This window comes from Bacillus sp. N6 (genome assembly GCF_052805735.1).
Genome location: NZ_CM127843.1, coordinates 851,126 through 966,468 on the forward strand (window position 1 = coordinate 851,126; position 115,343 = coordinate 966,468).

General features: G+C 35.0%; 111 protein-coding genes and 4 pseudogenes (2 of these 115 running past the window's edge). 79 read left to right on the forward strand and 36 right to left on the reverse strand.

Going from position 1 to position 115,343, the window contains the following annotated elements; all coding sequences use genetic code 11:
* On the reverse strand, positions 1 to 1,316 hold the 5' portion of the coding sequence (gapN, locus tag ACUXVC_RS04405) for an NADP-dependent glyceraldehyde-3-phosphate dehydrogenase (protein ID WP_000213615.1). The gene continues 124 nt to the left of window position 1, outside the view; the window shows 1,316 of its 1,440 coding nt (coding positions 1-1,316); the start codon lies at positions 1,314 to 1,316; its stop codon lies beyond the left edge, outside the window.
* Between the two features lie 613 nt (positions 1,317 to 1,929).
* On the opposite strand from gapN, the gene ACUXVC_RS04410 reads away from it, so the two are divergent.
* The 5 genes from ACUXVC_RS04410 to ACUXVC_RS04430 all read left to right on the forward strand — a co-directional run bounded on the left by ACUXVC_RS04410 (position 1,930) and on the right by ACUXVC_RS04430 (position 8,227).
* Positions 1,930 to 3,690 carry an ABC transporter ATP-binding protein gene (locus tag ACUXVC_RS04410; RefSeq protein WP_446025932.1) on the forward strand — a complete coding sequence of 587 codons (1,761 nt, stop codon included), beginning with the start codon at positions 1,930 to 1,932 and terminating at the stop codon, positions 3,688 to 3,690.
* Entirely contained in the window at positions 3,687 to 5,687 is a 2,001-nt protein-coding gene (locus ACUXVC_RS04415) for an ABC transporter ATP-binding protein (protein WP_144465686.1), read from the forward strand. Before ACUXVC_RS04410 ends, ACUXVC_RS04415 begins: the two co-directional genes overlap by 4 nt.
* Before the next feature lie 294 nt (positions 5,688 to 5,981).
* Positions 5,982 to 6,779, forward strand: coding sequence for an amino acid ABC transporter substrate-binding protein (locus tag ACUXVC_RS04420; RefSeq protein ID WP_000732843.1), 798 nt, complete (start codon positions 5,982 to 5,984; stop codon positions 6,777 to 6,779).
* Positions 6,766 to 7,464 carry an amino acid ABC transporter permease gene (locus ACUXVC_RS04425; RefSeq protein WP_000281499.1) on the forward strand — a complete coding sequence of 233 codons (699 nt, stop codon included), beginning with the start codon at positions 6,766 to 6,768 and terminating at the stop codon, positions 7,462 to 7,464. The genes ACUXVC_RS04420 and ACUXVC_RS04425 overlap by 14 nt, the downstream gene beginning before the upstream one ends.
* 28 nt (positions 7,465 to 7,492) lie before the next feature.
* Positions 7,493 to 8,227, forward strand: a complete 735-nt coding sequence (locus ACUXVC_RS04430) for an amino acid ABC transporter ATP-binding protein (protein ID WP_000623591.1) — start codon at positions 7,493 to 7,495, stop codon at positions 8,225 to 8,227.
* A 51-nt stretch (positions 8,228 to 8,278) separates the two neighbouring features.
* Here ACUXVC_RS04430 and sasP read toward each other — a convergent pair whose 3' ends face one another.
* A complete protein-coding gene (gene sasP / locus ACUXVC_RS04435; RefSeq protein WP_000013349.1) occupies positions 8,279 to 8,482 on the reverse strand; it encodes a small acid-soluble spore protein, SasP family in 204 nt (67 codons plus the stop codon).
* 449 nt (positions 8,483 to 8,931) lie between these two features.
* Here sasP and ACUXVC_RS04440 point away from each other — a divergent pair, with 449 nt between their 5' ends.
* A complete protein-coding gene (locus ACUXVC_RS04440; protein ID WP_000510474.1) occupies positions 8,932 to 9,177 on the forward strand; it encodes a hypothetical protein in 246 nt (81 codons plus the stop codon).
* Between the two features lie 19 nt (positions 9,178 to 9,196).
* Here ACUXVC_RS04440 and ACUXVC_RS04445 read toward each other — a convergent pair whose 3' ends face one another.
* Together ACUXVC_RS04445 and ACUXVC_RS04450 are read right to left on the reverse strand one after the other, a co-directional pair.
* Positions 9,197 to 10,654 (reverse strand): YheC/YheD family endospore coat-associated protein, encoded by a 1,458-nt coding sequence (locus tag ACUXVC_RS04445; RefSeq protein WP_063245587.1) that lies wholly within the window; start codon positions 10,652 to 10,654, stop codon positions 9,197 to 9,199.
* 20 nt (positions 10,655 to 10,674) lie between these two features.
* Positions 10,675 to 11,727: a YheC/YheD family endospore coat-associated protein gene (locus ACUXVC_RS04450; protein WP_098126278.1), complete on the reverse strand. Its 1,053-nt coding sequence runs from the start codon at positions 11,725 to 11,727 to the stop codon at positions 10,675 to 10,677.
* Positions 11,728 to 11,856: 129 nt separating this feature from the next.
* Between ACUXVC_RS04450 and ACUXVC_RS04455 the strand changes: the two genes are divergently transcribed.
* A complete protein-coding gene (locus ACUXVC_RS04455) occupies positions 11,857 to 12,993 on the forward strand; it encodes a DUF445 domain-containing protein (RefSeq protein WP_063245720.1) in 1,137 nt (378 codons plus the stop codon).
* A gap of 142 nt (positions 12,994 to 13,135) precedes the next feature.
* On the forward strand, positions 13,136 to 13,492 hold the full coding sequence (locus ACUXVC_RS04460) for a YlbF/YmcA family competence regulator (RefSeq protein ID WP_000164614.1): 357 nt from the start codon (positions 13,136 to 13,138) through the stop codon (positions 13,490 to 13,492).
* Positions 13,493 to 13,621: 129 nt separating this feature from the next.
* Here the strand turns inward: ACUXVC_RS04460 and ACUXVC_RS04465 are convergent, their stop codons facing one another.
* Together ACUXVC_RS04465 and ACUXVC_RS04470 are read right to left on the reverse strand one after the other, a co-directional pair.
* Positions 13,622 to 14,227: an NDxxF motif lipoprotein gene (locus ACUXVC_RS04465; RefSeq protein ID WP_095691342.1), complete on the reverse strand. Its 606-nt coding sequence runs from the start codon at positions 14,225 to 14,227 to the stop codon at positions 13,622 to 13,624.
* A 21-nt stretch (positions 14,228 to 14,248) separates the two neighbouring features.
* Positions 14,249 to 14,809 carry an HAAS signaling domain-containing protein gene (locus ACUXVC_RS04470; protein ID WP_025709958.1) on the reverse strand — a complete coding sequence of 187 codons (561 nt, stop codon included), beginning with the start codon at positions 14,807 to 14,809 and terminating at the stop codon, positions 14,249 to 14,251.
* Positions 14,810 to 15,243: 434 nt separating this feature from the next.
* Between ACUXVC_RS04470 and alsS the strand changes: the two genes are divergently transcribed.
* Both alsS and alsD read left to right on the forward strand, forming a co-directional pair.
* Positions 15,244 to 16,932 carry an acetolactate synthase AlsS gene (gene alsS, locus ACUXVC_RS04475; RefSeq protein ID WP_446025933.1) on the forward strand — a complete coding sequence of 563 codons (1,689 nt, stop codon included), beginning with the start codon at positions 15,244 to 15,246 and terminating at the stop codon, positions 16,930 to 16,932.
* Positions 16,933 to 16,948: 16 nt separating this feature from the next.
* Positions 16,949 to 17,707: an alpha-acetolactate decarboxylase gene (alsD, locus tag ACUXVC_RS04480; RefSeq protein WP_000215024.1), complete on the forward strand. Its 759-nt coding sequence runs from the start codon at positions 16,949 to 16,951 to the stop codon at positions 17,705 to 17,707.
* Positions 17,708 to 17,845: 138 nt separating this feature from the next.
* Here alsD and ACUXVC_RS04485 read toward each other — a convergent pair whose 3' ends face one another.
* The gene (locus ACUXVC_RS04485; RefSeq protein ID WP_446025934.1) at positions 17,846 to 18,463 is read right to left on the reverse strand and encodes a DNA-3-methyladenine glycosylase; all 618 of its coding nucleotides are present in this window, start codon (positions 18,461 to 18,463) and stop codon (positions 17,846 to 17,848) included.
* Positions 18,464 to 18,597: 134 nt separating this feature from the next.
* On the opposite strand from ACUXVC_RS04485, the gene ACUXVC_RS04490 reads away from it, so the two are divergent.
* Together ACUXVC_RS04490 and ACUXVC_RS04495 are read left to right on the forward strand one after the other, a co-directional pair.
* Positions 18,598 to 19,470 (forward strand): Cof-type HAD-IIB family hydrolase, encoded by an 873-nt coding sequence (locus ACUXVC_RS04490; RefSeq protein ID WP_000640430.1) that lies wholly within the window; start codon positions 18,598 to 18,600, stop codon positions 19,468 to 19,470.
* A 386-nt stretch (positions 19,471 to 19,856) separates the two neighbouring features.
* Positions 19,857 to 24,854, forward strand: a complete 4,998-nt coding sequence (locus ACUXVC_RS04495) for a SpaA isopeptide-forming pilin-related protein (protein ID WP_446025935.1) — start codon at positions 19,857 to 19,859, stop codon at positions 24,852 to 24,854.
* Positions 24,855 to 24,921: 67 nt separating this feature from the next.
* On the opposite strand, the gene ACUXVC_RS04500 is transcribed toward ACUXVC_RS04495, so the two are convergent.
* On the reverse strand, positions 24,922 to 26,625 hold the full coding sequence (locus tag ACUXVC_RS04500) for an S-layer homology domain-containing protein (RefSeq protein ID WP_446025936.1): 1,704 nt from the start codon (positions 26,623 to 26,625) through the stop codon (positions 24,922 to 24,924).
* A 253-nt stretch (positions 26,626 to 26,878) separates the two neighbouring features.
* Between ACUXVC_RS04500 and ACUXVC_RS04505 the strand changes: the two genes are divergently transcribed.
* Together ACUXVC_RS04505 and ACUXVC_RS04510 are read left to right on the forward strand one after the other, a co-directional pair.
* Positions 26,879 to 28,366: a coproporphyrinogen III oxidase gene (locus ACUXVC_RS04505; RefSeq protein WP_000908776.1), complete on the forward strand. Its 1,488-nt coding sequence runs from the start codon at positions 26,879 to 26,881 to the stop codon at positions 28,364 to 28,366.
* Between the two features lie 258 nt (positions 28,367 to 28,624).
* A complete protein-coding gene (locus ACUXVC_RS04510; RefSeq protein ID WP_446025937.1) occupies positions 28,625 to 30,181 on the forward strand; it encodes a fatty acid--CoA ligase in 1,557 nt (518 codons plus the stop codon).
* A 554-nt stretch (positions 30,182 to 30,735) separates the two neighbouring features.
* Here ACUXVC_RS04510 and ACUXVC_RS04515 read toward each other — a convergent pair.
* A complete protein-coding gene (locus ACUXVC_RS04515) occupies positions 30,736 to 30,933 on the reverse strand; it encodes a hypothetical protein (protein ID WP_098794571.1) in 198 nt (65 codons plus the stop codon).
* Between the two features lie 134 nt (positions 30,934 to 31,067).
* Entirely contained in the window at positions 31,068 to 31,532 is a 465-nt protein-coding gene (locus ACUXVC_RS04520) for a hypothetical protein (RefSeq protein WP_000954998.1), read from the reverse strand.
* 187 nt (positions 31,533 to 31,719) lie between these two features.
* Between ACUXVC_RS04520 and ACUXVC_RS04525 the strand changes: the two genes are divergently transcribed.
* The 4 genes from ACUXVC_RS04525 (at position 31,720) to ACUXVC_RS04540 (ending at position 38,281) form a co-directional block, all read left to right on the forward strand.
* Positions 31,720 to 33,189 carry a SulP family inorganic anion transporter gene (locus tag ACUXVC_RS04525; protein WP_446025938.1) on the forward strand — a complete coding sequence of 490 codons (1,470 nt, stop codon included), beginning with the start codon at positions 31,720 to 31,722 and terminating at the stop codon, positions 33,187 to 33,189.
* Between the two features lie 330 nt (positions 33,190 to 33,519).
* A complete protein-coding gene (locus ACUXVC_RS04530) occupies positions 33,520 to 35,040 on the forward strand; it encodes a putative polysaccharide biosynthesis protein (protein ID WP_144465688.1) in 1,521 nt (506 codons plus the stop codon).
* 143 nt (positions 35,041 to 35,183) lie between these two features.
* On the forward strand, positions 35,184 to 36,272 hold the full coding sequence (gene csaB, locus ACUXVC_RS04535) for a polysaccharide pyruvyl transferase CsaB (RefSeq protein ID WP_001241596.1): 1,089 nt from the start codon (positions 35,184 to 35,186) through the stop codon (positions 36,270 to 36,272).
* A gap of 146 nt (positions 36,273 to 36,418) precedes the next feature.
* The gene (locus ACUXVC_RS04540; RefSeq protein ID WP_098126171.1) at positions 36,419 to 38,281 is read left to right on the forward strand and encodes an S-layer homology domain-containing protein; all 1,863 of its coding nucleotides are present in this window, start codon (positions 36,419 to 36,421) and stop codon (positions 38,279 to 38,281) included.
* Positions 38,282 to 38,327: 46 nt separating this feature from the next.
* On the opposite strand, the gene ACUXVC_RS04545 is transcribed toward ACUXVC_RS04540, so the two are convergent.
* Entirely contained in the window at positions 38,328 to 39,722 is a 1,395-nt protein-coding gene (locus ACUXVC_RS04545; RefSeq protein ID WP_098015365.1) for an O-antigen ligase family protein, read from the reverse strand.
* 455 nt (positions 39,723 to 40,177) lie between these two features.
* On the opposite strand from ACUXVC_RS04545, the gene ACUXVC_RS04550 reads away from it, so the two are divergent.
* The 3 genes from ACUXVC_RS04550 to ACUXVC_RS04560 all read left to right on the forward strand — a co-directional run bounded on the left by ACUXVC_RS04550 (position 40,178) and on the right by ACUXVC_RS04560 (position 41,773).
* Positions 40,178 to 40,990: an enoyl-CoA hydratase gene (locus ACUXVC_RS04550; RefSeq protein WP_001999174.1), complete on the forward strand. Its 813-nt coding sequence runs from the start codon at positions 40,178 to 40,180 to the stop codon at positions 40,988 to 40,990.
* A gap of 121 nt (positions 40,991 to 41,111) precedes the next feature.
* Positions 41,112 to 41,429, forward strand: a complete 318-nt coding sequence (locus tag ACUXVC_RS04555) for a hypothetical protein (RefSeq protein ID WP_098126173.1) — start codon at positions 41,112 to 41,114, stop codon at positions 41,427 to 41,429.
* A 17-nt stretch (positions 41,430 to 41,446) separates the two neighbouring features.
* Positions 41,447 to 41,773, forward strand: coding sequence for a nucleoside triphosphate pyrophosphohydrolase (locus tag ACUXVC_RS04560; protein ID WP_001277348.1), 327 nt, complete (start codon positions 41,447 to 41,449; stop codon positions 41,771 to 41,773).
* A gap of 21 nt (positions 41,774 to 41,794) precedes the next feature.
* Here the strand turns inward: ACUXVC_RS04560 and ACUXVC_RS04565 are convergent, their stop codons facing one another.
* Positions 41,795 to 41,974: a hypothetical protein gene (locus ACUXVC_RS04565; protein WP_001027083.1), complete on the reverse strand. Its 180-nt coding sequence runs from the start codon at positions 41,972 to 41,974 to the stop codon at positions 41,795 to 41,797.
* Between the two features lie 126 nt (positions 41,975 to 42,100).
* Here ACUXVC_RS04565 and ACUXVC_RS04570 point away from each other — a divergent pair, with 126 nt between their 5' ends.
* From ACUXVC_RS04570 to ACUXVC_RS04580, 3 genes are all read left to right on the forward strand, one after another.
* A complete protein-coding gene (locus ACUXVC_RS04570; protein ID WP_000930086.1) occupies positions 42,101 to 43,150 on the forward strand; it encodes a M42 family metallopeptidase in 1,050 nt (349 codons plus the stop codon).
* 307 nt (positions 43,151 to 43,457) lie between these two features.
* Positions 43,458 to 45,065: an N-acetylmuramoyl-L-alanine amidase gene (locus tag ACUXVC_RS04575; protein ID WP_000875329.1), complete on the forward strand. Its 1,608-nt coding sequence runs from the start codon at positions 43,458 to 43,460 to the stop codon at positions 45,063 to 45,065.
* Between the two features lie 153 nt (positions 45,066 to 45,218).
* Entirely contained in the window at positions 45,219 to 46,172 is a 954-nt protein-coding gene (locus tag ACUXVC_RS04580; RefSeq protein ID WP_001059316.1) for a TRM11 family SAM-dependent methyltransferase, read from the forward strand.
* Positions 46,173 to 46,305: 133 nt separating this feature from the next.
* Here ACUXVC_RS04580 and ACUXVC_RS04585 read toward each other — a convergent pair whose 3' ends face one another.
* A complete protein-coding gene (locus ACUXVC_RS04585) occupies positions 46,306 to 46,536 on the reverse strand; it encodes a YflJ family protein (RefSeq protein ID WP_130055420.1) in 231 nt (76 codons plus the stop codon).
* Between the two features lie 208 nt (positions 46,537 to 46,744).
* Between ACUXVC_RS04585 and ACUXVC_RS04590 the strand changes: the two genes are divergently transcribed.
* Positions 46,745 to 47,749 (forward strand): proline racemase family protein, encoded by a 1,005-nt coding sequence (locus ACUXVC_RS04590; RefSeq protein ID WP_095691336.1) that lies wholly within the window; start codon positions 46,745 to 46,747, stop codon positions 47,747 to 47,749.
* A gap of 19 nt (positions 47,750 to 47,768) precedes the next feature.
* On the forward strand, positions 47,769 to 48,746 hold the full coding sequence (locus ACUXVC_RS04595) for an ornithine cyclodeaminase family protein (protein WP_089170493.1): 978 nt from the start codon (positions 47,769 to 47,771) through the stop codon (positions 48,744 to 48,746).
* A 165-nt stretch (positions 48,747 to 48,911) separates the two neighbouring features.
* On the opposite strand, the gene ACUXVC_RS04600 is transcribed toward ACUXVC_RS04595, so the two are convergent.
* Positions 48,912 to 49,250, reverse strand: coding sequence for a hypothetical protein (locus ACUXVC_RS04600; RefSeq protein WP_098976699.1), 339 nt, complete (start codon positions 49,248 to 49,250; stop codon positions 48,912 to 48,914).
* Between the two features lie 317 nt (positions 49,251 to 49,567).
* On the opposite strand from ACUXVC_RS04600, the gene ACUXVC_RS04605 reads away from it, so the two are divergent.
* The 12 genes from ACUXVC_RS04605 to ACUXVC_RS04660 all read left to right on the forward strand — a co-directional run bounded on the left by ACUXVC_RS04605 (position 49,568) and on the right by ACUXVC_RS04660 (position 60,101).
* Positions 49,568 to 51,157 carry an ABC transporter substrate-binding protein gene (locus ACUXVC_RS04605; protein WP_000810659.1) on the forward strand — a complete coding sequence of 530 codons (1,590 nt, stop codon included), beginning with the start codon at positions 49,568 to 49,570 and terminating at the stop codon, positions 51,155 to 51,157.
* Positions 51,158 to 51,212: 55 nt separating this feature from the next.
* Entirely contained in the window at positions 51,213 to 52,163 is a 951-nt protein-coding gene (locus ACUXVC_RS04610; protein ID WP_048565156.1) for an ABC transporter permease, read from the forward strand.
* Between the two features lie 6 nt (positions 52,164 to 52,169).
* Complete coding sequence (locus ACUXVC_RS04615) at positions 52,170 to 53,021, forward strand: ABC transporter permease (RefSeq protein WP_446025939.1); 852 nt, start codon at positions 52,170 to 52,172, stop codon at positions 53,019 to 53,021.
* A 26-nt stretch (positions 53,022 to 53,047) separates the two neighbouring features.
* Positions 53,048 to 54,040, forward strand: a complete 993-nt coding sequence (locus ACUXVC_RS04620; RefSeq protein ID WP_446025940.1) for an ABC transporter ATP-binding protein — start codon at positions 53,048 to 53,050, stop codon at positions 54,038 to 54,040.
* Complete coding sequence (locus tag ACUXVC_RS04625; RefSeq protein ID WP_000544136.1) at positions 54,033 to 55,004, forward strand: ABC transporter ATP-binding protein; 972 nt, start codon at positions 54,033 to 54,035, stop codon at positions 55,002 to 55,004. The genes ACUXVC_RS04620 and ACUXVC_RS04625 overlap by 8 nt, the downstream gene beginning before the upstream one ends.
* 608 nt (positions 55,005 to 55,612) lie before the next feature.
* On the forward strand, positions 55,613 to 56,233 hold the full coding sequence (locus tag ACUXVC_RS04630) for a DsbA family protein (protein WP_029441729.1): 621 nt from the start codon (positions 55,613 to 55,615) through the stop codon (positions 56,231 to 56,233).
* 325 nt (positions 56,234 to 56,558) lie between these two features.
* Positions 56,559 to 57,380, forward strand: a complete 822-nt coding sequence (locus ACUXVC_RS04635; RefSeq protein WP_144465692.1) for a cytoplasmic protein — start codon at positions 56,559 to 56,561, stop codon at positions 57,378 to 57,380.
* Between the two features lie 4 nt (positions 57,381 to 57,384).
* Positions 57,385 to 57,777, forward strand: coding sequence for a nuclear transport factor 2 family protein (locus ACUXVC_RS04640; protein WP_001046367.1), 393 nt, complete (start codon positions 57,385 to 57,387; stop codon positions 57,775 to 57,777).
* 148 nt (positions 57,778 to 57,925) lie between these two features.
* A complete protein-coding gene (locus ACUXVC_RS04645) occupies positions 57,926 to 58,450 on the forward strand; it encodes a nuclear transport factor 2 family protein (RefSeq protein ID WP_000764214.1) in 525 nt (174 codons plus the stop codon).
* A gap of 536 nt (positions 58,451 to 58,986) precedes the next feature.
* Positions 58,987 to 59,382, forward strand: coding sequence for a hypothetical protein (locus tag ACUXVC_RS04650; RefSeq protein WP_016082677.1), 396 nt, complete (start codon positions 58,987 to 58,989; stop codon positions 59,380 to 59,382).
* Positions 59,383 to 59,670: 288 nt separating this feature from the next.
* The gene (locus ACUXVC_RS04655) at positions 59,671 to 59,832 is read left to right on the forward strand and encodes a hypothetical protein (RefSeq protein ID WP_446025941.1); all 162 of its coding nucleotides are present in this window, start codon (positions 59,671 to 59,673) and stop codon (positions 59,830 to 59,832) included.
* A 110-nt stretch (positions 59,833 to 59,942) separates the two neighbouring features.
* Positions 59,943 to 60,101 carry a hypothetical protein gene (locus ACUXVC_RS04660; protein ID WP_164083071.1) on the forward strand — a complete coding sequence of 53 codons (159 nt, stop codon included), beginning with the start codon at positions 59,943 to 59,945 and terminating at the stop codon, positions 60,099 to 60,101.
* Positions 60,102 to 60,271: 170 nt separating this feature from the next.
* Here ACUXVC_RS04660 and blaIII read toward each other — a convergent pair whose 3' ends face one another.
* Both blaIII and ACUXVC_RS04670 read right to left on the reverse strand, forming a co-directional pair.
* Complete coding sequence (gene blaIII / locus ACUXVC_RS04665) at positions 60,272 to 61,219, reverse strand: class A beta-lactamase BlaIII (protein WP_446025942.1); 948 nt, start codon at positions 61,217 to 61,219, stop codon at positions 60,272 to 60,274.
* 567 nt (positions 61,220 to 61,786) lie between these two features.
* Positions 61,787 to 63,106, reverse strand: coding sequence for an MFS transporter (locus ACUXVC_RS04670; RefSeq protein ID WP_144465695.1), 1,320 nt, complete (start codon positions 63,104 to 63,106; stop codon positions 61,787 to 61,789).
* 225 nt (positions 63,107 to 63,331) lie between these two features.
* Between ACUXVC_RS04670 and ACUXVC_RS04675 the strand changes: the two genes are divergently transcribed.
* The 4 genes from ACUXVC_RS04675 to ACUXVC_RS04690 all read left to right on the forward strand — a co-directional run bounded on the left by ACUXVC_RS04675 (position 63,332) and on the right by ACUXVC_RS04690 (position 68,022).
* A complete protein-coding gene (locus tag ACUXVC_RS04675; RefSeq protein ID WP_446025943.1) occupies positions 63,332 to 64,921 on the forward strand; it encodes an ATP-binding protein in 1,590 nt (529 codons plus the stop codon).
* Positions 64,922 to 64,940: 19 nt separating this feature from the next.
* Positions 64,941 to 65,618 carry a response regulator gene (locus ACUXVC_RS04680; protein WP_446025944.1) on the forward strand — a complete coding sequence of 226 codons (678 nt, stop codon included), beginning with the start codon at positions 64,941 to 64,943 and terminating at the stop codon, positions 65,616 to 65,618.
* Complete coding sequence (locus ACUXVC_RS04685; RefSeq protein WP_446025945.1) at positions 65,615 to 66,592, forward strand: tripartite tricarboxylate transporter substrate binding protein; 978 nt, start codon at positions 65,615 to 65,617, stop codon at positions 66,590 to 66,592. The genes ACUXVC_RS04680 and ACUXVC_RS04685 overlap by 4 nt, the downstream gene beginning before the upstream one ends.
* A gap of 224 nt (positions 66,593 to 66,816) precedes the next feature.
* Positions 66,817 to 68,022 carry a TerD family protein gene (locus ACUXVC_RS04690; protein WP_000582005.1) on the forward strand — a complete coding sequence of 402 codons (1,206 nt, stop codon included), beginning with the start codon at positions 66,817 to 66,819 and terminating at the stop codon, positions 68,020 to 68,022.
* A gap of 156 nt (positions 68,023 to 68,178) precedes the next feature.
* On the opposite strand, the gene ACUXVC_RS04695 is transcribed toward ACUXVC_RS04690, so the two are convergent.
* Positions 68,179 to 69,570: a Sau3AI family type II restriction endonuclease gene (locus ACUXVC_RS04695; protein WP_000386746.1), complete on the reverse strand. Its 1,392-nt coding sequence runs from the start codon at positions 69,568 to 69,570 to the stop codon at positions 68,179 to 68,181.
* Positions 69,571 to 69,910: 340 nt separating this feature from the next.
* Between ACUXVC_RS04695 and dcm the strand changes: the two genes are divergently transcribed.
* From dcm to ACUXVC_RS04730, 7 genes and pseudogenes are all read left to right on the forward strand, one after another.
* The gene (gene dcm, locus ACUXVC_RS04700; protein WP_000241633.1) at positions 69,911 to 71,194 is read left to right on the forward strand and encodes a DNA (cytosine-5-)-methyltransferase; all 1,284 of its coding nucleotides are present in this window, start codon (positions 69,911 to 69,913) and stop codon (positions 71,192 to 71,194) included.
* 293 nt (positions 71,195 to 71,487) lie between these two features.
* Positions 71,488 to 72,126 carry a BglII/BstYI family type II restriction endonuclease gene (locus ACUXVC_RS04705; RefSeq protein ID WP_001009462.1) on the forward strand — a complete coding sequence of 213 codons (639 nt, stop codon included), beginning with the start codon at positions 71,488 to 71,490 and terminating at the stop codon, positions 72,124 to 72,126.
* Between the two features lie 124 nt (positions 72,127 to 72,250).
* Positions 72,251 to 72,334 (forward strand): annotated as a pseudogene (locus ACUXVC_RS04710) (MerR family transcriptional regulator); the annotation flags it as partial.
* Between the two features lie 53 nt (positions 72,335 to 72,387).
* Positions 72,388 to 72,714, forward strand: a complete 327-nt coding sequence (locus ACUXVC_RS04715; RefSeq protein WP_001143680.1) for a nucleoside triphosphate pyrophosphohydrolase — start codon at positions 72,388 to 72,390, stop codon at positions 72,712 to 72,714.
* A 197-nt stretch (positions 72,715 to 72,911) separates the two neighbouring features.
* Positions 72,912 to 73,775 carry a DnaD domain-containing protein gene (locus tag ACUXVC_RS04720; protein WP_098672362.1) on the forward strand — a complete coding sequence of 288 codons (864 nt, stop codon included), beginning with the start codon at positions 72,912 to 72,914 and terminating at the stop codon, positions 73,773 to 73,775.
* On the forward strand, positions 73,772 to 75,058 hold the full coding sequence (dnaB, locus tag ACUXVC_RS04725; RefSeq protein WP_446025946.1) for a replicative DNA helicase: 1,287 nt from the start codon (positions 73,772 to 73,774) through the stop codon (positions 75,056 to 75,058). The genes ACUXVC_RS04720 and dnaB overlap by 4 nt, the downstream gene beginning before the upstream one ends.
* Before the next feature lie 44 nt (positions 75,059 to 75,102).
* Positions 75,103 to 75,270: a hypothetical protein gene (locus tag ACUXVC_RS04730; RefSeq protein ID WP_000169783.1), complete on the forward strand. Its 168-nt coding sequence runs from the start codon at positions 75,103 to 75,105 to the stop codon at positions 75,268 to 75,270.
* Positions 75,271 to 75,409: 139 nt separating this feature from the next.
* On the opposite strand, the gene ACUXVC_RS04735 is transcribed toward ACUXVC_RS04730, so the two are convergent.
* Positions 75,410 to 76,195, reverse strand: a complete 786-nt coding sequence (locus ACUXVC_RS04735) for a TrmB family transcriptional regulator (RefSeq protein WP_044306446.1) — start codon at positions 76,193 to 76,195, stop codon at positions 75,410 to 75,412.
* Positions 76,196 to 76,305: 110 nt separating this feature from the next.
* Between ACUXVC_RS04735 and ACUXVC_RS04740 the strand changes: the two genes are divergently transcribed.
* Positions 76,306 to 77,073, forward strand: coding sequence for a TSUP family transporter (locus ACUXVC_RS04740; protein ID WP_000348456.1), 768 nt, complete (start codon positions 76,306 to 76,308; stop codon positions 77,071 to 77,073).
* 199 nt (positions 77,074 to 77,272) lie between these two features.
* Here ACUXVC_RS04740 and ACUXVC_RS04745 read toward each other — a convergent pair whose 3' ends face one another.
* Positions 77,273 to 78,160 carry a DMT family transporter gene (locus ACUXVC_RS04745; RefSeq protein WP_440038827.1) on the reverse strand — a complete coding sequence of 296 codons (888 nt, stop codon included), beginning with the start codon at positions 78,158 to 78,160 and terminating at the stop codon, positions 77,273 to 77,275.
* 110 nt (positions 78,161 to 78,270) lie between these two features.
* Between ACUXVC_RS04745 and ACUXVC_RS04750 the strand changes: the two genes are divergently transcribed.
* Together ACUXVC_RS04750 and ACUXVC_RS04755 are read left to right on the forward strand one after the other, a co-directional pair.
* Positions 78,271 to 78,666: a hypothetical protein gene (locus tag ACUXVC_RS04750; protein WP_446025947.1), complete on the forward strand. Its 396-nt coding sequence runs from the start codon at positions 78,271 to 78,273 to the stop codon at positions 78,664 to 78,666.
* A gap of 168 nt (positions 78,667 to 78,834) precedes the next feature.
* The gene (locus ACUXVC_RS04755; protein ID WP_446026159.1) at positions 78,835 to 78,996 is read left to right on the forward strand and encodes a hypothetical protein; all 162 of its coding nucleotides are present in this window, start codon (positions 78,835 to 78,837) and stop codon (positions 78,994 to 78,996) included.
* Between the two features lie 165 nt (positions 78,997 to 79,161).
* Here ACUXVC_RS04755 and ACUXVC_RS04760 read toward each other — a convergent pair whose 3' ends face one another.
* Positions 79,162 to 79,737, reverse strand: a complete 576-nt coding sequence (locus ACUXVC_RS04760) for a TetR/AcrR family transcriptional regulator (protein ID WP_088114628.1) — start codon at positions 79,735 to 79,737, stop codon at positions 79,162 to 79,164.
* A gap of 142 nt (positions 79,738 to 79,879) precedes the next feature.
* Here ACUXVC_RS04760 and ACUXVC_RS04765 point away from each other — a divergent pair, with 142 nt between their 5' ends.
* The gene (locus tag ACUXVC_RS04765; RefSeq protein WP_446025948.1) at positions 79,880 to 81,355 is read left to right on the forward strand and encodes an MDR family MFS transporter; all 1,476 of its coding nucleotides are present in this window, start codon (positions 79,880 to 79,882) and stop codon (positions 81,353 to 81,355) included.
* A 351-nt stretch (positions 81,356 to 81,706) separates the two neighbouring features.
* On the forward strand, positions 81,707 to 82,267 hold the full coding sequence (locus ACUXVC_RS04770; protein ID WP_078400407.1) for a PRK06770 family protein: 561 nt from the start codon (positions 81,707 to 81,709) through the stop codon (positions 82,265 to 82,267).
* Positions 82,268 to 82,359: 92 nt separating this feature from the next.
* On the opposite strand, the gene ACUXVC_RS04775 is transcribed toward ACUXVC_RS04770, so the two are convergent.
* Positions 82,360 to 82,494, reverse strand: coding sequence for a hypothetical protein (locus ACUXVC_RS04775; protein WP_001177693.1), 135 nt, complete (start codon positions 82,492 to 82,494; stop codon positions 82,360 to 82,362).
* A 214-nt stretch (positions 82,495 to 82,708) separates the two neighbouring features.
* Between ACUXVC_RS04775 and ACUXVC_RS04780 the strand changes: the two genes are divergently transcribed.
* The 6 genes and pseudogenes from ACUXVC_RS04780 to ACUXVC_RS04805 all read left to right on the forward strand — a co-directional run bounded on the left by ACUXVC_RS04780 (position 82,709) and on the right by ACUXVC_RS04805 (position 86,126).
* A complete protein-coding gene (locus tag ACUXVC_RS04780; RefSeq protein ID WP_000540375.1) occupies positions 82,709 to 82,816 on the forward strand; it encodes a YjcZ family sporulation protein in 108 nt (35 codons plus the stop codon).
* Positions 82,817 to 82,948: 132 nt separating this feature from the next.
* Positions 82,949 to 83,494, forward strand: coding sequence for a GNAT family N-acetyltransferase (locus ACUXVC_RS04785; protein ID WP_064532710.1), 546 nt, complete (start codon positions 82,949 to 82,951; stop codon positions 83,492 to 83,494).
* 602 nt (positions 83,495 to 84,096) lie between these two features.
* Entirely contained in the window at positions 84,097 to 84,684 is a 588-nt protein-coding gene (locus ACUXVC_RS04790) for an excalibur calcium-binding domain-containing protein (protein ID WP_375853531.1), read from the forward strand.
* Between the two features lie 56 nt (positions 84,685 to 84,740).
* The gene (locus ACUXVC_RS04795; protein ID WP_375853532.1) at positions 84,741 to 85,403 is read left to right on the forward strand and encodes a class D sortase; all 663 of its coding nucleotides are present in this window, start codon (positions 84,741 to 84,743) and stop codon (positions 85,401 to 85,403) included.
* 188 nt (positions 85,404 to 85,591) lie between these two features.
* Positions 85,592 to 85,711, forward strand: a pseudogene (locus ACUXVC_RS04800) (GNAT family N-acetyltransferase); the annotation flags it as partial.
* A 28-nt stretch (positions 85,712 to 85,739) separates the two neighbouring features.
* On the forward strand, positions 85,740 to 86,126 hold the full coding sequence (locus ACUXVC_RS04805) for a hypothetical protein (protein WP_053565118.1): 387 nt from the start codon (positions 85,740 to 85,742) through the stop codon (positions 86,124 to 86,126).
* A gap of 95 nt (positions 86,127 to 86,221) precedes the next feature.
* On the opposite strand, the gene ACUXVC_RS04810 is transcribed toward ACUXVC_RS04805, so the two are convergent.
* Both ACUXVC_RS04810 and ACUXVC_RS04815 read right to left on the reverse strand, forming a co-directional pair.
* Entirely contained in the window at positions 86,222 to 87,604 is a 1,383-nt protein-coding gene (locus ACUXVC_RS04810; protein WP_375853533.1) for an alpha/beta hydrolase, read from the reverse strand.
* A gap of 911 nt (positions 87,605 to 88,515) precedes the next feature.
* On the reverse strand, positions 88,516 to 88,641 hold the full coding sequence (locus ACUXVC_RS04815) for a YjcZ family sporulation protein (RefSeq protein WP_000540377.1): 126 nt from the start codon (positions 88,639 to 88,641) through the stop codon (positions 88,516 to 88,518).
* 197 nt (positions 88,642 to 88,838) lie between these two features.
* Here ACUXVC_RS04815 and ACUXVC_RS04820 point away from each other — a divergent pair, with 197 nt between their 5' ends.
* On the forward strand, positions 88,839 to 89,096 hold the full coding sequence (locus ACUXVC_RS04820; protein ID WP_000013694.1) for a hypothetical protein: 258 nt from the start codon (positions 88,839 to 88,841) through the stop codon (positions 89,094 to 89,096).
* Between the two features lie 103 nt (positions 89,097 to 89,199).
* Here ACUXVC_RS04820 and ACUXVC_RS04825 read toward each other — a convergent pair whose 3' ends face one another.
* Positions 89,200 to 89,739 carry a DUF4352 domain-containing protein gene (locus ACUXVC_RS04825; protein WP_375853534.1) on the reverse strand — a complete coding sequence of 180 codons (540 nt, stop codon included), beginning with the start codon at positions 89,737 to 89,739 and terminating at the stop codon, positions 89,200 to 89,202.
* A 419-nt stretch (positions 89,740 to 90,158) separates the two neighbouring features.
* On the opposite strand from ACUXVC_RS04825, the gene ACUXVC_RS04830 reads away from it, so the two are divergent.
* Together ACUXVC_RS04830 and ACUXVC_RS04835 are read left to right on the forward strand one after the other, a co-directional pair.
* Positions 90,159 to 90,743 (forward strand): CGNR zinc finger domain-containing protein, encoded by a 585-nt coding sequence (locus ACUXVC_RS04830; protein ID WP_001158446.1) that lies wholly within the window; start codon positions 90,159 to 90,161, stop codon positions 90,741 to 90,743.
* 116 nt (positions 90,744 to 90,859) lie between these two features.
* On the forward strand, positions 90,860 to 91,414 hold the full coding sequence (locus ACUXVC_RS04835; RefSeq protein ID WP_000368844.1) for an HPP family protein: 555 nt from the start codon (positions 90,860 to 90,862) through the stop codon (positions 91,412 to 91,414).
* A 178-nt stretch (positions 91,415 to 91,592) separates the two neighbouring features.
* Here the strand turns inward: ACUXVC_RS04835 and ACUXVC_RS04840 are convergent, their stop codons facing one another.
* Positions 91,593 to 91,859, reverse strand: a complete 267-nt coding sequence (locus ACUXVC_RS04840; protein ID WP_000400965.1) for a YmzC family protein — start codon at positions 91,857 to 91,859, stop codon at positions 91,593 to 91,595.
* A 198-nt stretch (positions 91,860 to 92,057) separates the two neighbouring features.
* Here ACUXVC_RS04840 and ACUXVC_RS04845 point away from each other — a divergent pair.
* From ACUXVC_RS04845 to ACUXVC_RS04860, 4 genes and pseudogenes are all read left to right on the forward strand, one after another.
* Positions 92,058 to 92,361, forward strand: a pseudogene (locus tag ACUXVC_RS04845) (MarR family transcriptional regulator).
* A gap of 68 nt (positions 92,362 to 92,429) precedes the next feature.
* Positions 92,430 to 92,888 (forward strand): MarR family winged helix-turn-helix transcriptional regulator, encoded by a 459-nt coding sequence (locus ACUXVC_RS04850; protein WP_000198941.1) that lies wholly within the window; start codon positions 92,430 to 92,432, stop codon positions 92,886 to 92,888.
* Positions 92,881 to 93,465, forward strand: a complete 585-nt coding sequence (pssA, locus tag ACUXVC_RS04855) for a CDP-diacylglycerol--serine O-phosphatidyltransferase (protein WP_141241108.1) — start codon at positions 92,881 to 92,883, stop codon at positions 93,463 to 93,465. The genes ACUXVC_RS04850 and pssA overlap by 8 nt, the downstream gene beginning before the upstream one ends.
* A gap of 39 nt (positions 93,466 to 93,504) precedes the next feature.
* Positions 93,505 to 93,876 (forward strand): ATP synthase subunit I, encoded by a 372-nt coding sequence (locus ACUXVC_RS04860; protein WP_023521313.1) that lies wholly within the window; start codon positions 93,505 to 93,507, stop codon positions 93,874 to 93,876.
* Between the two features lie 59 nt (positions 93,877 to 93,935).
* On the opposite strand, the gene ACUXVC_RS04865 is transcribed toward ACUXVC_RS04860, so the two are convergent.
* The 4 genes and pseudogenes from ACUXVC_RS04865 to ACUXVC_RS04880 all read right to left on the reverse strand — a co-directional run.
* Positions 93,936 to 94,046: a YjcZ family sporulation protein gene (locus tag ACUXVC_RS04865; RefSeq protein WP_000505669.1), complete on the reverse strand. Its 111-nt coding sequence runs from the start codon at positions 94,044 to 94,046 to the stop codon at positions 93,936 to 93,938.
* Positions 94,047 to 94,738: 692 nt separating this feature from the next.
* Positions 94,739 to 95,914 (reverse strand): MFS transporter, encoded by a 1,176-nt coding sequence (locus ACUXVC_RS04870; RefSeq protein ID WP_375853510.1) that lies wholly within the window; start codon positions 95,912 to 95,914, stop codon positions 94,739 to 94,741.
* A 281-nt stretch (positions 95,915 to 96,195) separates the two neighbouring features.
* Positions 96,196 to 96,507 carry an ArsR/SmtB family transcription factor gene (locus tag ACUXVC_RS04875; RefSeq protein WP_000433732.1) on the reverse strand — a complete coding sequence of 104 codons (312 nt, stop codon included), beginning with the start codon at positions 96,505 to 96,507 and terminating at the stop codon, positions 96,196 to 96,198.
* Between the two features lie 194 nt (positions 96,508 to 96,701).
* Positions 96,702 to 96,803: pseudogene (locus ACUXVC_RS04880) on the reverse strand (TetR family transcriptional regulator); the annotation flags it as partial.
* Between the two features lie 244 nt (positions 96,804 to 97,047).
* On the opposite strand from ACUXVC_RS04880, the gene ACUXVC_RS04885 reads away from it, so the two are divergent.
* Positions 97,048 to 97,683, forward strand: coding sequence for a VanZ family protein (locus tag ACUXVC_RS04885; RefSeq protein WP_375853511.1), 636 nt, complete (start codon positions 97,048 to 97,050; stop codon positions 97,681 to 97,683).
* Between the two features lie 127 nt (positions 97,684 to 97,810).
* Positions 97,811 to 98,446, forward strand: coding sequence for a hypothetical protein (locus ACUXVC_RS04890; protein WP_375853512.1), 636 nt, complete (start codon positions 97,811 to 97,813; stop codon positions 98,444 to 98,446).
* A 161-nt stretch (positions 98,447 to 98,607) separates the two neighbouring features.
* On the opposite strand, the gene ACUXVC_RS04895 is transcribed toward ACUXVC_RS04890, so the two are convergent.
* From ACUXVC_RS04895 to dhaS, 5 genes are all read right to left on the reverse strand, one after another.
* Complete coding sequence (locus ACUXVC_RS04895) at positions 98,608 to 99,048, reverse strand: hypothetical protein (RefSeq protein WP_098126193.1); 441 nt, start codon at positions 99,046 to 99,048, stop codon at positions 98,608 to 98,610.
* Positions 99,048 to 99,857, reverse strand: a complete 810-nt coding sequence (locus tag ACUXVC_RS04900; protein ID WP_098126194.1) for an SAR2788 family putative toxin — start codon at positions 99,855 to 99,857, stop codon at positions 99,048 to 99,050. The genes ACUXVC_RS04895 and ACUXVC_RS04900 overlap by 1 nt, the downstream gene beginning before the upstream one ends.
* An 18-nt stretch (positions 99,858 to 99,875) precedes the next feature.
* Entirely contained in the window at positions 99,876 to 100,766 is an 891-nt protein-coding gene (locus ACUXVC_RS04905; RefSeq protein ID WP_446025949.1) for a S8 family peptidase, read from the reverse strand.
* A gap of 582 nt (positions 100,767 to 101,348) precedes the next feature.
* Complete coding sequence (gene dhaQ / locus ACUXVC_RS04910; RefSeq protein WP_098126195.1) at positions 101,349 to 102,347, reverse strand: DhaKLM operon coactivator DhaQ; 999 nt, start codon at positions 102,345 to 102,347, stop codon at positions 101,349 to 101,351.
* 19 nt (positions 102,348 to 102,366) lie between these two features.
* Positions 102,367 to 102,933 carry a dihydroxyacetone kinase transcriptional activator DhaS gene (gene dhaS, locus ACUXVC_RS04915; RefSeq protein WP_000204210.1) on the reverse strand — a complete coding sequence of 189 codons (567 nt, stop codon included), beginning with the start codon at positions 102,931 to 102,933 and terminating at the stop codon, positions 102,367 to 102,369.
* A gap of 178 nt (positions 102,934 to 103,111) precedes the next feature.
* On the opposite strand from dhaS, the gene dhaK reads away from it, so the two are divergent.
* The gene (gene dhaK / locus ACUXVC_RS04920) at positions 103,112 to 104,863 is read left to right on the forward strand and encodes a dihydroxyacetone kinase subunit DhaK (protein WP_000720701.1); all 1,752 of its coding nucleotides are present in this window, start codon (positions 103,112 to 103,114) and stop codon (positions 104,861 to 104,863) included.
* 230 nt (positions 104,864 to 105,093) lie between these two features.
* Positions 105,094 to 105,444, forward strand: a complete 351-nt coding sequence (locus ACUXVC_RS04925; protein WP_000946191.1) for an SH3 domain-containing protein — start codon at positions 105,094 to 105,096, stop codon at positions 105,442 to 105,444.
* Between the two features lie 192 nt (positions 105,445 to 105,636).
* Here ACUXVC_RS04925 and ACUXVC_RS04930 read toward each other — a convergent pair whose 3' ends face one another.
* The gene (locus ACUXVC_RS04930; RefSeq protein ID WP_001228903.1) at positions 105,637 to 106,188 is read right to left on the reverse strand and encodes a DUF4352 domain-containing protein; all 552 of its coding nucleotides are present in this window, start codon (positions 106,186 to 106,188) and stop codon (positions 105,637 to 105,639) included.
* Between the two features lie 292 nt (positions 106,189 to 106,480).
* On the opposite strand from ACUXVC_RS04930, the gene ACUXVC_RS04935 reads away from it, so the two are divergent.
* Positions 106,481 to 106,870 carry a hypothetical protein gene (locus ACUXVC_RS04935; RefSeq protein WP_000940659.1) on the forward strand — a complete coding sequence of 130 codons (390 nt, stop codon included), beginning with the start codon at positions 106,481 to 106,483 and terminating at the stop codon, positions 106,868 to 106,870.
* A 43-nt stretch (positions 106,871 to 106,913) separates the two neighbouring features.
* Complete coding sequence (locus tag ACUXVC_RS04940; RefSeq protein WP_088024815.1) at positions 106,914 to 107,060, forward strand: dihydroxyacetone kinase, ATP-dependent; 147 nt, start codon at positions 106,914 to 106,916, stop codon at positions 107,058 to 107,060.
* Positions 107,061 to 107,490: 430 nt separating this feature from the next.
* Here ACUXVC_RS04940 and ACUXVC_RS04945 read toward each other — a convergent pair whose 3' ends face one another.
* Entirely contained in the window at positions 107,491 to 108,384 is an 894-nt protein-coding gene (locus tag ACUXVC_RS04945) for a helix-turn-helix domain-containing protein (RefSeq protein WP_000395459.1), read from the reverse strand.
* A gap of 365 nt (positions 108,385 to 108,749) precedes the next feature.
* Between ACUXVC_RS04945 and ACUXVC_RS04950 the strand changes: the two genes are divergently transcribed.
* The 6 genes from ACUXVC_RS04950 to ACUXVC_RS04975 form a co-directional block, all read left to right on the forward strand.
* Positions 108,750 to 109,031: an LCI fold-containing protein gene (locus tag ACUXVC_RS04950; RefSeq protein ID WP_000488870.1), complete on the forward strand. Its 282-nt coding sequence runs from the start codon at positions 108,750 to 108,752 to the stop codon at positions 109,029 to 109,031.
* Between the two features lie 1,165 nt (positions 109,032 to 110,196).
* A complete protein-coding gene (locus ACUXVC_RS04955; protein ID WP_016082632.1) occupies positions 110,197 to 111,306 on the forward strand; it encodes a response regulator aspartate phosphatase in 1,110 nt (369 codons plus the stop codon).
* On the forward strand, positions 111,303 to 111,440 hold the full coding sequence (locus ACUXVC_RS04960) for a Phr family secreted Rap phosphatase inhibitor (protein WP_071731857.1): 138 nt from the start codon (positions 111,303 to 111,305) through the stop codon (positions 111,438 to 111,440). Before ACUXVC_RS04955 ends, ACUXVC_RS04960 begins: the two co-directional genes overlap by 4 nt.
* Positions 111,441 to 111,743: 303 nt before the next feature.
* Positions 111,744 to 113,477 carry an S-layer homology domain-containing protein gene (locus tag ACUXVC_RS04965; RefSeq protein WP_098128061.1) on the forward strand — a complete coding sequence of 578 codons (1,734 nt, stop codon included), beginning with the start codon at positions 111,744 to 111,746 and terminating at the stop codon, positions 113,475 to 113,477.
* Between the two features lie 151 nt (positions 113,478 to 113,628).
* A complete protein-coding gene (locus ACUXVC_RS04970; RefSeq protein WP_048565186.1) occupies positions 113,629 to 114,246 on the forward strand; it encodes a DUF6241 domain-containing protein in 618 nt (205 codons plus the stop codon).
* A gap of 507 nt (positions 114,247 to 114,753) precedes the next feature.
* Positions 114,754 to 115,343, forward strand: partial view of an alpha/beta fold hydrolase gene (locus tag ACUXVC_RS04975; protein WP_048565187.1) — the 5' portion only. 319 nt of this gene lie beyond the right edge of the window; 590 of the gene's 909 nt are visible here — the first part of the coding sequence; its start codon is at positions 114,754 to 114,756; its stop codon lies off the right edge, out of view.

Below are 115,343 nucleotides of genomic sequence, written 5' to 3' on the forward strand. Positions count from 1 at the left end.
GTACGTCCGTTAATTTGAACAGAACCAGTTTCGATTTTGTTAGCAATTGCAAATGCTTTGTTAATGTCTTTTGTGAAGACACTTGCTTGCAGACCGAACTCTGATTTGTTAGCAATTTCAATTGCTTGCTCGTCTGAAGAAACACGGATGATTGGAAGGATTGGGCCAAATGGCTCTTCCCAAGCAACTTTCATTTCTTCTGTTACGTGGTCGATTAATGTTGGGTAAATTAAGTTACGCTCACGTTTGTTACCGATAACGATTGTAGCACCTTTTTCAACAGCATCGTCAACTAAGCCTTGAACGAAGTCAGCAGACTTGTCGTCGATTAATGGAACGATTGTGCTGTCTTGTTCTGGAGATCCAACTGATAGTTCAGCTACTTGCGCTTTTAATAAGCTAACAAGCTCGTCCGCTACGTTTTCGTGTACAAGTACACGTTTAATAGCTGTACAACGTTGACCAGAGTAAGAGAATGCACCGCTTACGATATGGTTTGCAGCATCTTGTAAGTCAGCATCTTCACGAACGATACCAGGATCTTTACCACCAAGTTCTAATACAAGTGGAATCATTGAAGCTTTTTTCGCTAAATGTTTACCTGTGTTTGTACCACCTGTGAACGATACCATATTGATGCCTTCGTGTTCTACTAAGTAGTCACCAATTACAGAACCGCGTCCTGTAGCTACGTTTACAAGACCTTTTGGAAGGCCAGCTTTGTGAAGTGCTTCAACCATTTTAATACCACTAATTGCACCTTGAGTTGCTGGTTTGAAAATAACAGCGTTACCCATAATTAATGCTGGTGCAAGTTTTGCAGCAGATAAGTTTACTGGGTAGTTAAATGGTGCGATTGCTAATACAACACCAAGTGGTGCGCGTTGGATGATCGCAAGTTTCGATTTCGTTCCGCCAGGGAAGCTATCGCCCATCATGCTTTCTCCGTGCATATGTAAAGCTTCTTCGATCGTGTAACGAATGAAGTCAGCTGTACGAACAACTTCTTTCTTCGCATCTTTATAGCCTTTACCGACTTCTTTCATAATGATATCGGCAATTTCATCCTGCATATTTACGAGCTCATCAGCCCATTTATATAAGTATTTTGCGCGATCTTGTAGGGAAGCTTCAGCCCATGATTTTTGAGCTTCTTTTGCAGATGCAATTGCTTCATCTACTTCTCCGCGAGTAATTGCTTGTACTTGTCCAATTACTTCGTGTAAGTATGGAGATGGAATTTCGATTGTTTCTCCTGAAGAGCTTTCTCTCCATTCTCCGTCTAAATAAAATTTGTACGTATTGCTAGTTGTCATGATTAGTCCTCCTAAAATAGCAACTTGTAAGAGTGAGTATAAGGTGATTGTAGGGGGTTTGATAACATTTTTCAAATGAAATGTTTGTGAAAACGATTTCTTATTCTTTTTTTATTTTGTATGCCCTTTCTTACAGAACATTCTTTTATTTCAAACTGGTTTATTATGTCATGAACCATTTGCATTTTCGTGCATTTTACTTTATGTGTAAAAAAACAATTGACAGAATACTCAATAAAGTTGTAAGATTATAAATGGAAAATAAATGAAGGGGGTGTGCGTAATGATTGTAATCGTAAATGTAATGAGCTTAGCTCTGTTAAATGGCAGAAAACATTTATATCATTACGCAACCCGTGCGGATATATAGGGCATCTTTGTCTTATAAAAAGCGTACGTTGCGTATATCGTAACGTACGCTTTTTATGCATTCCTGTGCATATCGTCAAGCGGCGGTATGCTTTTTTTTGTTTATTTTCCATATTCCTATATAAAACTTTGGAAGGTGGAAAAATGTGATGAGATTGTATGGGTTACGAAATGTAAATGTGATGGGTCTGGATAGTGGATAAAGAAATGAGAGGTAAACGAGAACGAGAAGGGAGAGGTTATATTGTTATCAGTATTACTAAAGTTAAAATGGTTTTTTAGGGAGCACTGGAAGAGATATAGTATTGCCATTGGAGCTCTTTTAATTGTGAATATAGTTGAAGTTATTCCCCCGAAAGTGTTAGGGGTTACGATAGATAACATAAAAACAGGAACGTTATCGAACGAAGCAATTATGCAATCTATTCTTATTTTAATAGGGGTTACAATCGTTGGGTATGGTCTTACTTTCGTATGGCAACATCAATTGTTTGGAGGTGCATTTGTACTTGAGAAAACGATGCGCTCTAAATTTATGGGGCATTTACTTAAGATGACGCCGACTTTTTATCAAAAAAATCGTACTGGCGACTTAATGGCGAGGGCAACGAATGATTTAAAAGCAATCGCTATGACAGCTGGTTTTGGTATATTAACGCTTGTGGATTCTAGTTTATACATGCTTACGATCGTTTGTATGATGGGATTTACAATTAGTTGGGAGCTTACATTTGCAGCGCTTATTCCGCTTCCAATTATGGCGTATGCGATGAATATATATGGAAAGAAATTGCATGAAAGATTTACCGTTGCGCAAGATGCGTTTGGTGATATGAACGATAAAGTGCTTGAATCAATCGCTGGTGTGCGTGTTATTCGTGCATACGTACAAGAGAATGCAGACGAGGAAAGATTTCATCATTTAGGAGATGACGTCTACGAAAAAAATATGAAAGTAGCGAGAATTGACGCATTATTCCAACCAACTGTGAAAATGCTTGTTGGCCTTAGTTATTTAATCGGTTTAGTGTACGGGGCATATCTTGTATTTCAATCAAAGGTAACACTTGGTGAACTTGTTTCATTTAACGTGTATTTAGGGATGATGATTTGGCCGATGTTTGCAATTGGTGAATTAATTAATGTTATGCAAAGAGGAAATGCTTCGCTTGACCGTGTGAATGAAACGTTAGCGTATGAACCAGATGTAAAGGATCCGAAACATCCAAAGCTTGTGCAAGAGCCGGATTATATTCAGTTTGATGACGTTACCTTTTCATATCCTTCATCAACTGAAACAAATTTAAAAAAGGTTTCGTTTACCTTAAAACAAGGGGAGACGCTTGGGGTTGTCGGAAAAACAGGAAGCGGGAAAACGACGCTTGTACGTCAGCTTCTTCGTCAATATCCACTTGGAGATGGAGATATTGCAGTTTCTGATGTGACATTAGATAAAATGACGAATGAAAATGTACTCGGCTGGATTGGTTATGTACCGCAGGAGCATATTTTGTTCTCAAAAACAGCGCGAGAAAATATTTTATTCGGAAATAGGGAAGCGACTGAAGAAGAACTAGAGAAAGCAATTGAAATTGCTGCGTTTAAAAAGGATTTAGAGTTTTTACCAGAAGGGTTAGAAACGCTCGTTGGAGAGAAAGGTGTTTCTTTATCAGGAGGGCAAAAACAAAGGATCTCGATTGCAAGAGCTGTTATTCAAAATCCAGAAATTTTAATTTTGGACGATTCTTTATCAGCTGTAGATGCTCGTACGGAAGCAGCGATCATTGAAAATATAAGAACGGAAAGAAGCGGAAAGACGACGATTATTACGACGCATCGTTTATCAGCAGTGCAACATGCGGATTGGATTCTCGTTATGGATGAAGGCGCAGTTATAGAAGAAGGTACGCATGCTCAGCTTATCCAAAAGGGAGGATGGTATGCCGAACAGTTTGAAAGACAACAAGGTGAAAGTGAAAGTGCGGATAGTGGGGTGAAAATATGAGCGTTTCAAAACGATTGTTTCAATACGCGATGAAAGTGAAAGGGACGATTTTTGCTGCGATGTTAATGTTATTTATTTTCGTCATCGCAGAGCTTGCTGGTCCTTTCGTCGCTAAAACGATGATTGACGATCATATCGTCGGGATAGAGAAACCTTGGTATGAAACAGAAAAGAGTGAAGAAGCTGTTTCATATAATGGGGCCTTTTATAAGCGAAGTGATCGCTTTGAACAAGGCGAGAAAAAAGGAAAAGAAGTACGCGTGATGCAAGTCGGTTTTCAATATTATTTTGTACCGAATAAAGTAAATGCGGAAGGATCACGTACTGTAAAAGGGGATATGATTACCGTTCAAAATGGTAAGGCGGTGCAAGTTTATAAAGCGAAAGCATTAACAAAGGAAGAAGTATTTGCATTTTATAAGCCAGAAATAAACCGTCTATTATTACTTGGTGGTGGCTATTTTGCTTTATTAGTAGTCGTATCATTATTTGCATACGGAAAGCAGTTCTTCTTGCAAAAGGCAGCGAACAAAATTATTCAAATTATGAGGGAAGATGTTTTTTCTCATATTCAAACGTTGCCAATTCGGTACTTTGATCATTTACCGGCGGGGAAAATTGTTTCGCGTGTGACGAATGATACAGAGGCCATTCGTGATTTATATGTAACGGTGCTGGCAACATTCGTTTCTAGTATCATCTATATTATTGGGATATTTGCTGCGCTATTTTTATTAGATGTGAAGCTCGCTTCATTATGTTTATTAATTATCCCAATTTTAATTGTTTGGGCGATTCTTTATAGAAAATACGCGTCTGTATACAATCATAAAATGCGCTCTCGTTTATCTGATATTAACGGAACAGTGAATGAATCCATTCAAGGGATGCCAATTATTCAAGCGTTCCGTCAAGAGCGTGAAACGAAAAAAGAATTTGAAGAATTAAATGGCGATTATTTTAAGTATCAAAATAAAATTTTAAATTTAAATGCAGCAACTTCGCATAACTTAGTAGCCGTATTAAGAAATATCGCTTTCACAGGAGTAATTTGGTATTTCGGCGGTGCGTCATTAAGTGCTACAGGTATTATTTCACTTGGGGTACTGTATGCGTTCGTCGATTATTTAACACGATTATTCTCGCCAATTACGAATATGGTGAACCAGCTTGCAAACTTAGAGCAAGCGCGCGTTGCATCAGAACGTGTCTTTGAATTGTTAGAGGAAAAAGGGGAAGCAGTAGAAGAAGAACGCATGCCTCGTTTAAAAGGAAATGTAAAATTTGATAATGTATCATTTTCTTATAATGGAAAAGATGAAGTGTTAAAAAATATTTCTTTTGAAGCGAAACAAGGCGAGACAGTGGCACTTGTTGGTCATACTGGATCAGGAAAAAGCTCTATAATGAATGTACTCTTTCAATTTTATGAGTTTGAAAAAGGAAAGCTTACGATTGACGGTCACGATGTAAGAGAAATGCCGAAACAAGCAACTCGTGAGCATATGGGAATCGTACTGCAAGATCCGTTTTTATTTAGCGGGACGGTCGCTTCCAATGTAAGCTTAGAAAACGAAAAAATTTCAAAAGAGCGTATCATAAAAGCATTGCATGATGTTGGTGCTGAAAGATTTGCAAACAATATAAATGAAGAAATTACAGAAAAGGGAAGTACGCTTTCCACTGGAGAACGTCAGCTTATTTCGTTTGCTAGGGCGCTTGCTTTTGATCCAGCTATCTTAATTTTAGATGAAGCAACGTCTAGTATTGATACAGAAACAGAGGCGATGATTCAACAAGCACTAGAAGTTGTGAAAAAAGGAAGAACGACATTTATTATTGCTCACCGTCTTTCAACAATTAAAAGTGCGGATCAAATTATTGTACTCGATAGAGGAACAATCTTAGAAAAAGGCTCTCATGATGAACTAATGAAAAAGCGTGGGCGTTATTATGATATGTATAAAACGCAAATGGAAGGCAATCAGAGTGCTTAATAGGTATGGAGGAGAACTTGTGATTTTCACAAGTTCTTTTTTATTGATGAACATGTCGACTCTTTAGCGAATTACGACAGTTAAATAAGAAGTATTGTTTTACCTTTTTCTTTATAAATGCTATATTAAAAAATGTTACTTATTTTTTGTATGTAGCGTTATTTTTCCCTTTTGTTTGATTATGAAGAAAAAGGATAAACTAAATAAGAACATTTTCATTGAAAAATTGTTCAAGATTGCATACAATCAATATAGTTTTTAAATTCCTATCAGAATACTTGGAGGATTACAATCATGAAGAAATTATTTTCAGTGCTTGCAGTAACTACATTAGCGATCGGGATTGTAGCCGGCTGCGGTAAAGAAGAGAAAAAAGATACAGCTAGTCAAGATGCGTTACAAAAGATTAAACAAAGCGGTGAACTTGTAATTGGTACAGAAGGTACATATCCACCATTTACGTTCCACGATTCAAGCAATAAATTAACTGGATTTGATGTTGAATTAGCAGAAGAAGTTGCAAAACGTTTAGGTGTAAAGCCTGTATTTAAAGAAACACAGTGGGATAGCTTACTTGCTGGTCTTGATGCAAAACGTTTCGATATGGTTGCAAACGAAGTTGGTATTCGTGAAGATCGTCAAAAGAAATACGATTTCTCTAAGCCATACGTTTCATCTTCAGCGGCATTAGTTATTGCAAAAGATAAAGATAAGCCTGCTACATTTGCTGATGTAAAAGGATTAAAAGGAGCACAATCTTTAACGAGTAACTATGCAGATATCGCTAAGAAAAATGGTGCGGAAATTATTGGTGTAGAAGGATTTAGCCAAGCAGCAGAATTATTAGCTTCGGGACGCGTTGATTTTACAATTAATGATAAGTTATCAGTATTAAATTATTTAGAAACGAAAAAAGATGCGAAAATTAAAATTGTAGATACTGAAAAAGAAGCTTCAGAAAGTGGATTCTTATTCCGTAAAGGTAGCGACAAGCTTGTACAAGAAGTAGATAAAGCGTTAGAAGATATGAAAAAAGACGGTACGTATGACAAAATAACGAAAAAATGGTTCGGTGAAAATGTATCTAAGTAGTGCATTGGTTTCAGATCGATTGTCTACTTGGATAGATATTATGCAGACTTCCTTCATGCCTATGCTGAAGGAAGCTGTTTTTACAACAATTCCATTAACGCTTATTACATTTATTATCGGGATTATACTGGCGACGTTAACAGCGCTCGCACGTATTTCAGGTAGTCGTATTTTACAATGGATTGCTCGTATCTATGTATCTATCATTCGCGGAACGCCACTTCTTGTACAATTATTTATTATTTTCTATGGACTTCCAACTCTTAATATTGAAGTTGAGCCATATACAGCAGCAGTTGTTGGATTTTCATTAAATGTCGGTGCATATGCATCGGAAATTATTCGTGCTTCTATCCTTTCCATTCCGAAAGGGCAGTGGGAAGCAGCTTACACAATTGGGATGACATACCCGCAAGCGTTAAAACGTGTTATTTTACCACAAGCAACGCGCGTATCAATCCCGCCGCTTTCGAATACATTTATTAGCTTAGTGAAGGATACTTCATTAGCATCGTTAATTTTAGTAACAGAAATGTTCCGAAAAGCGCAGGAAATTGCGGCGATGAACTACGAATTTTTAATTGTTTATTTTGAAGCAGGTCTTATTTATTGGGTTATTTGTTTCTTATTATCAATCGTACAACAGATGTTAGAAAAGCGTTCAGAACGCTATACGTTAAAATAATCCTTTTACAAAAGGAGTTTTTGTTTTTATGATTTCAATTCAACATTTACAAAAAAGTTTCGGAGATAATACCGTACTAAAGCATATAGATTTATCAGTTGAGAAGGGCGAAGTTGTTGTTATTATCGGGCCGTCTGGATCTGGTAAAACGACATTCTTGCGTTGTCTCAACGTACTAGAAACACCGGATGCTGGTAATATTAGCATCGGTAATAAAGAGCTTAATTTCGCTCAAAAAGTATCGAAGAAAGATATTGTAAATCTTCGTACGCAAACAGGTATGGTCTTCCAGCACCATAACTTATTCCCTCATTTAACAGCACTTCAGAATGTAATGGAAGGGCTCATTACAGTGAAAAAAGTAGGGAAAGAAGAAGCAAAGAAAAAAGCAAACTATTTCCTTGAAAAAGTTGGTTTAGCAGATAAAGTGGATTTATATCCATTCCAATTATCAGGTGGACAACAACAGCGCGTTGGAATTGCGCGCGCGCTTGCGATGGAGCCAGAAGTGTTACTATTTGATGAGCCGACTTCAGCGCTTGATCCTGAACTCGTTCAAGAGGTTTTAAAAGTAATGAAAGAACTTGCTAAAGAAGGCATGACGATGGTTATTGTAACGCACGAAATGCGTTTTGCACATCAAATTGCCAACCGTGTTATTTTCATGGATGGTGGTGTCGTTGTCGAACAAGGTACACCAGAAGAAGTATTTACAAATCCAAAAGAAGAACGTACGAAGAAGTTTTTACAAATGTTGCAGTAAATTAAGAAAGGTCTCAGGGTATATGCCCTGAGACCTTTTTGCCATATATATTTATTTTTGGAATCCGCCAAGGCTTTGCTCAGCCATTGCAACTAGACGTTTTGTAATTTCTCCACCAACTGAACCGTTAGCGCGAGCCGTAGAATCTGCTCCTAATTGTACACCAAATTCTTGAGCGATTTCGTACTTCATTTGATCGATTGCAGCTGTTGCACCTGGTACTACTAATTGATTGTAAGAACTTTGGTTTGCCATAGGAATATATCCTCCTTAGAGTTATAAAAATTTTTTGGTTGGACTAGCTGGAGTTGAACCAGATTATCGCCCCGGTTGGCGCTAATCCATCGGTAATTAAGTTTGTACTCATAGTATGGATGTTACCTAGAAAGATATACGAAATAATAATTTGTAAATTTTGTCAAAAAAACGTATTGATTTTGTAAATTATGAAATAAGAGTAATCGTTGTATTTTTAAGAAAACAGGCCAAACTAAGGAGGATATTAAATATAATTTTCTCATTGTAGTCTGCTACTTGTAGGCTAATCATTAGCTTCTTATTTATGATTTATTGAAATGAAATCGGTAGCAACTTCATAGTTCTATTTTTAAGTAGGGATGGAGTGATCGCTCCTATGCATGGGTAGGTGCTCTCTTCAATCTAAAAAAGAGAGGCTTTAAACGATAACGTATGGAGGAATCATGATGGGGATTTGCCCGCTTTGCAACGCATTAGAATCACAAACATATTCTTGTCAAAATTGCCAAAGTATACTCCAAGATTATGGGAAGTCTGTAGATTACATAGACGATTATAGTGCCTATATGGATCAAGAATTATTAAGTGCAGTAGATGGTTTAACGCATAATAATTCAAATGAATATTGCAATCATATTTTTTATTGCGGAGTATGTAACGTGGAAACTGAGGTTGTAGTGAAACTTGTGTAAATAGAAAACTTCCACCTTATTATCTTGGTGGAAGTTTTTGTTTTTGTATTTGTGAGTGAATCATAGGGGAAGGGATATGTTCGGTGTTTGATGAAGTCCCGGATTTGATTTGAGACATTTTTTCTTTTGTATCACGTAAAGAATGTTCCGTTAAGTAGACGGCATATTCGTAAAATAATTGGCGCGTCATTTCACTTTGTTCTTTTAATTTTTTATCTTGAAATACAGTTCGCCCAGGTTTAGAGTTGGCTTCAAAGAGCCACGGATTTTCCTTTGTGTCTAAACCGATATCAAAACCGATTTCTCCAATATTTCCGGTTACTTGTTCATCGAGCGCGTAACTTATTTGTAAGGCAGTATGTTTTAATTTATTTTCAATTTGAACTTGTTTCGTTGAATCTGGAAAAAGTTCTTGTAGCAATTTTGTATCACCGCCGCTATTTACGTGCGTTGTTAAACTGCCTTTGCCGGCAATTTTGGCGACGATTGCACTAACTATCCAATTACCGAAATGATTTTTATTTGTATGAATGCGGAAATCAACAGGTTGCCCATCAAAGCGAAGTAACGAAATACCTTGCTGTACGATAAACTTTTTTAAATCATGTCCTTTTAATACGTGGTTTAGAAGAGTTTCTAATGATTGATACTTTCTCAGTTTATTTTCTTCATTTTCGCGATAACGACAGTAGTAGCAATTCTCTGTTTGAGAATAAAATATTTGATGAATATTTCTACCAAAGCTCCCGTGTATTGGTTTCATGTACACAGATTTATACGTGCCAAGAAACCGTTCTACTTGTTCAAAATGCTGAAATGCTTCTGTGTTTGGTAATAAGGGTCTAATTGATTCGTCTTTCATAAGAAGTTGATGAACTTCCCATTTATTAAAAAAACCTGGGTTAAACCATGGGATAGAGTAGTCATGTTCTAACTTTCTTTTTGCTCTGACGATCGGTTTATAATTTTCTGCTTGTCGATTCGGTAATCGATCGTAAATGACATTTGGTAAAGGGACTTTTTTCTTTATCCATTGTTTCTCTTGAAAGAAATATCCTTCAATCGTTTCTTCTTCCCAGTTTATATGTTGAACGCCAAAGACGAATACGAACGGTCGTAATGAGAATGGTGGTGTTAACAACTCACTGAGAGCAATTGAACGATTTCCTAAAGGGTTAGAAGAATCATCGTTAAAGCCAGTTGTAAAAATGCCGATTAATGGTCCGAAAATAATTGTTTGGTTTTGTGTGAATGCATGAATAGTAGTGGATTGAGGTAGTAAAAGTTTTTCGGCAATATGTTTTCCGATAATAATTTCGCGAGTAAAGGAATAATGAATTTTCACCTCTTCACTTGCAATGTGACGTATACCGAAGGAGAGGGATGTAATAGGTGGCGTAATAGAAAAAACGTAAGGTAAAGTAATACTATTTGGATGTTCATCTGAAATGTTTAATGTATATATATGTTCTTTCAAAATAGGTTTACCTCCTTTCATTATGGTGTAAAGCGACTGAATTTAAGTGGTCCGTGAAATATCTTTTCAGCTAATGAATCACTATGACGAATGTATTGTTCGTAAGGGGGAATCGTGTTGACATACATAAGCCAAATCGCGCCTTTTTGATCCATAATTGTGGAAAGTTCTAGTTCAAATAACGAAGAATAAGACTGATCTAGTGTTTGGAATACTTCATTTATAATGTCGTGTAAAGCATCTTGCAATAGTTGCACACCCGTACTAGATAGTACGTATTTAATTTTTGAAAATGAATGTAATGAATCATCGTCCGTTGCTGAGGGTAAAAGTTGATTAGGAAATGAGCTTTTTTGTATAAATTGACCGATAACAGTCCAAGTTTGTTCTTTGTTTTTTTGCAAAATGGTTCGAATGTGGAGTGGATATGTTAATTGATTTGGTGGTTGTAGCATAGTGTGCGCTATGTAACGGGATGAACGTATGTTAGATTTACACCAAGATATAAATTCGTCTGTCCGTTTTAATGGAAGAGAAGTATGGTATTTTTCATTTACTGTATCGATATGAAACGTTTTATTTTTGTAAGCAATTCGATATAAGTTATCCTTTGAATGTGTATTAGTGGGGCGTATAATAATATCTTTAGTTTTTAACAACAGTTTAAAAATGTTTTGTATCGTTGCCACTTCAAATTTTGGTATATAAGGAGACAGTTTTTTATTAGTGAGAAATAAATCATGTAGTTCACTTAAATTGATAAGTGTGTTATTTAAAAAGGTAGTGGAAGGACGATTGTGCAAAGAGTGAATAATTGATTTTGCTTTTTCAAAGTCTGTTTCCTCGCGAAAAGAATAACGATCATATATATAAGAAGGAATAGGGAATGTTTGCTCTTTCCATTTTCCTGTATCTGTATCGTAAATAAGACCAGAAATAAGGTCTGTTTTAGGATCAATACAAAATGGCGTAAACTGGGCAACGACATTATGATAAAGCCGAGCGCGTTTAGCGATTTCGGTGTAATACGTTTGTTCGTAATGAAGTTTAGAAGCTAAAAGACCGAGAACCAACGAAATCACTCCTTTACTACTATTTGCATAATAGGCGAAGCTATATATTGCAAATACGTTTTTATACCATTATACTTTTGTCCGTATGATGATATGCTATAGTTTTGGAGAAGTGAAAGGTTGATTGTAATGAATATATGGTTAAATATGTTAACGACGACAGGACTCGGAGCAATTATTGGGGGATATACGAATCATTTAGCGATAAAAATGTTATTTCGTCCTCATCGTCCTATTTATATCGGAAAGTTTCAAGTTCCATTTACACCAGGGTTAATTCCGAAGCGTCGTGATGAACTTGCTGTTCAATTAGGAAATATGGTTGTAGAACATTTGTTAACACCAGAAGGAATTGGAAAAAAGCTAACAAATGAAGAGTTTCAAAAAGGTTTAATTCACTGGGCGCAAGTGGAAGTGGATAAAGTAATTACGAATGAACAATCACTGCGACATATGTTAGAAAAATGGAATGTAGCGCATGTAGAAGAAGAAGCGACTCGAAAAATCGAACATGTTATTACAGAAAAAATTCATGCATTTTTAGCAGAGTATTATACATATACATGGGAACAGGCTTTACCTCATTCTGTAAATGAAAAAGTAGAGAATGCGATTCCGAATGTCTCGGCGTTTATTTTAGAGCGAGGAATTAGCTTTTTTGAAAGTGAAGAAGGGAAAGCACGTCTTTCAAAAATGATTGATGATTTCTTTGCTTCTCGCGGAACGCTACTTAACTTAGTCGGAATGTTTTTAGGAAATGTAAGTGTAGTGGATCGTGTGCAGCCAGAAGTTATTAAGTTTTTAGGTCAAGATGGTACAAAGCAGCTTTTAACTGACGTACTGCAAAAAGAGTGGGAAAAGTTAAAAGGAAGAGATGTAAAAGAATTAGAAGCATTTGTAGAGAAAGAAATGATTGTAAGCTCCGTGCTGTCAGCAGTTAAAGTAGAGGAAACAGTGAGTAAGTTTTTAAATCAATCTGTTCAGCAAGTATGTGAACCAGTTCGAGGAACAATTATTGAAAAAGTGGTTCCAAGTGCAGTAGCGAAAGGCTTAAAGTGGGGAACAGAAAATGTAGAGAGTATACTAAATAATCTACACCTTGCGGAAATTATCCAGCAAGAAGTGTCTACATTCTCAACAGAAAGATTAGAAGACTTAGTTCTGTCTATTACGAAAAACGAATTGAAAATGATTACGTATTTAGGAGCGTTATTAGGCGGAATGATCGGACTCGTACAAGGATTGTTACTATTGTTTCTTAGATAATAAGGTGAGTACATAGAAATAAAAGTGAAATTTCTTCACATCTCTTGCATAGTTTGATATGGTAAGAAGAGGTGCGTATGTAAATGCACTGAAAAGGCAGTGCGTATGAAAAGCGCTAGCCTTCTAAAGGAGGAAAAATAAAATGACAAAGAACATTCATGATGTTGCATATGAATTACAAAAAGCAATCGCTGAAAACGAAGACTTCAAAACTTTAAAAGAGAGCTACGCAGCAGTTCAAGCTGACACAGCTTCAAAGAACTTATTCGATGAGTTCCGTACAATGCAACTTAGCCTACAACAAAAAATGATGCAAGGCCAAGAAATCACTGAAGAAGACAACCAACAAGCACAAGAAGTTGTAGCTCGCATTCAACAAGATGCTAAAATTACAAAATTAATGGAAACTGAGCAACGCCTAAACGTTGTAATCGGTGACGTTAACAAAATTATCATGAAGCCACTTGAAGAATTATATAGCGCGCAACAACAAGCGTAATAGTGGAAGACGCTCCTAGTTTAGGAGTGTCTTTTTTGTTTAGGGAATTTAATAGTTATACCACAAAAACTCCCTTTCAAAATAGCCATTTCTTATTGGTTATTTTGAAAGGGGTATGTAATACATCTGTTAATTTTTTTTATTGCTGTTAATTGAAGTTTTAATATTTTTTTCGTTCAAAAACTTTTCAATTTCTTTTTGCTTCCTACCATTAACTTTCTCAAAGCGCTTTGTAAAAGAAAAATCGGTTTTGAATAAGTTACCATCTTGGGCGAGTTTGTCTAATTCTTGATCTAGTTCTACGAAAATAGCCGTAGATGATGACATAAATTCATAGATTTCTTTTGAAGGTTTTTTATAATCATTAGGTAAATTATTATTACTAATAAACTCATGGAAATTCATATCGTTTTGTTTCGCTAAATCAATTAGTTTTTGTAAATTTTCTTGGTCAGATTCTGTGAAATTCTTATCAGAATTTGTTGAAGCGAGAGGGATAATATTTTCAGATAACTCCCAACTATAATCTATATAATTTTTTATATTTTGTTTCATTTCGTCTTCATTAATAGTTTCATTTTTCTTTGAGGAACTAAATATATTTTCTGGAACTTTAATAGCAACATCTTTAATAGATTGTACATCGTTTTCTTCCTTAGGTTGTGCACTGTTTGAACAAGCTGATAGAAATAAAATTGTAAGTAACGTGAGTAGGTATAAAATATACTTTTTCATATTAATCTCCTTTTACATTGATTAGTATCTTTGTAAAATAGCTAAATTCCATTTTAAATACTTAACTAAAAGTGAGTATATATGTTTTATCATTTGATAAGATATGACGGATATTAGTAAGCCGATGCAAAAAGCTATAAATACATTATAAACATCGGAATAACTGATTTGATGAAACCCTTTAAAGAATCCTAATCCTATTAATAAGATAGGTGAAATAATTAATAATGGTGTAGCAATTATAAGTGCTAGAAGAAGTGGTAATAGAAAGAGTAATACGAAAAAGGCGATAATGATACATATAAAGTTTAAAACACTTAAGCTCATAACAGAAAACAGTGCTGTCATAATATTTTTTAGGCTACGCCTATTGTCAGCGTTACTTATTACATATGAAATATTAAGTTCTTTAGCGATAGTTTTAGGGTTTCCTAGCTTTTTAGAAATTTCCTCTTCAGATATTCCATCTTGTTTACCACTAATAAAATGAGTTTCGTACTCCGAGATAATATCCTCCTTTTCTAAATTAGGCATATTCCGTAGGGAAGAACTAAGTTGCTCTAAAAATTCACTTTTGTTCATAACAATCACTTTCCTTTATAAAATGATGAATTATGGCTGAAAATCCTATCTTTTTTCTAAACAGCATACACAATCTATATCTACTTTTTGAAAGGAGATATACTAATCGCGAATAACATTCCAAATAATGGGTATTCTATTATTTACAAATATATCACTTACTATTATTCTTTGCAAGGTACTATAAATTTGTTAATAATGTGAATAGGTGGAAGTATTTTTGTACATTTTTAGAAGAGATATAAAAATGTTATTTTAAGATAAACAAAAGGTTGTAAGCGCATTCTTTGAATGTTGTCAAAATAATGTCAAATTCATATTGTTGGAAAAATAATGCATTTGTAATATAATGATAAATATACTTCACCAGCTTAATTAACTAGGTGAAATTAAAATCTTTATTACACACATTATGAAATAAAGGGTGATTAGTTTTGAGTACAGGTGTAAAAGCAAACGACGTGAAGACAAAAACAAAGGGAGCAGATCTTGTTGTTGATTGTTTAATTAAACAAGGTGTTACACATGTTTTCGGTATTCCAGGAGCAAAGATTGACTCTGTATTTGATGTATTGCAAGAAAGAGGACCAGAGTTAATCGTTTGTCGTCATGAACAAAATGCAGCATTTATGGCAGCTGCTATTGGTAGATTAACAGGGAAACCGGGCGTATGTCTTGTAACTTCAGGACCAGGGACATCAAATTTAGCGACAGGTCTTGTTACTGCGAATGCGGAGAGTGATCCCGTTGTTGCTTTAGCTGGTGCAGTACCGCGTACGGATCGATTAAAACGTACGCATCAATCTATGGATAATGCTGCACTATTCGAACCAATCACAAAATATAGCGTAGAAGTAGAGCATCCTGATAATGTGCCAGAAGCACTTAGTAATGCATTTCGAAGTGCGACTTCCACAAATCCGGGAGCTACTTTAGTAAGTCTTCCGCAAGACGTTATGACTGCGGAAACAACTGTAGAGTCTATCGGTGCGCTTTCTAAGCCACAGCTTGGAATCGCTCCCACAAATGATATTACATATGTAGTAGAAAAAATAAAATCAGCGAAATTACCAGTTATTTTACTCGGTATGAGAGCGAGCACAAATGAAGTGACGAAAGCTGTTCGTAAATTAATTGCGGATACAGAACTTCCTGTCGTTGAAACATATCAAGCAGCTGGTGCGATTTCACGTGAGTTAGAAGATCATTTCTTCGGCCGCGTTGGATTATTCCGTAACCAACCAGGTGATATTTTACTAGAAGAAGCAGACCTTGTGATTTCTATCGGTTATGATCCAATCGAGTATGATCCAAAGTTCTGGAATAAACTTGGCGACAGAACGATTATTCATCTTGACGACCATCAAGCAGATATCGACCATGATTACCAACCAGAGCGTGAATTAATTGGTGATATTGCCTTAACGGTAAATAGCATCGCGGAGAAATTACCGAAACTTGTATTAAGTACGAAATCAGAAGCGGTATTAGAACGATTACGCGCAAAATTATCAGAACAAGCAGAAGTTCCAAATCGTCCTTCAGAAGGTGTTACGCATCCACTTCAAGTGATTCGTACACTTCGTTCTTTAATTAGTGACGATACAACCGTTACATGTGACATCGGTTCCCATTCTATTTGGATGGCGAGATGTTTCCGTTCTTATGAACCACGTAGATTATTATTTAGTAACGGTATGCAAACGCTAGGTGTTGCACTTCCTTGGGCAATCGCAGCTACTTTAGTAGAACCAGGTAAAAAAGTAGTTTCCGTATCAGGTGACGGTGGTTTCTTATTCTCTGCGATGGAGTTAGAAACGGCGGTACGTTTAAATTCTCCAATCATCCATCTTGTTTGGAGAGACGGCACATATGATATGGTTGCATTCCAACAAATGATGAAATACGGCAGAACATCAGCTACAGAGTTTGGCGATGTTGATCTTGTGAAATATGCGGAAAGTTTCGGGGCGTTAGGTCTTCGTGTTAACAAGCCTGATGAATTAGAAGGTGTGTTAAAATCCGCGCTAGCAGCAGATGGTCCTGTCATTATTGATATTCCAATTGACTATCGTGACAATATTAAATTAAGCGAAAAATTATTACCAAACCAATTAAACTAATGGAGGCAGATTTGAGATGACTGTTGCGCAATTAATTGATATTGATGCAAAAAAAACGAAAACGAGTAATGAAGTATATCAAACATCTACAATGCTTGCGCTATTAGATGGTATATATGATGGTGTGATTAGCTTTGAAGATTTGAAAAAACATGGTGATTTTGGCATCGGCACATTTGATCAATTAGATGGTGAAATGATTGCATTTGATAATGAATTTTATCATTTACGTTCAGACGGTTCAGCAGAAAAAGTAGAACCAGAAGAAACAACACCATTTGCGACTGTAACGTTTTTTGAAAAAGAAATGAGTTATACGGTAGAGCGTCCAATGAATCGTGAAGAAGTTGAAGCATTATTACATGAATTAATGCCAAGTAAAAACTTATTTTACGGTATTCGAATGGACGGTACGTTCCGTGAAGTAAGAACGAGAACTGTTCCAAGACAAGAAAAACCGTATACACCGCTCGTTGAAGTGACGAAATCACAACCAATCTTTTCATTTGAAAATACAGAAGGTACGCTTGCTGGATTTTGGACACCAGATTATGCGCAAGGTATTGGGGTAGCTGGATTCCACTTACATTACATTGATGATGAAAGAAGCGGGGGCGGACATGTTTTCGACTATGTTATAGAAAACTGTACCATCCAAATTTGTCAAAAAGCTCATATGCATTTAGCACTTCCAGAAACAGCTGATTTTATGGCGGCTGAATTATCAAGAGAAAATTTAGAGGATAATATTGCAACTGCGGAAGGTGCAGAGTAAGAGGGAAAGACTGTTCCATTTTGGAACAGTCTTCTTTTATTCGTAATGTTATTATTTGTCGATAAATCGATATTTCTTGTCGAACCGTTGATATATTGTAAGTTACGATAGATATATTTGAAAAATTGTTGATATCGCTTATTTTTTTGAAACAAACGGATGTCCCTCATAATAAAAACGCCACGGATAGTGTACAGCTTCTTCTGCATAGTCGATATTAATACGAGGTCCTGCTGCTATTTTATATTGTGATGATATGTGTTCATCTTTTGGGACGAGTTCAATATGTAATGTGTCACTTTGTAATGATAAGCCTCGTTCTTCTAAAGTAATTTCGAGGGCACGGCATAGTTTGCCAGGACCGTTCGTTAAATTTTTGTACTGCGCTTTTGTAATGTCTGTTTTGTTGTAGCGTGCTAGTTTTATTTCTTCTATTCCATTTACCGGCTCAAGGGCTCGAATGAGAACACCTTGCGGGGTGCCAACTGGTGCTGTAATAACGTTAAAACAATGATATATACCGTAAATTAAATATACGTAAGCATGCCCTGGTGCGCCAAACATGACTTCTGTGCGGTCTGTCCGTCTGCCGCCGTAACTATGTGCGGCCTTATCATCTGGGCCTTTATATGCTTCTACTTCTACAATGATTCCGCTTCGCTTTATTCCGTCTACAATATGAACGAGTTTTTGCCCGAGTAATTTTTTTGCTACTTCTAACGTATCGCCTTCATAAAAGGAAGGAGGTGCCTGCATTGTACTATCTCCTTTACTAAGTGTATATGTATATAGTAAACCAAATTTTCAGTAGTAATTCTAACTCGTTCTATTTATCGGGTGTATTTCATAAATTATGGATAGAGTACAACAGCGAAGAGGGGGAGTGCGACATGATTTATCGCTTACTAGCTCTTAATATAGATGGGACACTACTATACAACAATGGAAAAATTGCAAAAGGATTAAGAGAAACAATTGAATTTGTGAAAAGAAAAGATGTATACGTTACGTTATTTACGAGCCGTAATTTTCAATCGGCTCATAAAGTAGCAAAGGCGTTAAAATTAGATTCTATATTAGTGACACATGGTGGTGCTTTCGTTTCAGCAACGTTAGATAAGCCGTACGTTCAAAGAAGATTATCTGAAGAGAAGACTTTTAACATTGTGCAAGTGTTAGAGCACTTTGATTGTAACGTACGTATTTCTCATGAACGGTTTTCGATAGGAAATCGTGAGAGAAATACACCAAACTTAATTGCGCGCACTGTATTATCAAGCGCAGATCCGTTATTTTATCCAGTTCAATTTGTAGATTCGTTAGGTGACGCGCTTCGTGACCATCCGGTAGCGGCGCCAAAAATTGATGTTCTTTTCCAAACTAAGGGTGAAAAAGAAAGAGGGCTGAACACATTAAGAAAAGCATTCCAAGATGTAGAGTATGTTGAATGTGATTCAAAACGAATAGAAATCTTGCCGCAAAATGTATCAAAGTTACGCGGATTACAATTGCTTGGAGAGCATTTAAATATTTCGCTAAATGAGATGGTTGCCATTGGAGATAGTATGGAAGATTTAGAGGTTATTGAAAACGTGGGACTTGGTGTAGCGATGGGAAACGCGCCTGTAGAATTAAAGCAAGCAGCAGATTGGATTACACGTTCAAATAGTGAGAACGGTGTAGAGTACATGATTAAAGAGCATTTCCGTAAGCAATTCCCGCTTCCGTTTTTGAAGAATCATAAAAATACACCGAAACGATGAAAGAAAAACGTAGCTTTTTGGCTACGTTTTTTTTGTTGAGATTATTAAAAGGAATGAAAACGTTTTAAAATGTGAATTGTGTATGAAATCTATACAATTCACTTGAATCCTTTAGAAAACTAATGTAAAGTGAATGATGTTGTCAAAATAGTTACACCACATGAAATATTCTTCAGATTAATTTTATTGGGCTCCCATACGTAAAAGTATTTCCGCATGACAGTTTAGTTCACGTATTATTTCAAAAATGAATTGTAGTAATTTTATTAAGTAGTTGTAGCGTTCCTTTGTTGTATTTAAATGGATTATTTTAAGTTAATGTGAGTAAGACCTGGTACATATGAAATGTGCTTCTTTTTGTGATTTTAGGAAGTTTAAAAGGGGGAATGAATTTCTTGAGGAAATCATTTAATCAAAAAATTAAAAAGTTAAGTAGTAGTTTAATAGTTGTATTACTAATATGTATGAATTTTTTAATCCATTTACCATTTAAAGCAGAGGCAGCTACAACAGAGTTAAAAGGTTTAGGTGATGTATCTTATTACAACGCCATCATTTTTGGAGATCATAGTGCAACGAGTGCGGATATTGAAGGGGCGATGGCTGTTCAGAAAAATATGAACGCATCAAGTTATACAGTCGTAGCGGCTGCAACTGGAGCAAATAACTTAGCTGGAGCAACTTGGGTAGATGAAGGATATCCATCATTATTACTAGGCGGTCAATTTACGAAAGCGGGAGCAGGACAAGTAATTATTCAAGATGGAACAGTGGCGATGACAAAAGACGGTGACCCAGATGGCGCGATGAAAACATCATATGACCGTATCTCTTATAAAGAGCAAGCGGAGATTGATGCTAAGTTTAAAGAATTTAGAAAAGACGTTGATGGTGTAATTGGGGATGCAAGTAAACTACACACTGATAAGCCAAAACCTAATATGAGTTTTGGAATCGGTGAAGATGTAAATAACCCTAATATTTATGTCTCTTCAGGCCAAACGGGAAAGAAAGCATTTGATGTAAAAGACGTTTTTCTTCCGAATGTAGAGAATAAAGACTTTATTGTTATTTATTCAGATGCAGAAGAAGTGAGTTTTGGTGGCGGTGCAATTTTGTATGATACAAGAAATACTGGGATGGCGACGGATTTAATTAATACATCTCAAGCATACGACCCTAATTCATCTTTTACTGAGTTAGCTAGTAAGGTAATTTGGGTATTTCCTAATGCTACAAAGATAACAACTAAAGGTTATGGTGTAGTAGGTAGTGTGTTTGCACCTAATGCAGTTGTAGAAACAAAAGGTGGTTCTATTAATGGACAAGCCTATGTTGGAGGATTACACCAAAGAGATGGTTTTGAGGTTCATAACTTTAAATTTAACTGGCCAAAGTGGAATAAACCAGCAGCCGAAAAAGGAAATTTACAAATTAAAAAAGTTGATGAAAATGATAAAAACATTGTTTTAAAAGACGCAAAATTTGATGTTATAGACAAAGATAATAACGTTGTGGCTACTGTTACAACAAACGAAAAGGGTATTGCGGAAGTTAAAGATTTACCACTTGGTGACTATTTTGTAAAAGAAATAAATGCACCAGAAGGATATATAAAAGTTGATACACCAGTCAAAGTAACAATTGATAATACAAACGTAATTGAACTTGTTATGAAGAATACGAAAAAAGTAGAGAATGGCCAATTTAAATTATTGAAAAAAGATAGTGAATCTGGTCAACTTCTACCAGGTGCAAAATTTGATGTTATCGATAAAGATGGGAAAGTTGTGGAAACAATTGTTACAGATGATAAAGGTGAAGCCTTATCGAAACAACTTCCAGTTGGAAGCTATACATTAAAAGAAGTAGAAGCACCGAAAGGATATGAATTATCATCTAGTTCAGTTTCTGTTGATGTAGAGGCTAATAAAGTATTGACTGTAGATGTGGTGAATAAAAAGATCCCCGAAAAAGTAACAGGTCAATTTGAAATTGTGAAAGTAGATGCGGAAGATAAAACGAAAGTATTATCAGATGCAGAATTCGAAGTATATAAAGATGGTAAAAAAGTAGATACGTTACGAACAGATAAAACTGGTAAAGTAGTTTCTCAGAAATTAGAACCAGGAAAGTACACATTAAAAGAAACGAAAGCACCACAAGGATATAAATTGCTAAAAGAAGAAATTGAAGTCGTTGTGGAAGCGGACAAAGTAGTAGAAGTACAAGTAGAAAACGCAAAAGAACTAGGAAGCTTACAAGTAACCAAAAAGGATGCAGAGAGTGGAAGAGTTCTAGCAGGTGCAGAATTTAAACTGAAAAATGAAGCTGGTCAAGTAGTTGGAGAAGCGAAAACAACGAATAAAGACGGTGTAGTAACATTCGAAAACGTAGTGCCAGGAAAGTACACGTTAGAGGAAACGAAAGCGCCGGAAGGTTATAAAGCGCTAGAAGTGACAGTAGAAGTGAACGTTGTAGCGAACGAAGTAGTAAAACAAGAAGTTACGAATGAAAAAGTAATGGGTCAATTCGAAATCGTGAAAGTAGATGCAGAAGATAGAACGAAAGTATTATCAGACGCAGAATTCGAAGTGTATAAGGATGGTAAAAAAGTAGATACGTTACGAACAGATAAAACAGGTAAAGTAATTTCTCAGAAATTAGAACCAGGAACATACACATTAAAAGAAACGAAAGCACCACAAGGATATAAGTTGTTAAAAGAAGAAATTGAAGTCGTTGTGGAAGCGGACAAAGTAGTAGAAGTACAAGTAGAAAATGCAAAAGAACTAGGAAGCTTACAAGTAATCAAAAAGGATGCGGAGAGTGGAAAAGTTCTAGCAGGTGCAGAATTTAAATTAAAGAACGAAGCTGGTCAAGTAGTTGGAGAAGCGAAAACAACGAATAAAGACGGCGTTGTGAAATTCGAAAACGTAGTGCCAGGAAAGTACACGTTAGAAGAAACGAAAGCGCCGGAAGGTTATAAGGCGCTAGAAGTGACAGTAGAAGTAAACGTTGTAGCGAACGAAGTAGTAAAACAAGAAGTTACGAATGAAAAAGTAACGGGTCAATTTGAAATCGTGAAAGTAGATGCGAATGATAAAACGAAATTGTTATCAGGTGCAGAATTCGAAGTGTATAAAGATGGTAAAAAGGTAGCGGAACTGAAAACGGATGAGAGTGGAAAAGTGATGTCACCAAAATTACCACTAGGTGAATACACAGTGAAAGAAACGAAAGCACCAGCGGGCTACAAGCTTTCAAATAAAGAATGGAAAGTAACAATTCAAAACGAGAAAGAAGTAGTAAAAGTAGAGGCAGAAAACGAAAAAATCTTAGGTTCTCTACAAATTATTAAAATGGATGATAAAGATCAAACGAAACGCTTAGCAGGCGCAGAATTTACATTGAAAGATGCGAAAGGAAATGTTGTAAAAGAAGGAATTACAACAGATAAGTCTGGAACGGTTAAAGTAGACGGACTTGTGCCAGGTGAATATACGTTAGAAGAAACAAAAGCACCAGAAGGTTATGAATTAACAAAACAAGTAATTCATGTAACAGTTGACGGTGAAAAAGTTATTGATGTAAAAGTAACGAACAGTAGGAGCCTTGGTCAATTCGAAATCGTAAAAGTAGATGCAGAAGATAAAACGAAAGTATTATCAGATGCAGAATTCGAAGTGTATAAGGATGGTAAAAAAGTAGATACGTTACGAACAGATAAAACTGGTAAAGTAATTTCTCAGAAATTAGAGCCAGGAACATACAAATTAAAAGAAACGAAAGCACCACAAGGATATAAGTTGTTAAAAGAAGAAATTGAAGTCGTTGTGGAAGCAGACAAAGTAGTAGAAGTACAAATAGAAAACGCAAAAGAACTAGGAAGCTTACTAGTAATCAAAAAGGATGCAGAGAATGGAAAAGTTCTAGCAGGTGCGGAATTCAGATTGAAAAACGAAAGTGGTCAAGTAGTTGGAGAAGCAAAAACAACGAATAAAGACGGCGTTGTGAAATTCGAGAGCTTAGTGCCAGGAAAGTATACGTTAGAAGAAACGAAAGCACCGGAAGGTTATAAAGCGTTAGAAGTACGAGTAGAAGTAAATGTTGTAGCAAATGAAGTAGTAAAACAAGAGGTTACGAATGAAAAAGTAACAGGTCAATTTGAAATTGTGAAAGTAGATGCAGAAGATAAAGCGAAAGTATTATCAGACGCAGAATTCGAAGTGTATAAGGATGGTAAAAAAGTAGATACGTTACGAACAGATAAAACTGGTAAAGTAATTTCTCAGAAATTAGAGCCAGGAACATACAAATTAAAAGAAACGAAAGCACCACAAGGATATAAGTTGTTAAAAGAAGAAATTGAAGTCGTTGTGGAAGCAGACAAAGTAGTAGAAGTACAAATAGAAAACGCAAAAGAACTAGGAAGCTTACAAGTAGTCAAAAAAGATGCGGAGAGTGGAAAAGTTCTAGCAGGTGCAGAATTTAAATTAAAGAACGAAGCTGGTCAAGTAGTTGGAGAAGCGAAAACAACGAATAAAGACGGCGTTGTGAAATTCGAGAGCTTAGTGCCAGGAAAGTATACGTTAGAAGAAACGAAAGCGCCGGAAGGTTATAAGGCGTTAGAAGTAACAGTAGAAGTAAATGTTGTAGCAAATGAAGTAGTAAAACAAGAAGTTATGAATGAAAAAGTGAAAGAAAAAATTACAGGTCAATTAGAAATTACAAAGGTAGATGCCAATAATACAAATAAAACATTAGCAGGCGCAGTGTTTGAAATTTGGAAAGACGGAATAAAAATCGACACATTAACAACAAATAAGAGCGGTAAAGCGACTTCTAAGAAGTTAGAACCAGGAGATTACACTTTAAAAGAAATCCAAGCGCCAGAAGGATATACTTTATCCGATAAGGAAATGAAATTTACGATTTCTAATGAAAAAATTGAAGTTGTAAAGCTTCAAATTACAAATAAAAAAGATACAGATAAAGATCCGGAAAAACCAGGTGAAGGAACAGAGAAGCCAGGTGAAGGAACAGGAAAACCAGGTGAAGGAACAGGAAAACCAGGTGAAGGAACAGGAAAACCAGGTGAAGGAACAGGAAAACCAGGTGAAGGAACAGGAAAACCAGGTGAAGGAACAGGAAAACCAGGTGAAGGAACAGGAAAGCCGGGTGAAGGAACAGAAAAGCCGGGTGAAGGAACAGAGAAGCCAGGTGAGGGAGTAGAAAAACCTAATTTACCAGAAAAAGGACAAGGTTCTTCTAATAATCAACAACTTCCAGCTACAGGACACAATACGAATTACGTTCCATTCATCGGTTTTATGCTTCTGTTACTAGGAATACGTTTAAGATTCATGGCTAAAAATAGTTAACGGATGTATAAAAGGCATCAGAGATATACAATCTCTGATGCCTTTTAAATTAATACAGATAAATATTTTAAGCTTCAATTACGCTAAGCATTCTGTTTATAAATGCAGCTGCGTGTGCACGTTGTGATGGTCCTTTTGGTACGAATTGATTAAATTCATTACCTTTTACAATTCCATATCCATACACTCTTTGTACTTCTTCTTTAGCGTAAATTAAGTTTTGGTCTACGAATGGTAGTTCAACTTGTTTTGCAAAAATACCAGCGTGTTTTAGAGAACGATCAATCATAATAACAGCTTCTTCGCGTGTAATTGTAGTATTTGGATCAAATGTATTATCACCACGTCCGCGGATTATGCCTGCGCTTGCTGCACGATTAATACCGTCTCTTAAAGATGGGTGTACTTGTTCTAAGTCTGTGAAATTAGCATTTCCACTTGGTAATTGTAAAGCACGAGTAATTAGTGTAGCAAATTCAGCACGCGTTACAAGACGTTCTGGGAAGTACTGGCCGTTCCCTTCTCCTTGCATAATGCCTCTAGCTGCTAATTGACGAATGTCTTGTTCATACCAGCCACCTGTAATGTCATCAGTTACTGGATTTTTTTGATTTTCTTTATAGTATGTTTCAGTTCCTTTTAAGAAAGCATCCCATTGTCCGCGTTGAATCATAAACGCAGGACAGTTTTTTCCTGACCAAAATTGGTGTTTTTGGACCTTATCTAGAGAAATATTTAAGTCGTTCATTAAATAAGCCGCCAATTTACGGGCATTTTCTACCGCTTTTTCATAGTTTCCATCTTGATTAACGGCAATTTCAATTCCGATAGATTCATAGTTTCCAGTTTTATTTCCAGCATGCCATCCAACTTCATTTACTGGAAGATGTTGATAAATTTCTTTATCATCTACTGTGAAATGCCAAGATGCGGCGCGATCAGCTGTTCCGCGTGCTTGGTTATCTAAGAATTTTGCATGATTTAGAGCATTAGCACCTTTCGCTGTATTAGCCGTTTCGTGAATCGTAATATATTTAGGTACCATCGGGTAACCAGGGCGAATATCGTCATTTCCTTTTGGGACAATCATTTCTTTAAATGTAACGCCATAAATAGTGTTTGTTTGTAGAGCTTCTGGCGATCTCAATAAACTATTTTTAGCAGTACGACTGTTTTTTAATAATGAAGCTTTTGTACCTTCAAATGTAGCAGAAGGTGCATAAATCCATTTTGCTGTTTCGTTTATTTGGACTTTAAACCAATTTCCAGCTTGTTCAGTAGGAGTAATGACTTGTGGTTGTAGTTTCCCTTCTTCTTTAAACGATTGGAACGGAAGGGCATGTATGGAAGCTTCTTCTTTTACGATTAATTTTTGGTTAGATAGTTTATGAATCTCTTGAACTTCTAAGCTATTATCATTGTTATCTATCCATCCAGCGCCAGTTGGCGTCGTTATGTAGTAAGCATTTCCTTTTTTCTTTGTCGCCGTTACGACTTGTTCTGTAATCTCGATATTCGATTTGTTTTTTAAATCATTCGCGGTATATAATGAATGTTTTTTTGAAGTGTAGAGTAGGAATTGGCCAGTAACCTCGATATCTTCTTCATGAGTACTATGCTCATTAACATGCTCCTTAATACTTTTAAAAACTTGATCCTCCGTATATACTTCGGCGGATTTTTCAGCACTCTCTGCAAATGAATAAGTAGGTGCAAGAACAGTTTGTAATGCAAGAGAGAGAGTTAATATACTATAAAATTTCTTTTTCATATTTTTTTTAACACATTAGATTATAAAATCTAGTGTTAACATTCCTCCTTTATATATTGTATTTTCGCTATGTAACGATTTTTTGTACTAATAAATTTTAACAAGAGAAAATCATGATGTCTATATACATGAGCGATATTCATAAAAAGAATTATTTGAAAAAATGTAAGAGAAACAGGTAAAACCTTCTGTATTGACCTGTAAACGCCCTTCAAGTAAACTAAAGAGAGTTTGCAAATGAAAAGGTGATAATGTGTTAATTTCAATTAAAACGTTACAAGATGATCGTTTTTTACGTCCGCTACAAAATATTGGCGGCTTATTTTTTGAAGATAGTACGATTGGATTTGAACAAGAGGAAGCGAATCTGATCGTTGATATACACATTGAGGATAATGTGAAAGCATCCGCTCGATTAACGGATGTTAGCACAGGAAATGTGTATGAAGAAACATTCTCGAAAGATTTATCTGCTTTCACAGATGAAAAAGAGCGTATGAAGCAAGTGAAGCACGTTGTATCTTATGTATATCTTTCTGTTCTTCAGCAGTTAACTGGACTTGAACAAAGCTGGGGTATTTTAACGGGAGTACGTCCGACGAAACTTCTTCATAAAATGCTTCAAAATGGTATGTCAAAAGAAGAAGCGCATCAAGAACTTCGTGAAAGTTATTTAATTCATGAAGAGAAAATTGAACTTCTTCAGCGTATTGTGGATTGCCAATTAGCAGTTGTTCCGGATTTATACCGTTTGAAAGAAGAAGTAAGTATTTATATCGGTATTCCGTTCTGCCCAACGAAATGTGCATATTGTACATTCCCGGCTTATGCAATTAATGGACGCCAAGGATCTGTTGATTCGTTCTTAGGTGGTTTACATTATGAAGTTCGTGAAATTGGTAAGTTTTTAAAAGAAAAAGGTGTGAAAGTTACGACGATTTATTATGGCGGCGGTACACCTACAAGTATTACAGCAGAAGAGATGGATATGCTGTATGAAGAAATGTACGAAGCGTTCCCAGACGTGAAAAATGTACGTGAAGTTACAGTTGAGGCAGGTCGTCCAGATACGATCACGCCAGCAAAGCTAGAAGTGTTAAATAAATGGAACATTGACCGTATTAGTATTAATCCGCAGTCATATCATCAAGAGACACTAAAAGCAATTGGACGTCATCATACTGTAGAAGAAACAATTGAGAAATACCATTTAGCTCGTGAAATGGGAATGAACAATATTAATATGGACTTAATTATTGGTCTTCCTGGTGAAGGGTTAGATATCTTCAAGCATACGTTAGATGAAACAGAAAAGTTAATGCCAGAATCATTAACAGTTCATACGTTATCATTTAAACGTGCTTCTGAAATGACGCAAAACAAACGTAAATATAAAGTAGCAGGTCGCGAAGAAATTACAGCGATGATGCACGAAGCAGAAGAATGGACGCAAAAGCATAATTACGTACCATATTACCTATATCGTCAAAAGAATATTTTAGGTAACTTAGAGAACGTTGGTTATGCAATGCCGACGCAAGAAAGTATTTACAACATTGTCATTATGGAAGAAGTACAATCAATTATCGGACTTGGTTGCGGTGCATCAAGTAAATTTGTTCATCCGAAGACGGGGGCAATTACGCACTTCGCGAATCCGAAAGATCCAAAATCATATAACGATGGCTTTGTAAAATATACAGAAGATAAACTGAAAATTTTAGAAGAGCTATTCGCATAAGAAGAAAGAGGTTGTTCCGAGTCGGAACAACCTCTTTTTATCCTGCAGTAATGGGGGGCCGATTATATCTTGGCAGTTTTTGTCGGTAAGTCGATATATTCGAAAAATCGCCGGTATAATTTTATTCACCGTTTAGCGGTACCGTATGTAAAACTATGTCGATAATAATCAGAAAAATTAGTCAAATCATTAGAGGACAATGTCTACTTATGGACGAAATGATAGATTTATGAAAGAGAAAAGGGGGAAATTGTTGGCATGTATATGACGATAGGGAGAATTTTTGATTTATCAGTTGGTAAGTATCCAAATAAAGAGGCGTTAGTGGAACCTGAAAAAAATATTCGCTGGACATATAAACAGTGGGATGAACAAATAAATAAAACGGCACACGCTTTATTAGAAGACGGAGTAAGAAAGGGAGATACAGTATCTGTTTACTTATATAACTGCCATGAATTTGTAAACGTTTACTTAGCTTGTGCGAAAATTGGCGCGATTTTTAACCCGATTAACTTCCGCTTAAAGGCGAAAGAAGTATCTTATATTCTTCAGGACGCATCCTCGAAAGTCGTTGTCTTTGAAAAAGCAGTTGAGTCAACTGTTGCTATAATTGAAAGAGATTTTCCAAATACATCTTTTTGGTCTATAGAAAACGACAAACCTTCCTATGCAAGTTCCTACCATGAAAAAGTGAATGCAGCATCTTCTGAGAAAGTAAATATCGAAATTGATGAAATGGATTATTGTTCTATGCTGTATACGAGCGGTACGACAGGTTATCCGAAAGGCGTGTTACATCGTCATCGTGAAATGGCTGAGCATAGTATGATTTGTACGTATTTCCTAAAATATAATAGAGATAGCGTTGGGCTTGTCGTTGCACCTTTATATCACTGTGGTGAATTAAATGCTGGAATCATACCACGCATTCAAGTTGGCGGAAAGAATGTTATTTTGCATCATTTTGATACAGAAACAGTATTACATACGATTCAAGAAGAAAAGATTACTACGTTCTTTGCAGCGCCGACGATGTGGAATATGTTGTTGCAAAAAGATTTAACTCAGTATGATTTAACTTCAATGAAAATCGGTATATATGGCGGAGCGGCAATGGCACCGGCGTTAGTGAAGGAATGTAAAGAACGTCTTTATATTGACCTTGTTCAAATATACGGAATGACAGAAATGGGACCAGTTGTGGCGTTTCTCGTAGAGGAGGATCAAATTACGAAAGCTGGTTCAGCAGGCACGCCATGCTTTAGTCATGAAGTTCGTATTGTGAAACCGAACGAGGATGCACCGGCAGAACCAGATGATGTATTACCTCCTTATGAAGTAGGAGAAATTATTTTACGCGGCCCAACTATGATGGCTGGCTATCATAATCGCGAAGAGGCGAATAAAAAATCGATGTATAAAGGATGGTATCATTCTGGTGATTTAGGATACTTTGATAAAGATGGTTATTTATTCGTTGCAGATCGTGTTGATGATATGGTAATTAGCGGTGGCGTAAATATTTACCCTCGTGAAATTGAAGATTTCCTTCATAGTCATCCCGGTATATTAGATGTGGCGGTACTTGGTGAGCCAGATGAATTATGGGGAGAGCGTGTTGTGGCAGTTATTGTGAAGAAAGATGAAACAATAACAGAAGCTGATTTAGAAACGTATTGCAAAGAAAGTGACGAATTAGCAGATTATAAGCGTCCGCGTCATTATTTATTTGTAGATGAACTTCCGCGTAATGCGAGCGGGAAGTTGCAGAAGTTTGTGCTGAGGGAGTCACTGAAAGGTGCGAAAAAATAGAAAATGAAGGATGCCCCATATCTATGGGGTATCCTTCATTTTTCTGTATTAAACAGAAGAAACAATATCTTTTTTAATTCTCATTTCTTCTTGGTGAAGGTTAATTAGCGCATTTGAAATAAGGTGGAAAAACAAAATGGATGTAATGTCCAAAAAGAAAAGACACCTTAAGGTGCCTCTCTCCGACTTGAACCATTTCATTTCATACGAATCGGAATCTATCCGTATTACCATTACCCCTTTGTTATGAGTGTAAACACACACTATAAAGCAGAATCGTCTATATACACTAGATTGTTAGTTCACAAAAGACAAGAGATTTGAGATCAATATCGAAGTGACGCCACATCCCCTATAATAATTGATATGTTACGCCTTTTAAAAGAATCTGCTTTATAGAACGTGCCCACAAGTTATATTTTACTACATGTAATATTCATTTAGTGTATTTTTTAATGAATATGTATAATTACATAAACTGTATGAAAAAAAGAGAGTATACTCTAACATTTTGTAATAAAGATAAAGCCCGCTTACGGAATAGGGGGCTTTTCTTACTTTTTATAGATATTTATTCCAATTATATTATCAGATGAATCTAAACGAATATAAACGTCAGCTGATAAAAGGTGTGCATTATATATTCGTTGTTTATATGTTGATATCTCGAAGTGTTTTCCATTTAATTCACATTCTAGAATAATCATATCGCCATGTTCTTTCCAATTTATTAATTTAGCAGTTGTATTCATATAAACCTCCTCTGAATCATTTTATGAAAATTAATAGAGATAGTGTGAGAAAGGAGTTTATATAACAAAAAAAGACACCTTAAGTGTCTTTTTCGATTACTATAAAAGTCGTTGAATGAAATAGGTTTCTATTTTTATTTACGTGAAAACCCTTCTTCATCAAGGTATTCCGCAGCTTCTGGATAAGAGTTGAATGTACCGTCTAAGTTTACACCAGCGTACACGTTCCACATGTCATCCTCTGAAATAAGAGTAAGAATATGACCATCTTCGTTCTGCCATTCTTCTTCTTTCGCAGGTTCTACAGGTGCTACTACTTCTTCTTGTGATAGAAGGTCAATTGATTTCTCAATTACTGAACGTAACTCTTCTGCTGAAAACTCACGGATGTTAACCATACCCTTATCATCCGTTTTGTAACCTTTAATACCACTTGCATACACAAATCCATTTCCATTTGGGTGTAAATGAAATACAACGTTCTTTTTATCTAAACGACTTTCTTCAAAGTGGAAGTTTACACGTTTTAATGATACGTTCTTTCTTTCTAGTTCTGGGAAAGATTCAATAATCGATAATTTTTCTTCAAAAGTTAGCATAGTGCCTCCAAGTATATAGTAAAAGATTTAATTTGTTCATTATAGCATAGTTGCAATTGTTTCCAAAGATAAGGGGGAAACTTTTCATTGAATACGTTTACGTCACGAGAATGTAAAAAGTGAGCTAACGAATGTATCTTTTTAGGTGTACAATGGAACATGGACTTTATACAAAGGTGGTTTTTTTATGTTTCAAAAAATAGCAAAGGAATGTTTAGCAGGATTTACTGTTGCGATTGTTGCGTTACCACTTGCGATTGCATTTGGTATTGCCGCGACAGGAACGTCTGAGGGAGCGCTTGTTGGATTGTATGGTGCGATTTTTGCAGGTTTATTCGCAGCGTTATTTGGCGGGACACCTGGGCAAGTAACGGGGCCAACTGGACCAATTACCGTTATCGCAACAGGAGTTATTGCGACGCACGGGTTAGAGGCAAGTTTTATTGCCTTTATGATGGCAGGGTTATTTCAAATTTTATTCGGTCTATGTAAGCTCGGTTCTTACGTTCGATATATTCCGTATCCTGTCGTTTCAGGATTTATGAATGGTATTGCATTAATCATTATTTTAGGCGAAATAAAGCACGTACAAAATAGTTTTCTACTTGTTGTGTTAACGATTATTGTAATGATTGTTTCTGGTAAATGGATTAAGGCGATTCCGTCTAGTTTAGTAGCACTAGTCGGTGTGACAGCTTTGCTACCTTTATTTTCTTCCCTACTCGAAGGACTTACAGTAAATTTACCGATTATCGGAAATCTTTCATTAAACAAAGTAATTGAAAAGATTGGAACCATTCCAGAAGCGATGCCTACGCTTCATATTCCATCTTTAAGTGGAACAGGAATAGCAGCACTTATTTTACCAGCGCTTAGTATTGCTTTATTAGGATCGATTGACTCGTTGTTAACATCGGTCGTAATGGATAATGTGACAGGTACACGTCATAAAAGTAATAAAGAGCTCGTTGGACAAGGTATCGGTAATATGATGAGCGGATTGTTTGGCGGATTAGCAGGTGCAGGTGCGACTGTAAGGTCTATCGTGAATATAAGAAGTGGCGGTAAAACGGCACTTTCGGCATGTATGCATAGTGTTATCTTATTCATTTTTATTATGGGTCTTGGTTCGGTCGTACAATATATTCCACTTGCTGTACTATCAGGTATTTTAATTTTAACTGGTATTGGAATGTTCGACTGGGAAAGCATGAAAAAGATGCATGTCGCTCCTAAAGGTGATGTCGTTGTTATGCTCGTAACGATGATTGTGACGGTGAAGTTCGATTTAATGATTGCTGTTGCATTCGGTATTATTCTTTCGTTCATCATATATATGGTGAAATGTAAAGAACGTAAAACTTCTATCGTAAAAGAAAGAGAAGAAACGTATACGATTCAAGGACCGCTCTCTTTCTTATCAGTAGATCGTATTTTCTCTACTTTACAAGATGTGAAGTCACCGGTTGTTTTACGTATGAAAGATGTGCGTTATATGGATGTATCAGGAGCTATGGCATTATTAAATTTTGTTGAGCAATCAAATAAAGTAGGAGCAAGTGTAAAGCTTGAGCAAGTACATCCGAGTATTGAAAAAACAATCATAGTAATGGCAAGCGATGAACAGAAAGAACAATTGAAAATCTTAAGTGCTTAGATGGTAATTAGAATATCTCACAATCTTACATACATTATAATGTAGAGTTGTGGGATATTCTTATAATATTTTTAGTAATATGTACCGCAGTGATAGAGAAGAGCTCTTTTTGAGTAACGAAAACAGTTATAATGTGTACATATAATGGAAGGAATTAGAAATTAGAATGTGAAGAGATAGGCGTAAATTGGTTCTCTTTTCTATTTTGTAAAAAAAACCAAGTATTCAACCTATAATAAATTTGTTATGATAACCAATGGGATAAAGTGAATCCCTATCGTTTAAAACAATATGTTTGAGAGTATATGTATAAAAGAAAAGAGAAAAAATATGAATAAAACATTTGTAAAAGGAGCAGCAATTTTAACCATTACAACTTTTTTGTCAAAATTGCTTGGTAGTTTTTTTCAAATTCCATTACAAAATATTGCAGGAGATGAAGTGCTCGGTATTTTCCGTCTTGTTTTTCCTGTATATATGATTGCTCTTACATTATCGGTAGCCGGAGTTCCACTTGCAATTTCGAAACTAATTGCAGAGTTGAACGAAAAAAATAAGCAAAAGGAAATTGCGAAATTATTTAAATCAGCGTCAATTATTGGGATAGCATTTGGCGTTTTCGGCTGTTTAGTCATTGTATTATTTTCTATTGAAATTGCAAATATGCTTGGTGGACAAGAAACTAGAATGCCGTTGCTTATTACTTCATTAGCATTACTCATTGCGCCATACATGGCAGTTTATAGAGGGTATTTTCAAGGTTTCGGTGATATGAAACCAACAGGGGTATCACAGGTCATTGAGCAATTTGTACGTGTGTTTTTTATGTTAATAATTGCTTACATACTAGTATCATGGGATAAGAGTAATACTGTTATTACTAGTGGTGCGATGGTTGGCTCTTTTCTTGGAGTCATTAGTTCGCTTATATATTTGCGTATAAAATATAATAGAAGTCCATACTACAATAAAAGCAATTCCTATTCACTCCGAGATTTAAGAGAAAACGGCAAAAAGATATTGAGGGTATCGATCCCAATCGCTATCGGAGCTTTATCAATGCCACTTTTAAATTTAGTAGACTCGCTTACAATACCGCATGTATTACAAGGATCATCAACAGAAATTCAAGAACAATTTGGAATATACAGTCGCGGTTTTGCATTCACGCAAATAATTGTTATTTTTGCAAGTGCAATTGTATTTCCGTTAATACCACTCTTAACTTCCGCATTGGCCAAAAGAGATATAAATTTGGCGAAAATAACAATTCAAAATACAAATCGACTAGCGCATGTTTTGACAGCACCGTTAACAATATGGTTGATGGCATTAACAGTACCGTTAAATGTCGGATTGTTCACAGACGTAAAAGGCAGTAGTATGTTAACAGTTATGATTGGCAGTTCGTATTTTACTGCGGTTATGGTATTATCAATAGGTGTTTTACAGGGCATTAATCGTTCTGCACAAGCTGCATGGATTGTTATTGGTGCGAGTTGTGTGAAAGTCGTGTTAAACATAATGTTCGTGCAGAAGTTGGGCATAGATGGAGCGGCGTATAGTACATTCATTACTTACGTATTGATTTGTATTGTAAATCATTTGTATATTCGAAGCTATATTGCCTATTCTATTCATTTAAAAAGCTTTTTTGGTGTGCTAGCAATAGCATCTATTTTAGGACTAGGATTGTATGAACTATTTAATGTGATAGATGTTACATCTTCAAGAATTATGACGTTATTATTCAGTGGTATAGCATTAAGTATTACAACCATTTTGTATGGTGTATGTGCTTTGAAATTAAAATGGATATCAATAAAAAAAATACCATTTTTGAAAAAATAAATATAAAAATTTAATTTTTTATTAAAATTCATATGAGCTGATAAAGAGGAAACTATGTAGGGTATTAAGTGTTTAGGTAAGGAATGGGTACCAGTTTATGTTAGATGAAATAAACGGTTACCTAGTTTTGGAGGAGATTTAGGGTGCGTTTAGTCTTATCAGGATATTATGGTTTTTATAATGTTGGAGACGAGGCGATTCTACAATCAATTATTGAATCGTTAAGTAAAGAGAACCCGGATATAGAACTAGTAGTACTATCAAATGATTCTAAATATACAAAGGAAATGTATGGTGTAGAATCGGTAGATCGCTGGGATATAAAAGCTGTTTATCATGCGATCAAAAACAGTGATGGAGTTATTAGTGGTGGCGGGAGCCTTCTTCAAGATCAGACAAGTACGAAGAGTATTCTATATTATACGGGTATTATGGGACTCGCTCGATTATTAAAAAAGCCGTATTATATTTATTCACAAGGAATAGGTCCAATTACAAAAGGATATAATCGTCTATTAGTAAAATGGAACTTGTCAAAAGCTTCCTATGTATCAGTTCGAGATGAGGATTCGTTTTTATATTTAAAAGGACTTGGCATAAAAAACGATATTGAAATTGTTCCAGACCCTGTTTTAACATGGAAACGGACAAAACAATCGGATTGGTTGCAAAAGCATTCGATACATGGAAAAGTAATCGCGGTTAGTGTGCGTTATTGGAATGCAAAAGAAGATTATATAAAAAAATTAGCTGCGGCATTAAAAAAATTAAAGCAAGAAGGATACCAAATTCTATTTGTTCCAATGCATGAGCCATTTGATCAAAAAGCTTCGCGTGAAGTAGTAGACTTAATGGGAGAAGAGACGTATATGCTTCCATATAAAATGGATATCGACGAGAAAATATTCATTTTATCACAATGTTCATTACTAATTGGTATGCGTCTTCATGCACTAGTTTTTTCTGCTGTAGCCAAAACTCCAATGGTCGGGATTTCATACGATCCGAAAATTGATTCGTTTTTAAGTCAAGTGAATCAGCCAGTTATAGGAAGTGTGGATGGCGAATGGAGTGCTGAATATTTATATGAAATTGCGAAAAAGCAATTAATGCAACAAGGAACTGTGCAGCAAGAGTTACAATTGACAATAGATGAGCTTCGGTTGCAAGGCAAACAGGCAACAAAGAAACTCATTGATCATATGGAAAAAGGCACTTTATTAAAAAAGTAAAGTGTCTTTTATTTTGTTTTGAATTTAATGAAAATTCTAATTAAAAAACGTTTTATTTTAATTCCTATTTATTATGCTAAAATGATTGTGATTATTATATAATCAAATTTGTGATAATAAATTCGTAGATTACGAGGAGGATAACCTTGAAGACTTTTTCAAAAGGTATAACAGCAGTGGCATTAACGGGATCATTACTTTTAACTCCTATTTCAAGTTATGCGGCAAATGATGATATTACAGGACATATGTTTGAGACGCATATGCGCTCACTTATTACTAAAGGAGTTTTAATGGGGTATGGAGACAATGTATATGCGCCTGATAAATTAGTAACAAGAGCAGAGTTTGCTACATTCATAGCAAGGGCTTTAAATTTACCGAAAGCTGATTCGAATTTCGAGGATGTGCCGAAGACTTACGGTTTATATGATGGTGTAAGTAGAGCATATGGAGCGAAAATTATTAATGGTCGTACGAACGAGACATTCTCACCAAATGATGTGATTACACGTGAAGAAATGTCGATAATGGTAAAGCGAGCGTTAGACTATAAAAATATTAAAGTAGCTGTAAGTCCGCTTACCTTTACTGATAAAGATAGTATTAACTATAAAGAGCATGTGCAAGTTATGGTGGCTACTCAAATTATTAAAGGGTATCCAGAAGATAATACATTTAGACCACATTTATCAGCTACAAGAGGGATGGCTTCAGCTATGTTGGATCGCATGCTTCAGACGATTGAAAAAAACGGAAATAGCAATCCTGTAGAAACTAAGAAATATGTTGTGACAAATGTAAGAGAAAATGGAACAGAGCAAGAAGTAGAGCGCTATAATACGTATAAAGAAGCGGTTACGGCTGCTCAAAATAAAGGTATGAATGCGGTGAAATACGAGAACGAATTTTTATGGATTAAAGATGGTTTTGCAAGTGCGAAAAGAATAACTGGGCAAAACATCATTAATATTTATGATGAGAATTTGTCAACAGTATATACGTATATTCAGTATGGAACAGAATTGAAAGTGTTAGAAGTTGGCGAAGATCGTGTGAAAGTTCAACTTTCTGGTTTGACAGGTTATGTGAAGAAGAATGAAATCACTTTAATTCCTACAAATGAAATGAAACAGTCGTCTTATTATGTGAAATCAGATGGATATTTATACCATAAATATTATACATATAATACAAGTTCACCTGGATATACAGAATTTAGATATGGTGTGGCACCTTCTTTCATGAAGCAAGGACAGCAAATGTATAGTGTAGATGGAAAGACATTTGGAGACGAAACTTTCTATCAATATTTCAATTATTTATCATTACGTTCGAAAACAGATTATACAGCTGAACAACTAGATAGTTATGTGAAATCGATTAAGCCAGACTCTCCATTAATTGGTTTAGGAAAGAAATTTAAAGAAGTAGAAAGCAAGTATAATGTAAATGCATTATTCTTATATTCATTAGCAATTCATGAAAGTTATTATGGAACAAGCGCTCTTGCAAAAGACAAAAATAATTTATTTGGTTTAAAAGCAACAGACGATAGTCCATATGGTAACGGAGAAGCATTCAATTCAAAAGAAGATTGTATTGAACATGCAGCAAAATTATACATGAATGAAGGATATTTAAATCCAGGACATTGGCGTTATACAGCAACATATACAGGTGATAAAGCTGCTGGTTTAAATGCGAAATATGCATCTGATGCGAACTGGGGTAAAAAAGTAGCGGGGCATATGAACCGTTTTGATTCTTATTTAGGTAAAAAAGAATACAACAAGTACAAACTTGCACGTGTGATGAATAACGTGGAAGTGAAAAAGAATCCTAGTATATCAAATGAGCGACTGTATCGTTTAAATACAAATGTAGTTGTTACAGTTACTGGTGAAGAAATAATAAATGGAAAATCGTGGGTTAAAGTTATTTCAGATAATCCTACTGTAACAGAAGCGTATATTGCAAAAGAAAGCTTAGAATATGTAAAACATTAATTAAATAAAAAAGAAGGTGCTACTAATATTTCGTAGCACCTTCTTTCTATTCAATTTCAAAATCAACAATGATATAAGCGAGTATAACAACGAAGAAAATACTAACGGCTGGCGCTGTTAATACGTGGCCAGACATAAAGCCAATGCCAAGTGATAGAATGAGTGTGCTCGCTAATAGCATATACTTTACGGTCATAATTTTCTTAAAGTTTGTGATCATGCGGATGAATAATTTAATACCAAAGTATAGAAGTGGTATTAAGTAAATAAGGAAACCGACAATTCCAAATGCGAAAAATAGGTCATGGAAGTCCATTTCAATTAATTTAATTTTATCTGTGTAGTTACCAGCGTAACCCATTCCGAATAGTTTTTGTGAAAGCGGTGCGTCTTTATAGTACTGTTTGTATGTTTTTAAGAATTTGTCGCGATCGCTGTAAATTAAACTTTTTACTTCAGAATCTGTAAGTTCACCTTTTGCATGTTTTTTTGCATCTTCTGGATCTTCTTTAATTACTTTTCCTTCTTTTCGATCTTTCTCTTCTTGTACTGATTTTTTGTATTCGTATATTTGCATGTGAATGCCCATATTTTTTGCGATAGGAGTATGCGGTGTAAGAGCAATTAAACCTCCTAGTATAACTGCGGCAACAACGGTATTTACAATATGTGTGAATCCTTTTCCTTCTTTTTTACGATTTATCATATATTCAATGAATGAGAAGAAAAGTGCTACGCCTAATGTAATAACAATTGCGCCATATCCGACTTTCGTTCCGACCATAATACTTGCATACATCGCAAGTATTGTTGGAATCCAGTAATATATTTTCGAGAAAGAAGTTGTTTTATGAATCGAATATAAGACAATGATTGGGAACATAATGGCGAAAAGAGAACTTAAATCATTTCCAGCGAAGAACCAACCTCTTGAACCAATTTTTGAGTGAGGATAGCTTGGGAAATCCGTTCCAGTTTGCATTGCGACAATCATAGTGATACTTAAAATTAAAGTTGCATATAAGAAATATGTAATGATTTTATGAAATACATACTCTTTATTTTTTAGCTCTTTAAAGGCGATAATATATCCAAACAGTAGCACAATTGGATATACGCTCTTTAAGATAAATTTAACTTCTTCTCCAAATGAAACTGGAGATTTAACCATCATATTATTTACAAGACCGATTGCGAGTGCGATTCCGAGTAAACATAAATAGAGGATGTACTTTTTCGCATCTTGTTGTTTGTGATGAAGAAGTAGGTATCCTAATGCAAGAAGCATAAAGGCGAAACGGACTACAACTCCAACTGTTGCGCTCATGTGTAATATATAGATTGAAAAAGATGTTAATAAATCTAAAATTGGTTGAAACACAATGAATAGCAATAGGAAATGTGGGAAGTAGTTATCCGTTTGTTTCAACTTATTAACCATATGTTCCTCCAGTTCTTCATTCCTTTATTACAACACCCAAAAGATGGGTATAAAGCCTTTTCTACATAGTAAGGCGAATGAATTTCAATATTTGTTTTTTTATCCCGCATTAACGGGCAGTAAGACCCCGCCTCAAAATACAATACAGCGGAAGCAAAGAAGTTAGGTGGGGATCAACTGCCCGTAAAAGCCCGATTGGTGAGGACTAATAATCAGTGGGGGATGAACACCCCCCACTGATTAAAGTCTCACTTTATCAAACTTAAGAATACACCATTTCATTGTAATGGTAAATAGATGAAAAGCATGGATAAACCGACTTTAATTTCTATATTTTTCAACGGAATTGTATGTTTTATACGGTATATGTACAAATTGCGAGATTATTAGACAGAAAATTGAGAAAAAAGAAGGATTTTTCAATGGTTTTCTATAATTATATAAGTATAATCTTTATGGAGAAAAGAGGGGTATATATAATGGAAATAACAAGTAAAACAGAATCTGTCGTTGTGAAATATGAAGGCCACGTTGCAACGGTTATGGTCAATCGCCCAGAGGTGTTAAATGCGTTAGATGAGCCGACATTAAAAGAGTTATTACAAAAGTTGAAAGAAGTAGCGGAAAGTTCTGCGCATATCGTTGTGTTATGCGGGAACGGCCGTGGTTTTTCTGCGGGTGGGGATATTAAATCGATGCTTTCAAGTAATGATGAAAGTAAGTTTGATGGCATTATGAATACTATTTCTGAAGTTGTCGTGACATTATATACGATGCCGAAGCTTGTTATTAGTGCAATTCATGGACCAACTGCAGGTCTTGGATTAAGTATTGCGTTAACAGCTGATTATGTAATGGCGGATATATCATCTGTTATTGCAATGAACTTTATTGGAATCGCTTTAATTCCAGATGGAGGCGGTCATTTCTTCCTTCAAAAGCGTGTCGGTGAAAATATGACGAAGCAAATTATTTGGGAAGGTAAGAAATTATCAGCGACAGAAGCGCTTGATATCGGCTTAATTGATGAAGTAATCGGCGAAGATTTCCAAACGGCTGTGAAGCAGAAGATTAATGAATGGTCACAAAAGCCGATTAAAGCAATGATTCAAACGAAGCAAATTTTATGTGAAGTAAATCGTTCTAATTTAGAGCAAACATTGCAATTAGAGAAGCGTGGTCAATATGCAATGAGACAAACAGCGGATCATAAAGAAGGAATTGCTGCGTTTTTAGAGAAACGTTTACCAGCATTTAAAGGGGAATAAAGTGAAGTGAGGATTTTGTCCATTCCTCACTGATTATTAGCTCGTTAATTCGGGATAAAGGGGAGAAAGTGCTAACACATTTTAGTATAATTGTGTTAGCACTTTTTTTAAGGAGTAATACATGAAGAAAATGATCGGTGTTATCACTATTATTTTGCTTACATATTCTGCTTTGCATAGTACACCATCTTTGGCAGTTCGGACTGCGTTGTTTTTTGAGGGACATCCAAGTGTTGCATTTTCTGACGGGGTGACGAAAGAAAAAGATGTGAAAAAAGAAGTTATTCCAGATGAGTATCAAACTCTATATGGTAAGGACGAAGACTTAGAGCACTATTTCTTTCCACATGTAAGAGCACATGGATCAGGAATTGATATGTTAAGTGCGTGCGTGAAGAAAAAATGGTTTTTCTATAAAGCAGAGCTCGGATGTTATTAAATATAGGAGGATGAATGATGTCAGCATATAACAAGTTAGTAAGAGATCGTGTTCCAGAGAAGATTTTAATGTCTGGAAAAACGTATACAGCACAAAAATTAACAGGTCAAGCATACATACAAGCTTTAGCGAAAATTGGAACAGAAGAAATTCGTGAATTTGCTTCTATGAAAGAACGCGAACATGCGCTAGATTCTCTTGCGGATGCGCTAGAAGTTATCATCTCATTAGCACGTGCAGAAGGTGCATCGATTGAAGATGTAGAACGCCTTCGTAAGAAAAAAGAAGTAGAGCGCGGTGGATTTGAAAGAGGTATTTATTTATTAGACGTTTCAGAAGAATAGTTTTATAGGAAAAGCATAGCGTTAATGAGTAACGCTATGCTTTTTTGTTGCAATGAAGCTAATAATGAAGAAGATAGCTGTTAATATCCAGCCGATTGTAATAGAAGTAGTAGTATGAATGGCATAAGAGATTTGTAAACAAAATAATGATGCTAAAAACCAAATGAGTGCAATGTGTATATATTTTTTTGATATATTCATATTTCAGGACTCCTTTTGTATACTAAAAAGAATTTTACTACAATTTAGAAAATTAAGCTATATAAGTAGAGGTTTTCTGGCGAATTTTGTATACTGAATAGTAGAGAAAGTGAGGAGGAAACGACAATGGCACATCATACGAAAGAAACGATGGAACTGATTAAGGAGCTTGTCTCTATTCCGAGTCCATCTGGAAATACAGCAAAAATTATTAATTTCATTGAAAACTATGTAAGTGAGTGGAACGTAGAAACGAAACGTAATAATAAGGGTGCTCTTATTTTAACGGTAAAAGGGAAGAATGATGCGCAGCACCGCTTATTAACGGCACACGTTGATACGTTAGGTGCGATGGTGAAAGAAATTAAGCCTGATGGTCGCCTGAGTCTTTCTATGATTGGTGGATTTCGCTGGAACTCTGTAGAAGGAGAATATTGCGAAATTGAAACATCAAGTGGCAAGACGTATACAGGAACGATTTTAATGCATCAAACATCTGTACATGTATATAAAGATGCAGGTGAAGCAAAACGCGATGAGAAAAATATTGAAGTTCGTATTGATGAGCGCGTATTTTCAGCTGATGAAGTACGCGAATTAGGAATTGAAGTAGGAGACTTCGTGTCATTTGATCCGCGCGTTCAAATTACAGAGAGTGGATACATAAAATCACGTCATTTAGATGACAAAGTAAGTGTTGCGATTTTATTAAAATTAATTAAAAGATTACAAGATGAAAACGTAACATTACCATATACGACGCATTTCTTAATTTCTAATAATGAAGAGATTGGATACGGTGGTAATTCTAATATTCCAGAAGAAACTGTTGAATACTTAGCAGTTGATATGGGAGCGTTAGGTGATGGACAAACATCTGATGAATATACAGTATCTATTTGTGCAAAAGACTCTAGCGGCCCGTATCATTACGCTTTACGTAAACATTTAGTAGAGCTTGCGAAAACGAATCATATTGAATATAAAGTAGATATCTATCCATACTACGGATCTGATGCATCAGCTGCGATTCGCGCGGGATTTGATGTGAAACATGCTTTAATTGGAGCGGGTATTGATTCTTCTCACGCATTTGAACGTACACATGAAAGTTCTATTGCGCATACAGAAGCATTAGTGTATGCATATGTAATGTCTAATTTAATTGAAGAATAATTTCATAGATAATAGAGAGCTGATTAAAAATAATATTTTTAATCAGCTTTTTATTTGGCAAAGCGATTAGGAGACATGTCCTAATCGTTTTTTTATCCTGCTATTTGTGGGTTGATTAAAGTTTTATTTTATATACATTCATTATAAGTTATATATATGCGATTTTTGTTATACGGCCGGAAACGTATTTACTATAGATATATAATGTTATACACTATGAAAGGAATTAATTAATAGTTAATATTTTTTAGTTAGCTTGATTAAAAAAATGTATGAATATGAAGTTTTGAGAGGAGATTTATTTTTCATGAAGTACAAAGCAATAGCCGCAGGTTTATTAGCAGCAAATTTACTAGCACATCCAATTAGTAGTTTAGCAGAAACGAAGAAATTTCCTGATGTTTCAGATAGTGCGTGGTCGAAAGACGCAATTTATTATTTAGTAGAGAGAAATGTAATTAACGGTATGCCAGATGGTAACTTTATGCCATACGGAAATTTAACACGTGCCCAGGCAGCAAAGATTATCGCAACGGCAATTGGTGCTAAAGTAGATCCGAATGCAAAGCCGTCTTATAATGATGCAAAAAATAATTGGGCAGCTTCATTTATTGCAGCCATGGAAAAAGAGAATATTATTAAAGGGCGAGAACCAGGAGTATTTGATCCTGAAGGAAAAGTAACTCGTGCTGAAATGGCAGCTATGCTTGTAAGAGCATATAATCTGAAAAGCAAAGTAACAGGACCAGTTCCTACAAAATTCGCTGATTTAGAGAATCATTGGGGTAAAGAAGAAGTTAATATTTTAGTAGAATTAAAACTTTCTTTAGGTACAGAGAATGGCTGGAAACCGAATGATTCTATTACGCGTGAACAAGCAGCTCAGCTTACTGCGCAAACAGATAAATTTAGCAAGAATAGTGATCGTCCAGTAGAAACAAAGAAAATGTACATAGATAGAAAATTCATTACATATCACGCACCATCATTAAGTTCTGGGATTAGTGCGAATCAGCATAATCCACAAACGGTTGAAATTAAAGAAGAACGAGATGGATGGATCAAAATTGCAACAAGTAACGGTGATAAATGGACACCTTTAGTAGAGAAAACAGAAGTTATTAATGAAGGATTCACTACTTATGCAGAAGCTTCTTCTTCGTCAAAAGTAATGGGAACACATAACGCACAGCAAGTAACTGTTATTGAAGAGAACGGCAGCTGGATTCGTATCCGCATGGGCGCTGGTTTCCAATGGGTTAATAAAAATCAATTAAATCCAGTGAAGCAAGGTAACTTCTTAGAAGGAAAAGCGATTATCATTGATCCAGGTCATGGTGGAGCGGATTCAGGTAATCCAGGTTATTATGAGAAAGAAAGTGAAACTGTATTAGATGTATCACTACGATTACAGAAAATATTTGAGAAAAAGACACCATTTACTGTGTTATTCACTCGTACAGATGATACACGTCCAGGAACAAGTGCTTCTGATTCTTTAAAGAAACGTGTAGAATTTGCTCAAAAAAATAATGGGGATATTTTTGTAAGTATTCATGGTAATGGCACGGAAGAGAAAAATGGACAAGGTACAGAAACGTTCTACTATGAATCAGCGACAGCAAGAGGAACAAATCCTAACGTATCAGAAAGTCGTTTACTAGCAGAAAAAATTCAAGAGCGTCTTGTAGATGCACTGGGAACAAAAGATCGTGGTGTGAAAAAAGGCGATTTATACGTAATTAGAGAAAATACAATGCCAGCTGTATTAGCAGAATTAGCATTTGTAGATAATAAAAGTGATGCAGATAAAATAGCTACACCAGCGCAGAGACAAAGTGCAGCGGAAGCTATTTATCAAGGTATTTTAGATTACTATGAAGAAATGGGTAACAACGTGTCTTCTTTCCGTTAATAAATAATAAGAGATTGCCATTGGCAGTCTCTTTTATTTATTAACGTTTCTCTTTATTTCCGGCATATGATATCATTTAATTTTATATACAAAAGAAAAGTATTTGAGTAATTGTAATCAGAACAATTTTAAACGATAGAGGATGATAATAGATTGAATAATCATAGTAAAACACCTGCCTGTATATATACGTATGCATTTCGTGAGGAGGAGCGTGCTTTATGTTACTTGGAAATGCGCTCGTTCTTTGGAATGGAGTCCCACGTTAATATTTTAAAAAGTGATGTCAAAATTGACCCGAGTAGAAGTGCGTTTATAAAAGAGCGCGTTGAGGTTATGTATGAAGGAGACGACTTAGAAAGCATTTTAAAACAAGTGGAACAAATTGATTTGGCGGGAGCGACATTTAAAGTTATCTTCGTTAAAATCAATGACCTCGTTGGAGAGAATAAAATTGAATATGGAGAAAGACGTCTTATTGAACGAGACCTCGGCATGCATATTGAAGGAGAAGCGGATGTTCGTAATCCAGAGCGTGTATTCGGGATTGTTCCTCTTGGAGGACGCTGGTACTTCGGGCACTATGTAGAAAGCGAACCAGTTTGGTATCATCACATAAAAAAACCGCATAGTTATTCGACATCTCTTAGCACACGTGTTGCGAGATCAGTTGCAAATATCGCTGTACCAAATCCAGAGGGAGTACGAGCAATTGACCCGTGCTGCGGTATTGGAACAGTAGTAGTAGAAGCACTTTCTATGGGGATTAACATCGTTGGTAGAGATATAAATCCACTTGTAGTTCTTGGAACGAGAAAAAACATCGCACATTTCGGATTTGAAGGAACAGTAACAAAAGGGCCGATCGAGGAAATTACTGAGAACTACGACGTTGCCATTATCGATATGCCGTACGACTTATTTACGCATGCCACACCAGAAGATCAACTATCAATTCTCTCAAGTGCACGCCGCATCGCGAAAAAAGTAGTCGTTGTCACGATGGAAACAATGGACGACATGATCCATGAAGCAGGATTCGAAATTACAGATCGCTGTATTACAAGAAAAGGATCATTTACTAGACAAATTCTTGTTTGTGAATAAGAAAGGAAGGTCACCCGTTTGGGTGACCTTTTTTTATTGTAGTTTGATGTGTGATTGGTTGGTGGCGTAGATAGATAAATTTAAAAAATTGCTGATATATTCCGAGAATCGCCAATATCGTTACATTAGAATATTACTGTTCTTTTAATTTTTCTTGTTGTGCGATTAATAAATTGCGTAATACGTGTCCGCGGTAACTTTCTAGTTTTCTTCCTTCATGATAGCGCACACCTAATTTTTTTAGTTCAGCTACGTACCAGCCCTTTGTTCCGTAATACATGGGATCACTTCCTTTTTGCTTTTGAACAGTATATGTTGGGGGACGAAGTAACTTTACATTGAAAATAATAATGGTAAAAGGAATCCTACATGTGTGTACGAGAGGAATTGCAAAGTTATCGAGGTGTTTTATAACGTAACATCCAAGCCGTGTATAAAAAAGTAGACAGTTGTATATGAATTTGTTGAAAAAAGAATACACATTACTGAGGGGATTTGAAAAAAGTAATGCTATACGATTTGGCATGATACTTGCGTTGGAAATAGTATCAACGTATAGGGGAGAGATAGAAATGAAGGTTAGTAAAATATATACAACGATTGATGCACACGTAGCTGGGGAGCCGCTTCGAATTATTACGGGCGGAGTGCCAGAAATAAAAGGGGAAACGCAGCTGGAAAGACGCGCATACTGTATGGAACATTTGGATTACCTTCGTGAAATTCTGATGTATGAACCGAGAGGGCATCACGGAATGTACGGTTGTATCATTACACCGCCAGCAAGTGCCCACGCTGATTTTGGTGTTTTATTTATGCACAATGAAGGATGGAGTACGATGTGTGGTCATGGCATTATTGCTGTCATTACAGTTGGAATTGAAACAGGCATGTTTGAAGTAAAGGGTGAAAAACAAAAGTTCATTATTGATAGCCCAGCCGGAGAAGTTATTGCGTATGCAAAATATAACGGGAGTGAAGTAGAATCTGTATCATTTGAAAATGTTCCTTCATTTGTATACAAAAAAGACGTTCCTATTAAAATAGATAACTATGAATTTCAAGTAGATATCGCGTTTGGAGGAGCATTTTACGCTGTTGTAGACTGTAAAGAATTTGGTTTGAAAGTTGATTTTAAAGACTTGCCCGCTATTCAAACGTGGGGCGGTAAAATTAAACATTATATAGAGAGCAAAATGGAAGTGAAACATCCACTTGAAGAAGGATTGAAAGGAATATACGGCGTTATCTTTTCAGATGAACCGAAAGACAAAGGTGCTACGCTACGAAATGTAACGATTTTTGCTGATGGGCAAGTAGACCGTTCTCCTTGCGGTACAGGAACTTCAGCGAGAATCGCAACTCTTTTTGAAAAAGCTACCTTGCAAAAAGGAGAAGTATTCATCCATGAATGCATTACTGATGGGAAATTCCAGGGAGAAGTATTATCCGTAACAGCGGTAGGTACATATGAAGCTGTCGTTCCGAAAGTAACGGGGCATGCATTTATTACAGGGTTTCATCAGTTCGTTGTAGATCCGAGAGATGATTTGAAACGGGGATTTTTGTTAGGATAGAAGGAGGAGGTGGAAAGATATGCTAGTTATAAGCGCGAACGAACAAAGAAACTTAGTAAATATGAATGAAGTTATTGAATACGCGGCGCTTGCTTTAAAAGAATTTTCCGCAGAAAGAACGATTACACCAATAAGAGGCTCATTACCATTTGCGAACGAGCAAAATACGGCATTAATTATGCCTTCAGTAGCGGAAGGACTTGAGGCACTTGGAGTAAAAATAGTAACGGTAGTCCCGCAAAATAAACAGATAGGAAAGAAAACGATCAATGGGATTGTGATGCTATCAGACTTTCAAACGGGAGAACCGCTTGCACTTTTAGAAGGATCGTACTTAACGATGATCCGAACGGGCGCCTTATCAGGAGTAGCGACAAAATATTTAGCTCGTCATAACGCAAAAACTTTATGCATTATCGGCACGGGCGAACAAGCGAAAGGAATTGCCGAAGCAATATTTGCAGTTAGAGATATCGAAAAAGTCATTTTATACAATCGCACAGAAGAAAAAGCATATGCATTTGCGCAACATATACAAGAGAAATTTGGTAAACCTGCTTACGTTTACAGGGATCCAAATGAAGCAATACGTGAAGCAGACATCATCGTCACAACTACGAACGCAACCACACCAGTCTTCTCAGAAACACTACAAAAAGGCGTCCACGTAAACGCCGTCGGCTCATTCAGACCGAGCATGCAAGAACTACCCTCACACGCCATCACAAGCGCAAACAAAGTAGTAGTCGAATCAAAAGAAGCAGCACTAGACGAAACAGGAGACCTTCAAGTTCCGATAAAAGAAGGTCTATTCAAAGCAAACGCCATTCACGCTGAACTTGGTCAAATTATAAGCGGAGAAAAAGCTGGCCGCGAAAATGATGAAGAGATTACTATTTTCAAATCAGTTGGTTTAGCGGTAGTAGATATTATCGTTGCGAAGTATTTGTATGAGAAAGCGGTGGAGCAAGGAGTAGGGAATAAGATTGAGTTTTGAGACTGCCTTTTGGTGGTCTTTTTTGTCGGGATGGGTGTGCTAGTATTTATAATTGAAGCCTTTTAATATTATGTTGAAATATATGAATTCTGCGCGGACATCAAATCATTCATTCGATTGGTATATGAAAAAAGTTGCACCTCTAATTATTAGAGATGCAACTTTTTACCATTCACGCCATTCTTCTGTTATATCTTCTTCAGATTCTAGACCAGCTATTCGTGCTGCTGTATCGATAAATTCATAGAGATCTTCTCTTTCCATTGTTTCGATAAAATGTTCATGTTCGATATTTAATTCATTTAATTTAATAACTACCTCTTTAACAACTTGCATTACTTCGACTTCGGTTGGATTCTCTCCTAATCGCTGTAAATTGTTAATGTAAGTGTCAAGAACTGTATTTGTTGTACTTATATTTTCTTCAGTGAAAAATTCTCCATCTTCATCAGACTCAACCCATGAGGTTGTTGGTTTGTTTTTTTTCAATTCATCAAATGTCATGATAACCTCCTAAATGTGTTTTTGTCTTTAATCCCATTCTATATTTTCGGTCATATATAACAATCATTTTAGAGGTGTTTTCTGTAAGTTTCTAGTTTTTTTATTCATTTTAAGAGGCCATCTATTCGAGGTTTTTTTATTTTATCATCCTTATAAATATAGTTTATCGCAAGAATACATTAATAGATTTCAAACTTTCTAGTTTTACAAAAAAGTTTGACTTTACATACAGGTAGTGGTAATTTAAAACTTATAAGAAAACTCGGGATTAATTCCGAGTTTTCTTATGGGTATAACTAGTTTGAGGGGGCCGAAAGATGAAACAGAAGTTATTTGCATTACCATTTGTTCTAATACTACTTATTGCATTAGCGGCTTGTTCTGGGGAAAAAGATTCTTCGAAGCAAGCAGGAACTAGTAAATCAGGGACTCCGAAAGACGGAGGGGCGTTAACGATTGGTGTTAGCGATAATCCAGATACGATGAATCCGCTTTATGCGAATGATCGTGTGTCATTAACTGTGCAGCAAGCTTTATATGCGCCGCTATATCATATGGAAGACGGTAAGAAAAAGTTTGTTCTTGCTGAGAGCTTTACGCCTTCAGAAGATCAATTAACTTGGACACTGAAGTTAAAAGATAATTTGAAATGGCATGATGGTAAGAAAATTACATCAGACGATATAGCATTTACATTCCAATCTATTTTAGATGAGAAGCAAAATAGCTCAAGTCGTGAAAACTTTATTTTTAAAGGAAAGCCGCTTGAGGTGAAAAAGGTAGATGAGTTAACAACTCAATTCGTTTTACCTCAAGTAAGCGCATCTTTCGAAGGTGTGATGAATGATTTCTTCCCAATTCCGAAACATGTATTTGAAGGGGAAGCAGATTTAGCGAAGAGTAAGAAAAACTTACAGCCTGTAGGATCAGGACCGTTTAAGTTTAAAGAGTATAAATCAGATGAGTACGTTGCATTAGATCGATTTGATGATTATGTAGGTGGGAAAGCTAAGTTAGACTCTATCGTATACCGCGTTGTAAAAGACCGTAATACAGCAAATGTTTCACTGCAAAATGGTCAAATCAACATGAAGATGATTGAGCCGCAAGACTTTAAGAAACTAGATAGCACTGGGAACTTCTCAATGGTGACATTCCCTGAAGGTAGATTATTCTACTTATCTTATAACATGAATACAGATTTGATGAAGAAAAAAGAAGTGCGCCAAGCAATTGCGCATGCGTTAGATAAAAAAGAAATGATTAACTCAGCATTCGTTTCAGGTGAATTTGCAGAACCAGCAAATTCAATCTTAACGCCAGACGCTATGTATTATGCGAAAGATATTAAAGACTATAAGTATGATAAAAAAGAAGCGAAAGATTTATTAGCAAAAGCTGGCGTGAAAGATAAGGAAAAAGTACGTGTGATGTATGTAACGAATAATAAAATTATGGAAAGCTTAGCGTTATATACACAACAAAAATTAAAAGAAGTTGGCTTAGAAGTTGAACTAAATGCATTAGATGCTAGTGCGGCAAGTGAAAAAGGCTTAGATAAAGAGAATAAAGAATATGACATTACATTTGGTGGTTACATAATGGGACCTGAGCCAGATTCATATAAGAGCTTATTCTTAAGCAATGCTGAATACAATTATGCACGATATAAAAACGCTGATTTCGATAAGTTATGGGAAGAAGCTGCAGTTGAGACAGATAAAACAAAACGCGCAGAGCTATACCATAAAATTCAAGAGACAGCTAGAGAAGACGTACCTTATCTACCAATCGCGTATCCGAAAGCAGTTATTGCAGTAGATAAAAAGTTTGATGGATTAAAAGAAGCGAAAGCAATTCCTGTCACAATGTTTGAAGATCTATCTAAGATTTATGAAGTGAAATAAGAAACAATAAAGAAGCTGGTGGAAATCAGCTTCTTTAGCTTGAGGGGGGAAGTTTGTGTATAAAGTAATTGCGAAGAGGCTTTTAAATGCAATTCCGCTTTTATTTGTTATTTCTATTATTTCTTTTCTATTAATAAAACTAGCACCGGGGGATCCAGTTCGAAACTTTGTCACGCCAAACATGAGTCCAATTGATGTTGAGCGTATTCGTAAAAGTTTAGGATTAGATCAACCAATTTACGTGCAGTATTTTTTATGGTTAAAAAACATTTTAACAGGAAACTTTGGTTACTCACTTCAAAATCATCGTCCTGTTTTGGAACTTATCACAGAAAGATTACCTGCAACAATTGGGTTAATGGGATCATCTTTACTCGTCTCATTCGTAATCGCAATACCGCTTGGACTATTTACAGGTGTGAAAAAGAATTCATTCTTTGACCGCATTGTAAACTTTATTTCATACGTTGGTATTTCTATGCCGGTTTTCTGGTTTGCACTACTATTAGTCTACTTATTCTCTTTAAAATTGAACCTACTTCCGAGTATGGGTATGCGCACCGTTGGTAAAGATTCTGTCTGGGATATTGTGCAACACGGCATTTTACCTTGTATGGTGCTAGCGTTCCAAAACGTATCTGTTTATATGAGATATATTCGTTCAAGTACGATTCAGCAATTAGAAGAAGAATATGTACAAATTCAATATGCGTACGGCTCTTCAAAGAAAACAGTGTTATTTAATCACGTACTTCGAAATGTATTAATACCGATCATTACAATTTTCGGATTATCGATTCCAAGTTTAGTAGGCGGAGCGTTTATTACGGAAACAGTATTTTCATGGCCGGGTCTTGGTTCACTTGGGGTAAATGCTATTTTTAGATTTGATTATCCGATTATCATGGCAATTACATTACTATCATCATTCATGTTAATTCTCGGTAACTTAATTGCTGATATTTTATATGGCGTAGTAGATCCGCGCATTCGAATGAGGGGGTGATTTGGAATGAATAATAGGAGATTTCAAACGATAAAACATAGCTTTACGAAAAATAAGTTTGTTGTAATGGGAGTTATTATACTTGCGGTTTTAACGGTCGCATCAATTTTTGCATTCGTATCGCCGTACGATCCTAGTAAAATGTCAATTCCAGATCGCTTACAAGAACCAAGTATGAGTCATCCTTTCGGAACGGATGATTACGGAAGGGATTACTTAACGAGAGCGTTATATGGCGGACGAGTTTCACTTGCGGTCGGTTTCCTTGCGATGGTTGTTTCTATTACAATCGGGACCGCAGTCGGAACAATTAGCGGATATTTTGGAGGAAAGTTAGACAACTTTTTAATGCGAGTTGTTGAAGTACTTATGTCAATTCCATCATTCTTTTTAATGCTACTATTAAATGCGTATTTAAAACCAGGAATTACGACGTTAGTTCTTATTATCGGATTACTAACATGGATGGACACCGCGCGCATTGTAAGGGCAGAAACGTTATCTGTAAAAGAGCGTGAGTACGTTTTATACGCAAAAGTATCAGGACAAAAATCACTTATAATTATTGTAAGACATATCATTCCTAACATTTTATCAACCATTATTATCGCCGCGACATTAACGATTGCGACATCGATTTTAATGGAATCATCACTTAGTTTCTTAGGTTTAGGTATTAGAGAACCAGATTCTTCTTGGGGCAGCATGCTAAACAATGCACAAGGATATATAGGTGAAGCTTGGTATTTAACGCTCTTCCCAGGATTCCTTATCCTTTTAACGGTACTTAGTTTTAACGTAATTGGTGAAGCATTGAAGAAAGCTTTCGCACCAAAAGGAGCCGGACATGAAAACTAAAGTGTTAAGTGAAAGGAGTGAGAAGCGTGTCTGAAAAACTACTAGAAGTGAAAAATTTGAAGACTTCTTTTTTCATAGAAAGTGGCGAAGTTGAAGCGGTTCGCGGCGTTACATTTCGCTTAAATAAAGGAGAAGTAGTCGGTATCGTTGGGGAATCTGGAAGCGGGAAGAGTGTAATGGCGAAGTCTGTTATGTCTCTCGTTACGTCACCAGGAAAAGTGAAAGAAGGGGAAATCCTTTTTCATAATGAAAACATACTTTCTAAATCTGAAAAAGAATTGCGTTCTATTAGAGGAAATCAAATTTCACTTATCTCTCAAGACCCAATGTCAGCGCTAAATCCAGTCGTAAAAATTGGGAAACAAATGACGGAAGTAATTATAAGGCATCAAAAAGTGAAAAAGAAAGAAGCTGAGCAAATCGCAGTTAACTTGTTAAAACAAGTCGGCCTTTCGTCGCCAGAAGAAAGGGTAAAACAATATCCGCATGAACTAAGCGGTGGTATGAAGCAGCGGGTTATGATCGCAATGGCTATGTCGTGTAAACCAGACCTTCTCATTGCGGACGAACCGACGACTGCACTTGACGTAACGATACAAGCACAAATACTAGATTTAATGAAAAACTTAAAAAACGAAACGAATATGGCGTTACTTCTTATTACGCACGACTTAGGAATAGTCGCGCAAAACTGTACGCGCGTTATCGTTATGTATGGCGGACTTATTATGGAAGAAGGACCTGTACTTGATATTTTCCAATCGCCGAATCATCCATATACGAAAGGGTTATTAAACTCTTTGCCAAAAATATCGAACGGCGTAAAAGAAAGACTTGCTCCTATTCAAGGTGTAACACCAAACTTATTAAACCCACCACAAGGTTGCCCATTCGCAGAGCGTTGCCCGCATGCGATGGACATTTGTGGAAAAGAACGTCCGCCATATTTTGAAATCGGAAATGAAAGACGTTCTATGTGTTGGTTAAATGATAGGGCGGTAGGTGATTTCCATGCATGAAGAAAACTTAATTGAAGTTCGGAACTTAAAAAAGTATTTTCCTATTAAAAAAGGACTATTTGGCAGGAAAACAGAGCAATTAAAAGCAGTCGATGACCTAAGCTTCACAATTAAAAAGGGTGAAACATTCGGGTTAGTAGGAGAATCTGGCTGCGGAAAATCAACGACAGGAAGAAGTATCATTCGCTTACACGATGTCACTTCAGGTAACGTTTTATTTGACGGAAAAGATATCGCAAGTTTAAAGGAAAGTGAACTAAAAGAATATCGAAAAAGAATGCAAATCATTTTCCAAGATCCATACGCATCATTAAACCCGGCAATGAATGTATTCCAAATTATTAGCGAGCCAATGAACATTCACGGATCTTACGAAAAAGAAGAACAAAAAGAAATCATTTTAGACCTTCTGAAAAAGGTAGGATTAAAAGAAGAACACTTATATCGCTACCCGCACGAATTTAGCGGAGGCCAGCGCCAGCGCATTAGCATCGCGCGCGCACTATCTGTAAAACCAGACTTTATATTATGTGACGAACCAATCTCAGCACTCGATGTCTCAGTCCAAGCACAAGTCGTAAACATGCTGCAAGACATTCAAGAAGAAACAGGAGTCACATACTTATTCATCGCACATGACCTATCGATGGTAAGGCACATCTCAGATAGAATCGGAGTCATGTATTTAGGAAACATAGTAGAAATTGCCGACAGCGAAGACCTATACACAAAACCGGCACATCCATACACACAAGCACTACTCTCATCTATGCCAGAACCAGATCCAACAAACACTGGGAAAGAAAGAATAATCCTAGAGGGAGAAGTACCAAGCCCACTAAACTCACCATCCGGCTGCAAATTCAGAACGCGCTGCAAATTCGCCACTGAAAAATGCGCACAGGAAGTACCGAAGATGGTTGAGATTGCGAAGGGGCATCAGGTGGCTTGTCATTTGTTTTAGAGGGAGAGCACTAGGGGGACCTGGTGCTTTTTTTCTTTGTAGGTGAACGTGATGTGGGATTGGTTGTTAGTTTAGGAGATAACGCGCTCGAAATTTGTCGGTAAATCGATATGTTGTGTCGAAACGTTGATATATTCGGAGTTACGATCGATATAATCGAATAATCGTTGATATATTTTTTTAAAGAGTGGGATTGGTTGTAGATTAATGTAGAAATTTAATGTTTTCGAAAAAAAGAATTGACTTCTATATTGGTTGTAACTAAAATAGTTACATAAAGATGTAATCAATTTAGTTACAACTAATATCTGCTAAAAATATGATTTATATATTTAATTAAGGATGGTGGTCCATACGTTGCCACCCGGTGTAGAAATTTACTAACACATTCAAATCAATGCATATTCTAAGCTTTAGTATTTTCTGTTACGGGGCAATAAGGTGCAACGTTATCTTTTGTTAAAAACCTTGGTGGATCTTTCTTTGGAAATATTAGTTTTGGGGAAATATAGTAAGGTATCTAAAAAAGAACAAGGTATAAAAAGATGTACTTATATAAACCAAAAATTTAGTTGAGCTGGATAATAAAAAAAAGGTAGGAGATTTAAATGGAGACAAAACAAGATAACCTTATTTACGTATGGGATGCATATTGTGGATGGTGCTATGGTTTTTCAGAAAGTATTAAAGGATTTTACAAAAACCACACTGAAGTGCCATTAACGGTTTTATGTGGAGGGTTATTTTTAGATAATTTACCAATGAAAAACTTCTCATATATAGAAGAAGGAAATAAAAGAATTAATCAACTTACAGGTGCTGAATTTGGTCCTTCATATCAAAAATTGGTGGAGGAAGGGACTTTTAAAATGAATTCGAAAGATGCTGCAATTGGCTTTTCAGCTTTACGCTCATTAGCGCCAGACCGTTTATTAGAATTCACTTCGGCTATGCAAAAAGCGTTTTATTATGAGGGCCAAAGTCTGAGTGATCCTGAAACATATCGCAAAATTGCAATCGAGCATGGTTTGGACCCTGAACAAGTATTAGACCGTTTAAACGCTCAAGAAACAATAATAGATGTCCAAAATGATTTCAATAAAGTTCGACAGCTTGGTGTTAATAGCTATCCTTCCTTACTTTTACAAAAGGATAATCAAATTATTCCTATTGGTGGTGGCGTAATGACGCCGGATAAAATTGAAGCGCGTTTTAAAAATTTATATTAAGAAAATTTAGGATATAGTAGCAAACATATTATCTTAGGCCACCTGACATTCATCTCCGGAATATTCGCCAGTACTATTACACTTTCAGATGAATGGGAGTGGGAGATTTTATCCCGCTTTAACGGGCAGTAAGACCCCCACCTCAAAATTCAGTGGAAGCAAAGAAGTTAGGTGGGGGATCAACTGTCCGTAAAAGTCCGATTGGTTCAACTAATAATCAGTGGGGGATGAACAAAACCCCCACTGATTAAAGTTTCACTTTATCGGAACAAGATAAAAATATGATAATTAGTTAATAACTTTAACAAAAGGAGAATAACATACTATGTTTAAAACAATCGATACAAATCAAAAAGATGTGAAATTAACGGTGTTTAGTTCGGATGAAAAAAGCTTTATGGTCACAGCAACATTAGTTGAGAAAGCAGGACATGCATTTTTAATAAACTCAAAATTTACTCAATCTGATTCGAAAGAAATTGTTGAGTATCTGAAAAAAAACGACTTATCTTTAGATAAAATCTTTATTATTCATGGGGATCCAGACTACTACTTTGGATTAGAGAGCATTAAAGCTGTTTACCCAGAAGCTATAGCGTATGCAACAGAGTCTACTGTTGAACATATCGTTCATTCTGTCTTAGGAAAATTAAAAGTTTGGAAAGACGCTCTTGGAGAAAATGCACCAAGTAACGTGGTATTACCTCAAGTGTTTAAAGAAAAAGCGATTGATTTTCAGGGGTTAACATTTGAACTAGTAGGCTTAGATCATTACAGAACTAGCCTATTTAATAAAGAACTAAAAGTATTAATTGGTGGTATTGATGTATTTAACGAAATACATGTATTCTTAGCGGATACTAGTTCAAAAGCGGCGATGGAGGCGTGGATTGAGAACTTGAAAGTGTTACAAGCATTACATGCTGACATAATTGTACCAAGCCATGGATCAATCGAAAAATCTCTAAATAATCAAGCACTTACTGCGACAATGGATTATCTAAGAACTGCGGTTCAAGCTTCTGAGGAAAGTGAAACTTCAAAAGATTTTGTGGCAAAACTTGAAGCAGCATATCCAGACTATGCAAATAAAGGTGTATTAGAATTAAGTGCAAAAGTTGTAACAAAAGAAATGCCTTGGGGTTAATGATATGAATAAATATCAAAAACTATTACATGAAACGTATGTGTTAACTGGCGAAGGGAAATTGGATGCGTTCAAAACGTATTTAAGTGAAAATGTATCTTGGACAGAAGCTGCTGGGTTTCCATATGCAGGTACTTATATAGGTCCAGATGAAGTAGTGAAAAACGTACATGAACGTCTTGGCACGGAATGGGATGACTATAGCGCTAAAGATGAAATTTATACTTTTAATAACAATACTGTTATTGTGTATGGAAAATATAGTGGAACATATAAAGCTACAGGGAAGTCATTTGTAGCAGATTTTTGTCATCTTTATAAGTTTGATGAGAACGATAAGGTTAAGAAGTTTATTCAAATTGTGGACAGTGCAACTGTTAATGAGGTATTAAGTTAGAGCTAATCGTTTCTAATATGTCTTGTATAGGGGGCTAGGATAAATGAAATTCCTAACATTACCCCTGACATTACATTTTGGGGAAGGTTTCTCCTTCTTCAAACTTTTTATAGAAGAAAATTTATTTAAGTAGAAGAGGTAGGTATATATGAAATTAGAGAAAAGTTTAATCATAACAATTATTTCTGTATTTATTTTAGGAGTAGTTTCGACTTTGGTATATCAAGCTTCCACCGGTAATAACAAAGGGAACTCAATAAAGAGCGAAAATGTCGCTTCTGTATCAAAAGAAGTAAAAGAAAATGAAAAGAATAAAAAGATGGTAGTTGATTTCTATAACGAAGTTTTTAACAAACATAATATCGATATTATCCCTAAATATGTTAGCGAAGATTATAAGCAACATAATCCTTTTGTTGCTGATGGACGAAAAGCCTTCATGGATTTCTTTAAGGAGGATTTTGTTAAAAATCCTAATTCCTCTGCAGAGATTAAACGTGTAGTAGCTGAAGGGGATACAGTTGCTCTTCATGTACATTCTCGTACTAATTCTCAAGATAAGGGAGTTGCTATAGTGGATATATTTCGTATCAAGGATGGAAAGATTGTCGAACACTGGGATGTAATTCAAGAGATTCCAAGTGAAGCAGCTAATGATAATACGATGTTTTAGATAGAAGATATATTTAATAATTGTTTAATTGATAGTGCGGTATAGAATTTAGAAATTTAGATAAGTAAAGGAGATGTCCTAGTACCATGCCTGGGACATCTCCTTTTTGTTTTAACGAGATTTAATTTATTGTTACTTGTATTTTTTTATGTACTACTATTCGATTACACATCATTTCAGGCGGTTTTCTTTTATCCCGCATTAATGGGCAGTAAGATCCCCACCTCTTTTAATTCTTCAATTAATAAAAAGTTTGCTTTCAAATTAGAAAGGGTTAGTCCCTCACACCCAAAAACAAAGGGGAACTCAATTATTCAAATTCATATAAAGTTTCAATCTTGTCTAAGCATCCATTAGGATATACAACTGATCATCTATTTTTCTTTACATAATCTCCAGATGCAGTCCATATCAACTATAGATTCTTGTCTTATGCTAAATGTAATCAAAAAGCAAGTAGATAAAGATAATGACTAAAACATTAACTCTAGATACTTTTTTGATGAATATTACAAATAAACAGGAGGTAATGAAAAATGATTAAAACATTATTAGCAGGAGCACTTTTAAGTACAGGATTGGTAGCGGGAGGTGCAGATGATGCGAAAATGGACAATTTAAAGTCAAATGAAGATAGTTCAAATCAAGTAATTACACAGAGTGTAGATGGAACAACGTCTTTCTCACAAAACTTTGATTTACCTAAAGATGCAGTGCCAGCAACTCCTAAAGGAAACGCAAAAACAGTTGAAAGAACAGAGGGTACAGGTTCTCAAGAAGGAAAAATGGTACCAACAAAAGAAGGTACAGATTCTCAACCAGGATTTGAAATGGGATCCCCTGAGAAACCAGAATATGCAAAAACAGTTGAAAGAACAGAAGGTACAGATTCTCAAGAAGGAAAAATGGTACCAGCAAAAGAAGGAAATTAAATAATATATAGTTATAACGAGGAGCATCCAAAAAGTGGTGCTCTTTTTATATTATAGGGATTAACCAGTTTTACTGAATATAGAACTGTAGGAGGAATTGAGACTAGAACATGGGGGCCTATCTCTTCAAATCATGGTGTTTAGGGCAATAGTTTTGGTGGTAACGTTACAATACAAACATTTTATTAGAGATTTTCTAAATTTACATACACTCTAGATAGACTACATATCAACTTCAGATACCTGTTTTATGATACAAGTAATCAAACAAAAGGAGGGCAATACAAAATGATTAAAACAGTATTAACAGGGCACTCTTTTAAGTACAGGAGATTATTAGCAGATGGAGCAAATGTTGAAGATGTACAGACAGATAAGCATATTCCATATGAACAAGATGAATTGCAGCAAACTCTAGAAAAGTACGATTCGAAGAAGTTTGAGTTATAAAAAGAAAATAGATAAATGAACAAGAGAAAAGTATTTTTATTTTCATTTGGATATAGGACTTGAATCAAACTTTTATACTAAAATATATAGGGCAAAAAGGAGGGAGTACATTGCACAAAATTATTTATGGAATATTAATTTTAATATATACTTTGTATTCATTTTTTGTAAGTGATGGAAGTGAAGTAAGGTTTATTATGCTGTTAACTATAGTACTTATCTTTTCTGTGGTTTTAGAAAAAGGAAATGCAAACAAAAAGACTGATTAAGGATCGTTTTGTTTGCATTTTTTTAATTGGCTATTACAGTCCAGATGTTTTAGGGGGAGCACCAAACTTCATTTTGGGGGCACTATTAAATTTTTAGTTGATGAAAATACGGTGCAACTCATACTAGAGAAAACACCGCCTAAAATAGAAAACTTTTAACCTATTATCCTCTATTCCGTAGCTTTTAAGGTATTTAACACGACTTTGGTTGCATCTGCAATAAGTTTATCGTCGTATTTAGCATCTTCTTTATCATGATTAGAAAGTATAGCAAGAACAATTGGCTTTTTATTTGGTGGCCAAATAATTGCGATATCATTTCTTGTTCCGTAAGATCCCGCACCTGTTTTATCAGCTACTTCCCATCCTTTTGGTACGCCCGCACGAATCAATTTATCTCCAGTTGTATTTCTCTTCATCCAATCTACTAATAGTTCACGTTTTTCTGTTGGAAGTGCAGTCCCTAATGTAAATGATTGAAGCGTCTTAGCTATTGCTTCTGGTGTACTGGTATCATGTGTTTCTCCTGGATGCACTTCATTTAATTCAGGTTCAAATCGTTCTGAAGTAGTAACAGTATCTCCCATTTCTCTCAAGATTTTTTCAAATTCAGAGGGACCTCCTAACTGTTTAAGAATCAAATTATGTGCTGTGCTGTCACTATATCGAACAGAAGCATCTGCAAGTTCTTTTAACGTCATTCCTGTATTAACATGCTTTTCAGTAATTGGATTATAATTAGAAAGATCTTCATGAGTATACGTAATTCTTTGATCAAGAGTTTCTAATGAGTTCTTGCGTAAAAGAGCGCCCACAGCTAATGATTTAGATGTAGATGCAAACGCAAAACGATCATCTGAATGATAAGCAATCGTTTGATTCGTACCTGTGTCCAGTGCATAAATACCAAGCTTAGCATCATATTCTTTTTCAAGTTTAGCAAAAGATTGATTACCTGTATGTTCTTGTTTAATTTGATTAGCTTGATTCGTTTGTTTAGGTGGTTCAGATTGAGCATTACTATTGGAACAGCCTATAAGTGATACACATGAAAGTAATACTACAGGTACAATCTTTTTGTAATGTAAAATGTTATAGAACTTGTTTAAAACGAACATAAATTTTCAACCTCTTTCAAGAATATATGGATTTTGTCTAGGTATTCTAAATACCGATGCAATTAAAGATGACATAAGGTAACAATACTACTGTAGCTAAAATTTCACAGGTTAAATGACATCCAAAACGTTTATCCCGCTATTTACCGGGCAGTAAGACCCCCGCTGATTAAAGTTTCACTTTATATGATTGATAAGTCACAGTTTGCGTTATTTCTTTTTTGTTTCCACTTGTAATGGTTCACCTGTGAAAGTATTACAATACATGTTTTTTACTTTTGGGAATAATAAGTCCTTTCATTTTTTTGTAATACATAAAAATAGATGTCAAACGGGATATGTTGTATCCAATCTGGACAACTCATATTAGAAATACACTTATTAGACACTCTAAGTAATAAATTTGTTCCACTTTAAGATGAGGAAGAATTTGGGGTTTGTAAAATAACAATGGAACTACGTGTTTTTTCGTCATACAAAAACCTCTACATATAAGTAGAGGTTTTTAAATTGCATATTAATGAATTATGCTTTTTCAGATAAACGAAGATAATAGAATACATAATTTTAACTAGATTTATTGTTAACTAATTTATCCCCACCAAGCTCTGCCTCAATCTGCGAAGTCTTCGATGACTCATCCATACGCCAATACGTAATAAAGCTGATCGCGATACATCCAGCTACGTAGAAGTAGAATAGTGATTCCATTCCGATACTTTTTAGCCATAATGCGATGAACTCAGCTGTTCCGCCGAATATCGCAACTGTTAGTGCATATGGTAAACCTACGCCGAGTGCGCGAATTTCAGTTGGGAAGAGTTCTGCTTTTACAATTGCATTAATTGATGTGTAACCAGTAACGATAATGAGACCGACCATCATGAGTAAAAATGCTACGATTGGTTCTGTCGTTTTTTCCATGAAGAAGAAGATCGGTGCTGTTAGTAATGTTCCGAGAATACCGAATGCCATTAATAGTGGGCGGCGTCCAATTTTATCGGATAATAGCCCTGCAATTGGCTGAAGTACGACGAATATAAGTAGTGCGACAAAGTTAATCCAGCTTACAACTTCTTTCGGAAGGCCGACTGTGTTTACCATGAACTTTTGTAAATATGTTGTGTACGTATAAAATGCAACAGTGCCTCCTAATGTTAGGCCGACTACTGTTAATACTGCTTTCGGATGTTTCATAAGAGCGCGAATGGTTCCTGCGCTTTCACGTTTTTGTGATTTTATGTTTGAGAACTGCTCCGACTCATCCATCGTGCGGCGAAGCCATAATACAGCTACTGCGCCCATCGCTCCAATAATGAATGGAATACGCCATCCCCAAGCTTTCATATCTGGTTCGCTTAGTAATTGCTGAAGAACAATTTGAACGCCTAACGCAACCATCTGTCCAGCAACGAGCGTTACATATTGGAAACTTGAATAAAAACCACGGCGTCCACTACTAGCCATTTCAGATAAATACGTTGCGGAAGTTCCATACTCTCCGCCGAGTGACAACCCTTGAAGTAAACGAGCAAGAACTAAAATAATTGGTGCCATAATACCGATACTTTCGTAACTCGGTGTACAGGCAATAATTAAAGAACCACCGGCCATAACTGTAATGGAAAGCGTTAATGCTGCCCGGCGTCCGTGCCGATCCGCATAGCGTCCCATTAATAAACTTCCGATAGGGCGCATTAAAAATCCAACTGCGAAAATAGCTGCTGTGTTCAGTAACTGACTCGTTGGATCTCCTTTAGGAAAGAACTCTGCTGAAAAATAAACGGCGAAAGCAGAGTAAACGTACCAGTCGTACCATTCAATTAAATTACCGACAGAACCTTTAAAGATATTGCCGGCGACTCGGTTTGATTTTACTTGAGCCATACTAATTCCCCCTCTTGCTTATAAATAAAATGATAATTATGAAAGCGTGTTCATTGTAGTTGAATTGTACTGTTCTTTAAATTAAATCTCAATATTATGACAATTTTATTCTTTTTGTACTTTATGAACATGGATATTTTTAATAGTTGCTTCATTTTCAGTTTTGTCATAATAATAGAAAAAGGAGATTGATAGTTTTGAATATTTTATCAAAGGGTATGGGGTATGAAAAAATCACGCAAAGTGTCATTGCAAACGAAAATAGTAAGCTTAATTATCGCGTTAATTTTATTTGTCGTTCTCCTATTAGCGGGAATATTTGTTTACATTCAGTCCGTTGATACGAAGCGCCAAGTAGAACAGTTAGCGCTGCAAACGGCTAAATCTCTTTCTTTTATGCCAGCGATAAAAGAGGCTTTTCAATATAACGAGCATAAAAGTACCATTCAATCCATTGCGGAACAAGTTCGTGAGCAAGCTGGTGCGGATTATGTAATTATAGAAGATCGTTATGGGGTTATGTATTCACATTCTAATTCTGAGTTGATTGGAACAAAGAGTAACAACCCGTATAACTATGAGGCACTTACTTTTGGTGGTTATTATACACTCGAAGGAAATGGTACAAGTGGCCCAGCTTTAATGGCGAAGGCACCTATTATTGTTCATAACGGAGATTACGATCAAGTAGTAGGCGTTGTGACAGTAGAGTTTTTAATAAAAGGTATTGAATCTAACATATTGAGCAGAACGAAAGAAATTATACTCTTTTCCTTAGCTGTATTACTAGCTGGAATTGTTGGTGGCATTCTTTTAGCACGTAGCATTCGTAAAGATACACTCGGTTTAGAGCCGAATGAAATCGCAGCGTTATACCGGGAGCGAAGCGCAATACTACTATCTATAAAAGAAGGAATTATCGCCATTGATCAAAACGGTTTTATTACGATGATGAACACCTCGGCCGAAGAAATGCTTCATGTAAATGATGATTATATGCAGCAGCACATTTCAAAAGTTTTACCGAATTTTAATATGGAAAGAGTGCTAGAAAACGATCAAGAAATTGCGTTTCAAGATAAAGTGTTTATTTTAAACATGACGCCGATACTCGAAAATAACAGTACGGTAGGTGTTGTATGTAGTTTTAGAGATAAAACAGAACTGCAAAATCTAGTGAACACAATATCAGAGGTAAGAAAGTATTCAGAGGACTTACGTGCTCAAACGCATGAATTTACAAATAAACTTTTCGTTTTATCAGGATTACTTCAGTTAGGGCATTACAAAGAAGCAATTGAATTTATCCAGCAAGAATCTAATATTCATCAAAGCCAAAATCATATTTTATTCCATCAAATTCACGATGCGAAAGTACAAGCTATTTTATTAGGAAAACTCGCAACAGCGTCTGAAAAGAAAATCGATTTTCATATTGAAGGAGATAGCGCGCTTCATCCGTTACCAGACCATATAAAGGTTTCGCATCTTATTACGATTCTTGGAAACATAATCGACAATGCATTTGATGCGGTGAATGAACGAGAGGAAAAGAGTGTTTCCTTCTTTGTTACGGATATTGGACGCGATATTGTATTTGAAGTGATAGATAGCGGGATAGGGATACCGGCAGAAAAAATAACGACCATTTTTCAAAAAGGATTTTCAACGAAAGGAACTGATCGTGGTTACGGGCTAGCAAACATGAAAGAAATGGTAGATCTACTAGAAGGAACAATTGAAATTCAAAACGAGAAAAATGGGGGAGCTATTTTTACAATTTACCTTCCGAAAACATTGAGAGAAAGTACATGACAAACAGGGGGATGGACATATGTTGAAGGTTGCAATTGCAGAAGATGATTTCCGCGTCGCGCAAATTCAAGAGGAGTTTTTATTAAAAATAAAGGATGTAAAAGTAATCGGAAAAGCATTGAACGCGAAAGAAACGATGGAACTACTACAAAAGGAAGAAATCGATTTACTTCTATTAGATAATTACTTGCCAGATGGAATTGGAACAGACTTATTGCCACAAATTCATGCTGACTTTCCAAATGTTGACGTCATTATGGTAACAGCGGCGAATGAAAACTATATGCTAGAAAAAGCAATTCGCAACGGCGTAAGCAATTACCTTATAAAACCAGTCACGTTAGAAAAATTCGTTCGCACCATTGAAGACTATAAAAGAAAGAAGCAACTATTACATAGTAACAATGAAGTGAATCAAGCACTCATCGATAACTTCTTCGGCACTTCGCAAACAGAAGACATAAAAAACTTACCGACAGGTGTGGATCCGTTAACACTGCAAAAAGTGAAAGGCATTATAAAAGGATTCGAAGAGGGCATTACAATAGAAGAAATGGGAGAACAAATGGGGGCCTCCAGAACAACCGCAAGAAGATACTTAGAATATTTAGTAGCGACAAATGAATGCACAGTAGAGTACACATACGGCATTATCGGACGACCAGAACGAAAATATCGAATAGGACGAGGACTATGAAAAAACGATTATTACTATGTATGTGGATCATGACAGGAGTAATAGCTGGTTGTTCCTCAGAAAAACCTCAAACGAATACAGTAAACATAGAAGAAGTAGAAATCGTTGCGCCAAACGTTCCAGGAGCAGGATGGGACTTAACAGCGAGAGCGATGCAAAAAACGCTAACAGAAGAAAAAATCTTCACAAAACCAATCACAGTCACAAACAAAGTAGGTGGCAGCGGTGATGTCGGATGGAAATATACGAAACAAAAAGGCGGTCACGTACTAGCGATTAACTCAAGCTTACTCATAACGAACAACCTACTAGGCCACAGTAAATTAACATATAAAGACTTCACGCCGCTCGCGACACTTGCATCGGACTGGGAAGTCGTTGTCGTATCAAAAGACTCTAGCGTAGAAACCGCAAATCAACTAATGGAACAACTAAAACAAGACAAGAAAAACTTCAAAATCGGCGTTGCCCCCGGCCTAGGAAACGACGATCACCTATCCTTCGTACAAGTAAGCAAAGCCTTCGGCATAAACCCAGCCGAACTACAATTCTTCGTCTACGAAAACAAAGAAAAAATCATAAACGCCCTAACGAACAAACAAATAGGCGCCGCAACCATGACCCTATCCGAAGCCGAAAAACAATACAAAGCCGGCAAAATAAAAATACTAGCCGTATCCGCACCAAAACGACTAGACCGACTACCAGAAATCCCAACATGGAAAGAACAAGGAATCAACGTCATCTTCCAGCACTGGAAAGGCATTATGGGCCCGAAAGATATGACGGAAGAAGAGGTTGCTTATTGGGATGGTGTGATTAAGAAGATGGTGGAGAGTGATAGTTGGAAGGGGATTTTGAGGGAAAGAGGGTGGAATTCTTATTATAAGGATAGTGGGGAGAGTAGGGGGTTTTTGGAGGAGAGTTATGAGTGGTATGGTGGAATGGTTGGTGGAGCTAAAGTTGATAAGTAATTTTAGGGACCTCTACTGATGAAATATTGATATCATTTTTAGTATATTTATTTAGAATTTTAAATAGAGAGTATTTAGTTCAATAAGTTTTTATATAGATTTTTCCTCTTATGATAATAATCAATTATCATGGTTTTATAGTTTAAGATAGAAAGGGAAATCTAAAGAGGAGTATAATTGAACTGAATGTTAAAACATTAAAGGTGTAGGACGGGGGAATTATGATGATACATACTTTAGTAAGGGGACAAAAGATAGACGTCACAAAGAATCATCCAGAGATGAAAGGATTACTGGTAGATTTAACTTGGGATGCCCCGATAAATATGGATGTAGATGCATCAGCTTTTTTAGTAGGTTTTAATGGGAAAATTACTAAAGAAGAGGATTTCGTTTTCTATGGACAACCTTATTCTAGTTGTCGATCTGTTCAATTAGATCAAAATATCACAAATGGAAGTAAACAAAGATTTTCAATAGATTTTACTCATATAAAAGATGACGTACAAAAGATTGTATTTTCGATTACAATTCATAATGCCGAAGAGAAGAAACAGGCGCTACGAGATGTTACACATATTCAATTGAAAATAAGCAACGCACAATCAGGATTAGAAATTATTCATTTTCCTATCACACATCCATTTACAGATGAAAGTGCCATTATTGTTGGAGAGCTGTATCGGCATGGGGGAGGATGGAAGTTCAATCCTATTGGAGCTGGCTATTTTGGTGGGTTAGCTGCATTGTGTAAAAATTTTGGGATAGAAATCGCAGATGATGAAAAACAAACTGCTCCCCCTGTAGAGAAGAAAATAGTTCCTACTCCGCCTCCAGTACAAAAAACTATTAATGTAGTGAAGGTTGAATTGAAGAAAAAACAATCTATAAATATACAAAAATCTAAAATGGTAACGGCTACTTTAGAATGGGAAACAAATAAAGATTTAGACTTATACTGTTTTTACGTAACAACTAATGGAGAAATAGGAAAGGTGTATTATAAAAATCTAGGTTCGTCTAAAGTCTCTCCGTATATTGTGTTAGATGGTGATTCGCAAGAGCCAGGAAAAGAAACAATTCGTATTTACCGACCAGAAGCTTTAAAATATGTTTTATTTGCTGCGTATAGTGCTGTCGGAAATGGAATAGGTAGTTTCTATTCTATGAGGGCTAAAGCTGTTGTCGATAATCATATGGGAAGCGTTGTAACAGCACCGTTATTAGAAATAAATGACCATGCTTATTGGGTGTGTATTGCTCATATTGATTTTACCAATTCAAATGAGATGAAAATTTCACATGTAGAAAGCTACTCAAAAGACCATTCAGAGGCTTCACCACTATTGTATGAGAACGGGAAATTCCGAATGGATGTAGGGCCAATTGAATTTAAAAATGAAGAGGATTATCAGAAGTATTTTAAGTGAAAATGAAGAAACAACTGATTTCGCATAGATGGAATTATTGTTAAATATTGTATATAACGTGTATTAATTTTAACGATATATATTAAATGGATTATATCTAGGTAAGTTTTTATATACTATCTAGATATAATCCATTTTTGTTAATAAGAAAGATAATTATTTATTCGTTTTGTTAATGATTTGGGCGATATAAGAGTTATTTAACCAATAACATTGCTTTGTAATATGCTGACCATCAGGTAAAGCTACTTTATCGGCACCGTTGCGGGCTTTTGGTCTAATGTGCGCGACACCGTTGAAGTTTATTTTTGGTAGGTTATTTGCTTCGACGACTTTGTCACCGCGTTTTTTATATTCAATTTGAATACCCTCATGTATTACTTTATTAACTTCTTCCCATAGTTCACGTATTTCTTTTTCTATTGTAGGAGCAGGCATGTTCCAAAGTTTAATACCTTTAAAGTAGAGTTTACGATTTGGATTTTCTTTTTTTGTTTGGTTAAATTCAAAAATTACGAATAAAAACTTGGTTTGATAGAAGCGTTCTCTAATTTCGCTTTCTTCCCATGATTCGTTTGTCCATTGATGAAAATCGATTGTTTCAAATGACATGCTTTGTTCGGGTTTACCGTTAGGCTCTAAACGAACTGTTTTAAATTCTATATTAGCTTTCGCAAATTCTTCAATTTTATCGAGTCGAGTTCCTTTGATACCAAGTAAAGAGCTTACTAATAGTGGAACAAAGCTTTTGGTTGTAGGTTTGTAATCAATAGATAATTTTTGAGCGATTTCTTGATCAGTTAAGCCTATGTAATTTTCAAATTTTGAATAAAGGATTTCTTCTAAAGATTTTCCTTTTAGTTCATTTGTTGTTGTAAAACTTACTAGTTCTTCGTTTAGGTGATACCTGCGAACTAGTGCTGTCATGTAAGAAGGCTTTAACGAAAAAGCTCTTTGCATTGCTGGAATTTCAGAATACGGTTGTGAGCGAAGTGAGTTTTTATTGGAACCCTTAGTGCAAGCTCCTAAATAGTTTGTATCACCTTCAGATAATTCATGTGCTTTGCCGGCACGAATTTTATTTACGATGGTTTCCCAGTCTTGTCTAATTATTTCTAAATCAGCTTCGGGATAGGTGAATAAAAGGCTTTTTGTAATGTGAAAATCTTTACGGTCTACACCAGGTACCCATTCATAGAACATTAATAGTAGTTTTTCGTTTTTCTTCCAAAAGCTTGATGTTTCAAAGTGTGTATGAACTTCTTCCATATAGTTGATAATATTTAAGACTAGCCGCTCTTTGGCAGATAGTGAACCGTTTTTATTTTGTTTAAATGCAGTTACTTTAAGTTCAACACCAAGGTGTTGAAAGTCAGCTTCTGCGTTTGAATTGACTTCATATCCAAAAAAGCTTTCCTCGATTACTTGCCCTAGTCCACCTTTTGATTTAGCATTTGCAAGTCGGTCAGTTGTATCGATTTCACCAAATGTTTTTCCTTCAGCTTCATGTGCTTTTTTCATTAGTTCTTCTATTGTAGTATAGTCCATAATAAACTCCTTTCTGTATCCAGTGCTGCGTTGTATGATTTTAAACAATACATATTAAATCTATGCTATAATAAAAAGCTGTTTCAATTTTATACAAGTAAAATTTATAAGAAGGAAAAGTCAGTTTGTTCTATTAAAGAACAGTTATATTGGATCTATTCAAGGCGATTTGTTTCGTTTATACTATTGATATAGTAACGAATTATTTTCTTAACGGTTACAAGTCAAAAAACGAACTGTAAAAAATATGATTCCTAAAATGTTATAGTTGATCTTTTCCTCACTTTTTATTATAATGAAGCATAGATAAATAAAATACCGAAAGGATGTTCGTGTATTTATGGTGAAAGTAGTAGAACTTTTCGCGGGAGTAGGAGGTTTTAGATTAGGACTAGAAGCAAACGAAAACTTTGAAGTTCTTTGGGGAAACCAGTGGGAGCCCTCAACTAAAGCACAACATGCATTTAATTGTTATGCAACTCGCTTTGAAAATAAAGGAATACATGTAAATAGAGATATAGCAGAAGCTTGGCCGGAAATACCTGAGCATGATTTATTAGTAGGTGGATTCCCTTGTCAAGACTATTCTGTAGCACGTACTTTATCAAATGAAAAAGGAATACAAGGAAAAAAAGGTGTTCTTTTTTGGGAGATAATGAACATAGTTAATTCTCGCAAGCCAAGATTTGTTTTGTTAGAGAATGTAGATAGATTATTGAAATCACCAGCAAAACAAAGAGGTCGTGATTTTTCTATTATGCTGGCGAGCTTTAGAGACGCAGGATATGTAGTGGAATGGAGAGTTATTAACGCTGCGGATTATGGAAATTCTCAAAGAAGACGAAGAGTATTTATTTTTGCGTATTTAAAAGAATCTCATTTCACATCTGTTCAAAGTAAAATGAACCCTTTAGAGATATTGTGTGAAAATGGATTCTTCGCTCCAATTTTTAATGTGCATGAAGCACCTGAAGAAAACAAAAAAAGAGGGCAATTTGAGTTGCCAGTCGATATTATTGAGGTTTCTGATACATTTAAAGCTGAATATTATAATTCTGGCGTAATGATGGATGGACAAGTATATACGGAAGAATTAGTTCCAGTAACTGAAAATCCAGAGACTTTAGGTGAAGTTGTTCAAAAGGTATATGATAAATTTGGCCCTGCAGATGAATCGTATTATTTGAAAACGGATAAGGTTAACAAAAAGGGAAGAACGGAATTTGAGGAACTTAAGTATCTTAAAGGTCCTAAAAAAGAAGAAAGAGTATCAAAGGCGACAGGTCATAAATATTTCTACTCTGAGGGAGGAATGGCTTTCCCTGATGATTTAGATAAGCCTGGGCGTACAATGTTAACAAGTGAAGGAACATGTAATAGAAGTTCACATGTCATTGAGGATCCTTATACAAAAAGACTAAGATATTTAACACCAGTTGAATGTGAATTGTTAAATGGTTTCCCGATGGACTGGACAAATACAGGTATGCCACAAAGAAACAGGTACTTTTGTATGGGAAATGCTTTAGTGGTTGATTTGGTAGAACGAATGGGTGAGCGAATTTTAGAAATTAACCAGGAAGAAGAAAAAATGAAAGACTTTGTGCAGTTGAGTTGGTTTTAAAAAATAGAGAAGGGACAGAGTGTATAAATTTACTCTGTTCCTTCTCTATTTATTGTTAAGAGTATAAATTAATTTTTAGGTATTTTATGAACCGATACATTTTGTGTAAGAATCACAATGGGTTTCTAAACTATGAATAAATATCTCGCTAGTTACCAATAATCCTAATTGTATTTTGTGGAAACTTGGAAAAGGAGCAGAATTACATGGAATAGTATAAATAAGGCTTATGTAGATTCATTCCTCTTTATGAAAATGGTACTATATAATTATATTTTCATAGGAGGTTTCAAATGAATTTTATAGTATACTCACATCGACATGGTCAAAATATACTTGAAACGAACCCAGAATTTACAAACACCTGGCTAGAAATTCAAAAAGCTCTTTCTAATATTACAGATGAAATGCTCTTACAAGTTCATAGACAAAAATATATTGGTTCAAACAAAAGTTTATCAAAGGCAATTAATCAATTAATTAAGGAACAATTGGCTACATTTGGATGGAAAAGTGAAAGTTATATTTTTAAGGATAAGAGATATAAAAATAAAGCATGGCGTTTAGACTTTGCTAAAGATATTATTTCTGTAGAAGTTGCTTTCAATCATAGTGGGACAATTGCATGGAATTTAATGAAACCAGTTATTGCAAGCGAATTAAATCATGTTGAAAAAGCTGTACAAACTAAAATAGGGATTATCATTTCTGCAACCAATGAATTAAGAGATTCGGGAGGATTTGACTCTGCAATTGGAACGTATGAAAAGTACATTGAGCACTTAATGCCTTTAAATACTCAATTGACGGTACCTTTGGTGATTGTAGGCTTGAAGAAGCCTGAAACATTTTTTATTGAAACATATAAAATCAGTAAAGATAAAACAAGAGGACGAATTAAATATTATGCTGATGCGGAATTACTAATTTAATTATGGTGAATTTGGGGTTAATTATATTTTATACTATGATATCAAGTGTGTAATGGCTAGACTTTTGGCATTTTGGTACATAAGTTCTTTGAAGTAATCTATTTCTTTTTCATCATATGTATGATTGTCATTATCCGAATTCCCAACCCTCTTCACAACCGAAGAAGAAAACTATATAAAAGAAGCAATGCAGCAGTTTAACCTCTAGTTAAACTGCTTTTCCTTTATAATAGAAGAAAAACCAAACGGAGGGAAACCCCCATGCCAACCTACAACAAACTAATCAGAAACAAAATCCCACAAATAATAAAATCCAACGGAAAAACACCCACAACAAGAATCTTACCCGAAGAAGAATACATAAAAGAAATCTGCAACAAAACACAAGAAGAACTAACCGAATACCTAGAAGCAGACACAAAAGAACATAAACTAGAAGAACTATCCGACCTACTAGAACTAATAAACGCCCTAGCCGAACACGAAGGCACAACACTAGAAGAAATCAACAACATCCGAAAAAAGAAAGCAGAAGAAAGAGGCGGTTTCTCAGATCGAGTATTTTTAATCGAAGTAACCGATAACTAGCCCCTCATAAGCCCCTTACAAGCCCCTACCAAGTAATAAATCACTAAGAAAAAACATAACAAAACAAAAACAACAACAACAACAAACACCGTAGTAGTAGTCAAAAAAAATTTAAAATAACACGCCAAAAACCCGACTAACCTCCCATATATATTATGAAGAGGTTTTTATTTTGAACGGAGACGGGAGGAATTAGGATGGCGGTGTATCGTAATGTGCAGGTGAATTTTTGGCAGGATGATTTTGTTTTGGATTTGACGCCGGAGGAGCGGTATTTTTATGTTTACTTATTAACTTGTTCGAAGACGACGCAGTGCGGGATTTTTCCTTTTCCGAAGCGATTAGCTGAGATGGAGACGGGTTATAATCGGGAGACTGTTGATAAGCTTGTGCAGCGCTTTGTTGATTATGGGAAGATTCTGTATGATGTGGATACGCGAGAGTTATTCGTTTTAAATTGGCTTCGTTATAATCCTGTGACGAATATGAATGTGGAGAAGTGTGTACTTCGTGAGCTGAAGGGTGTGAAGAATAAGGAGTTTGTACATATGTTTCTTCAGAAGTGCGTTGAGGAAGAGATGAATGTTCCGATGCTTTTAGCGCATTTCGGTATGCCGAGTGATTTGGCTGTGGATGATGTTGATCCAGTTTGTGAGGAGACAGAGGCGGAAGAAGAGGTTATAGAGGAAGAAACGGGAAGTCGTGTGTTTTCTTTTTATGAGCAACATTTCGGTAGTTTGTCTCCGCATACTGTAGAGGAACTGAGTGCGTGGATGGAAGATTTGTCAGAGGAGCTTGTGCTGAAGGCTCTTCAAATTGCGTTTGAGAATAATAAGCGGACGGTTGCTTATGTGAAAGGGATTTTGAGAGGTTGGCATGGGAAAGGATTTACGAAAGTGTGTGAAGTTGAGGCGGATACAGCTAAGTTTCGGAAAAAGGAGTCGTCTGTTAGTACGGGGGAGACGGAGGAGTTTTTGGCGAGGTGTGAGGAGTGGGAGAAAAATGCGCCGTCTGAGGAAGAGTTGCAGCGCTTTTTAGCGGAGCGCGGGTGGCGGCCATGAGTATTCAAAATGTGGAGGCGGAAAAGACGGTGTTAGGTTCTCTATTACTTGATGGAGAGCTTATTAAGGAGTGCCGTTTGACGGAGCAGTATTTTTCTCTGTCGGTGCATAAGTCTATATTTCAGTTAATGCGAAAAATGGAAGAAGAGGGGCAACCGATTGATCTTGTGACGTTCATTTCTAGGGTAGATCCAAAGTTTTTAGAGGGGATCGGGGGAATGGAGTATTTTATAGGGTTAATGGATGGTGTGCCGACAACTGCCAACTTCTCTTATTATGAGGGGCTTGTTCGAGGTGCCTGGAAAATGTATCAGGCGGGTGTTCTCGGGCACAAGATGGGCGAGCGCCTTATTGCGGAGAAGAGTGAGAAAATTATTGGTGAGACGATTACGGCACTTTGTGAGTTAGAGGAAAAGGACTGTGTATGTGAGTTTGATTTGAAGGATGCGCTAGTTGATTTATATGAAGAGCTTCATCAAGATGCGAAAGAGATTACTGGTATTGAGACTGGTTATATATCGCTAAATAAAATGACGTGCGGATTGCAGGAAGGTGATTTTGTCGTTCTTGGTGCGCGTCCTTCTATGGGGAAGACTGCGTTTGCGCTAAATGTGGGACTGCATGCGGCGAAGTCTGGAGCGGCGGTTGGATTGTTTTCGTTAGAGATGAGTAGTAAGCAATTGTTAAAAAGGATGGTGTCTTGCGTAGGGGAAGTGTCAGGAGGTAGGCTGAAAAATCCGAAGCACCGTTTTGCGATGGAAGATTGGGAAAAGGTGAGCCAGGCGTTTGCGAAGATTGGTGAGTTACCATTTGAGATTTACGACAATGCAGGCGTTACGGTGCAAGATATTTGGATGCAAACGCGTAAGTTAAAGAGGAAGCACGGTGATAAAAAGCTTTTAGTCATTGTAGATTATTTGCAGCTTATTACGAGTGATCCGAAGCATAAGGGCAATCGATTTCAAGAGATTAGTGAAATTTCTCGTAAACTTAAGCAATTAGCACGTGAATTAAATGTTTGTGTAGTAGCGTTGTCGCAATTATCCCGTTCGGTAGAAGCACGTCAAGATAAGCGACCTCTTTTATCTGATTTAAGAGAGACAGGACAAATTGAGCAAGATGCGGATGTCATTATGCTTATGTATCGCGAGGATTATTACGATAAGGAAACGATGCAGAAAGAGATGACGGAGATTCATGTGGCGAAGCATCGGAATGGGCCTGTGGGGAGTTTTAAGTTGAGGTTTTTGAAGGAGTTTGGGCGGTTTGTGGAGATTGGATGATAAAATAGAAGAAGGCATATAAAAAGGTAAAGGAGTGGTTACGGATGACAAAAGTAGGTCGTTTATATGAGCAAGAAAAGCAAGAAGAAATTGATAAAGCACTTTCGGCAGCTGGAATGCTTTTTAAAGGAATGAGTGTAGAAGAAATAGCTAAAAAATTAGATGTAACAATTGAAAAGGTGAAAGAGTGGGAGAAGCGTTTATCTCATTAATCGCTGGGGTAATGGCAGCGTCTGTATAAATTTATACAAAAATAGCCGAATATTTACTATATAATAGTCGGCTATTTTTGTACGGAGAAGTTGTTAGGTTTAATACGCAAATCTTTTGGTTTGCTCTTGAATATATTCCTCATTTCCCCATAAAGAAAGATCTTCTCTCTGCAGTAATCCATTGCTGCAAATCATCTTGGCTACGTCGGACAAGTCGATTTACTAAAACATCATGCCATACATAATCCTCTAATAAGTATATATGAACGGGGTCATCTGTATAAAAAGCAATATTACGCTCTTCAAGTGATGGTCCATAAATCATCTCTTTAGAATCTATCGATAAAATAAACCAATGTTCTGTAGACAAAGTTTCTGTATAAGGTGTTATGCGATGGGCTTCTAGATTTTTAATGGGATTTTCAACATGCAGGGTAATACCTTGTATTGTAACTTTATCAGCTACTTCAGATAGATCTTCTTTTAACGCTTCATACATCTCATCCCACATTGAAATGACAATACGTCGTTCTGCTTTTTTTATTAATGCCTGACAATAGCTAATGATTGTTTTATTGTCTTTTAAAGTAATCACTCGATTATCCGTTTTTTCCTCGGAAGTTTCTAGTTTCTTTAATGAATCACTTATTCCTTCATAAGTAGACTGCCATTCTGATTGCGCCTTCTGTAAAAAGATTTCAACAGGTAGAGGTGAATAGCGAGTGGTGTCATTTATTTCTTCCTTCATGACAATTCCTTTTTCTACAAGGTTACCTAAAATCTCATAAATTCGCGCTCTTGGGACACCCGAATCCTTACTCACTTGGTAGGCTGTGACAGGCCCTTGTTTAACAAGAGATACATAAGATTTAGCTTCATATTCATTGAAACCAATTTTTTTAAGCTGTTGCACTATGTAGTCCACTTTTTTCGTCCTCCGATGTTTGCATTTATATTTCAACGTTACAATAACTGTTTACATTTAGCAAATTATTAGTTACTATTCGAATAGTGACTAAAGGGGAGGTTAATAGTATGGATTTTTATTTAGACCCATCTGTATTAATGATTTTGATTGTTTTTGGATTTGTAGCTGCATTTATTGATTCAGTTGTAGGTGGTGGTGGACTCATTGCTTTACCAGCTTTATTATTTACAGGGCTGAATCCAGCAAGTGCAGTAGCTACGAATAAACTAGCGTCGACAATGGGAAGTGCAACTAGTAATATTGTGTTTTATCGTTCTGGTAATCTTGATTTGAAATCGGCGTTTAAATTAGTTCCGCTCACTTTCATAGGTTCCATAATAGGGGCATGGACCGTTCATTTAATGAATCCAGAAGTACTGAAGCCATTGATGTTGATTATGCTTGGTGCGGTCGCTATTTATACGATATTCAAAAAGGATTGGGGTAGTATTTCCACTCATAAGAAATTGTCTGGTCGACACGTCATTATTTTTACCTTTTTTATTTTTGCTATTGGTTTTTATGATGGATTTCTAGGTCCTGGAACAGGCTCGTTTTTAATGTTTTCTCTTTTATTTATTGGATATGATTTTTTAAAAGCAGCAGGTAATGCGAAGCTTCTTAATTTAGGAAGTAATGTTGGTGCATTGTTGATGTTTATGTATGTAGGGCAAGTAAACTATGCATATGGTTTTATAATGGGGATTGCTCAAATTGCTGGAGGGATTGTTGGCTCCAAATTTGCTATAAAAAAAGGAAGCGGGTATGTTCGTGCCCTTTTCATTACAGTAACTTGCTTATTGTTAGCGAAAAATCTGTATGACTATATTCAGTAAGTAATTAAAGAACGTAGAAAAGGTCAAGTATGCAAACTACATCGAGTATAAGAAGATACTAAGGAGAGATTCCTTTTAACATTTTTTAGATGCTACCTTATTTGAAGATAGCATCTAAAAAGAAAATCTAAGTGAAGAGAATGAAAATAATATAAACTCATATTTTTCTGGGGTATGTTTATTAATTATAGTGAAATGTTTACTCTATATTCTTCTTATAATTAGGCCGCAACAAACTCTTAAAATCCAACTCAGCAATTAACACACTCAATAATATAAGCGTAGCCCCTAAGTATCCTTTTCCTGTCAGCGTTTCACCTGTGAAGACGAAAGCAAAGCCTGCGGAAAAGACAGGTTCTAATGAAAAAATAAGACCTGTATGGGTAGGTGTCGTGTATTGCTGGGCAATTACTTGCACGATGAATGCGACTGCGGTGCAAAATATGCTTAAAGCTAATATGATTAGCCATGAGTTGATCGTGCTAGGAAGTTTTGGTGTTTCTATAATGAATGAGAAAATAAGACTAAATAGGCCGACGAAACCGAGTTGCACTACTCCAAGTGCAATGGAATTCACATGTTTCGTTACGCTTCCAGTAATGATGACGTGAATGGCATAAAATAAGGCTGACAGTATGCAAAATATATCGCCGTTACCGATTTTGAATTCGCTAGTTAATGTTAATAAGCCGATTCCTATTATCGTTAAAATGATTCCTACTATAACTTTCTTTTCCGGAATGTGTTTTAAAAATATAGCTGATAATATTGGAATGAAAATGACTGTGAGACATAGTAGGAAACCAGCATTAGAAACACTCGTATACTTTGTACCGAAAGTCGCGAAAATGTAAACGATAAATAAGACAGAAGCGAGTATAAATGCATATTTTACAGTTTTAAAATCGATCTTAAATAAATGTTTGTAAAATATTAAACCTGATAAAAGAAAAGCGATAATAAATCGTAATGCGATTAAATTATATTCTTCTATGCCATCAAGTCCAAGCTTTGTAAGTAGGATGGATGCACCCCAAAAAAATGTAACTAGTAGTAACATTAAATCCGCTTTTAATTGTAGTTTCATTTCTATTCCCTCGTTATGTATAAATTTTATAAGCCCATACCCCTATCCCCATTTTTATTTTAATATTAATTCTGAATATTTGTAACTTAAATTTATCGACGTTTTATTTCATGGATTTAATGTTATCCGCCGCGAAAACATTAGCGGAGTTAAATCCAAACATGACGTTCATTTACGTATCTGGTAGCGGAACAGATAGTACAGAATCAGGACATACGATGTGGGCGAGAGTGAAGGGAAGAACGGGCAATGAGTTATTACGTTTACTTTTCAAAGTTGCGTATATGTTTAGAACAGGATTAATCATCCCGGCAAATGGTGTGAAATCAAAAACGAAATCATATCAATTGATGTACGATGTGAGGAAACCTTTTAATCCACTATTGAAGAGGTTTGGCAGTGTAATAACTTCAGAACAATTAGGAAGAGCGTTGGTGCGAGTTGGCAAATATGGATATGCTCATTCGATTATTGAAAGTTCGGATTTGAAGAAGATCGGTAAATAATCGTATGTATATAAAATCCCAGTTTGGAGGGGTTTTTTTCTATGTAAAATTTCATTTGTTTTGTTTACATAATATCTTTACAATCATTTGATAAAATAAAGTCAACTGCATATTGTGAGGGTGGGTGGTTATCCCTTCTTTCCATTTGGAAGGAAAGGGGGTGATAATATGGACTTTTTGTTTGACCTTGTAAAAGAGTTTGTCAAAGCGACTGTGCGTGAAGTTTCAGCGTATTTTTTGCGGAAGCAACTTCTGGATAAGGACAACAAAAACCCACTCCGCGCCGTAGGAAGCAAAAGGGTGGGTTTCGTAAAAAGAAATAGCTTATAATAACTACCACCCATACGGTAGCAGTTAGGGAAGAGATGTTAGCGCATCTCTTCTTTTTATTATATGCCATTTTATTTGATGTCACACTTATATAGTATTCTACGGAAAATATATCATATTCCTATTTTGTGGTCAATTTGATTGCATGATTGAAAAGGTGTAGTCTTAATCCTCTTCAAACTGAAAAATATCCCGATTAATAAGTTGGTGGAGATACCTATCCATTTCAGCAGCAGAAACTTTTCTTTCACTTTTAAACCACCATGCGCTTAATGAGGTGATTGCCCCTGAATAAAATTCAATGATTAAATCATTGGGCATCGTATGATTTTTGTGCAGTTGATTTAACGCTTCTATTTCTTGTTTTCTCGTTTCGTGACTTAAATGCTGTGTTCGGTTAATAAATTGTTCATCAGACATTTGTGTTTCTAATATTTTACCGATTTCTTCATGATGTAGAAATTGTTCCATTACTTGAAATGGTTTACTTAATCGATCTGAAACCGGTATTTCAGCAATCATCTTGCTGTATCGTTTAAATCCAAATGCTAATAAAGCATCTTTATCTTCGAAGTGTTTATAAAAGGTTGTTCGGTGTACCATTGCGCGGTCACATATTTGGTTAATCGTGATCGTACTATATTTCTGTTTTGATTGCGTCATTAATTCAAATAAGGAATCCCACAGTAATTTATGTGTACGTCTAATACGTAAATCAAGTTGTTTTTCATTATCGTTCATCTACAATTCTCCTTTTTTGTAGATTAAATATACAGTGGCTGAAAATTGATTCTCCCTTTTTAATCTACATATGTATATTATATTACATGTGTTCCGGTGTATTTAAAGTTTTTTAAGTAAGAAACAGGAGGAGAATCTGTAAATGAATATGACAACTAAGAGCCCAGCAAGTGGCAAAGTTGATACTTCTAATTTGAAACATACCCCCATTTTAATTGCGTTACTTTTAGGTGCAATGGTTGCATTATTAAATGAAACATTACTTGGAAATGCGTTAACGGTATTAATGAAAGAATTTGACGTAACGGCTTCAACGATTCAATGGCTTTCTACAGCATACATGTTAGTAGTTGGGGTTTTAGTTCCAATTACAGCATTACTTCAGCAATGGCTCACAACGAGACAAATGTTTTTGATCGCTATGGTAACGTTTTTAGTCGGTACATTAATTGCGGGATTCGCACCGACATTTTCCGTTTTATTAATTGGCCGTATCGTCCAAGCTGTAGCGACGGGGTTAATTACACCGTTATTAATGAATACGATTTTAATCATTTGTCCGCCTGAAAAACGTGGTGCGACAATGGGATTAATCGCACTCGTGATGATGGCAGCTCCGGCAATTGGCCCTACATTATCTGGAGTAATTGTGGATTCATTAAATTGGCGCTGGTTATTCTATATTGTTATTCCTATCGTGATCATTTCCATTATGATTGGGATGAAGTACATTCAAAATGTTTCAGAGTTAACAAGGCCAAAAGTAGATTACCCATCTATCCTTTTATCGACATTAGGATTTGGCGGGCTTGTGTATAGCTTTAGTGCATCGGGTGATTTAGGATGGTCCGATGCAAAAGTATATGGCACTTTAATTGTTGGGCTTATCTCATTATGTATTTTTGCCGTTCGACAATTGAAAATTGAGAATCCAATTTTAGAATTACGAGCATTTAAAGTTCCGATGTTTACATTATCAGTTGGATTAATTGTCATTGTGATGATGTCGTTATTTTCAACGATGACTTTATTACCGATGTTCCTGCAAACCGTTTTACTCGTTACAGCTTTTAAATCAGGAATTATCATGCTTCCGGGAAGTGTTATTAGCGCCATAATGGGACCAATCGCAGGTAAACTATTTGATAAATTTAGTCCGAAAGTTATTATCGTTCCCGGCATTGTCTTAGTAGGAATTGCAATGTTCTTATTTAAAGGCATTACTCCTGATACATCAATGGTACAAATTATTGTCATGCATAGCGTATTAATGGTTGGACTCATGCTTGTCATGACAGCACAAACATACGGTTTAAATCAATTAACACCAGATTTATATCCGCACGGAACAGCACTATTTAGTACGTTGCAACAAGTAGCTGGTGCAATTGGTACAGCTATCTTTATTTCGAAAATGTCTTCAGGAACAACTAAGTATATGGAAAGCTCCGCAAATCCACTGGATCCAGTAGAGAAGTTAAACGCTTTAACTTCAGGGTTCCAAGGTGCATTTGCACTTGGGTTAATCTTTATTATTGTTGCATTTATCGTATCGTTATTCTTAAAAGAAGAGAAAGAAGGAGTAAAGGCAGCGAGGGTTTTACAGAACGAACATTAAGGTTTATATAAAAAAGACATCTTTGCCTAGAAAAGATGTCTTTTTTATATTTTTTTCGTAACACTTGTTTTGGGTGTCTTCATACATAAGAATTGGTATGTACAATAATTATCCTTTTTGAGAATAATGATGCAAAGCCGTACTAATAACCAGTAGTTCACCAGATGATTTAGTGACATCGTATATAGATCCTGTTATGAGAATAGGCATAGTCATGATTGTGAAGTTGTTATATTGGTATTAAATGATTTATACGTTTTTTATAGTAAAAATTAGAGACACTTCAATAAAAAGGAATTAAATATGGTACTCTTTAGTTAAGATATTTAAACGAAGACAGGGGAAATGAAGATGGACAAAAAGCTAACGTATTGGCTAGCATCTATTATAGGTGTAGTAGTACTTGCAACTGGTATGACTTATGGAATGTTACAGTTTGCTGAAGTCCCGCTTGAGAGTGAGGACCATGTTTTTGCAGAGGTTAATAAAGAAGACATACTATCGAATGAAGCAGAAGTGAAAGGCTCAAATGCACAACTTCACATTACAGTAACTTCTACTGAAGAAGAAGTGATTTCAGCTATGCATAGCATGACTCATCAAAAAGTAAAAGCGTGTGAAGGAAAGGGAGCAACCCCTATGTCCAAAAAGAATGCAGAGAAAGTAAGAAACATTCTAAACGGAAACAATTTCAAGAATAAAGAAGAGCTATTAGCAATTACTGAAAGATGGGCAAATAGAGATTTTAGTGAAATTTTAGAAGAACATAACTATTTTATTAAACTTCAAGGTGGCAAGATAGGTGAAGCTACAGTAATGGATAAGGTAGACGAGCAAGTATTCTGTTTCAATACTTTCGGTGATGATGTAACGGCCGCATTATTTAAATCAGGAGATCTTCAAGCGCTGTAAGGTGTTTTTTCTTTGATATAAAGAAAGCCTCAAGTATTCATATACTTGAGGCTTTTCCAATGGAAAGATAGGAATGATCCGAATTCCTTACATTAAGAACAAAGTGGAATTACTCCTAAACCAATTAATAAAGCTGCAGCAACTGCTGGAATTGGTACAGGAATTTGAATACCTTCTACAAACAAGAAATACTGACCACTTACTATTTTAAAACAAACTAATTGCATGGCTATTCCTCCCTTCTTTTAGAATTAATACATTATATTAATTTATCTATTTATTGTTATAGTTGAATTATTCATTTTTAAAAATATAGTTAATATGTGAATAGTTTTCGAAAGGACCTGCTCAATCAATACGAAAAAACATAAGATGAAACGAATCCATTAAAATACATGAGTGAACCTTAGTTTTCCCCTCTTATCTAAAGGAGGAAATATTATGGGTTATGGTGGTAGTTGTGGCGGTTGTGGCTTCTCGGGAGGCTTTGCTTTATTAGTTGTGTTATTCATTTTATTAATCATCGTTGGAGCTTCTTGCTTCTGCTAAAAACTATTGGAAAAGACACTCATATGGAGTGTCTTTTCTTTCGTGCAAAATGATTCCTGATAATACCCAACTGTATGTAGTATACGGTATATTTTTTCCTCATTAGACATATAAAAATGTTGGAGGGATGTTATGAAACTAGTAGGGAAGTACATTTATATTCGGCTTTATAAAACTGCTGATGCTAACGAGTTAGCTAATTTACATATTAGAAATCGCGAATTTTTTCAACGAGTTTGCCCGTTGCTCCCAGAAGTTTTTTATACAGAAGAACATCAAAAAATACGTCTTGAACAAGCTCTAAAAAAGACAGCTGAAGGGCAAGTATACCCTTTCGGAATCTTTTTAAGAGAAAATGATAAACTGATTGGAGACATTTCATTAACTCAAATTGTTAGGGGAGACCTCCAAAGCTGTTATACGGGATTTACTTTAGATAAGGAGCATAATGCAAAGGGCTATACAACAGAGGCTCTTCAACTTGTTGTAGATTTTGCTTTTAGGGAATTAAAGCTACATAGAATTGAAGCAGGAGCGATGCTTGATAATTTAGCATCTATTCGTGTATTAGAAAAAGTGGGATTTAAAAAAGAAGGTATAGCGAAAGAAAATATAAGGATTAATGGCAAATGGACAGATCATCAAATATTAGCTATCATCAACAGCTTGGATGTGTAAGCTTATTTTGATTCCAATAAAGATAATTATGTAACTCTTCAAACTCTACCAACAGTTTTATAGGGACCTTTACAATTTTCGGATCAGAAACTAACCTTACAAGTCTTGAAATTCCACCTAACTCTAAAATTACTCTATTTGAAAATTTTACAACTAACCACACTAAGACTCTTATTTGTTTTAGCTTTGTATTTGCTGCGTTCGTCACATTGACTAGTAGAACATTTAAATCCACAACTCCACAAACAATTAGATTAACACCAGGGAGATACAAGGACTTTCTTATTTGAGGATGTTAAATGCCACTTCAGTTAACGCCTCATCAAGGCCATTATTTATCCAACAAACAACATATATTTTTTGTGATAAATCAAATTCATATTACTGTGAGAATAGTGATTATGGTTATTAGTAGTTATTAAAGAGGGCCTTGGCTCTTTTTTTATTTTCTTTCGACATAATATGACAATATATGAATTAATAGTTTGGTATTATTATCTAGAAATCTTACATTTATCTACAAATTATTATTGTATTTTTAATTTTTTAAATGTAAAATATTTCAATGTAAATACATACCATTTAGGGGGATAAAGAAATTTATGAAAAAATTATTAGCTTCAGCAACAGCGGTAACACTATTAACAGTGGGGTACAGTTCTTCTGCATTTGCAGCTAAGAGTCCTAATGATACAAAAAACTGTGGCCATTTTAAAAGTCAACAAGATGCTCAAGCATTCTGGGATCAAAATGGATATGGTGTTGGAAATGATCCGCACCGTTTAGATAATGATAAAGACGGCATTCCATGTGAAGATTATAAATATCCAAAGAGCACAAATACTACAACAGAAAATAAAGAAAATACTAAACCTCAAGAACAACCTAAACAAGAAAATACTAAACAGGAAAACACTAAACAAGAACCTGTTAAACAAGAAAACACTAAGCAAGAGAATTCAAAACAAAACAACCAAACAACAAATAATAAACAAGAACAAACTAAGCCTCAAACAACTGCAAAAGAAACAAAGAAAAATACTAATACAGTTGTGAAAAAAGAAACAAAAAAACAAGGTGAAAAATTACCTAATACAGCATCAAACGGTGTTACAATGATGCTAGCAAGCTTAGGATTAGCATTAGCTGGATCTGTATTAATGTTCCGTCGTAAAAAGACAAACGCATAAAATAGTTCCTTAAAACGGCAGGAGAAATCCTGTCGTTTTCAAATGGAGTGATAAGAGTGAATAAAAAACAATGGATAGGCTTATGTTTAACTGTTATTGGACTTACTATCTTTTCCTATTATTTTCTAGAATGGTATAGTGCTAGACAATCAGCAGAGTCGTTGACAACTAACGAGGCTAAACAATATGAGACCGCCACACCTTCTAAAGAAAATGAAAAGCAAAACATCAATCAAGCAGGGACAGAGATAAAGACTGACACTTCATTACAAGAAGAACCTGTACAAATTCCTGCTTCAAAGGTAAACCATCAGTTAGGAGATAAAGTAGCATATTTAATTATCCCTAAAATACAAAAGAAATACTCTATATATTGGGGAGCCGATGATAAAGTACTAAAAAAGGGTGTAGGTATGTTTGTTAGTGACTTAACTACTACACCATCTGGAAATGGTCATACAGTTTTAAGTGGACATAGAGATACTGTTTTTACCGAGCTTGGTCAATTAAAGGAAAATGACCAACTTATCGTGGAATATGAAAATAAAACATATACATATGAAATTAACAAGCATTGGATAACAGATTCAGAAGATCGAACAGTTATTGTAGAAAAAAGTGAGCCGACATTAACATTAACAACTTGTTATCCTTTTGACTATATAGGAGACGCTCCAGATCGGTACATAATTGAAGCATCTCTACTTTCCATTCATTGATGAGGATGGAAAGTCCAATACACATTAGTAAAATTAAAGTGGTTATCGAGTCGGAGAAAGGCACCTTAGAGTGTCTTTTTTTATGTAATTTAGTTGCCAATATGGAAAGTTTGTTATAGTTTTTTGTTTACCGTGATTTTTTTCGAAATGCTGGCGGCACCCCATCGCTATCAACCTAACAGAACAGGTTGCTCCCAAAAGTTTTTTATACAAAATAACATCAAAAAATACGTCTTGAACAAGCGTTAAAAAAGAAAGCTGAAGGGCAAGTATACCCTTTTGGAATCTTTTTAAGAGAAAATGATAAAATGAAGATAATATTAGGGAATTGTGAGGATGATTACGTTGCTTACTTTGATAAAATTTGTAGTTAGTTATGCTGCAAGTCTATTTGCTTTTATTTTTGGATGGTTCTTAATTTCATATATTTTTAACCCTAGCTTTATTCACCCAGACGTTTTACAGGGGTTCATAAAAACTATCGTCACTTATGGTAGTATACCAGCTCTTATAGCTTGCCTAATTGGGGAAGTTTTATATAGGAAAATTAAACGATGTCGAGAGTTTCAATTTGGAATTCCTTTATTTATAGGACTAGCAGTTATCTATACACTTATACCATTTCTTTTTCTTTTTACTTTTACTTTTTCATATTTCTTTGACTTCGTTGCACCTGTTATTATGGGTTCCTTAGCATTTTATTTAGTACGTAGAAAAATATAATTTTCGTTTTGATGCATTATAATAGCTATCTCTGAATCACCAGTTTCAAAAAGCCTTCACGCAATGATAATTGCATGAAGGCTTTTGATGTTTTCTTATTTTTTTGTCTCGTTAACCCATGTAATAATGTCCTGGATGACGTATTCGGGAACGTTAGCAGGGATTTCGTATTCACTAGGAAGACTTAATTCTCCGTCACCCTCCGTGAAGAAATGATTCAATTTCGGGTATTTTTTGAACTGAACATTCCCGCGGTTTGCAAGCCCTTCTTGCCATTTTGTATATTCATTTTTTACTGTTACTTGATAATCGCGTGCTCCTTGCAAAATGAGTAAAGGCTCTTTTCGTGATTTTGCCTCTTCAACTGGACGCCACCTAGAAACATCATACATAAAATGAGGTAACCCAAAATTGTAGCCAGCTGGAGGATGGTCAGGATTGAAAGTAGGATCCTGAATAAAAGCAGCCTGTCTTTTTAATTCATCGATTTCTTCCTTTGACGCCCCAAGGTATTCATACTGATCAATGGCAATGTCAGTCAAAGGGCGTGCAGGTGGTGCGAGTAAGATACTTCCTCGGACAAGTGAGGAAGGCGCTTTGCTCAGTATACGTGGCATTGTACCGGCTCCTTGACTATGTCCAAGAATGAAAATATTATTTGGATCAATGCCTTCCTGCTGCGCTGCGGATTTTGCTGCATAGATAGCATCATCTGTAGTATCACGGTCTAACGTAACGGGTTCTGCACTCATCTTTAATGCATGTTCTAAGGTACGTTTTTCATAGCGCACCACTGCAATTCCGTTGGATGAAAGGCCCACCGCAATGTCTCGTAAGATTTTTGTTCCCATGTATGTGCTGTCGCGATCATGGATGCCAGCACCATGAACAAGAACAACTACGGGCAGCTTTTCACCACGCTTATGTTTCGGAACTGTTAATGTCGCTGGTAACGGATAGGTAGAATTTCCAATGACGATTTCACGTTCTTGATAGGAGTTAGGTTGATTATAGCTAGGATGGGGGATGGTAAAAGATTCCTCGGGTGGCCTTTCTCCAATTTCATCTACTTTCCCGCCAGGTGTGAATTTAAGGAGTAGTGGTATGGTAGTTCCTTCGGTAGCTGCTGGAATTTCTACCGTCTGATGGACCAAGTTTCGTTCTTTTATCACGGGGATTCCCATGCTTTTTATCCCGCTCCAGCCACTTTGTGTCCACCAGTTTTGTAATGTGTTTGCTGTAAATTTGGATTGAAAAGCAGCAGACGTCAACTGGAGTGCCTCTGCATACTTACCTTGCTGGAGATATTCAAAAAATAATGATGTACGCTCCGTTAAAGAGATTAGTTTCTTTTCAGCAGATTGTTCCTCGCGTGTATCTGCGTGAATAGTTGTTGTAAGCGGGAAAGATGAAATGCCTAAAGAAAAGAGTAGGGTAAAGGTAAGTACTGATCTTTGTATTTTCTTTTTTTTATTCATGTTTTAACCTCCAATATGTGATGGTAAAAAACAGGTATGGTAATTAGAATTCTGGTGCGAAAACTTCAAAATATTTGCAAGCAATCTCTAAAACTTGGACATACTCATATTATTATTCTAAAAAAACGTAGCTTTCTTCTCTTGTCACATGCATATTAATCCCAGAAATAATCTTTCTTCCTTCACTTTATATTTTGATTATACGAAGCAAAGCTCTCGTTTTTCTTACTTGATACTTACAAATTCCTTAAGTAGGGGATATTTTAAAAATGGATTTGTGGCGGTACTCCTATGTTAAGAGATAGCTTAAGGACCGAGGATTATATTGTTTTTATAAAGAGTTGATGTTATGTTTGTTTTGTAACATATGGTGTTTTATGCATGTAGGAGGATTTATTGAAGAAATTATTAATATTGTTTTTATTAGCTACATTTTGTCTACAGATTACAGGATGTTCTAATAATATGGGTACACTAAGGGAGAAGCCTAAAACTTCAACAACTTCAACAACTGTGAAGTCTAAACGCATCAATAAAGGGTGGTACAAACATATGTAATAGTTTGTATCACCCTTTGTTGATGTTAGAAGTCATAAAGAAAAGGTTGATAGTTAGATATTTTTCATAAAGAAAAGACACCCTAAGGTGCCTTCCTTCGACTTGAACCATCTTAATTTTAATAATATATTGGACTCCCATCCAACTATTATTTTACCATGTTAAGTTGTTTTATTCATTGAGAAATATAGTGTTAACCTATATTTAAAAGAATTATATCGATTTGAACCAACTATTAATTAGGGGGATGCTGACATGCTCAGTCAATATTATACTATCCCCAGAACGGAAATTATGAGCAATATGTATATGAGTCACATATCAAAAAAAGACACTCTCAAGAGTGCCTCTCCTTAGCAGCCGAATCCGCCGCCCCAACAGCTAGCGCCAACGATGATTAATAAGATGAAGAGCACAACAAGTAAGGCAAATCCGCCGCCGAAACCACAGCCTCCACCACAACTACCTCCATAGCCCATATTAACTCCTCCTTCCATAAAGACCATTTATTAATGGATTTAATTTAATTTATGTTTTTAAGGGTGAATGGAGCAGGTCCTTAAAAAAATAAAAGGATTTTGGAAGTTAAAAAGAGTTGACGAACTTATTTTTGTCACCGGTATTTCGTCTGCTACATATTGTATTTTATTCTGTGTATTGGGGGAAGGAGGATCTTATGGCTAATTCTGAGATGATTTTACGTTTACTTACGGATTTAAAGATTGAACAACAATTGTTGAAAGAACAGTTAGAGAAAATGCAAACAGCTGTGACTATTCTTGAAGAAAAATCAGTGACGCTTAAAGAAAAACCAGCGACTCTTAAAGAAAAAACAATGACTCCTGAAGAAAAACCATCTGTTACAAAGCAAAGAGCTTTTTCTGGACGCCCAACATCTTTTCGTGATTGGAGAGCATCTAGTCAAAAAAATTAGGGAATGTTATGTGAAATGATAAATAAAAAAGTACAGTCTGCTGTAGAAAAGACTGTACTTTTTTATGTCGGTAGAAAATGTTAAGGGAGACGCATTTATTGGCCTATTCCACTTTTAATTGGAGTTCTTTATCTAACTTATCATTATTAATTTGTAAAGTTAATCCTTGCGTGTTTTTCGGTACATCAAATACAATGTTTCCTTCCGAACTTTCATTAGGATTAACAATATTAAATTTGAATGTGGAGATATTCGCAGCTTTAAGTACTGACTGATATTCATTGGAAATGTGATATTCTCTTCCAAATCCATCAATTAATTTAAAGTTGTTAATATCTAGTGTAATGGGTTCTTCTTTACGATTATAAACGGCGATGTCTAATACTTTAAAGACACCTTGTGCTTTAACTTCTCCAGTCCCTAGAACATCTAATGACTCGGCAGATCCCATTGACATGTATACATCAGAGGAATCTACATTGGTAAGAAGTTCTTTTTGCGGATCCTTGCTGCTAAGTTTGTCATTCTCTGTTTTTTTAGAAGTCGCCTGCTCATTTTTCGCAGGCGCATCATGTGAACTGCAAGCTGATACTCCAAACAAGAATGTGCTACATAATAATGATGCTAATAACTTTTTGTTCATCGTTTGTTTCTTCCTTCCAAAATAGAAGCACTTTTAATGAGTGCTATATATATTTGTCTTTATATGTATTACATTTTATATCTTATTATATTGATTTTGGAAGGAAAAGGGAAAGATTTGTGCGTTTCTCTGATTCGAATTATTTATCTGTCTAAAAGTTGAAATTAAAATGAGCCCCATAAATGATAAACCATTCCACTAACAAAAAACACTAATCCTAAAAATAAAACAATTAAAGCAAGAATTCCATTTTTATTATGTTCCATAAAAGTAGCTCCTTTTTCATTTACTTACATACAAAAAGCCTTTAGTCGTAATTATGGCTAAAGGCTTTAATCTTCATACTTTGTAGTTTATAAAAAAGTTGCACTTCTGTATTAATCTGGAATATGATTGTTTAAAGAGAAGGTGATGAGTACATGCAGGAAACAAAACAATTCCCGCTTATATCGGGAAATCTCTCATTAGATTTAGTAAATACAGAGTTAGTTAGGCGTGGACAACGTTATGATTTATTAATAACAAATGAAGATGTATTAGAATGGCTACATGTAATAAAGGTTAATCTTCCTTTTTGGAATGAAAAAACACTTATAGGAATTCAGAAGCGAATGGATCAAGTTACATCTAGCATATTAGAGGTAAGAGAAGTATTGAGAAAACAGTTTGAGGCAATTGCTGATCAGCAAGAAATTTCTAATGATTTTATTACGTATTTAGAAAAACAAATTGAGAAGGCACCATTTACATATAAAATCATTGAACAGCAGCTAGTATCTATCCCAGTTGGAGAAATCGAGGATGTACTCGCATCGTTAATTGCATTTGATGCTTTAACGTTAATAGCAGAAAATAAGCTGATTTCCCTTAAAAGATGTTCAAATCCTGACTGTGTTTTATTATTTATAGATAAGAGTGGAAAACGAAAATGGTGTTCTATGAAAATATGTGGGAACCGGAAAAAGGTAGCAAAATTTCAGGATCGAAAATTTGAGGAAGTTTAGAGAATCAACTTATAATAGTTGATTCTTTTTTTGTATTTTAAAACTAACCCCTTAAATTAATATTTACAGGTTAGTTATGTCGAGTTATAATTGTTGGTAAATAAAGGAGGAGAACGATGGATAATATAACAGCAACTAAGCAGAAAGATCCTCAACCAATAAGTGTACGATATTTTACAAAAATGAAAGGGAAAGGAAGAAGCCCATTACAAGTAAATGTAAAGGACTCTTTAACGGGACTACTAGGGGGATTTTTAACAATTCTTACCTTAACATATTTAACGAGCATAACCTCTACAGAATTATTAATGGCACCATTTGGTGCGAGTTGTGTATTAGCGTTTGGAGTTTGGAATGCGCCATTATCTCAGCCGCGTAATATTATTGGAGGACATTTGATTTCAACTTTCATTGGTCTATCAATATATCATTTGTTTGGGAATGAATATTGGACAATTGCTTTAGCGGTGGGGATGGCAATAGCCGTTATGATGTTAACGAGAACGACGCACCCTCCGGCAGGCGCCGATCCGATTATCGTTATTTTAGGGGCAAACAGTTGGAGTTATTTAGTAACACCAGTTTTAATTGGCTCCGTTGTTATTGTAGTTATTGCTTTATTCATTAATAATATGAGTAGTAAAAGAAGCTATCCAACTTTTTGGATGTAGTTTGTGAAGTGAAAAATAATTTAAGTGAGTATTCTATTCTTACTATGTTTTATTTTTTATATAGTAAAAGCCTTGGTCGTAATTGCAGCTAATGGCTTGGGTCCTCATACTTTGTAGTTCATAAAGAAAAGACACTTTAAAGTGCCTTCTACAGATTTGAATTATTTAATTCATGTAATTAATATTCGTTAGCATAAAACTCTTTTATTAATTTTATTTCATTTGTATCTGGATTAAACTTAAATATTTTAATTTGATTCGATTCATCTTTGTATGCAAATGTATTCTCACCAACTTGGGTCATATTGCTGGTGTTTAAAATAGGATCGCTACCGTGATCAGTAATTTCCACAGTTTTCTCCCGGTCCCAGAATGCAATGACAATAATCAAAATGATAAGACATACCCGTATAAAACGTAATTCTCTTGCAACAGGATGTTCCATCTGTTTGTCTCCTTTACTGTTTGATAGAGTGTGTTTATAAAAGAGATAATTTCTAGGAATATAAATAAAAAAGACACCGTAAAGTGTCTTTTTTATTTTAGTTATGCGCATTACTTAATAAGACGCTAGTTCCTCAGTCTGGCTATGAGTAACTATGTAGGGTGATTTTATTATAACATTTTAACCAGTAATGGGTCTATATGGAATTTAATTGTTTTTCTTTTTGATTATTCAGAACGATTAATTGGGTATTTGGATGAAGGAAGCAGTGACTTAACTTGTTTTAGAAGAGTGTTTAGATGAGCTTGATATAGATGAAGATTTAGATGCTATGTTCTTATACATTGGTCTTGCAGCAATATAACTGGAGAAAGGAGAGGGGCTAATCTTGAGCTTTGGAAAGAAGCTGATATAGAAGATTATGAAGAGAGAGAAAGTTTTACATACATTAAAAGCACAACTGATAAAGTGTAGAGTTATATTTCCCTTTACACGAACATAACGGTATAATATAGTTAAGTTAAGTGAACTTAACTATTAAACGAAATAAAAGCATGGAGGAATAACGTTATGACTAGAACGTATAAAGAAGTAATTAATGAAATGAACCGAGCTTATAATGAATTCTACATTTTACTATTCCAGGAGTTAAAAGATGAGTTCGGTCTTACAGGACAGCAAGAGAGCATGCTATTTCATATTAATTTAAATGAAAACACGACGGCAAATCACATTGCGACTACTTTTAATGTATCAAAAAGTGCCGTTAGCCAAGTTTTATCGAAATTGGAGAAACAGAAGATGATTTCAAAACAAGTAAACCCTAATAATAAACGGGAGTATTTTCTTACACTTGGTCCAAACGGTAGTAAGTATATAGAGCGGTTGTCTGAGTTAGATGATGTATTAATTGAGAAATATTTTTCTAAAATCGATATAAACGCCCTAGAGCAAATGACAGATACGTTAACGAAAATAAATAAAGTGATATTGGAAGAAAAGCAGAAGGATCTTGATTGTAATGAGTAAGAACGTAGATGAAGCAATTAGTAGAAAGGAGGAGAAGTGCATTATGAGTTTCATACCAAATATGATTACGATAGCAAATTTTGTATGTGGGCTTTTAGCTATTTACGCTGTTTTCGTTCACGATATTTATTTGGGAGCAGTTTTTATTATTACAGGTATGCTGTTTGACTTTTTTGATGGCATGGTTGCTCGGAAACTTGATTCTGTTTCAGAAATTGGTGGAGAGTTGGACTCATTTGCGGATTTAGTTACTTTTGGTGTGGCACCGTCTATTCTTGCATATAGTGCCTCGTTAAAAGATTTGCAGTTTATCGGGATGATATGTGCACTTGCTTACAGTATTTGCGGAATGCTTCGGCTTGCAAGATTTAACACACAGCAAAGCAAACTCCCGACATTTATCGGAATGCCGATTCCATTCGCGGCAATGTGTCTCCTCATTTTATGTTTTTTAAATAATCCAGTTTCCGTGGCGTTTGGTACATGCGTACTCGCTTATTTAATGGTGAGCAAAATCAAATTCCCTCATTTTAAAAAAGATATAGCTGAAAGCTTAAAGCCTGGAAGATTGGATTGATGATACAGAATTACAATGAGAAAGATAAAGGAGAATAACATGATTCGTATGGCACTAAGATCATTCAACATACAAATGTATTGTTTGCTAGGCGTAATGTTATTGGGATGGTTAATGACACCTTTTTCAGCCCAGTTTGTAGGGATAAGCATTGGCCTTTTAGTGAGTATGTACTGCGCCTGGATTTTGGGAAGGCGTATTGAAAAGTTCGGAGATAGCATTGTAAAAAAAGAAAAAGCACCGATGCTGGGAATGATAAATCGATTCGCAGCAGCAATACTCGGTGCGATTATTATGTATGAAATTGAACACGATGAATTCATGTGGACATTCGCTGCTGGAATTATGGGTGGGTATTTCTTGGTTATTATTAATTTGGGGTATTATAGTATGAGGGAAGCGGAGGAATAAAGTTTCACTTTATTATAAAGAAAAGACACCCATATAAGAGTGTCTTTTCTGATAGTTTTTTAGCAGAAGCAAGAAGCTCCAACGATGATTAATAAAATAAACAGTACAACTAATAAAGCAAATCCTCCAGCAAAACCGCAGCCTTCGCCGCAACTACCACCAAAACCCATAATAGTTCCTCCTTTTAATAAGAGGGGAAAACAAGGGTACACTCATGTATTTTAACGGATTCAAATTACTTTATGTTTTTTACGCAATAATTGAGCAGGTCCTTTGGAAAATAAAAAAAGACACCCTAAGGTGCCTTCTTCCGACTTGAACCATCTTAATTGTATTGCGTCGTTATCATATAAGAAAAAAAGACATCAATTAAGATGTCTTTTTTTCTTTGTAAAATTGGTGTTAAGAAGGTATAACCTATGAATAATATAACAATCATCGAGTAAGTTTATTATAGCAGCGATAAATAGGATTTTTATATGTAATATTACATATATATAGATTTATTTATGTTTTATTTGTATATTTTAATTGTCTGTTCCTTGTTTTAATTCGTTTAGTTATATTATTTTTTGAGTGCTCCAGCAATGGAGCCTTTTTTTAGTATTCTATTTTGATGATGTTCTATAAGATTAGCACCTTTTAAATTTGTTTTTATATAAAAAGCCTTTAACTTGTATTTATAGCTAAAGGCTCTGAGTGTCATACTTTATAGTTTATAAAATCTTATAAGAAGAATAACCAGTATTTTATATAGAATTTATCCCGCTATTTGCCGGGCTGCCCATAAACGCCCGATTGGTGAGAGCTGATTAAAGTTTCACTTTATAATGTTTTTTATCCAATTTGGAACTGAAATGTACTAGCTTGATAATGAAGCTAGGTTATTAGAAGTGAAAAATTTTAGTTTTATTATAATTAATAGAAATGAAAGTAGTGTAAATATAAATCCACTCCAAATAAGTTGGTGAATACCTAAGTTTGAAATGAACCAGCCTCCAATAGTTGTTCCTAGAGTAATTCCGAGATTTGAGAATGAAACGAATAGGCTATTACCAAATTCGGGTGCTTCTCTTGCTTCACTTATTAACCATGTTTGACCAACAATTAATCCACCAGCATGCACGATTCCCCAAATGAATACCATAAAAATCATTGGAACAAGATAAGAACCTAAATAATAAACCAATATGTAAACAATAGAATATAAAATAGGGAACGATATTACTGTATTTACTATGCTTCTTTGCAGAAGACTACCAAATAAATGATTGCCTAAAATCATAACTATACCAAATATGAATAGCATGATACTGATGAGCGATCCATTCATGGAAGTTACTTTTGCAAGGTATTCGGCGAAGTAACTGTATACGGAAAACATGGCTGCAAAAAGGAATGTGACAGTTAAAATATTTAACCATAACCCTGGTTTGCCGAGTATACGAATTTGTTTGCCGAAAGACATTTTTTCTTTAACGGGCATAGAAGGAAGTGAGATTAGTATTCCAATGAATGCAAGGGCGTTAATAAACGCTCCGAATAAGAAAGCAATTTCTAATGAAAATTGATCTGCAAGGTAAGAGGTTAATGGTACACCTAGTGCAAAGCCAACCGTAATTCCCATGAAAACTTTTGTAACCGCTTGACCACTCTTTTCAGGAGGGACAAGTTTAGCAGCAGTTACAAGAGCGATTGAAAAGAAGAGTGGGTGAAGTGCTGCAGGTAAAATACGAAAAATAAGCATGATTTCAAATTGTGTTGTATAAGCGTAGATTATATTTGAAATAACAAAAATAAAGATTGCTATTAATAAAATTATTTTACGATTAATACTAGAGACGAGCAGAATTAAAAACGGACCAGAAATAGCAACGACTAGTGCGAATATACTTACTAAAAATCCTGCTTGTGCAGTTGAAATGCCAAATTTCTGAGTGATTTGTGGTAATACACCGACAATACCCATCTCGGTAGTAATAATCCCAAACACCCCTATTGCTAGTGTAAGAATAAGTAAAGGACTTACTTTTTTCATTTGTAAAACTCTCCATTCTTATTATTATTTTGAAAGTGAAATCGATTTATTAACAAAGAAATGAGCATGATTGGATGTCAATAGTATTAGAATTATGTAATGTTAAACACAAAAACAGATATCTAAATAACTAGATGTGATATGTTAAAAAAGATGCTCCTTTCTATGTTTCTTTCTTTTATAGGTAGCGAAGTTTTAAAAAGAATGTATTGGGCAGCTATATAAAAGCAGAATGTGTGAAAGCAAATAATCAATTGGTAGGTTGATTATTTGCTTTTACTTTATAATTCATTTTGAACGTATTCAGAAAACGCTTGTATTGTTTTTTCATTTCGACGATAATATGTCCATTTTCCAATTCGGTCAGAGTCTAGTAATCCTGCCTTTTTCATAGTTAATAAATAACTAGAAATAACCGATTGGGCTAAGCCAGTTTTAAGCTGAATATCTCCTACACACACTCCAATCTGAAAATTAATCCCTTGTTCTAAATAAGGTTTTTCGTCGAAATGGTTTTCTGGATTTTTTAACCATGATAAAATTTGACATCTTGTTTCATTTGACAATGCTTTATAAATTAATGAAGGTTCCATAAGGATATTATATCTACTTTTATAGATTTGTAAATGGGTTTGTGTGATTTTAAGGGAAGAAGGTATAGTTTATACCCTCGAATAGGAATAAGGTGCTCTTGATCTGTACCCTTTGTAAAGGAAATTTTAAAAAAAGTTAGGCAACCTAAAAAAGATGATTTCTGTATGCAAACAGAAGTCATCTTTTTTAAATTTTATTGATAGCAAGAGTGATTATAGTACGTCATATATTTCTTAATTTCATGTTTTAACTGAACAAACGAGTCACATGATTTTATATATGCTTTATCGGTTAAAGTACTACGAGGATTACGTGCAAAAATGATAGTATTGTTAGGTTTAAGCATGTTGTTGCCTAGCTATCAATGGCGGATTCTTAAGAAGAGTAATAATAAAATCCAACTGAAGATTTAAGAAAAATTTTATATTTACCCTACTCTTTATTTTAAAAGTTTCTCCTATCCTATAAATGAGTTACATCAAGAAGGAAACTAAAAACGACAAAGTCATAGAGGAAAATGTAAAGTTAGGGGATTCCACATGCATACAGAAGTTTTAATGAGTTATTTGTATACTTATTTCTTTACTATTATGTTTTGTATTGTGTTTCAAATTGGAGTTTATTTTAAAGCGAAAAGAATTATATCTATTCGGCATTTTTTATGGGTGTATGTTTTTCTATTCTACCTTTCGTTAGTGTATAGGGTGACGCAGATCGCGACTGTATGGGATATAAGTAGATATGAAACGTGGATTCGTGTAAGTCAAATCAATTTGACTCTATTTGATACGGCAGGTAGTACTACGTATCTTTTGAATATTGTACTGTTTATGCCGTTAGGTTTTTTATTACCGATGATTTGGCCGCAGTTTAAAAAAATAAAAAACACCGTATGTGCAGGATTTCTTTTTTCATTGGCAATTGAGTTAAATCAATTACTAAATAATAGAATTACAGATATTGATGATTTATTTACGAATACCCTCGGGGCAGTTATTGGGTATTTATTATATAGAGCTTTTAAAATGATATTAAGAAGAGAGGGGAAAAAGCTTGATACCAACTCTTCTCTAGTTATAAAATACGAGGCTGTTTTTTGTTTAGTGTGTTCATTTGTAGGGGCGATGTTAATTTATCATCCAGCTTTATTTGGAAGACCTGTAATCCTCCAATGAGATGTGCGATCTTGTTTATAAAATGATTCTCGTTCTCCACACCCAAACACGATAAAATATGAATGGTTCATCCTTTTTCTAACTTAATAGATACAGTTTATGTATTACATGATAGGTAGGTGTAAATGTGTTAAGTGTTCAATTATCTCAATACTTACTAAAAGAGTCTCAGCCTGCACTTCATACAGGTGGGAAACGAGTGTATATGTTAAATGATGAAGGGTTCTCACCGTATCCTATCTATTTAAATCATCCGATTATGATAGGTGTGGGGACGAATTGGAATCAGCATAAAGGATTTGAAGAAATCATTAAAGGATTTATAGGCGCAAATAAAAAATTTCCTATGTATATGTTATTTGAAACTTATTTGCGCGGTGACTTTATTGAAGGATTTTTAGAAGAGAATAAACTCCATTTTGAGCTAGTTTTTACTAATCAGAAAAGGGATACGAACTTTTTTAAAGTGTTACTTACTAATATTGATGATATAACCACACTTATGAAGTATTTCTTCCAATCAGCACAAGATTCTCTCTATACGTTATTAAGCTATTCAGCAGACTGTAAGATTATCAGTAATCGTACTGGTGAGATTGAAATAAAGGCTGACAGTTTCTATCCAAGCTTTTCATTTATGTATGATGCGCAAGAATTATTTATTATTGGTGGAGAAGAAAAATGGTCAAATATCGATTATATAAAAAGATTTTTCCACCTTGAGCAGATTACAGATGAGCTAACTATTGATGTAAGAAAATGAATGAAATGAAAGCGATCCAGTACGTGAACATCTTTGATGTTTCCTGTTACCTTCGCTAAGACCGACGCAATCGGTGTTTTTAAAAGTAAGGAAAGTAGTTATTTCGATAGTTTTTGTGTTGTATGAAAAAAATAGGGGATTGCCATATGGCAATCCCTTATTTAACATAATTCCTTAATAGTTTCTTTAGCAATTTCATTAGAAGCATCTAATTCTAAAATTTTATTGCAAATTTCAATTGCCTTTGTATCAGAAATTAATTTATCTGGTACGGAATGAAGAAATAGTAATTGTAATAAACTATCCATATTTTCTTCTTTTGTTAACTCCACGGATTTTTTAGCATGATATAAAGCAGAATGATATGCTCCTTCTATATGACATAAAGGATTAACTAGTAAATCAAATGCAAGATCATGTAAATCACTTGATTCTTTTTTCATTAATAAATAATTTATAAAACTATATTTGGTAATACTACTATTTTCATAAGTAACATATAGTATTTCTTCTGAAAATTCCTCGAAGTTATTGTTTTTAAATAATTTTTCAGCCTCTTCGAAATCGGCCGAAGTGATAAGATTTTCTAGATTTTTTAACATTATTTATTCACCCACGCATCACTGATTCTTATGTCGCCATTTATCCTCTTAAAAGTAACTGTTACTGTTTTTCCATTCATGTTTAATGTTTTCTTCCTTGCGGATCCATACGCAGATTCACTTCCATATCGCATTACATGAGAAATTACCTTTGATACATCATTCCAATTGTTATTAGTAACTTTATACCAATCATGTTTTGCTTGCATAATATGATTTCTCTTATTTGCATCTAATTTAGATACAGAGGAGAGAACTTGTCCAAAACTTTTACTTTTAACTGCACTGTTTACGGCTGATTTACCATATTTTTTAATAGCGTATGTTATTCCATACCTTGCTACTACGGCTATTATAACGAGTGGTAAAGCTGAAGCTTGAGCTTCTATTGTGTTCATATCATAAATTTCGCCAGTATCTTGATCGATAAAAGTTGCAGAAAATTCATTGCTATTTTCTTCTACTTCATGTAATATCACTTCAAACTTTTGATTTACTTTTTCACCATTCTCTTCAACTGTACCATCTAATAAAATAGCTTCTGTATCTATATTATATTCCATTTCCGTTGTAACTTTAACATCTGTTGTATCTAAGTTAGTTTTTACTACTACTAAATTATCTTCTTTTTTTACATCTAGGTTTAATTGTTCAGCAACTTCTATCCCGAAATCTTCTTTTATTTCTTTTTCAACCTCAATAACATCTGTTTCATTATTCGAATTAATAGAAGCTTGAGTTAATTCGAAATTCGGCAAAATTGAGAATAGCATTGTTAGTACAAGTAATCTAATTATTAATTTTTTCAAGGTTATTATCCTCTTTTCTTAATTAATTTGTATTAATCCATGCCCATATTTTTCATCAAAACCATTTGGTCCTAAATCTTTCACAAATGGTTTTAGGAACGAATTTATGTTATTACTATTAATGTTTTCTGCTGAACTTCCCATGAGATGAGCGATAGTTCCAGTGACAAATGCTGCAGAGAAAGAAGTTCCATTAAATTCACTGAATCCTCCATCGCTATGGGTAGATATAATATTTTTCCCTGGTGCGGAATAATCAATTTTACCCTTTCCAGAATAGCTATATCTTGTTAAGTCGGGCTTTAACGCAGCAACAGAAATAACGCCGTCATATTTTGCTGGATAATCTACCCTTAATCCCAATGTATTACCTGATGCAGCAATAACAATAATTTCATTTTCTAATGCTTTGTTAATGATTTTTTCTAACTCGAAATGATTAGCTTCAAAACCAAAGCTAATGTTGATAATGTCTACCTTTTGATCAATACACCATTTTATACCTCTAATGACTGTTTCAATATCACCTTTTCCTTGACTATTTAAAACCTTAACATTATATAATTTTGCATTTGGTGCCAAACCTATCATGTTTTCATCGGGCATATTAGCACCTATTATGCCTGCAATAGCTGTACCGTGACCTAAATCATCTGTTGCTTTTTGATCAGGAGCGATAGCGTTATAGGAATCTACTATTTTATTTTGTAAAGCGATATGTTCCGCTTTAATTCCACTATCTACGATAGCAATTTTAATTTCTTGCTTAGATGTAGATTTTGTAAAAAGGGGATTTGAGTGTATAACCTTATACCCCCAATTTGCAGTTGTAGTAGTCTCTTTTTCTTCTTGATTTGAGCAGCCAATAAGTGAAATGAAAAAAATACTAAAAAGAAAGTATTTAGTCAATTTTTTAATATTTTCACCTCCGTTAATATTCGGAATTTAGAATGTTTTAATTTTTACATATAACCCTATATAAAACAAGTATGTAATTTTGTGTATTTTTTTGTTAAAATATACATATAGTCGATTTAATTTAATGAGGTGAATTGTAAATATTGTGTATATAATTCGTAGATTTTTTATATAATTTGGTATGTTTGATGAGGTAAGTAGTATTGTGGAAAAAGAAGAGACATTAACGGTCACGCTTAAATACATTTTTTATTATTTCTCAGTTTTATAGACCCTTTTTATAATGTAACTTCTGCTACATATAATTTTAGTAAACTTAAAGTCTGTTAATTTACTTTTTAAGATTGTGTTTCTAAACTTATTTGATAAAAAATTGAATAAACATGGATTATTTAAAAATACCTTCTTTTTTACAACATTAAATATTATTGCAGATCTTTTACAGCCTACTATTACGCTGCTTTTTAAGATTATATTAGTATTACCAATTGTATCTCCTTAAAAAATCGTTTGTTTTCACCTAAGATAGCCACAATCCGGTTGTAAATAGATTGCGGCTATTTTTATTACCGGCTACCAACTAGCAGTTTCCGTATTTTCCTTCAACCACTTTACCCAATCCAAATCCTCTACCTTAAGCAAACTGAGCGAAACACCCTTCATATCTAAAGAAGTTAACAACGTACCAACCTTTACGAATGTAACTTGTAAGCCTTCCAATTCACACAAACGGCGAATGTCATTTGCGAAAATGTATTGTTCCATTAATGGCGTTGCACCTAATCCATTAATGAGGATCGCAAAGTTGTTTCCTTTTCTCCAGCGGTAAATACTTTTTAGTTTGTTCATCAGTTCAATCGCTAATATTTCAGAAGAGGAGAGAGCTTCTTTACGGTAACCTTTTTCTCCGTGAATGCCGACGCCGTAAAAGACTTCATCTTCGTTTAATGTGAATGAAGCTTTTCCTTTCACTGGATCGTTTGCAGGGGAAAGGGCAACTCCTAATGTGTGTAAGTTTTTGATGACAGCTTGCCCGATTGTTGTTAGTTCTTCTAAAGAATGTCCACTCTCAGCGGCCGCACCTAATATTTTTTGAACGAAAACAGTGCCAGCTACGCCGCGTCTTCTTTTATTAAAGGAAGCATCATCTTCAATTGAAACATCGTCATTTACGATGATATGGTCAACTTTTCTTCCTTCTTCTTGAGCAATTTGCTTTGCTGCTAGAAAGTTTTCTACGTCATCTTTAAAGTTTTTGATGATGAATAGTATACTTTTATCTTTTGGTATGAGGCGAGTTGCCGCCGCAATTTGTTCCACTGTAGGCGGAGTGAAAATATTGCCGTTTACTGCCGCTGTAAGCATACCTTTTCCTACATAACCAATATCAGCAGGTTCATGTCCGCTACCACCGCCGCTTACAATAGCGACGTCTTGCTTCATTTTTTCGATATCTTTTACATAAATGATGTTATTTGTTTCATCGTAATTTACTTTGTCGTTATGTTCAAAATAAAAGCCATGCAGCATATCTTGAACGATATTTTGTACATCATTCATAATCTTTTTCATTGCTTTTGCCACCCTTTAATTACTTTGCTGATTGCTCAAGTAATAGTAGTAATTGATTGTTTATCATATTTTTCATAAGAGAAGACATAATGGAAGGATCTACTTCGCACTTACTTTCAATCCAATCTTTTATCGTTCCAACGAAGCCGTGACTATAAAAGGAGGCAATCGTATTTTTTGTCTCATCAGAAAGGCTGAATCCACAGCTCACAGATAGTTCATCAATAATCTTCATATATAAGTTTTTCGTATGCTCAAATAAATAGTGATTAAACGAGTTTTGCTCAATAACTTTAAAAGCATTTCGGTAAAATTTTTGATTTTCATAAAAGTAATCAAATAATAAATCGAAAATGTTTTCCCACGTTTCATAGTCAAGAAAATCGATAATGTTTTCCTTCGTTTCTTCTTTATAAATCCAGCTTAATAGTTCAAATTTATCTTTAAAATGATAATAAAAAGTTTGCCTACGCATTTGACAGTGTAACATAATATCGCTCACTGATATTTTATGAAACGACTCTGTTTCCATTAAATACTTCAATGAGTTCGCGATTATCTTTTTAGAAATTATAGAAGAGGTCATCTGAATCATCCCTAGAATGTTATTAATATAAAAATCCTATCTATAAATGAGAGCGGTGTCTTTAGACAGATTGTCCATTTTGTCCGTTTACTATAAAACGCTTTCATTTTAACATGAGTAGTAAGAAGAAGATTTCAAATATATCACAATATATTAAAGGAATTGAGGGAGAACTACAATGAAAAAGATTATAAACAAACCAGAAACATTAGTAATGGAAATGTGTAACGGAATGGTTATGGCTCACCCAGAGCTTGAGCTTTTGAAAAAACATAAAGTAATTAAGAAGAAAGAAATGAACGAAAATAAAGTAACGTTAATTAGCGGCGGCGGTAGTGGTCATGAGCCGGCACATGCAGGATTAGTCGGAAAAGGAATGTTAGATGCGGCAGTGTGCGGAGATGTGTTTGCGTCACCTTCACAAATTCAGGTATATCAAGCAATTAAAGAAACAGCTAGTAAAAAAGGTACGTTATTAATTATTAAAAATTATAGCGGCGATATTATGAATTTCAAAAACGGTGCGCATTTAGCGACGGAAGATGGAATTGAAGTCGACTACGTAAAAGTGGACGATGATATTGCGGTAGAAGATAGCCTATATACAGTAGGACGCCGCGGCGTTGCGGGAGTTATTTTAGTTCATAAAATTGCCGGCGCAGCAGCGGAAGCAGGTATGGATTTAGGAGCGGTGAAAGCTGTAGCAGAAAAAGCAGCGGCTAACGTGCGCACAATCGGTTTAGCGTTAACGTCTTGTACAGTTCCAGCGAGCGGATCACCTACTTTCACACTTGCGGAAGATGAAATGGAATACGGCGTAGGTATTCACGGCGAACCAGGAATTAAGCGTGAAAAAATGCTGTCGGCTGATGAATTAGCTAACCGTATGACAAATGATTTAATGAAAGATTTAGGAGTAAAAGATGGCGAGGAAATCGCACTTCTAGTTAACGGTTTTGGCGGAACACCACTGCAAGAACTTTACTTATTTAACAACGCCGTTACGAGAGAACTAGCTGCAAGAAACATTAAAATTAATAGAGTATTCGTCGGTAACTATATGACAAGTATTGATATGGCTGGTATGTCTTTAACGGTAATGAAGTTAGATGACGAGCTAAAAACATTACTATCAAAAGAATGTAATACACCAGCGTTTAAAGTAGATGGACCAGTTGAAAGTGTAGAGTACGTGAATGTACTTGAAGAAACAGAAGAGAAGGAAGTTTCCTTTGAACTAGAAACAGCGGAAGAGCACGCTGTGATTAAAAATAATGTCATTACATTAAACAACATGATTTATCTCGTTGATAAAATGAGCGACATTATTATTAAAAATGAAGTACCGTTCTGTGAGTTAGATACACATGCAGGTGACGGTGACTTCGGAATGAGTGTTGCAAAAGGATTTAAGCAATTAAAACGTGAGTGGCATTCTATTGTAGAACAAGAAAACGTAACGATCGGATCATTCCTTGACGGTTGCTCCATGATTATTATGGAACATTGCGGCGGCGCATCTGGTCCAATTTGGGGCGGAGCATTCCGCGCAGCTAGTAAAGCAGCAGGCGAAAAACGTGAGCTAACAGTGAAAGAATTCGCTGAAATGTTACAAGCAGCACTGCAAGGCATACAATCTATCGGTGAAAGATCGTTCGGCAGAGGAGCGGTAGTTGGTGACAAAACATTAGTTGACGCACTTGCTCCATGTGTAGACTCTTGGTTAGATAGCGCCTCAAACGAAGTCGACGTAAAAACTGCCTTTGAAAAAGGTGCAGAAGCAGCGGTTAAAGGAGCAGAGTACACGAAAGAAATCGTAGCTCGCATGGGCCGCGCTGGTACAGTTGGCGAAAGAAGTTTAGGATATCCAGATGCAGGTGCACATGCGCTTGGAGTTATCTTTACGGAGATTGCGGGTAGTTTGAAATAGGAATTAGAAAGTCCCCTCTGCCTTAAGGTGGAGGGATTTTTATATAGTTGATATGTAGAAGACTTCTTTCGGTTCTTTCTCAGTAAAATATGAGTTTGTTACTGTTTTTGATAAAATCTTATTTCAAAAATACAACTAATATTTCTCAACATTAATATATTGAAAATAGTTAGAATATTTAAGATAATCATTTGTGAAGAAGTAAATTATAAAAAAAGGGGGAATTTATTTTGTTACGTCGTTTATCTATTTGTACAGTACTAACAGCTTTTATATTTACTTTATTTACATTTAACGGCTCTGCTTTCGCGGCTACGAATGCTACTGAAAATGAAAATGTAGTAGCAGCTTGTGCAAAGGGAGGTACGGTAGGTGTATATGGTGCAAAGATGCGCAGTGGTTATACTGTCGATTCACCTGTCTTACATACATTTAATGATGGTACGAAAATTACTGGAACATGGGTAACTGGTGAATATGTTCAAGGTCATTACAGTAATTCTAAACAGTGGTTAAAAGTTACATATAAAGGGATGACAGGTTATGTATCCCATACAACATTATATAACGTTTGCTCATAAAACTATGTACCATAATAGCTTTGGATATATTGAGCTAATCTCTTCTAGAGATTAGTTCTTTTTTATCTCTTAGTTTTTAATGGGGCATTTTTTGAAAAAGACCAACGATTCATTAAATCGATGGTCTTACGTTTATATAGTATTCATTTGTATCTATATCAAATTTTTCATTGCTTTTTGCTTATTTTAGACTTAGTTTGTTTGTGATTGCAGCTTATCAATTTTCCAGTATGTTTGTAGGGGGTCTAAAGAGCTTTCAATATAAAACATATATTCATCTACGGTATGTGGTACTTCAAAAGCTATTTTCAATTCTACCGTTTCATTTGGTTTAACTTGTATATCAGAAGGGTTTTGATCAAGCACCTTTCCTTTATAGATTTTTCCGTCTTTTTCATCTTTTAAGTTATATTTTAATTCTGATAGTCCAATCGTTTGACCTCGTACATTTTTTACAGAGACATTAACAATGACGGAATCGTTGCTAGCATTTAAATATGCACTTTGAACAGCGGCCAAGTAATAGCCTCCCTTAACACTCTCGCCAACTAATAAAATACCTTGTTCCAAGCGGCTCATCTCTTCTTTTTCTTCAAAATTTATTAATTCTTCATTTTCATTTTTTGCGGTTGGTTCTTCTATTGGACCATTTTCAACGGCACTATCTGTTTTATCTTGTGTGCAAGCAGCCGTAACACTGACTAATACTAGAATGAAAGTAAGTAATATAGATAATTTTCTCATAAAATTTATCTGTCTCCTTAAGTTTCTCAATTTTGTGCAGCTATACATATAAGATTAACATAATGTCTCATTATTGGCTCAAAATAGGGGGTCTTTTAGACAACTTATTCTTTTTACTTTTAATATACATTCGATTGGTTCTCGCGATATTTGTTAATCTTTTAAAACATTGGCTTAGTAATACCGAGGGTTATTATAGATATATTAATCATGTAATTTGTCCATATCAAAATGAACGTTTTTTGCATCTAATATATTGTAAATATATTTTATTTTGAAAGGATGTGATTATATGGCCCATAAATCTACTGGAGTGTTTCGAGTTCCAGTCTCTGAAAATGGGATTATTCCAACTGCTCTCAACATTATGTTAAACAATGATTCACGTTGCCATACTAGTAATGTAACGGTAACTGTTAAGAGAAGTCGAAACACTTTTTTCCCAACTCAAAATGAATTAGTTGAAATCTCTCGTACTTTTGTTTCTTTAGAACCAAACAGAACAACTAAGATTGTGTTATTTACTCCAGAATTCCAAATAGAAGATTTTCTTGATGTCATCATTAGTGGAAATAAAGAGGATGTTAAGGATGTTCTTGTATATTCTTTCTTAGCAGATTCAGTAGGTCATAATCTGCCATCTACTGTTTTCAGAAATGCAGAATACACTTTTGCTTGCTGACACTGTGATAATGTATTCTTTACTGTCGTATATCTGAATTGAAATGTTACAAGTAGCATTTCACGGCATACAATCTATTGGTGAAAGATCGTTCGGCAGAGGAGCGGTAGTTGGTGAAAGAAGTTTAGGATATTCAGATGCAGGTGCACATGCGCTTGGGGTACCTTTACGGAGATTTCGGGTAGTTTGAAATAGAAATTAGAAGATCCCTTCTACCTTAAGGTGAAGGGTTTTTTTAATATGTTTTTTGATATATATTGCTAAATATGTTCCAATAATTCATTCTATTGTATTGAAAATAATGTCATCTACATCAAAAAAACGGCTTATAAAAGGAACTAGTATTTGAAGGAGTTCCACCTCAAACATACTCCTATGCATATAGGTATGTTTGAGGTGGATTTATTAACGAATTTTATATATAGCATGAATGAAAATGGGATAAATAAAACAATGCTTCTCAGTATGTTTTTAAGAATTAATTGAGCAGGTCCTTGTAAAAATAAAGAAAAGACACCAAAAGGTTCCTTCTGCCGACTTAAATTATTTTAATATTATCGTTCTAAGTTTAAAAGCTATAGGGATTTTTTCTGTGGGATTTGTAAGTAGTTTTTACGAAATTATGAGTGTTTTTTATTTTGTAATTCAATAAGTTCATCTGGTAGCATTTTTGTATAATATTCTTTTTCTGTTAGTTCAAATATAAATAATGCTTTTTTCCAGTTATAAATAACATCTTCTACATTATGTTGTTTAATTTTTAATAAAAGCTGACCTTTTAAATAGAATAGTTCACCTAATAGGTATAACGTATTTAGATTAATTGCTAATTTGATGCCCTTATCAATGTATTTTATTGCCTCTTCATGTTGATATGTGAAGTCCAAAGATTTTGCTAAATTTAACATGATTTTCAACTTAATTTCTTTATCTCTAGGAAAATCTAACTTATTAAAATTACTTAAACATCTTTTTAATATATTAATACTTTTTTCATATTCTTTATTTTCCGCATAAAATATAGCCATTGTTTGCATAATATCTATTTCTCTTTCTGATAAAAAATCAGAATTAGTTAAAGTCAGTTTTAATGCATTATTTAAAAAATCTAAAGCAGTTTTTAATGATTTATCCACCATAAATATAGCAATTGCTTCATGCCATATTAGAAATTGTTTCTCTTCTTTTGTTTGAAAATTATTTAAGTTTTTCTCTTTTTTTACTATTTCATAAAGTTCTTTATATTGTTTTTGTTTTAAGCAATCTTTTATTACAAATTTTACATTTTCTATATATTTTAATTTTTTGTTTTGAGTTAGTGCAAATATATTATTTGGATTAATACCAAGTCTTTCTGATAATTGATATAACAATATGCTAGATGGATAAATCACACCTTTTTCGATCTTACTAATTTGACTTTGTGAACATATTCCGTGACATAAGTCGGATTGTGATATATTTTTTTTAATTCTAAGTTCTTTAATGGTAATACCCAAATCGTTAAATTCCATTTTCCCCACCTACTATTTAACACTTTATTAGTATGATATTCTCTAACCTTAATGTAATGTAAAATTAATATAGTTGCAATTATTGTTTTAAAGGGCTTATCGTTTCTATAAGATGGTGAGATTTTTTTATGTACAAAAAAGACACCAAAAGTTCCTTTCGCCGACTTGAACCACATTCATTTAATATAAACTTATCTGTATTTTTACATGCTTTTCTAATCCCTCTATTATCCATTTGATAAAATGAAATCCTAATATTACCAATAATTAAATAAATATTTCTACATATTCAAGATATTTACATAAATTACAAAAGTGATACATTTAAGTTGTAAGCTATAAAAACTATTAAAGGGGGATTTATTATGTTCAGGAAATTAGTAGTAGGAGCAGTAGCAACAGGTATTGCATTAACAGGGGGAATTGGTGCAGCTTCAGCTGATACGCAAAAAGCTGTGAGCTCTCCGAAGCAAGCAACATGCTCAATTCCTTATGAGTATTCTAATGGTAAATTCAAAAGAACTCTTTATTACTCAAATGGAGTATATGCTAATAGTTTTAATGAAAATGTTTGTGGCGGGACGATTACGTGGTACTTAAAACATGTTCAAAATGGAGTTGCTTTTTACGAAGGTAATTTAAAATAGTAGATTTTTTGAACCTCATTTATTGAGGTTCTTTTATTTTTAGTTTTTAAACTGATTCTCTATAAAAAAGACACCCTAAGGTGCTTTTTGCGATTTGATCCATTGTAATATGGTATTAAATTCCAGTCTAATTATTATTTTACGACGTTAAGTAGTTTCGATTATTGAGAAAAAATACAACTCATTGTTTGAATGCAAAAAAGCCCTAGGGGGACTAGGACTTTTTGCTAGAATGAATAAGATTTAAAAAAGGACTTATATAACGTAACATATGAATGTTTCGTAAATGTATCAAAAAAGTGAACAAAAGCGTTAATTTTAATAAAAAAAGCTCCGCGATAAAAGCTACGGAGCTTCATAAGGTCGAGTTATGTCGTACTCACAAGGGATTTTAACATGAATGTTGTGGTAAAAATACTGGTAAATTTATCCCATAAAACGCCCGCTGATTAGAGTTTCACTTCATTCGAAGGAATTTATGTTTTATAAATTAGATTATAATAGTTGATATTCTCCATATTGACCAGAAAAGAACTAAAAATTCTAGTGAAATTCCAAGTGTTCGTTTCCTAGTTTTTTGAAATTCTTTTATTAAATAGCCAACAGCACTAATTGCTATAAGAATGAAAAGAATAAGTTCGAGTGTAACTGGCATTTTATCTACTCCTAATACATTAATTTGTTATATAGAGATTATAAGATATTTTTGCGGCTAGTGGTGAAAAATTTAATAAAACTATCTCTAATGGAGTTTTGTTTGAACTTCTAAAAGTATTTGTGAAAACCATTGTACGTAAAATTTCTGCGTATGTTTTTAGGAAACAAATTTTAGAAAAAGATAACAAAAACCCCACTCCTCGTCGCCGGCGGAAGCAAAAGGGTGGGTTTCGTAAAAAATAAATGAGTCCTAATGGATATAATGTACAAAAGAAAAGAGGCTTTCTTATGAAAGGATAGACTTTCATGTGTCATCACTATTAATAATGATGTGTTATTTTTATATAGAAACGAATAAGGAACAGAACAAGTTATAGTTTAAAGGGATAAAATGGTGGGATTGTATTGAGAAATTTTTTTGAAACAACAATATTCAGAAAATTAAAAGTTTTACTGGAAGATTTTTGTTATTATGTTAGTAATCTATAGACAAAGGAGAAGGGGCTATATGAGTGTACATGTAATAAAAAAGGAAGAAATCAATTTACTTTTACATGAGTGGTATAGAGAAATTCGTTCACAGAATTTCTCTAAGGCAAAGGAATTAAAACAAAGTATTGATACAAAAGTTAATAGTATGGAAGAAGATCGAAAGAATACAGAGTTTTATTCACTTGTAGATTTTAGATTTAAAATGTTAAGTGCAGAGTTTTATCCCCATCAATCTGACATATCTAAGAATGATCTAAGAAAAATGAAGTTAGATGAAGCTCCATCAGATGAATCTTTATTATATTATTACCATTTCTTTAAGGCTTCTCATGCTACAGTAAACGGTGATTTTAAAGTGGCTGAAAAGCATTATGGAATAGCAGAATCTTTGTTGGGAAATATTCAAGATCCAATCGAAAAAGCAGAATTTAACTTTAAGCTATCAAGCTATTATTATCACGTTTGCCAGCCTATTTTAGTAATTCAATATGCAACTAGAGCAAGGAATACATTTGAAGGGCTGTACGGGTATAGCAGGAAGGTGGCAGCATGTGACAATGTTCTGGGTTTAGCATGTGTAAAGCTAAATGAATTTGAACAAGCAGAAGTTTATTTCATGTCGTCTCTGGATATTTTGAAAAAGCAGAATGAAGAGGAGCTAATGTTACGAGTTCGACATAGTTTAGGGGTTATGTATGCAGAGCAAAACCTATCTGATTTAGCACTTCGTTACTTATCAGAAGTATCACAAAAAATTCCGAATCACTTTAGAGCGATTTTTTTGGAAGCTAGAGAGAATTTAAAGTTAGGAAAGACAAAGCTTGCAGCGTCCTTAATTGAAAAAGGATTAATAATTTGTAATGAACTGGAACAAAAAGAATATGAACATCATTTTACAATTCTAAAAGAAATGAATGAGAATGTTTCTGCTGAAGAATTAGAGTTAGCCATTTCTAAAGGAATTTCTTTCTTTAATGAAGTAGGTTTATGGCAATATGTCCAGGAATATGCTGAAAAATTAGCGGTTAAATATCATGAAGAAGGAAATTCAATAAAATCTAGTGAATACTTCTATTTAGGATATAAAGAAAAAGAAAAAGGTTTTCAGAAAGGGGCTTTAAAATGAAAAGGATCATCAGCAGTTCAATTGGATTAATAATTACGGTCATACTATTAAATGGAGTAAATGTTTCAACGGACCAATCAAAGGTCAATACAACAAGTGTTATACAATATACGCATGGAGAGCCGTGGGGCTGAAGAAATATTGAAGTATAAAGAGTTGTTAGATCGAAGGATGATTACCGAAGAAGAGTTCTAAGTGAAGAAAAAGTAACTAATAAGTATATAGATGAAACGCTCAGATGAGCGTTTTTTTATTTATATATTCGCAAGTAAAATAACATAATATCACTATGAATCCTTATAACAATATGAATTTTTGCATATTTTAAAATTCAATATATCCCTTAAAAACTTTTAATTGTATAATATATTTTGTCATATTTTTAGATTTTTCGACATAAACCAACAAAAATAGAGAACGTATTGGGAGAAGACATTATGTATACAAAACTATTAAAATCAATTACATCATTATCACTTATTGGTGGTGCGTTGTTATATACAAATGGCAGTGGTGTGAAGGCTGCTGAAGTGGGTGTTTTTTCTGATGTGCCGACATCACATTGGTCATATCCTGCGATTAAAGATTTAGCGAGTAAAAATATTATTTCCGGTTATGGGAATGGGATATTTGGTTTTGGAGATGTTGCGACAAGGGAGCAAGTTGCGGCTTTAATTTATCGAGTGTTAGTACCGAATAAACAAGGCGGTTCGTTTAGTAATGATGGAACTCGTTACGTATTAAAGGATGGGTCTACGTTTAAAAATCCTTACGGTGATATTAATCAAAGTTCTACAATGTTTCCAGAAGAGGTATTAACTTTAACGAATTTAGGAGTTTTTAAAGGTGATGAAAATGGCCAATTTAGACCGAAAGCTTCTGTGAGTCGTGCGGAAATGGCACAAATTCTTACAAATGCTTTCCATCTTGCGGCAAAACAAAAACATACCTTTAAGGATGTTCCAAATCCATTTTGGGCAGAAAACGCAATTAGTGCAGTGCAGTCAAATGGAATCGCAGATGGCACAGGGAACGGGAATTTTGAACCGTATGGCACAGTAACACGTGAACAGTATGCACAGTTTTTATATAAAACTTTGAAGTATAAAAATGCTGATGTGAAAGACACAGGAGATGCGGCATTATTAACAGCTTTTAAAGAAGAAGTAAAAAAGCGTATTAATACATACGAGACAAATATTACACTTCCATATAAAACGAAAAACAATAATACAAACGAAGTGATGAATACACTTTTTAACGCATATAAAGAAGTTGCAAGTAAAAATGAGTATACAAATAATAATAGATCGAATGTTTCATATGGACTTTCTGGATCACCTGGAAATTATACATTTACGCTTAAGATTACATATCGTGAAACGAAAGAACAGACGGAATATGTCATGAAACAAGCGAAAGCAATCGTTTCTTCTATTACTCAAGTTGGAATGGATGATCACGAAAAAGTGAAGGCGATTCATGATTACGTAGTAAAACATGTTTCTTATGATACGTCTTATAAAGCTTACACAGCATATGAAGCACTAGTAAATCGTTCTGCGGTTTGCCAAGGTTACGCACTATTAACGTATCAATTATTAAAAGAAGCAGGAATTGAAAATCATTTCGTGACAGGAACTGGGGACGGACAACCTCATGCTTGGAATTTAGTGAAAATCGAAAATAAATGGTATCACCTTGATACAACATTCGATGATCCGGTTCCAGATGAACAGGGCCGCGTAACGTATTCGTATTTCAATTTATCAGATGAACAAATTGCAAGAAATCATGAGTGGAACGGCGGAGACTATCCGCAAGCTACAACAAATTATTATAGTACACTGACAAACAAAATTGCGGCAGGTAGTACGAAAACGCCTGCATATCAGCAAATATTAAAAGATACAAAGTTAAACTATTTAGGAACTGAATATATCGCAAACAACTATACCGAATTAAAAAATAAAATGCAGCAGCGCTATAGTGCGAAACCAGAGAAAATTGAAGTGCTGTACAAGCAATCAATGAATGGTGCACTGCAAGATGTGAAAAAGGCAATTGGCGAAATCGATTATCCGCAAGGGGCAAATCGAGTTTCTTATAAAGCGGAGCCTTACAATGCGAAAGAAGGGTATTCTTTAGTGACGATTACGTTTACGTATTAAAAACAACCTAGATCCTATAGGATCTAGGTTGTTTTTTATTATTCTTCGACAAAACATGACAATATACAGATAAATTCTTTGCTACTATAAGATGAGAAATCTTACATTAAAAAAACTGTTTAAAATAACTAATACAGATAGGCGAAAAAAAATGAACCGAAAGTTACTAATGGCATTAACATGCGGTACATTGCTTATGGGAATGGCTGCTTGTAGCTCAAATGAGAAGACTACAACTGAATCAAAACCTAAACAAGAAGAAAAGGTTCAGGAAAAACCGAAAGTTCAAACCATTCAAAAGCAGCAAAAAGATAGTTATGTAGTAAGTGAAGATGAACTCTCTAAAGCGGCACAGTCGATTGGTGAAATCCAAAACGAGCAAACTATAAATGATATGATGATACATATGTCTTTACAAAAACTCACATTCAATGGGAATAATCTTCATGTTTCCGGTACCCGTGATGTAGGGCGATTTCAAATGACGAAAGAAAACATTCAATACTTAAAAAACAACTTAAATGTTATTAATAATGATGAAAGACCAAAATATGAATCTATTCTGAACAAATGGTATGATGGAGAGTTCGTATCTGTAGTTAAAGACTTTGAAGAAATTCATTATTTACGTTCAGGAAAAAAGCAAAGTATGGAGGGATCTAAACTAGCTAAAAAACCTGATAGTGATGAAAAAGAATTTATTCTCCATTTCTTTGGTCAAGAAGGATTGGACATCCATAATAAAGAGTGGAAACAGGGCGAGTTATAGAAGTAAAACTGAATTTCTCTTCACTAGGAAGTACAATGTTTTACGGAACAAAAAAATGATGAAATTCCCTTAAATATAGTCCCATTGGGAGGTTGTCTATACTGAGATTCAATAGATACACAGTAATGCTTATCTTTCTAGCCATTGGCACAAATGCTGCATTATCTATGTGGATTAAGCAGGGACTTTTAGGTGTCATCAATGCTATTATCTTCTTGTTAACCGCTGCACGGACTACAAAATGAACTAATACAGAAGATTAGCGTAAATAAAACATTGTATTTCTTAATAAACAAAACAACTTAACGTGGTAAAATAATAGTTGGACTGGAGTCCAATACATATTATTAAAATTAAGATGGTTCAAGTCGGAGGAAGGCACCTTAGGGTGTCTATTCTTTTTTCTAAATAAGAGTCTTGCCTTAAAGAAGATAAATTTTCAATGGATGATTACGATGAATATATAGATAAAGTTCATCCATATATTTGTAGAAAGGAGGAATTCAAATGAAGAGAGATGATAATAAGATTGGTCATTTTATATCTGAAAAAGGAAAGGAAGATTTTCAAATTGCCTACGATGAATCAATGGCACTCCTTCCAAAACCTAACGAAACGAAAGATATAAAAACTAAATATGGCACAATTCGTGCTTATTACTTTACTAAAGAAGAAAACAAACATAAGGAACCAATACTCTTACTCCCTGGACGCGGTGCATCTACTCCAATGTGGGGCCCAAATTTAGAAGGGCTAAGGGAGAAAAGGCCTGTTTATACGATAGACTTACTCGGTGAACCTGGGATGAGTGTGCAAACGAAGGTGATTGAAAACCAAAAGCAACAAGCAGAATGGCTAAATGAAGTAATTGAAGGATTAGGTTTAGAAAAAGTGCATATCGTGGGTGTCTCCATTGGAGGCTGGACAACAATGAACTTGGCTAGATATAATCCTGAGCATATTGCTACGGCTAGTTTATTAGATCCAGTCTTTGTATTTGCGCAAATATCCATAAAAATGATTCTGGCATCTATTCCAGCTTCCGTTCCTATTGTACCTAAGTTTTTAAGAGAAAAGATGTTAAGCTATGTTTCTGG

Coding starts and splice junctions, on each gene's coding strand:
- ACUXVC_RS04960 (WP_071731857.1), top strand. CDS start 111,303: ATGAAAAGGATCATCAGCAGTTCAATTGGATTAATAATTACGGTCATA.
- ACUXVC_RS04685 (WP_446025945.1), top strand. CDS start 65,615: ATGAAAAAACGATTATTACTATGTATGTGGATCATGACAGGAGTAATA.
- ACUXVC_RS04940 (WP_088024815.1), top strand. CDS start 106,914: ATGTTACAAGTAGCATTTCACGGCATACAATCTATTGGTGAAAGATCG.
- ACUXVC_RS04415 (WP_144465686.1), top strand. CDS start 3,687: ATGAGCGTTTCAAAACGATTGTTTCAATACGCGATGAAAGTGAAAGGG.
- ACUXVC_RS04850 (WP_000198941.1), top strand. CDS start 92,430: ATGACTAGAACGTATAAAGAAGTAATTAATGAAATGAACCGAGCTTAT.
- ACUXVC_RS04755 (WP_446026159.1), top strand. CDS start 78,835: ATGGACTTTTTGTTTGACCTTGTAAAAGAGTTTGTCAAAGCGACTGTG.
- ACUXVC_RS04545 (WP_098015365.1), bottom strand. CDS start 39,722: ATGGTTAATAAGTTGAAACAAACGGATAACTACTTCCCACATTTCCTA.
- ACUXVC_RS04460 (WP_000164614.1), top strand. CDS start 13,136: ATGACAAAGAACATTCATGATGTTGCATATGAATTACAAAAAGCAATC.
- ACUXVC_RS04425 (WP_000281499.1), top strand. CDS start 6,766: ATGTATCTAAGTAGTGCATTGGTTTCAGATCGATTGTCTACTTGGATA.
- ACUXVC_RS04840 (WP_000400965.1), bottom strand. CDS start 91,859: ATGGAACATCCTGTTGCAAGAGAATTACGTTTTATACGGGTATGTCTT.
- ACUXVC_RS04780 (WP_000540375.1), top strand. CDS start 82,709: ATGGGTTATGGTGGTAGTTGTGGCGGTTGTGGCTTCTCGGGAGGCTTT.
- ACUXVC_RS04690 (WP_000582005.1), top strand. CDS start 66,817: ATGATACATACTTTAGTAAGGGGACAAAAGATAGACGTCACAAAGAAT.
- ACUXVC_RS04515 (WP_098794571.1), bottom strand. CDS start 30,933: ATGAATACAACTGCTAAATTAATAAATTGGAAAGAACATGGCGATATG.
- ACUXVC_RS04490 (WP_000640430.1), top strand. CDS start 18,598: ATGATTTATCGCTTACTAGCTCTTAATATAGATGGGACACTACTATAC.
- sasP (WP_000013349.1), bottom strand. CDS start 8,482: ATGGCAAACCAAAGTTCTTACAATCAATTAGTAGTACCAGGTGCAACA.
- ACUXVC_RS04715 (WP_001143680.1), top strand. CDS start 72,388: ATGCCAACCTACAACAAACTAATCAGAAACAAAATCCCACAAATAATA.
- ACUXVC_RS04825 (WP_375853534.1), bottom strand. CDS start 89,739: ATGAACAAAAAGTTATTAGCATCATTATTATGTAGCACATTCTTGTTT.
- dnaB (WP_446025946.1), top strand. CDS start 73,772: ATGAGTATTCAAAATGTGGAGGCGGAAAAGACGGTGTTAGGTTCTCTA.
- ACUXVC_RS04640 (WP_001046367.1), top strand. CDS start 57,385: ATGAATAAATATCAAAAACTATTACATGAAACGTATGTGTTAACTGGC.
- ACUXVC_RS04570 (WP_000930086.1), top strand. CDS start 42,101: ATGGCACATCATACGAAAGAAACGATGGAACTGATTAAGGAGCTTGTC.
- ACUXVC_RS04705 (WP_001009462.1), top strand. CDS start 71,488: ATGAATTTTATAGTATACTCACATCGACATGGTCAAAATATACTTGAA.
- ACUXVC_RS04495 (WP_446025935.1), top strand. CDS start 19,857: ATGAATTTCTTGAGGAAATCATTTAATCAAAAAATTAAAAAGTTAAGT.
- ACUXVC_RS04630 (WP_029441729.1), top strand. CDS start 55,613: ATGGAGACAAAACAAGATAACCTTATTTACGTATGGGATGCATATTGT.
- ACUXVC_RS04775 (WP_001177693.1), bottom strand. CDS start 82,494: ATGCAATTAGTTTGTTTTAAAATAGTAAGTGGTCAGTATTTCTTGTTT.
- ACUXVC_RS04810 (WP_375853533.1), bottom strand. CDS start 87,604: ATGAATAAAAAAAAGAAAATACAAAGATCAGTACTTACCTTTACCCTA.
- pssA (WP_141241108.1), top strand. CDS start 92,881: ATGAGTAAGAACGTAGATGAAGCAATTAGTAGAAAGGAGGAGAAGTGC.
- ACUXVC_RS04965 (WP_098128061.1), top strand. CDS start 111,744: ATGTATACAAAACTATTAAAATCAATTACATCATTATCACTTATTGGT.
- ACUXVC_RS04815 (WP_000540377.1), bottom strand. CDS start 88,641: ATGGGCTATGGAGGTAGTTGTGGTGGAGGCTGTGGTTTCGGCGGCGGA.
- ACUXVC_RS04835 (WP_000368844.1), top strand. CDS start 90,860: ATGGATAATATAACAGCAACTAAGCAGAAAGATCCTCAACCAATAAGT.
- ACUXVC_RS04750 (WP_446025947.1), top strand. CDS start 78,271: ATGGATTTAATGTTATCCGCCGCGAAAACATTAGCGGAGTTAAATCCA.
- dhaK (WP_000720701.1), top strand. CDS start 103,112: ATGAAAAAGATTATAAACAAACCAGAAACATTAGTAATGGAAATGTGT.
- ACUXVC_RS04605 (WP_000810659.1), top strand. CDS start 49,568: ATGAAACAGAAGTTATTTGCATTACCATTTGTTCTAATACTACTTATT.
- ACUXVC_RS04745 (WP_440038827.1), bottom strand. CDS start 78,160: ATGAAACTACAATTAAAAGCGGATTTAATGTTACTACTAGTTACATTT.
- ACUXVC_RS04970 (WP_048565186.1), top strand. CDS start 113,629: ATGAACCGAAAGTTACTAATGGCATTAACATGCGGTACATTGCTTATG.
- ACUXVC_RS04740 (WP_000348456.1), top strand. CDS start 76,306: ATGGATTTTTATTTAGACCCATCTGTATTAATGATTTTGATTGTTTTT.
- ACUXVC_RS04520 (WP_000954998.1), bottom strand. CDS start 31,532: ATGCTAACTTTTGAAGAAAAATTATCGATTATTGAATCTTTCCCAGAA.
- ACUXVC_RS04895 (WP_098126193.1), bottom strand. CDS start 99,048: ATGTTAAAAAATCTAGAAAATCTTATCACTTCGGCCGATTTCGAAGAG.
- ACUXVC_RS04420 (WP_000732843.1), top strand. CDS start 5,982: ATGAAGAAATTATTTTCAGTGCTTGCAGTAACTACATTAGCGATCGGG.
- ACUXVC_RS04695 (WP_000386746.1), bottom strand. CDS start 69,570: ATGGACTATACTACAATAGAAGAACTAATGAAAAAAGCACATGAAGCT.
- ACUXVC_RS04930 (WP_001228903.1), bottom strand. CDS start 106,188: ATGAGAAAATTATCTATATTACTTACTTTCATTCTAGTATTAGTCAGT.
- ACUXVC_RS04770 (WP_078400407.1), top strand. CDS start 81,707: ATGGACAAAAAGCTAACGTATTGGCTAGCATCTATTATAGGTGTAGTA.
- ACUXVC_RS04865 (WP_000505669.1), bottom strand. CDS start 94,046: ATGGGTTTTGGTGGTAGTTGCGGCGAAGGCTGCGGTTTTGCTGGAGGA.
- ACUXVC_RS04885 (WP_375853511.1), top strand. CDS start 97,048: ATGCATACAGAAGTTTTAATGAGTTATTTGTATACTTATTTCTTTACT.
- ACUXVC_RS04600 (WP_098976699.1), bottom strand. CDS start 49,250: ATGACATTTGATGAATTGAAAAAAAACAAACCAACAACCTCATGGGTT.
- ACUXVC_RS04870 (WP_375853510.1), bottom strand. CDS start 95,914: ATGAAAAAAGTAAGTCCTTTACTTATTCTTACACTAGCAATAGGGGTG.
- dhaS (WP_000204210.1), bottom strand. CDS start 102,933: ATGACCTCTTCTATAATTTCTAAAAAGATAATCGCGAACTCATTGAAG.
- ACUXVC_RS04645 (WP_000764214.1), top strand. CDS start 57,926: ATGAAATTAGAGAAAAGTTTAATCATAACAATTATTTCTGTATTTATT.
- ACUXVC_RS04955 (WP_016082632.1), top strand. CDS start 110,197: ATGAGTGTACATGTAATAAAAAAGGAAGAAATCAATTTACTTTTACAT.
- dhaQ (WP_098126195.1), bottom strand. CDS start 102,347: ATGAAAAAGATTATGAATGATGTACAAAATATCGTTCAAGATATGCTG.
- ACUXVC_RS04790 (WP_375853531.1), top strand. CDS start 84,097: ATGAAAAAATTATTAGCTTCAGCAACAGCGGTAACACTATTAACAGTG.
- ACUXVC_RS04510 (WP_446025937.1), top strand. CDS start 28,625: ATGTATATGACGATAGGGAGAATTTTTGATTTATCAGTTGGTAAGTAT.
- ACUXVC_RS04455 (WP_063245720.1), top strand. CDS start 11,857: ATGAATATATGGTTAAATATGTTAACGACGACAGGACTCGGAGCAATT.
- ACUXVC_RS04485 (WP_446025934.1), bottom strand. CDS start 18,463: ATGCAGGCACCTCCTTCCTTTTATGAAGGCGATACGTTAGAAGTAGCA.
- ACUXVC_RS04680 (WP_446025944.1), top strand. CDS start 64,941: ATGTTGAAGGTTGCAATTGCAGAAGATGATTTCCGCGTCGCGCAAATT.
- blaIII (WP_446025942.1), bottom strand. CDS start 61,219: ATGTTCGTTTTAAACAAGTTCTATAACATTTTACATTACAAAAAGATT.
- ACUXVC_RS04595 (WP_089170493.1), top strand. CDS start 47,769: ATGCTAGTTATAAGCGCGAACGAACAAAGAAACTTAGTAAATATGAAT.
- ACUXVC_RS04760 (WP_088114628.1), bottom strand. CDS start 79,737: ATGAACGATAATGAAAAACAACTTGATTTACGTATTAGACGTACACAT.
- ACUXVC_RS04650 (WP_016082677.1), top strand. CDS start 58,987: ATGATTAAAACATTATTAGCAGGAGCACTTTTAAGTACAGGATTGGTA.
- ACUXVC_RS04765 (WP_446025948.1), top strand. CDS start 79,880: ATGAATATGACAACTAAGAGCCCAGCAAGTGGCAAAGTTGATACTTCT.
- ACUXVC_RS04550 (WP_001999174.1), top strand. CDS start 40,178: ATGGAGAAAAGAGGGGTATATATAATGGAAATAACAAGTAAAACAGAA.
- ACUXVC_RS04530 (WP_144465688.1), top strand. CDS start 33,520: ATGAATAAAACATTTGTAAAAGGAGCAGCAATTTTAACCATTACAACT.
- ACUXVC_RS04805 (WP_053565118.1), top strand. CDS start 85,740: ATGATTACGTTGCTTACTTTGATAAAATTTGTAGTTAGTTATGCTGCA.
- ACUXVC_RS04625 (WP_000544136.1), top strand. CDS start 54,033: ATGCATGAAGAAAACTTAATTGAAGTTCGGAACTTAAAAAAGTATTTT.
- ACUXVC_RS04785 (WP_064532710.1), top strand. CDS start 82,949: ATGAAACTAGTAGGGAAGTACATTTATATTCGGCTTTATAAAACTGCT.
- ACUXVC_RS04615 (WP_446025939.1), top strand. CDS start 52,170: ATGAATAATAGGAGATTTCAAACGATAAAACATAGCTTTACGAAAAAT.
- ACUXVC_RS04465 (WP_095691342.1), bottom strand. CDS start 14,227: ATGAAAAAGTATATTTTATACCTACTCACGTTACTTACAATTTTATTT.
- dcm (WP_000241633.1), top strand. CDS start 69,911: ATGGTGAAAGTAGTAGAACTTTTCGCGGGAGTAGGAGGTTTTAGATTA.
- ACUXVC_RS04565 (WP_001027083.1), bottom strand. CDS start 41,974: ATGAATATATCAAAAAAATATATACACATTGCACTCATTTGGTTTTTA.
- ACUXVC_RS04500 (WP_446025936.1), bottom strand. CDS start 26,625: ATGAAAAAGAAATTTTATAGTATATTAACTCTCTCTCTTGCATTACAA.
- ACUXVC_RS04440 (WP_000510474.1), top strand. CDS start 8,932: ATGGGGATTTGCCCGCTTTGCAACGCATTAGAATCACAAACATATTCT.
- ACUXVC_RS04560 (WP_001277348.1), top strand. CDS start 41,447: ATGTCAGCATATAACAAGTTAGTAAGAGATCGTGTTCCAGAGAAGATT.
- ACUXVC_RS04655 (WP_446025941.1), top strand. CDS start 59,671: ATGATTAAAACAGTATTAACAGGGCACTCTTTTAAGTACAGGAGATTA.
- ACUXVC_RS04675 (WP_446025943.1), top strand. CDS start 63,332: ATGAAAAAATCACGCAAAGTGTCATTGCAAACGAAAATAGTAAGCTTA.
- ACUXVC_RS04830 (WP_001158446.1), top strand. CDS start 90,159: ATGCAGGAAACAAAACAATTCCCGCTTATATCGGGAAATCTCTCATTA.
- ACUXVC_RS04875 (WP_000433732.1), bottom strand. CDS start 96,507: ATGGAACCTTCATTAATTTATAAAGCATTGTCAAATGAAACAAGATGT.
- ACUXVC_RS04945 (WP_000395459.1), bottom strand. CDS start 108,384: ATGGAATTTAACGATTTGGGTATTACCATTAAAGAACTTAGAATTAAA.
- ACUXVC_RS04590 (WP_095691336.1), top strand. CDS start 46,745: ATGAAGGTTAGTAAAATATATACAACGATTGATGCACACGTAGCTGGG.
- ACUXVC_RS04670 (WP_144465695.1), bottom strand. CDS start 63,106: ATGGCTCAAGTAAAATCAAACCGAGTCGCCGGCAATATCTTTAAAGGT.
- ACUXVC_RS04860 (WP_023521313.1), top strand. CDS start 93,505: ATGATTCGTATGGCACTAAGATCATTCAACATACAAATGTATTGTTTG.
- ACUXVC_RS04555 (WP_098126173.1), top strand. CDS start 41,112: ATGAAGAAAATGATCGGTGTTATCACTATTATTTTGCTTACATATTCT.
- ACUXVC_RS04820 (WP_000013694.1), top strand. CDS start 88,839: ATGGCTAATTCTGAGATGATTTTACGTTTACTTACGGATTTAAAGATT.
- ACUXVC_RS04525 (WP_446025938.1), top strand. CDS start 31,720: ATGTTTCAAAAAATAGCAAAGGAATGTTTAGCAGGATTTACTGTTGCG.
- ACUXVC_RS04430 (WP_000623591.1), top strand. CDS start 7,493: ATGATTTCAATTCAACATTTACAAAAAAGTTTCGGAGATAATACCGTA.
- ACUXVC_RS04635 (WP_144465692.1), top strand. CDS start 56,559: ATGTTTAAAACAATCGATACAAATCAAAAAGATGTGAAATTAACGGTG.
- ACUXVC_RS04935 (WP_000940659.1), top strand. CDS start 106,481: ATGGCCCATAAATCTACTGGAGTGTTTCGAGTTCCAGTCTCTGAAAAT.
- alsD (WP_000215024.1), top strand. CDS start 16,949: ATGACTGTTGCGCAATTAATTGATATTGATGCAAAAAAAACGAAAACG.
- ACUXVC_RS04470 (WP_025709958.1), bottom strand. CDS start 14,809: ATGAACAAAAGTGAATTTTTAGAGCAACTTAGTTCTTCCCTACGGAAT.
- ACUXVC_RS04720 (WP_098672362.1), top strand. CDS start 72,912: ATGGCGGTGTATCGTAATGTGCAGGTGAATTTTTGGCAGGATGATTTT.
- ACUXVC_RS04575 (WP_000875329.1), top strand. CDS start 43,458: ATGAAGTACAAAGCAATAGCCGCAGGTTTATTAGCAGCAAATTTACTA.
- ACUXVC_RS04950 (WP_000488870.1), top strand. CDS start 108,750: ATGTTCAGGAAATTAGTAGTAGGAGCAGTAGCAACAGGTATTGCATTA.
- ACUXVC_RS04730 (WP_000169783.1), top strand. CDS start 75,103: ATGACAAAAGTAGGTCGTTTATATGAGCAAGAAAAGCAAGAAGAAATT.